Origin of the sequence: Paraburkholderia panacisoli (assembly GCF_008369935.1) — a bacterium.
Taxonomy (GTDB): domain Bacteria; phylum Pseudomonadota; class Gammaproteobacteria; order Burkholderiales; family Burkholderiaceae; genus Paraburkholderia; species Paraburkholderia panacisoli.
Genome location: NZ_VTUZ01000007.1, coordinates 113563 through 226113 on the forward strand (window position 1 = coordinate 113563; position 112551 = coordinate 226113).

Sequence of the window (112551 nt, forward strand, 5' to 3'; positions counted from 1 at the left end):
TATAATCGGGTTATTGCCTAGGTAGAAACCCTATACAGGAGTCCGACCATGAACACCGCTTCCAACGCCGCCCGTGCCACTACCGCTAACGTCAGCCTGTTCGGCAAGCTGCGCGCCCTGGCGCTGCATGCGCTGAACCTGCATCTGCAAAACTGCGCCGTGATCGCGGAAGCTTATCGCCGTCCGCTGTAAGGCTGGCGCGCCGCGGCCCCGGCCGGCAAGGCCCGGCGGGCGCCGCAACGCGCTGACCCGTCGAGCTCGTGGCCTTTGCGCTTTTCGGGCCATTCAGGCGGCGCTCCGCTCCGATCTATCGCACAACGCCCGCTTGCATAGCGGGCGTTGTGCTATGTGGCTGCGCAAATCGGGGTCGATTGATCCGCCGCACGCGGACGCGATCCGGTACTCCCGAGAGTCCTTGGCGCCGCCATCGCCGAACCAGGCGTACGACGCGTCTAGTTGCCGGCGTCGGCGGGTCCGGTCGACGCCGACGCGCGGATTCGGGTCGACCGCGTGGACAAGGCGCTCATCAATAACGCGATCCCCAGCAGTCCGACCAGATAAACGCCTGCCGTCAGCCAATCCTGATCCGCCATCATCATTCCCCCCAAGTAGCTGACATCGCCCGGTAAATGCGCCGCATTTCACCGTGCATTGCGCTCCATTACGGCGCGACAGGCGAAAACCTTGATGGCGGGAATTCCCTTTTTAAAAGGGCCGGCGGAATAAGCTAATCACGACAAGGGTCGAATCTGTATTTGAACAGCACATGGCGCGCGCCCGGCTCGCGCCACTGCGTAAGGGTTTGCACGAATCGCACCCCAAAAGGCAGCCCTAACCGGCAATATTGACTGCCATATTCCGCAGTTCATCAGATAAATCACGGCGAAATGGCGTGCGCTGTCAACCTTTTGCACACTTTGCCGTTATCCCTTTGTAATCGCCAAATCAGGCGACGCAGCGATGGACGATCCGTCGTCGCGACAGCTCCACGCAAGGCCCCCCGCATTGACCATGTTCCATCGACATAACAACAAATTCGACCGGCTACGCGCAATGTTCACCCGCCTCTCGAAGACGCTCGTCAAGCGGGAAATCCTCTCGCCCGTGTTAGCGCTCGTGATTTGCGGGTTGCTGCTGGTCGTCTTGCAGCATTTGTCGCAAGCGGTCGACTACCGCTCGGTGATTCGCGAGTTGCGCGAGCTCACGGCCGGCGAGTGGACTGCCGCGCTCGGCGCCACGGCACTCAGCTACGTGGCGCTGGTCGGACGCGATGCCGTGGGCTTGCGCTACCTGGGCGCGGCCGTGCCGCGCGTGGCGCTGTGGATCGGTGCGACCGCGGGTTCCGCGCTCGGCAACGCCACCGGCTTCGGCGCGTTGACGGGCGGCGCCGTGCGCGCGCGCGTCTACGGCGTGGCGAACATCACGCCCGCGCAGATCGGCCGCATGACCGTGTTCACGAGCGTGTCGCTCGCGCTCGCGCTCGTGCTGATGTCGGCGCTCGGCATGCTCGGCATGGCCGGCCAGCTCGCGCCGATGCTGCACCTCACACCCGTCACGCTGCGCTGGAGCGGCGCGGCGCTGCTGATCGCGCTCACGCTCGCGGCTGCCGCGTGCCGCCGCGAAACCCGCCCGATCCGCACGCGCTGGCAGTGGCTGTCGTTCGACATTCCCGCGCGCCGCGATCTGCTCGCGCAAGTGGCGCTCGCGGTCCTCGACGTGGTGGCGGCAGGCCTCGCGCTGTGGGCGCTGCTGCCGCATGCGAACGTGAGCTTCGTAACCTTCATCACCGTCTATGCGGCAGCCATGCTGCTCGGCATGATCGGCCACACGCCCGGCGGGGTCGGAGTGTTCGAAGCGGCGATGGTTTTCACGCTGAGCGGCAGCGTGCAAACGCATCAGATGGTTGCCGCGCTGCTGGCGTATCGCGCGATCTATTTCGGTGTCCCGTTGATCGTCTCGGCGGCGTTGCTCGCGGGCTTCGAAGGCCGCGCGCTGAAAGACCGCTTGCCGCTGTTGCGCGCGCAGCGCGCGTCGGAACTCGCGCCGCTGTTTCTGAGCCTCGTCACGTTCGTGGTCGGCGGCATGCTGGTGATTTCCAGCGCGACGCCCGCTTTCTGGCAACGCATTCATATCTTGCGCGACCTGGTGCCGCTATGGGTGCTCGAAAGCTCGCAGATGCTGTGCAGCGTGCTCGGCGTGCTGCTGCTGTTCGTCGCGCGCGGTTTGCTGCGCCGTCTGGACGCCGCCTGGTGGATGACGCTGCTGCTCGCGGTGCTGAGTCTCGCGCTGTCTTTGACCAAAGGTCTCGCGTTCGTCGAGGCGGGTGTGCTCGGCATGTTGATCGCGCTGCTGCTGTCCACGCGCTGGCGGTTCAATCGCCATTCGTCGCTGTTCGCGGAGCGCTTTACGGCGGGCTGGCTGGTATCGGTCGCGATGGTGCTGATGCTGGCCACGTGGGTCATGCTGTTCGCGTTCCGCGACGTGCCGTACACGCGCGACCTGTGGTGGCAATTCGCGTTCGACGAGCGCGCGCCGCGTGCGCTGCGCGCGACGCTGGCCGCGAGCCTGTTCGCCGCGACCTTCTCGTTCTGGCAATTGCTGCGTCCTGCGGCGGGCCGCTTCGTCAAACCCGCGCCGGAAGATCTGCGCGACGCGGCGCGCATCGTGCGCGCGCAGGAGCGCAGCGATGCCGGTCTCGCGCTGATGGGCGACAAGAGCTTCCTGTTCTCCGAGTCGCGCGAAGCATTCCTGATGTACGCGAAAAACGGCCGCACATGGGCCGCGCTGCATGATCCGGTGGGACCGCGCGACGAGTGGGCCGGCCTGATTCGCAAGTTCGTCGCGCTCGCGCATGCGCACGGCGGGCGCGCGGCGTTCTATCAGGTGCGCGCCAACGCATTGCCGCTCTATCTCGACGCCGGTCTCACGCTGATGAAGCTCGGCGAGGAAGCGCACGTCGTGCTCGACGATTTCGATCTGAAGGGCTCGCATCGCGCGCATCTGCGCTACGCGCTCAAGCGCGGCGAGCGCGACGGCTTCACCGTCGAAGTGATCGATCAGGCGAACGTGCCCGCGTCGCTCGAAACGCTGCGCGAGATTTCCGACGGCTGGCTCGACAGCCGCGACGCACGCGAGAAAAGCTTCTCGGTGGCCGCGTTCAACGACGAGTATCTCGCGGCGCAATCGGTGATGCTGGTGCGCCAGAACGGCGAGCCCGCCGCGTTCGTCACCTTCATGACGACCGATATGAACACCGAGGCGACGGTCGGCGTGATGCGGCACGTGGAAAGCGCGTCGCCGTATGCGATGGAATATCTGTTCACTCAACTGGCGCTGCATCTGAAGCAGGCGGGGTTCCGCTCGCTCAGCCTCGGCATCGCGCCGCTCTCCGGCATGCAGCCGACGCCGCTCGCGTCGCGCTGGCACCGGCTGGCCGGCATCGTGTGGCGCTTCGGCGGCCGCTTCTATAACTTCCGCGGACTGCGTGCTTTCAAGAGCAAGTTCCAGCCGCATTGGGAGCCGCGCTATCTCGCGGCGTCGGGTTCGATGGGCGTGTTCTTCACGCTCGCGGACCTGTCATTGCTGGCAGGAGGCCGGCGTTCATGACATTGCATTCGATCTTCAGGCTCGCCGTCGCGGCGAGCTTCGTGAGCTGTGGCGCGCTCGCGCAAGCGGCGACCACCACCGTGCCTGGCGGCCGTTATGGCGACGTCACCGTGACCCAGCCGGCCGGCCCGTTGCGCGGCTTCGTGGTGCTGTACTCGCAAGCCAGCGGCTGGAATGCGGCCGATCAGCAAACTGCCGACGCACTCGCGAAAGCAGGCGCGTTGACTGTCGGCGTGGATACCGCGCGTTACGCGGCCAACCTGAGCGCGAAGAAGGAAACCTGCCATCAGCTGGTAGGCGACGCCGAAGCGTTGAGCCACCAGCTCGAACGGCAATCGCAATCGAGTCACTATTTCGCGCCGATCGTCGCGGGCACGGGCCAGGGCGCGACGCTCGCGATGCACGTGCTCGAACAGGCGCCGTCGAACACGATTGCCGGCGCGGTCTCGGTGGATGCCGAGCATGCGCTCGATGCGCGCTTTCAGCCGTGTCCGCCGGACCCGACGGTGATCCGCGACAAGGTGCCGGGCTTCGTCGAAAAGGCGAGCACGGGCAACTCCGATCGCGTGCGCGTCGTCGCGTTGCTCACGCCGCATCTGCAGCCCGTGTCGACGAGCGACGGCGATGTCTCCGATCTGCCGCTGATCGAGTTGCCGGCTGCGCACCCGAACGGCCTGATGGCGATCGTCATTTCGGGCGACGGCGGCTGGCGCGATCTCGACAAGACCATTGCGCAGGCGTTGCAGAAAGACGGTGTGTCGGTGGTCGGCTGGGACAGCCTGCGCTACTTCTGGAGCGAGAAGCCCCCCGCGCAGACGAGCCGCGATCTCGCGCGCGTGATGCAGACCTATGGCGCGCGTTGGCACGCGGAGCATATTGCGCTGGTCGGCTATTCGTTCGGCGCCGACGTGATGCCGTTCGCGTACAACCGTCTGCCGCAGGAGCAGCGCACGAAGGTGTCGCTGATCGCGTTGCTCGGCTTTGCGCCCGATGCCGATTTTCAGATCCGCGTGGGCGGCTGGCTCGGCATGCCGGCGAGCGAGAAGGCGTTGAAGGTGCAGCCGGAATTGACGAAGGTGCCGCCCGCGATCGTGCAGTGCTTTTACGGTGCGGAAGAGGAGGACACGCTGTGTCCGGCGCTCGATAAAAGCGGTATCGAGGTGATTCGCACGTCGGGCGATCATCACTTCGGCGGTGACTACAACGCGATGGAGAGGCGCATTCTCAGCGCCTTCAAAAAGCAGAGCGGCGTGCGTGACTGATTGCGGCGTCGTCGTGTGAGGCGAGTGGTTGGGCGAAGGGTCGGCGGCATCAGGGTTGACAAAGCGCGCCGACTCAACGAAGATCGATCAGATGAACTGCCTCGACATCCGTATTGCGCTGATTATTAGCATCATTCATCGAATGGTGGGTTAGCGCGCGTCTGATAGCAGTGACACATTAACCCGCCCCACGAGGCGGGTTTTTTTATGTCCGCTTGCTGCCTGCCTCCTGGTGAACTCTGTGCTGATTCGTTCTTGCCATACAGGAGCTTGCCTTGCCGTCACACTCACTCGAATACGCGCACGCCTATGCTGCGGAAGCTATCGACAGCGTCGCGCTGCGCCACGATTACCTCAAGAAGACCCTGACCGCGCGCGTCTACGACGTGGCCCGCGAGACCGAACTCGAACGCGCGCCGAACCTGTCGGCGCGGCTGCGCAACCCGGTCTATCTGAAGCGCGAGGACAACCAGCCGGTGTTCTCGTTCAAGCTGCGCGGCGCGTACAACAAGATGGCGCATATCCCGGCCGAAGCGCTGGGGCGTGGGGTGATTACCGCATCGGCGGGCAATCATGCGCAGGGCGTGGCATTGTCGGCGGCACGCATGGGCGTGAAGGCGATCATCGTGGTGCCGGTCACGACACCGCAGGTCAAGGTCGATGCCGTGCGCGCACACGGCGGCCCGACGGTCGAGGTGGTGCAGTTCGGCGAATCGTACAGCGACGCCTACGCACATGCGGTGAAGTTGCAGGAAGAGCGCGGCCTGACCTTCGTGCATCCGTTCGACGACCCTTACGTGATCGCGGGCCAGGGCACCGTCGCGATGGAGATTCTCAGCCAGCATCAGGGACCGATTCACGCGATCTTCGTGCCGATCGGCGGCGGCGGACTCGCGGCCGGCGTGGCCGCGTATGTGAAATCGGTGCGCCCGGAGATCAAGGTGATCGGCGTGCAGACCGACGATTCGTGCGCGATGGCCGCATCGCTGAAAGCGGGCGAGCGGGTCACGCTGAACGAAGTCGGCCTGTTCTCGGACGGCACGGCGGTGAAGCTGGTCGGTGAAGAAACCTTCCGGCTGTGCAGCGAATATCTCGACGACGTGCTGCTCGTGGACACCGATGCGCTGTGCGCGGCGATCAAGGACGTGTTCCAGGACACGCGCAGCGTGCTCGAACCCGCGGGCTCGCTGGCGGTCGCCGGAGCCAAGCAGTATGCGGAGCGCGAAGGCATCGAGAACCAGACGCTGATCGCGATCACGTCGGGCGCGAACATGAACTTCGACCGCATGCGTTTCGTCGCCGAGCGCGCCGAAGTCGGCGAGGCGCGCGAAGCGGTGTTCGCGGTGACGATCCCCGAGGAGCGCGGCAGCTTCCGGCGCTTCTGCGAACTGGTCGGCACGCGCAGCGTCACCGAGTTCAACTACCGGATCGCGGACGCGAACTCGGCGCATATCTTCGTTGGCGTGCAGATCAGGAATCGCAGCGAGTCGGCGCAAATCGCGGGCGCGTTCGAAGCGCACGGCTTCGCCACCGTCGACCTGACCTTCGACGAACTCTCGAAGCAGCACATCCGCTACATGGTCGGCGGGCGCTCGCCGCTCGCGCATGACGAGCGGCTGTTCCGCTTCGAGTTTCCGGAGCGGCCGGGCGCGCTGATGAAGTTCCTGTCGTCGATGGCGCCGAACTGGAACATCAGCCTGTTCCACTATCGCAACCAGGGGGCGGATTACAGTTCGATCCTGGTGGGCATCCAGGTGCCCACGAGCGAGACCGGGGAGTTCGACCGTTTTCTCGCGACGCTCGGCTATCCGTACTGGGAAGAGACGCAAAACCCGGTGTATCGCCTGTTTCTCGCCTAGCAGATTGGGTGGGGTTTACCTTGAGGTCGCGCAACCTTCAGTGATTGCCCGGTGCGCCTTATAAAGGGGCCACAAGCCCCGCCAGCACGGCGTTAGCGCGCGTTGTCACCCATCAACGCGGCCGTCGCGGATCAGCCGTTTATCGCCATAAGCGATACAGCCTATCCACAATATCGGATTGCACGATACAGCCCATGATCGTCACACTGAGCGCCAATCAATCGCCGCATTCAGGAGACAACTCATGCGCACCCAAGTTGGCATCATCGGTGCCGGGCCCGCGGGCCTGCTTCTTTCCCACCTTCTTCATCTGCGCGGCATCGAGTCGGTCGTGCTCGAAACGCGCACTCGCGACCAGATCGAATCCACCATCCGCGCCGGCGTGCTCGAACAGGGCACGATGGACCTGCTGACCGAAGCCGGCGTCGGCGCACGCATGAAAGCCGAAGGCGCGCTGCATCATGGGTTCGAACTGGCCTTCGAAGGCAAGCGGCGGCGTATCGATCTGACCGGACTCACCGGTCACTCGATAACGGTCTACGCGCAGCACGAAGTGATCAAGGATCTGGTCGCCGCGCGCGTGGCCGCGGACGGCGCGCTGCGTTTCGGCGTGTCGGAAACGTCGCTGCACGGCATCGATACCGACAAGCCGTCGATCCGCTATCGCCACGAAGGCGAAGCATGCGAGCTGCAATGCGACTTCGTGATCGGCTGTGACGGATCGCAGGGCGTCTCGCGTGCTTCGATTCCGCAGGCGCTGCGCAAGGACTATGAACGCGTCTACCCGTTCGGTTGGTTCGGTATCCTGTGCGAAGGGCCGCCCTCGTCGGACGAATTGATCTATGCACGTCACGAACGCGGCTTCGCGCTGATCAGCACGCGTTCGCCTAACGTGCAGCGCATGTATTTCCAATGCGATCCGAAGGACTCGGTCGAGAACTGGTCCGACGACCGAATCTGGGCGGAGTTGCACGCACGCGTCGATTCGCACGATGGCCAGAAGATCGTCGACGGCAAAATCTTCCAGAAGAATATTGTCGGCATGCGCAGTTTCGTGTCGGCCACGATGCAGCACGGTCGGCTGTTTCTCGCCGGCGACGCCGCGCATATCGTGCCGCCGACCGGCGCAAAGGGCATGAATCTGGCGGTCGCCGACGTGCGCGTGCTGACCCGTGCGCTGGACGCGTTCTACGTCGAAAATCGCACCGATCTGCTCGACAGCTATAGCGAAACCGCGCTCAAGCGTATCTGGCGCGCCGAGCATTTCTCGTACTGGATGACGAGCATGATGCACCGCATTGAAGGCGCGTCGCCGTTCGAGCAGCAGTTGCAGGTGGCTGAACTGGAATACGTGACCACGTCGCGCGCGGCGGCCACCGCGATGGCGGAAAATTACGTCGGCGTGCCCGTGTCGCAGGCGTAACCACCGCGCAAGGCGAGTCGCACCGACGCTAGTTGAGCGACAAATCCCGGTGCGCCGCGGCCTGAAACTCCGTAGGCGTGACGCCGGTCTGCTTGCGGAAATAGCGGCTGAAATAAGCCGCATCCTCGAAACCGAGCGCATGCGCGATCTGTTTGATGGTCAAGCCTGAATAGACCAGATCGCGCTGCGCCTCGCGTATCAGATGGTCATTGACGAGCGACAGCGGTGAATGGCCGAGTTCGTCGCGGCAGATGCGGCCCAATTGCGCGGCCGTGACGCCGAGTTTCCCTGCATAGAACTCGATGGGCTGGTGTTCGCGAACGTGCGAGGCGACCAGTTCGCGCAGCCGTTTGATCTGCGCCGCGCGTCGGTCGTTGACCGTCGCGCTGGCCGCCGACGCGGCATCGGTCAAACGCGCCACTTGCACAAAAAGTGCAATCATCAACGCCATGCCCGCGGCGATATGGCCGCGCGCGCTGCCGCGAAATTCCTGTTCCAGCAGGCCGAACAACGGCATCAGCGTGCGCTCGCCGACCTCGGGCCGCACGGGGATCAGCGCGGGCCGTTGCAGCACCGGTAACAGACCCGGCGACACGGCTTTCGAGATCGACTCCAGCGCCCGCTGCGCAGCGGTGATCACGAGCCCGTCCATTTCCGGCGAAAACACGAATCCATGCACGGTTTGCGCGGGAATCAGCACGATGCACGGCGGTTCGATCGCGAGTTTCTCGCTCTCGACCAGCACGTGGCCCATGCCGCCGCGGATGTAGAGAATCTGCAGCAGCGCGTCGTGACGGTGCGCTGCGATATGCCAGTCGTTAGGACGGCTGCGCTCCACGATCCATTCGAAATTGAATGCGTCGTACCAGGGCGGCCGCGCCGACTCTCCATACAAGTCGTAGTTAGGGATTTTACTCATGCCGTTTTGTCTCCTATGTGCGAATTGTCCTGCGATGCGCTGCCTTTGTCCAATTTCAGCCGCACTCGCGTGGCTATACTTTTTTCCATGAAAGGCGCGCTTGAATAGCGCGGCGGCAAAGCCGGCCAGCGCATCGCGCCGACGATCAAAATCATGGAGATTCGGATGACTAATCAAATCAACGGGAGTCGTGACACAGCGGGCGCACAGCATTGGCTCGCGCTCGAAGGCAAGGTCTGCGTGGTGAGCGGAGCGGCCGGCGGTATCGGCAGCGCAATCGCTCAGGTACTCGGCAATGCGGGAGCGCGCCTGGCGTTGCTCGACCGTGACGAGGAAAAGTGCCGCGCACTCGCGCAGAGCCTGAACGCGAATGGCGTCGAGGCGCTCGCGCTCCCTTGCGACATCGGCGACATCGACAGCGTGCGCGGTGCGGTGAACGGCGCCGAGTCGGCACTCGGCGTGGCTGATGTGCTGGTGAACAACGCCGGATTGCTGCGTCCGGGCGGCATCGAAGAGATCGGTCTGGATGCGTGGAACGCGATGCTGCGCGTGAACCTGACAGGGTACATGCTGTGCTCGCAGCAGTTCGGCCACGGCATGTTGAAGCAGGGCGCGGGCGCGATCGTGCATGTCGCTTCGGTGGCCGCGCATCATCCGCAAACCTACAGCGGCGCCTATAGCCCCGGCAAAGCCGGCGTCGCGATGCTGTCGAAGCAACTCGCGGCGGAGTGGGGGCCGCGCGGCATCCGCAGCAACACGGTGTGTCCGGGCATGATCCGCACGCCGTTGTCCGCCGCGTTCTATGAGCACGGCGATATCGAGCGCCGCCGCAGCGCGATGACGGCCAGCCGCCGCATCGGCGAACCCGGCGACATCGCCGATGTCGTCGCGTTTCTCGCCAGTGCTCGCGCCGCGTATGTGAACGGCGCTGAGATCGTCGTCGACGGCGGACTCGAAAGCATGCTGATGGACCTCGTGCCGCGGCCCGGCTTCGAAGCCACAGCGGCTACGCCGGTCACCCGTTAGGCCCTCGCACAAGGACGCACATCATGACCAATGCAACACGTGCAACACCCAACGCCGCGCTGACCTGCGACGTACTCGTCATCGGCTCGGGCGCGGGCGGTCTTGCGACGGCCATCACCGCGCGCAAGCACGAGCTCGACGTGATCGTGATCGAGAAGGAGCCGTTCTTCGGCGGGACGACCGCGTTTTCCGGCGGCGTGCTATGGATTCCGGGCAATCGTCACGCGAACAGCAGTCACGTGAGCGACACGCGCGAAGCGGCGCTGACCTACATGCGCAACGAGACCGGCGCATTTTTCGATCAGGCAGCGGTCGACGCGTTTCTCGATACCGGCCCACAAATGCTCGACTTCTTCGAGCGCGAGACCACGGTCAAATTCGTGCCGACGCTGTATCCGGACTATCACCCGAACGTAGGCGGGGGCGTGGATATCGGCCGTTCGGTGGTGGCCGCGCCGTTCGATGCGCGCGCGCTCGGCAAGGACATCGCGCGTCTGCGGCCGCCGCTGAAGACGATCACCTTCATCGGCATGATGTTCAACTCGTCGAACGCGGACCTGAAGCACTTCTTCAACGCGACGCGCTCGCTGACTTCGGCGCTTTACGTGGCGAAGCGACTCGCCAGCCATCTGAAGGATCTCGCGTTGTACCGGCGCGGCGTGCAGGTGACGAGCGGCAACGCGCTCGCCGCGCGGCTGGCGAAGTCTGCGCTCGACCTCGGCATTCCGATTCACACGAACACCGGGGCGCGTGAGCTGACGGTCGTCGGCCAACGCGTGACGGGCGCGCTCGTCAGCGGACCGGACGGCGAGATGCGCATTGCCGCGCGGCGCGGTGTCGTGCTGGCATGCGGCGGCTTTTCGCATGACGTGGCGCGCATCGCCAAAGCGTATCCGCACGTGCGGCGCGGCGGCGAACACGTGTCGCCGGTGCCGCCCGGCAATACTGGTGATGGCGTCGGCATGGCGGAGCGGCTCGGCGCGAAAGTGGCGATCCGTTACCCGCAGCCCGCGGCCTGGATGCCGGTCTCGCGCGTGCCGATGCGCGACGGCAGCGTCGGCGTGTTTCCGCATCTGCTCGATCGCTACAAGCCCGGCATCATCGGCGTGACACGGGCGGGCAAGCGCTTCACGAACGAAGCGAATTCGTATCACGACGTCGGCGCGGCGATGATCGAAGCGTGCGCGAACGAGCGCGAAACCGCGATGTGGCTGATCTGCGATCACGCGACCATCCGCAAATACGGGCTCGGATTTGCGAAGCCCGCGCCGGTCCCGCTCGGGCGGCTGCTGCGCAACGGCTATCTGAACACCGGGCGCACGCTCGCCGAACTCGCGCGCAACGCGGGACTGGACGGCGCGGCGCTGGAAGCGACGGTGAAACGCTACAACGCGGACGCGGTGCGTGGCGAAGACCCGGAGTTCGGCCGTGGCACGACCTCGTTCAACCGCTACCTCGCCGACCCGGAACAGCGGCCGAACCCGTGCGTCGCGCCGATCGGCGACGGACCGTATTACGCGCTGAAGGTGGTAATGGGCGACCTCGGCACCTTCGACGGCATCTCGACCCAGGTGACGGGCGAGGTGCTGAACGAAGCCGGCGCGCCGATTGCCGGTCTCTATGCGGTGGGCAACGATCGCGCCAGCGTGATGGGCGGCAACTATCCGGGCGCGGGCATCACGCTCGGCCCGATCATGACCTTCGGCTATATCACCGGCCAGCATCTGGCGGGCGTCGGCGCCATCGGTGCGAACTCGCCAGGCGATGCCGGAGCCGGCGCAACCAGAACTGTATTGAGGACAGGCACATGAGCAGCGGCAAACCTTTTGTCGATCACCGCATCTATACGATCCGCCCGCGCGGCATGACGGAATTCATCGACGTATTCGATCGCCTTGCCATGCCGATCCAGGTGAAGTATCTCGGTGCGCCGGTCGGCTTCTATATGAGCGACATCGGCGCGTTGAACCAGGTCGTGCATCTGTGGGGCTACGAGAGCATCGCCGATTACGACCAGCGCCGCACCGCGCGCGATGCCGATCCTGAATGGCCCGCGTATCTGCAGGCATCGGCGCATCTGATCGTCGCGCAGGAAAGCCGGATCATCAGGCGCGTCGATTTCAGGAGTCTGGCGATGCTTCGCTAGCGGGACGCGTGGCGTAGCAGCACGCGCATCACTCAGGAGGAGACAGAACATGAACGATCAAACACGGCGCGTCGCGATCGTGACGGGCGGCGCAAACGGCATCGGCTGGGCGACCGCGCAACGTTTCGCGCAGGACGGCTATGGCGTGGCGGTCGCCGACATGGATGCGGACCGGGCTCGCGAACGCGCCCGCGAACTGGCTGCGGCGCACGGCAGTACGCACGTCGGTATCGGCGCTGATGTGGCCGTCGAAGCCGACGTGCGCGCGCTGATCGATGCATGCGTCAAACGCTTCGGGCGGATCGACGTGCTGGTCAACAACGCGGGCAACGGCGATCAGCCGCATCCGACCCTCCAACAGAGCGTCGACGCATTCGACCGGCTGCTCGGCATCCATGTGCGCGGCACTTTCCTCGCGTGCCGTGAAGCCGCGCGAGTGATGCTCGCACAGCGCAGCGGCGCGATCGTCAATCTCGGCTCGATCGCGGGGCTTGCGGGCATCCCGCACCGTAACGCGTATGGCGCGGCGAAGGCCGGCATTGCCGCGATGACCCGTTCGCTTGCCTGCGAATGGGCGCGTGACGGTATCCGCGTGAATGCGGTGGCGCCCGGTTATGTCGCCACCGAGCTGGTCGAGACGCTCGAGCGCAACGGCCAGATGAATCTGCCAGCGATCGAACGGCGCACGCCGATGGGCCGGCTCGCGCGCCCGGATGAAATCGCGCGCGCAATCGGCTTTCTCGCGTCGGACGCTGCGAGCTACATCACCGGCACGGTGTTGAGCGTCGACGGCGGCTGGCATGCGTATGGCGCGGCGAGCGACTAGTTCGCGCCGACCCCTTCACGCGAGCCGCGAGCGGGTCCCGCACAAGCGCGCCGCTCTTCGCGTGATCCGTAGTAATCCGAATAATAAAAATCAACTCTTCCTCTCATGGAGACATCGCAATGAAAAGGCCCCAACCAGGCAGGGCGGCAGCTCTGCATCTGCACGAATCCGCAACCGGTGCGCTCGACGCGCAAGGAGACGGCAAATGACCAGCGCCGAACGCAGTGTGGATGTGCAGGCTTTCATCGACGAACAGCGCTTCTCGCCATTTCAATGGACGATTCTGGTGCTGTGCTTTCTGGTCGTCGCGGCTGACGGCTTCGATACGGCCGCGGTCGGCTTCATCGCGCCGTCGCTGGTGGAGCAGTGGGGGATCGCGCGCAGCTCGCTCGGCCCGGTGATGAGCGCGGCGCTGGTTGGCCTCGGCATCGGCGCGCTCGCGGCCGGTCCTTGTGCGGATCGGATCGGACGCAAGATGGTGCTGGTGTTGTCGGTGTTCTTCTTCGGCGTGTGGAGTCTCGCGGCGGCTCGCGCGACATCGATCGAGTCGCTGACGCTGCTGCGCTTTTTCACCGGGCTCGGTCTCGGCGCGGCGATGCCGAACGCGGTCACGCTGATGTCGGAATACGCGCCGGCGCGAATCCGCGCGGTCGCGGTGAATGCGATGTTCTGCGGATTTTCGTGCGGGCTGGCGGTGGGCGGCCTGGCTTCAGCGTGGCTGATTCCGCACTTCGGCTGGCCCAGCGTGCTGGTGGCGGGCGGCGTCGGCCCAATCGCGCTGAGCGTGCTGCTGATTCTGATGCTGCCGGAGTCGGTGCAGTTTCTCGCCGTGCGCAGGCGCGCGGATCAGCGCATCGCCCGTATCCTGCAGCGTATCGCGCCGCACAGCCGCTTCGACGGATGCCGCTTCATCGCGCTCGACGCGCGCGCCGGCCGCGAAGCCGCGACACACGGCGCGGGCAAGTCAGGCGAACGCGCTCAGTGGGCGCTCGGCGTCGTGCTGTCGTCGCGTTACCGCTTCGGCACGCTGATGCTGTGGCTCGCGTATTTCATGGGGCTTCTGATCTATTACCTGCTCACCAACTGGCTGCCGACGCTCTTCAAGGACACCGGTTTCTCCGGCGAAAAGGCCGCGTTGATGACGTCGCTCTTTCCGCTCGGCGGCGTGCTGGGCAATCTGTGCGTCGGCTGGATCATGGACCGCTTCGCCGGTCATCGTGTCGTCGCGATGACGTATGTGTTGGTGGGGCTGCTGGTGCTGTTCGTCGGACATGGGGTCGGTCATCAGGTGTGGCTTGGCACGCTGATCTTCCTCACCGGCACGGTGACCACCAGTGCGGTCACGTCGATGTCGGCGCTCGCGGCGAGCTTCTATCCGACGCGGGCGCGCGCGACCGGCGTGGCATGGATGCTGGGGATCGGCCGCATCGGTGGCGTGGCGGGCGCGCTGGTCGGCGCGGCGCTGATGGGGCTGGGCTGGCAGTTCGGTGCGGTGTTCAGCCTGCTGGCGGTGCCGGCGGTCATCGCGGCGAGCGGCGTGTTCCTGATGATGCGGCGCGTGCCGCTCGACCAGTCGTCAGAGGGAGAGGTTGCCGCTGTCGCGCTCGAATAACGGCTGCGCACGCTTCAATTGTGCGCCTGAAAGACAACAGTGAATTCAGGATTAGCGGATTTATCCCGTCCTGTCGGGCACCTACACTGGCCACACCGTTGCAACGAGAGTTCACGTCCGCAGCGCATGTCGGGACAATCCAGGAGGTGGTTTCATGAAGTCGCTCATTCAAGCCGTTGCTCTCGCTGTTGTTCTCGCCGCGCCGGTTGCGTCGTTCGCGCAATCGGCCGGTCAGCCTGTTTCGCAGGATTCACAGGCGACGCAGCCGCAGGCAGGCGCTCAGAGCAACACGGTTGAGGCCGATCGCAGCGGTTACGGGGCTGGCAGCCACGGGACGTGGCAAGCCGGTCGCGGCACTGACACGACGGTCAGTTCCTACTCGCCGCCCATCTACAACGCGCGTTAAGCGCTCGCTACACGCTTGAGCGTTTGGCACTCCGGTGTCAAGCGCATTGCCAGGAAGGATCACGAAGCGCGCGACGAACGATTCGTCGCGCGCTTCGCATCTGTTCAAGCGCTATGACACACGCAACAACGTCATCTCGTTGCGCAGCAGCGCGAGCAGATCATCGTCGCTAGGCCGCGTGCCCCAATGCCGCGCACCCGCCACCGACGCAATCGCCATCCACGAATGCGGCGGAAACCATTCGCGCAACAGCGCGCCGTCCTGGCGCAAACACAACTGGCCTGTCTGCTCGCTGTATTCGGCGCAGATGACCACGCCATCGACGTGCGCCGAGACTCGTCTTGTATCGTTGTGTAGCAAATCGTCGCTCCTTATAAAGAGGTGGCGCGAATGCCAGCACGACGCGGCGCCGTCAGCGACACCGCCGTGCTCCATGCATCAGTGATCGCCGTGCCAGTGATCGTCGCCATGGCCGTGCCAGCCGTTGTCGTGGCCGCGGGCGTCACGCCAGTCGCGCCGGTCGTCATGCCAGTCGCGCCGTTCGTGATGACGTTCTTCCCACTCGCGCCGTTCCCAGTAACGGTGGCCGTCGTAGTAGCGCTCGCCGTACCAGCCCGGGCTCACGACCACCACCGGCGGCGCCGGCGCGTAGACCGGCGGCGGGGGCGGCGCATAAACCGGCTCGGGCGCGTAAACGACGCCCGGCACGCCGATGTTCACACCCACGTCGACATGGGCCAGCGCGGCCGACGATGCACTGATCGCGAGGCCTGCGACGATCGCCAACGACATCCAGCGGTTTCGTGAAGTCTTCATATTTTGTTCTCGGGTTCTACGAATGTGAGGAAACGCTCTTGTGCGCCACGGGCTTAGTAATGGTCGTGGTCGTGATCGTGATAATGCTCATGAGCGTGATATTCGCCGTCGGGGACCACGATGCAGCCGCCCAACGTGCTGCCGAGCGTTGCCGCGAGAATGACTAGTGCGAAGATTTTTTTCATGGTGTTGCTCCCTTTTGCTTGTGACCCGAACTCTACTGAGCGGCGCGATTTAGGTTGTGTTTGTGTGTAACAGGACGTGTCGCGGCGCTCGCGTGGCGGTGACAGGCAGAAGAGGGCGTACAGGCGGGGCGGGTGCGTGATGTCGCCCGGTGGGGAGCGGGCCGTGGCGGCGGGCAAGCCATTGAACACGCTATGAAAAGAACGCTGCCGTCGAGCATTGCGCGTGTGCGTCGGTGCTAAACGATCCACGCGCGAACAGCCGATAACTGCACGGCATTGTGTTTCGCCGCGATTACGTCAGGCGGAAACATTCGGTTGCAGACTGGGGACGGTAAGCACCGTCGCGCACGCTCGCTCGCACGTCGCGGGTGCTCATCCCGCTTTTCGACGCGACGCAACGCAGCAACGCGAAGGAGAGGCCATCAGCTTATGTTAAGGTTCGATCCGTAGCATCCGCGCTATGTACGCCCAGCATTCCCGTTCGCCGATGCGGCGATGCTGCCTTCAATCGACAGCCACTCGATGCTCAAACAACTCTGATGATGCGAACCGACCAACGCGCCTGGCGCGATGACGAAGCGGGCTACGACCGCGTAGCGCGGGTTTTTCACTGGCTGGTGGCCGCGTTGATCGCGGCTCAGTTCGTGATCGGCTGGACCATGCCGGACATTCACAAGGACACGCGTCCGGAAGGGCTTATCGCGTGGCATCTCGGCGTGGGTGCCACGCTGATCGCCGTGGTGGTGCTGCGGATCGTCTGGCGTCTCGCGCACCCGCCGGGACCGGCGAACGTGTCGCCGTTGCTGCGCGCGGTGTCGCAGGTCACGCACGGTCTGCTCTATCTCGCGCTACTGGTCGTGCCGCTGCTGGGGTGGGCCAATGCGTCGTCGCGGGGGTGGTCGGTCAGGCTATTGGGGTTGTTGCCGGTTCCGGCGATCGCACCGACGGGTTCGTCCGTCGGTCATGCAATGGGCGACATCCACGGCTATCTGGCGTGGGTGTTGTTCGCGCTGATCGCGCTGCATATCGCGGCGGCGCTGTTTCACCGCTTCGTTCTGAAGGATCGCGTGTTGCAGCGCATGCTGCCTTGACGACCGCGTGGCGCCGAGCGCACTCGCGCGCCGCTAGCCGGCGGCCGCATGCTCAGGCGCCGTCGCTTCGCGATACCCGAGCCGCGTCGAGATCGCGAGTCCCGACTGCTTGAGCAGCGCGACGTAGTGCGACTTCGTGTCGGCGCCGCAGCGCATCGTCGGAAACGAGATCGATAAACCGGCGATCACGCGGCCGAAGCGGTCGAACACCGGCACCGCAATGCACTGTAGTCCCTCTTCCTGCTCCTCGTTGTCCTCGCCGTAGCCTTGCTCGCGCACGTGTGGCAGGATGCTCAGCACTGCCTCGGCGCAGGTGAGGGTCTTTTGCGTCGACTTGCGGAATTCGACGTGAGAGAGAACCTCGCGCGCGTCGGCCGGGTCCATCCACGCGAGCAGCACCTTGCCGATCGCCGTGCTGTGCAGCGGATTGCGCCGGCCGATGCGCGACTGCATGCGCAAGCCGTAGTCGGCGTCGATCTTGTGGATGTAGATAATCGCGTCTTGGTCGAACGCGCCGAGATGGATCGCCTCGCGCGTCACCTCGCCGATGCGCCGCATCTCGACATCGGCCTCGCGCACGAGATCGACGCTTTCCAGTGCCTTCGCGCCGAGTTCGAACAGACGGATCGTCAGCCGGTAGCGTTCGGTTTCGACTTCCTGGGTCACGTAGCCGAGTGCCTTGAGCATCTGGATTACGCGGTGCACGGTGGTCTTCGACATCGCAAGCCGGTGCGACAGCTCGCTGATGCCGATCTGCCCGCTCTCGCCGATCGCGCCGAGAATCGCGAACACGCGGCCGATCGACGACGCCGATTCGCCGCGCTCATTGCCGCTGCCGCACTCCAGGCTATCCGTGTCCTGCACCTGCAAGGCGGCGTCGCGCTTGCGCTGTTTGCCTGTTGCTGCCATTTCCGTCATCCCTGTTCATGCCGAGCGGCGCTGCCACAGCGCGCCGTCAATTCACGCGCCGAGGCGCGAGAGCATACCGTGTCCCGGGCGTTTGCGGCGAGCTAGCGCGCAAGCCAGCCGCCGTCCACCGCCAGTGTATGCCCGTGCACGTAGTCCGACGCGCACGAGGCGAGAAACACGACCGGTCCTGCGAGATCGTCCGGCGAACCCCAACGGCCCGCCGGAATGCGGCCGAGAATTTCTTCATTGCGCTGCGCGTCGTCGCGCAACGCCGCCGTGTTGGCGGTCGCCATGTAGCCCGGCGCGATCGCGTTCACGTTGATGCGATGCTCGGCCCATTCGTTCGCGAGTAGCCGGGTGAGGCCGAGCACGCCGCTTTTCGCCGCCGTGTACGACGCCACCCGGATGCCGCCCTGAAACGACAGCATCGACGCGACGTTGATGATCTTGCCGCCGCTTTGCTGCCTGACGAACTGGCGCGCAGTTGCTTGCGATAGAAAGAAGAGGCTCTTCAGATTGACGTCGACGACGGCGTCCCAATCCGCTTCAGTGAAGTCGAGCGCGTTCTCGCGGCGGATGATGCCGGCGTTGTTCACCAGGACGTCGACGCGTCCGAACGCCTCGAGCGCGGCGCGCACGATGTCGTCGACCGGCGCGATCGACGCGAGGTCGGCGCGCACGTCGGCGAAGCGGCGGCCGGTGGCCTCGACGCGCGCGGGCGTGTTGCCGGCGTCGGCGCGGCTCACGCCGACGATGTCGCAACCGGCGGCGGCGAGCGCGACGGCCATCGCGGCGCCGAGTCCCGTGTTGCTGCCGGTGACGATGGCGACCTTGCCGGTGAGATCGAAAGTGTTCACGGTTTTCAGGCCCATATCGTTTGCCGAGGGTCGTCGGAAAGGAACATGCGCGGCTTCATCGCAGGTCGCGGACCGCGACGTGGTCCATGTCGCCGAACACCTGGTTTTCGCCGACCATCCCCCAGATGAACGTGTACGCGCGCGTGCCGACGCCCGAGTGAATCGACCAGCTCGGCGAGATCACCGCCTGCTCGTTGTGCACGAGAATGTGGCGCGTCTCGTGCGGCTCGCCCATCATGTGAAAAACGGCGGCGTCGTCGGCGACGTTGAAGTAGAAATACACTTCCATGCGCCGCTCGTGCGTATGGCAGGGCATCGTGTTCCACAGGCTGCCCGCTTCGAGTTTGGTCATGCCCATCGACAATTGGCAGGTCGGCAACACCTCGGGCACGATGAACTTGTAGAGGGTGCGGCGGTTGCTCGTGGCGAGGTCGCCGAGCGTTTGCGGGGATGCCTGCGCCAGCGAAATCGTGCGGGTTGGATGCGACTCGTGCGCGGGCGCGCAGTTCAGGTAGAACTTCGCGGGGCGCGTGGCGTCGTCGCTGCCGAACGCGACGGCCTGCGCGCCTTTGCCGATGTAGGTCGCTTCCTCGTTGCGCACCGTGTAGCGCGTGCCGTCCACATCGACCCAGCCGTCGCCGCCGATGTTGATCGCGCCCAGTTCGCGCCGCTCCAGCAGATAGTTGACGCCGATCGACTTGCCGAGCGAGCCGGGCACCTCGACCGCGCGCGTCGCCGGCCACACGCCGCCGACGATGATCCGGTCGATGTGGCTATAGGTGAGCTTCAGTGCATCGCGCTCGAACACCTGGTCGACCAGAAACGCCTTACGCAATCCGGTGGTGTCGAGGGTCTTTGCGTGTTCGCTGTTGATGGCCTGTCTCACTTCCATGTTTTGTCTCCGTTCGATTCGATCCGGGCGCGCTGCCGCACGCGTTCGGCAGCGCCGTTCTGGTCAGGACTGTAGCGCAGAATGACTATTTCGGAACAGTGGTCCGAAAACTTTGTCTCGCTGCATCCAGCGTGGCAAGGCTTGCAGGCTGCACGCGGGTAAACGATGAGCGCAAATTCGAAAGAGAAACGGAACGGCGTTCCTTTCACGATGCTATATTGCGCCGAAAGGGAGCAGTCCGGCGTCAGACCGGGACTTTTACCCCGGGTGATCCACCCGACCAACAGGACGCAAAGTCCATGGAGGAGGCATGAAGATCAAGAAGGTCATCGACCGCATTCCCGGCGGCCTGATGCTGGTGCCGTTGTTGCTCGGCGCCTGTGTCCACACGTTCGCGCCGGGCGCGGGCAAGTACTTCGGGTCGTTCACCAACGGCCTGATCACCGGCACCGTGCCGATTCTGGCGGTGTGGTTCTTCTGCATGGGCGCGACGATCGATCTGCGGGCCACCGGCACCGTGTTGCGCAAGTCGGGCACGCTGCTCGCCACCAAGATGGTGGTGGCGTGGATCGTGACGCTGATCGCGGCGCGCTTCATCCCGGTGGACGGCATCAAGACCGGACTGTTCGCGGGGCTGTCGATCCTCGCGATCACGACGTCGATGGACATGACCAACGGCGGTCTCTATGCGGCGGTCATGCAGCAATACGGGACCAAGGAAGAGGCGGGCGCGTTCGTGCTGATGTCGGTCGAATCGGGGCCGCTCGTCAGCATGATCATTCTGGGCGCGACGGGCGTCGCGTTCTTCGAGCCGCGGCTCTTCGTCGGGGCGGTGCTGCCTTTCCTGATCGGCTTCGCGCTGGGCAATTTCGACAGCGATCTGCGCGAGCTGTTCGGCCGCTGCGTGCATCCGCTGATTCCGTTCTTCGGCTTCGCGCTCGGCAACGGGATCGACCTGAACGTGATCGTCACGAGCGGCTTGCCGGGCGTCGTGCTCGGTCTCACGGTCATCGTCGTGACGGGCATTCCGCTGATTCTCGCCGACCGCTGGATCGCGGGCGGCAATGGGGCGGCGGGGCTGGCGGCGTCGTCGACGGCGGGGGCCGCGGTGGCGAATCCGGCGATCATCGGCGACATGATTCCGAGCTTCAAGCCGCTGGTGCCGGCCGCTACCGCGATGGTCGCGACCGCTTGCCTCGTAACCGCGATCCTCGTGCCGATTCTCACCGCGTTGTGGGTGCGTCGTCATCACGCACGCGACGCGTTGCGCGAGGAATTCGCGACGGCGCAGCCGGCGCCGCTCAATGAGCGGGACGCGCGCGTTTGAGCTTGTGTCAGGTGGCCCGTTTTGTCCGTGATCGAGACGGGAACGGGCCATGCATGACGGCGCGGCGATTAGCGCCCGAGCTTCGCTTCAAGCATCGCCTTCACGCCTGGCCACTCGTCATCGATGATGCTAAAGCGCACCGAGTTGCGCTTGCGTCCATCCGGCATGATCCGTTCATGCCGGACCACCCCTTCCTGTTTCGCGCCGATGCGCAGAATCGCCGCGCGTGACCTGTCATTGAGTTCATCGGTCGTGAACTGCACGCGCACGCATTGCAGCGCGTCGAACGCGTGGCTCAGCAGCAGATACTTCGCCTCGGTGTTCACCGCCGAGCGCTGCACCGACTCGCTCAACCACGTGTGGCCGATTTCGAGCTTGCGGTTCGCGCGGTCGATCTTCCAGAAGCGCGTGCTGCCGACAATCGCGCCGCTCTCACGCAGCACGATCACGAACGGCATCACGGTGCCGGCAGCGCGCCCGTCGAGCGCGGTCGCGATATAGCCGCCGATGGTGTCCGGCCCCGGCACCACCGTAAGCTTCAGGTTCCATAGTTCGCCGTCCGTGGCGGCGTCGAGCAGCGCTTGCGCGTGGTCGTGCTGAAGCGGGCGGAGTTCGACGATCGCGCCGGTCAGGGTGGGCTGCATAAGTCGAGAGGGGGTATCGTTCATGGCAATAAAAAAGGTCCGCGAGCAAAGGCTCGCGGACCCGGTGTGACGATTCGAAACAGCGCGGGCTGGCAGGCTTGCGTCAGCCTGCCTCAGCCCGCCCTCGGCTGGCCTTAAGCCGACATCACCGACACCGCCTTCGTGACCAGATAGCCTTCCATCGCTTCCGGGCCGCCTTCCGAGCCATAGCCCGAGTCCTTCACGCCGCCGAACGGCATTTCCGGCGAAGGGGTGGCCGGCTGGTTGATCCACAGCATGCCGACTTCCATCTGCTGCGACAGCAGATGCACGTTGCTGAACGACTTCGTGTACGCATAGCCCGCGAGGCCATACGGCAGGCGGTTGGCTTCGGCGATCGCCTCTTCGAGCTTGTCGAAGCCGCGAATCGCGGCGATCGGGCCGAACGGCTCGTTGTTGAACACGTCCGCTTCGAGCGACACGTTGGTCAGCACGGTCGGCGCGAAGAAGTTGCCTTCCGAGCCCACGCGTTCGCCGCCCGTCGCCACCGTCGCGCCGGTCTTGCGCGCGTCGTCGAGCACCTTGCTCATTGCGCTCAGGCGGCGCGCGTTGGCGAGCGGCCCGAGGGTCGTGCCTTCCGCGAGACCGTCGCCGAGCTTGAGGCTCTCGGCGTGCTTGACCAGCGCCGCGGCGAACTCTTCGCGGATGCTGTTGTGCACGAGGAAGCGGGTCGGCGAGATGCAGACCTGGCCCGCGTTGCGGAATTTCGCGCCGCCGGCCGCCTTGACGGCGAGCGCCACGTCCGCATCTTCCGCCACGATGACCGGCGCATGACCGCCCAGTTCCATCGTCGCGCGCTTCATGTGCGCGCCGGCCAGCGCGGCCAGTTGCTTGCCGACCGGCGTCGAGCCGGTGAACGTGACCTTGCGGATCACCGGATGCGGAATCAGGTAGCTGGAAATTTCAGCCGGGTCGCCGAACACGAGGCCGACCGTGCCCGCCGGCACGCCGGCTTCGACGAATGCCCGCAACAGCGCCGCCGGCGACGCCGGGGTTTCTTCCGGCGCCTTCACGAGGAACGAGCAGCCGCAGGCGAGCGCCGCGCTCAGCTTGCGCACCACCTGGTTGACCGGGAAATTCCACGGCGTGAACGCCGCGACCGGGCCGATCGGCTCCTTGAGCACCAGTTGCTGCGCCGCGAGGTTGCGCGACGGCACGATCCGGCCGTACACGCGGCGGCCTTCGTCGGCGAACCATTCGATGATGTCGGCGGCGGCCAGCACTTCGACGCGCGCTTCGGCGAACGGCTTGCCCTGTTCCTGCGTCATCAGGCGGCCAATGTCGGAGGCGCGCTCGCGCACCAGTGCGGCAGCTTTGCGCATGGTTGCGGCGCGTTCGTTGGCCGGAATCTTGCGCCATGCTTCGAAGCCGCGCTGCGCGGCTTCGAGCGCGCGGTCGAGGTCGGCAATGCCGGCGTGGGCCACTTTGCCGATGGGCTGGCCGGTGGCCGGGTTGATGACGTCGAGGGTCTTGCCGCTGGCGGCGTCGCACCATTCGCCGTTGATCAGAAGTCGGGTATCGGTATAGCTCGAAGTGGCCATGCTGGGTTCCTGTGAATGGGAAAAAACGACAGGCCGCGCAGTCGTGGAGCAAGCGGACGACACGTGCGCGGCCATGGATGGACTGCCGATAGCAATCATCTTATCTGATTGCGCGCGATCGCACCGGACGCGGGCCCGGTTGCGGGACGCGGCACGCCGTTTGCGAGGCTTCCGTCACGGCGCTGGATAATCGGTCGAAGCGGCGTCGCGCAAAGAGGCGTACAGTCAAGCGGCGGTGGCAGTTGCGGTGGCGGCAAAAGGCCCGGGCCCGTGGCCATTGACCGTGCCGAAGCGGCTTCGGGCAGGCACCAGCTGACTTGAGCGAAGCGCGACGCAAGGTTCGAAAGCGGCGGCCCGAAGACAGCGACTGCAACCCAATCAACCCAGATCCACACGAGGAATCAACATGCCTACCGGTACAGTGAAGTGGTTTAACGACGCGAAAGGCTTTGGCTTCATCACGCCCGATGACGGCGGCGAAGATCTGTTCGCGCATTTCTCGGAGATTCGCTCCGAGGGTTTCAAGTCGCTGCAGGAAAACCAGAAGGTCAGCTTCGAAATCAAGCAGGGGCCGAAGGGTAAGCAGGCGGCGGATATCAAGCCCGTCTGACGAAGGAGGGTGGCCGGCCCCGCGCGTTGGGGCGTGGGGTCGGCCGCGCTGCGATGAGTTAGCCGCGCAAGTTGCTGCGAAAGTCGGCGAGCCGTTGCTGAGTAGTTGCGGCGACACCTGGTTGCCGCGACATCGCCCGCTATACCCGCATCCGTCAAACCCAGCCGTTCGACGCGGCCGCGATCCCTTCGAGTCATTCATCGCGCACGTCCGCAAACGCCGCATCGCGCCGCTCACGCGGATGCCGCCGTGGCACCGCGACATCACGTACGAGTGCGTCCCGCGCGCTGCGGGCCCGCAGTGTTGCGCGGCAGCACGCGGTCGGACAGATGGCGAGCCTCGTCCAGATCATGCGTGGCGATCAGTGCGGCGATGCCGTGCGCACGCGTGAGCGACAGCAACAGGTCTTGCAGACGCATGCGGGTCATCGCATCGACGGCGCTGAACGGCTCTCGTCGAACAGCACTAGATCCGGCTGCGGCAACAGCCGGCGCGCCAGTGCCACGGGCTGCGCCATGCCGTCTGGCACTTGCCTGGGCAGCGCCGCGCCCGTGCCCGCGAGGCCAACTTCATCGGGCAGGCGGGCCACGTGAGGGTCATCGCCTTGCCTGCGGGCCGGTGGCAAACGCGAAGTTGTTGGCCACGCTCAGCCACCCAGCCTTGGTTCCTGAAAATTCTCGCCGACATGCGGCGAGGGTCCACGCTGGGCGAACCCATCGAGCAGAAACTCGCCGTCGAATCCGTGATCGAGCCCGGCGAACACGCGCAGCAATGGCGCATTGCAGCATGTATGAAATCGGGGTGAGGTGCGAGAGCGCCACGCCGCCAATGTGGCACGATCATGTCAACGGCCGCCACCGCGCGTCCAGTCGACAAGCGAGGCCTTCGTGGACAAGGACAGCGCATACCAGCAGATCACCGACAACGGCGGCGAACCTTATGCAAGGTACTTCGCCGCGCAGAACCCCGATCATCCACTCACGCCATTCTGCTATCGCTACCTGTTCGAAAAAGATCAGGGCGCGCGCACGGCGAGACACGACGAAGAGCGCGGTTTCGCGCTGAAGTCGCTCGCGCAGATGGAGTCGTCCTCGCACATCGCGCAGGCGGCGGCGAGCGCGTCGCGCGATGCCGCCACGGCCGCGCACACGTCGGCGCTGAGCGCGCGGCGCTCCGCGTTCTGGACCATGATCGCGGCCATCGCGTCGGCACTCGGCGTAGTGGTAAACGCTGCCCTTAATCTGGGCTGGCTCGATTGGGCAAGACACATCGTGCGGTGAGCTTGGCAATGGCCGCGCAACGGGCGAATCAGCGCGCATTCTCTCCTAATACCACACCGAAAAGACAAGCGAGCGTCACTCGAAACTAAACATAAGAACAATGCCGCAAGCAGCGGGAACGCAGTATTATCCTTCAGGTTTCCTTCAGCTTTGCTCCGTACTATTTGCGCCACGACTCGCGCCTACGCGACTCTTGGTCCTATTAGCTTCCCGACAAAATACTGAAAGCGCCGTTCAGGCTCGCTGGAGCACTCATGAAAACTCTGTTCTTGCAGGCTCCGTCTTTCGACGGTTTCGACGGCGGCGCGGGTTCGCGCTACCAGGCGAAACGTGAGGTCAAGTCGTTCTGGTATCCCACCTGGCTTGCACAGCCGGCCGCTCTGATTCCCGACAGCCGCGTGTTCGATGCGACCGCGAATGGCGCATCGGTCGAAGAGACACTTAAGATCGCGGAGCAATACGATCTCGTCATCATCCACACCAGCACCCCGTCGTTTCCCACCGACGCGATGTTCGCGCAGCATCTCAAGCAACACAAGCCGTCGCTATTGATCGGCATGGTGGGCGCCAAGGTCGCGGTCGATCCGCACAACTCGCTCACCGCGACCGAGGCGATCGACTTCGTTTGCCGCGAAGAATTCGATTTCACCTGCAAGGAAATCGCCGAAGGCGTGCCGTTCGCGCAGATCAAGGGCTTGAGCTATCGCGCGGCGGACGGTTCGATCGAGCATAACGAAGCGCGCCCGATCCTCGAGAACATGGACGAGTTGCCGTTCGTCGCGCCGGTCTACAAGCGCGATCTGACGATTCCAAACTACTTCAACGGTTACCTGAAGCATCCGTACGTGTCGCTCTACACGGGCCGCGGCTGCCGCTCGAGGTGCACGTTCTGCCTATGGCCGCACACCGTCGGCGGCCACGCCTATCGGACGCGTTCGGTCGAGCACGTGCTCGAAGAGGTCAAGTGGATTCGCGACAACATGCCTGAAGTCAAGGAGATCATGTTCGACGACGACACGTTCACCGACTTCAAGCCACGCGCGGAAGAGATTGCGCGCGGCATGGGCAAGCTGGGCGTGACGTGGTCGTGCAACGCCAAGGCGAACGTGCCTTACGCGACGCTGAAGATCATGAAGGACAACGGCCTGCGCCTGCTGCTCGTCGGCTACGAGTCGGGCGACGACCAGATCCTGCTGAACGTCAAGAAGGGCTTGCGCACGGATATGGCGCGGCGTTTCGCGAAAGACTGCCGCACGCTTGGCATCAAGGTTCACGGCACCTTCATTCTGGGCTTGCCGGGCGAGACGACGGAAACGATTCAGAAGACCATCGAGTACGCGAAAGAGGTCAATCCGTTGACGATCCAGGTGTCGCTCGCCGCACCGTATCCCGGTACCGTGCTCTACAACCAGGCGGTCGAGAACGGCTGGCTCGCGGAGAATAAGGTCATCAATCTCGTCAGCAAGGAAGGGGTGCAGCTGGCGGCGATCGGCTATCCGCATCTGTCGCGCGACGAGATGTATCACCAGCTCGAAAACTTCTACAAGCGCTTCTATTTCCGGCCGTCGAAGATCTGGGAAATCCTGCGCGAGATGTTCACGAGTTGGGACATGATGAAACGGCGCTTGCGTGAAGGCGTCGAATTCTTCCGCTTCCTGCGCGCCCATCAAGCGTGAGCGCCACACATCTGCTCGCCGTCACGCTGGCCTACGCGTGTGCGGCGGCGGCTGTGTTCGGCATCGGCTACACCTTGCTGGCCGGCGCGCTGATCGGGCGTTTCTTCGCCCGGCCGGTGGCCGAACCGGCCAGTTTTCCGCCGGTCACGATCGTCAAGCCGCTGCATGGCAGCGAATGGGCGCTGCTCGCCAATCTGTCGAGTTTCTGCTTGCAGAATTACCCGGGGCCGATGCAATTCGTCTTCGGCGTGCACGACTCGACCGACCCGGCGCTGCAAGCCGTCGACGAACTGCGGCGGCTGCATCCGGAAGCGGACATCACCGTGGTGGCCGATGCGCGTCTGTACGGCCCTAACCGCAAGATCAGCAACATCCTCAACATGCTGCCGCACGCGCGGCACGACGTGCTGGTGTTCGCCGACAGCGACGTGAGCGTCGAGCCCGATTATCTGCGCAACGTGATCGGCGAATTGCAGAAGCCGGAGGTCGGGCTCGTCACCTGCGCGTATCGCGGGCAGCCCGATCCGGGCTTCTGGCCGCGGCTGTCGGTTAAGGCCACCAACTACCAGTTCCTGCCCAGCGTGGTGACCGGCCTTGCGCTCGGGCTCGCCCGGCCGTGCTTCGGGCAGACCATCGCGATGCGGCGCGACACGTTTGAAAAAATCGGCGGCTTCACGCCGTTCGTGCGGCATCTCGCCGAAGATCACGCGATCGGCGAGGCGGTGCGCATGATTGGCGAGAAGGTGGTGATTCCGCCGTTCCCGATCTCGCATGCGTGCGTCGAAGCGAGCGCGACGCAGCTGGTCGCGCATGAACTGCGCTGGAGCCGCACGATTCGCCATATTGATCCGCTCGGGCATCTGGGCTCGGCGCTGATTCATCCGCTCGCGTTCGCGCTGCTTGCCGTCGCGTTTTCGGGCGGCGCGATCTGGGCATGGCCGCTTGTGCTGATCGCCATGTGCGCGCGGCTTGCGCTGCAACTGCTCACCGACCGCGCGTTGCGGCTGCGCTCCCGCGACATGTGGTTGCAGCCGATATGGGATATCGTATCATTTGCGATTTTCGTCGCGAGCTTCCTGTCCTCGCGTGTGATCTGGCGGGGCTTCAGCTTCAAGGTGGACGGCGACGGTCTGCTGTCGGCGGCGCGCGACGAATGACAGATTAACGGCAGGTTGGGTCGGCAATGAAGCAAGAGTTTTTCGAACCGCGAGACGGCGGCAAGACAGCGGTGGCAGTGTCAATGACAGTAGCGCGCGCGCACGAGGTGGCCGCGTGATGAAACATCTCGGCCGCGTCGCGGCATTCGTGGGCTTGCTGCTGTCGCTCTGGCTCGTCTGGCGCGACCACCCTGGCGCCGTGCTCGGCGCGCTACGGGCCGCCGGCGCGGGCCTCGTGGTGGCGGCGCTCGTGCACGTGCTGCCGATGCTCGCCAACGCATGCGACTGGCGTTCGCTGATTCGCGGCGCGAACCGGCCCAGCATCCTGAAGATGCTGCACCTGGTGTGGGTGCGCGAATCGGTCAACAGCATGCTGCCGGTCGCGCGGGTCGGCGGCGAAGTCGTCGCGTTCCGCATGCTCAAAGGCTGGGGCGTACGGCCGTCGATGGCGGTGGGCAGCATCATCGTCGACATGCAGCTGACGGTGATCAGCCAGCTGCTGTTCACGATGGTCGGCATCGGCTTCCTGTTCGCGCACGCGCAGTCGGACACGCTGCGGCTTGCCGGGCAACTGGCGTGGGGCGTCGTGGTGCTCACGCCGCTGCTGCTGCTGTTCGCGCTCGTGCAGCACGCGAATCCATTCGAGCGCATCACGCGCGTGCTCAATCACATGACGAGCGGCAAGCTGGCGGCGCTGGTCGGCCAGTCGGCGCAGATCGATCAGTCGATCAAGGTGATCTGGCGGCGGCGTGCGGTGGTGCTGCGCTACCTGTTCTTCTGGCAGCCGTTGCAATGTTTCCTGACTTCGCTGGAAATCTGGCTCGCGCTGCACTTCCTCGGCGTGCATGTCACGCTTGTCGAAGCGGTCGTGATCGAATCGTTGATCCAGGCAATCAGTAGCGCGGCGTTCTTCGTGCCCGGCGGCCTGGGCGTGCAGGAAGGCGGTTTCATTCTGGTCGGCGGCGCGCTCGGGCTCGATCCGTCCACCTGTCTGGCGCTCGCCGCCGCGCGCCGCATTCGCGATCTGCTGGTGTTCGTGCCCGGCCTGATCGCGTGGCAGTTCGCCGAGTCGTCCAATCGCACGCTCGGGCATCAGCAGCGGGGCGCGCGCGCGGTGGCCCACGCGCGGTCCGCCGTGCGCGAGACGAGCCGGCGCTAGCATCGCGTGCAAACGTGCCAGCGCGTCAGTGTGCAGGCGCCTGCGCTGCCGCATACGCGGGAAACGACACCTCGACTGCAAGGCCGCGTTCGCCGATGCCCGTGCCAAGATGCAGCCGCGCGCCGAAATGCTCGGCGATGCGCGCGACGATCGACAAACCCAGGCCGCTGCCGGTGGCCTGATTGCCGGTCGCGCGAAAAAAGCGACTGGTCAGGCGCGCGAGATCGTCCGGCGCAACGCCGGGGCCGTCGTCGCGCACGGTGAGCTGCACGCGGTCGTCGGCATGCCGCACCGCGACTTCGATGCTGCCGCCGCTGCGCCCGTACTTGATCGCGTTGTCCAGCAGATTGTCGAGCAGGATGCCGATCAGCACCGGCTCCGCATTGATCTCGGCGCGCATGTCGCCGATCAGCATCACGCTGATGTTCTTCTGCTGCGCGTTGCGCTCGTTCGCGAGCAACGTGTCCTTCGCCACGCTCGCCGGTTTGAGCGGCACCGTCGACAACATCTCCTGCACGTCCAGACGCGCGAGCAGCAGCAACTGCTCCGCGAGCCGCGCGCTGCGATCCACGCCTTGCACCACCCGTTCCATCGCGAGCCGCTGCAATGCCGTGTCCTGCTCGCCCAGCGCGACCTGCGCCTGCACCTTGATCGCGGCAAGCGGTGTCTTCAGTTCGTGGGCGGCGTCGGCGGTGAACGCGCGTTCGCGTTCCAGCGAATTCTGCAAACGCGACAGCATCAGGTTGATCGCATCGACGAGCGGCCGCACCTCGGTCGGCGCGCGGCCGATGTCGACCGGCTCCATCCGGTTGATGTCGCGCGAGCGGATCGCGTCCGACAGCACCTTGAGCGGCGCGAGACTCCAGCCGATGCTGAACCACACCAGCAGCGCCAGCACCGGCAGCGCGATCAGCGTGGGCCGCGCGATGCGGCTCGCGACGCCGCTCACCAGGTCGCTGCGCGTGTTGGCCGGTTCGAATACGCGCACCGTATGGCCGAGCGCGGTGTCTCGCAGCGTGAACGTGTGATACATCTGGCCGCCCAGCGTGATGTCGCGCGCGCCGCTCGCGGGCGGCACCGGCAGATCCCACGCGCTGAGCGTGCGCAACTGCGGGCTGCCCGCCAGCACCTCGCCGTTCGCAGCGCGCACCTGGAAGAGGGCGTCGCGCGGCAGCGTGTCGTCGTCGTCGAGATTGCTCGCGCCGGGGTCGCCGCCTTCTTCTTCTTCGCGCACGTCGATGCGCGCGTTGGCGAGCGTGATCAGATTGGGTTGATCGAGCAGCGCGAGGATCTGCGCGAGTTCCGCGAGGCGCGCCTCTTCCCATTCGCCGACTTCGTGCGACGCCTGACGATAGCTCGACACCAGCGCGATGCCCCAGATCAGCACGATGCTCGCGAGCACCAGCAGCGACAGGCGCCGGCGAATCGACGCGCCCATTACGCTTTCTCCATCACGTAGCCGATATTGCGCACGGTCTTGATCAATCCCGCGCCGAGTTTCTTGCGCAGATTGGACACGTGCACCTCGATCGCGTTGCTTTCGATCTCTTCCTGCCAGCCATACAGGCTTTCTTCGAGCTGCGAGCGCGACTGCGGAATCCCCTGGTTGGTCAGCAACTGCAGCAGGATCGCCCATTCGCGCGACGTGAGCGGCACTCGCGCCGCGCCCACTTCGACCGTTTGCGCGGCCGGGTTGACCGTCAGTTCCTGATAGTGGATCAACTCGACGCTGCGGCCTTGCGCGCGGCGGAGCAAAGCGCGGCAACGCGCAATCAGCTCGGTCAGGTCGAAGGGCTTGCCGAGGTAGTCGTCGGCACCGGCTTCGAGACCGCCGACGCGGTCGACCACCGTGCTCTTCGCGGTCAGCACCAGCACCGGCACGTCCTTGCCCGCGTCGCGCAGGCGCTTGAGCAGTTCCATGCCGGACACGCGCGGCAAGCCGAGGTCGAGTATCACGAGCGCATACGCGGTCGTGTCGAGCGCGAGGCTGGCCTTGTGGCCGTCGCGCGCCCAGTCGACCGTGAAGCCTGCCTGATGAAGTCCCGCTTCGATGCCGTAGCCGATCAGTTCGTCGTCTTCTACGAGGAGTAGGCGCATGTTTGGGATTCCGTTTTAAATGTTTTATTGCATAACTGTAGGCGCTTTTGTGCAAGCGCCGAGTCGTGCAGGCGAAGTTTAACCAGCCCCTTCATGATCCACATTATGCCGTGCGCTTGCTTAAGGTTGCCTTCAGCTTGAATGGATAGTATCGCCCCTCAACAGCCCGGTTCGAGTGGTGATATAGAGCGTGAACCGGCGTTGTTGTCAGCCGCTTCTATCGATTGCTTTGTCAGGTTCTTGCATCTTGATCGTAAGTACATCGACAGAATTCTTTCGACCAGCGCTTTTATGCCGATGAATCGCGCCGTGCGTTCCGTCAGGTCACGAGGCCACGTTATGAAGCCAGCCACCGCCGACATGCTGCGAGCCCATCTGCTGGTCGCATCGCTCACGGCCGCGGGTGCCGAGGCCGTGGTCTGCATCGCGCTGCTGGTATCGCCGGTGTCGCAGCAGTTCTTCGTGACCATGCCGTTCCGCCTGCTCGCGATCGCGGTGATCGTCGGCGGCGTGATCGTGACGCGCGAATTCGCGCAGGCCGCCTTCGAGTTCTCCGTCAAAAGCCACCCCACGATGCGCGCCGCGTCTCCGGTCGAGGTGACGGCGGATTGTCCGCGCCGCTGGCTCGTCATTCTTCATCTGCGGTTGACGGGTCGATCGTTCGTGCTGGCCGGGCACTGACGGAAACGGGCGATGACGGCGCACGCATGGACCGTATGCCAATGGATACTGCTGACCGGCTGCACCGCCGCCGCGCTCTACGCGACGACGGCGGCGCTGGTGGCGATGTCGTTCTTCGGCACGCGCCGCAACGGCTCGGCCACGCGGGCCAACTCCTCTGATCTTTCACATGCCACAGCGTGTGCTTCGCAGCCGGCACAGCCCTTTGCGCTGGTCGGCGTCAGCGTGCTCAAACCGCTCTGCGGGGCCGAGCCGCGTCTCTACGAAAATCTGCAGACCTTCTGCGAGCAACGCCATGGGCATTGGCAACTGGTGCTCGGCGTGTCGTCGCCGCACGACCCCGCGATCGCGGTGGTTCGCCGTTTGCAGGCCGCCTACCCGGAGCGCGACATCGAGCTTGCGATCGACACGCGGGTGCATGGCAGCAATCTGAAGGTCAGCAATCTGATCAACATGGCGGGGCGAGCCCGTCACGACGTGATCGTGATCGCCGACAGCGACATCGCCGTCGAAGCCGATTATCTCGACAGCGTCGCCGCGCCGCTCGCGGACCCGCGCGTGGGCGTCGTCACGTGTCTGTATGTCGCACGGGGCGTCGGCGGATTCTGGCCGCGCGTCGGCGCGCTCTTCATCAACGAATGGTTCGCGCCGTCGGTGCGCGTCGCGCATGCGGCGGGCTCGCGCCGCTTCGGCTTCGGCGCGACGCTGGCCTTGCGCCGCGCGACGCTCGAACGCATCGGCGGTTTCGACGCGCTGAAAAACTGTCTCGCGGACGATTACTGGCTGGCCGAACACGTGCGCGCGCTGGGGCTGCAGACGGTGCTCTCGCGCGTGATGGTCGCTACCGATGTGATCGAGCCGACCTTCGGCGCACTATGGCAGCGTGAAACGCGCTGGCTGCGCACGATCCGTTCGGTGAACCCGTTGGGTTTCGCGTCGCTGGTCATCACGTTTCCGACGCCGTGGCTGCTGACCGGCGCGTTACTGAGCGCATCCCTCGCGACGGGCGCGCACGGTGCGGCCGCGCTCGCGAGCGCAGCCGCCACGGCGGCCGGCCTGGCCGCGCGTCTGGTGCTGCACCTGCGCGCGGCGCGCCGCGAGCGCTCGTTCTGGAGCGATCTGCCGCTCGTGCCGTTGCGCGATCTGCTGCTGGCGCTGCAATGGTGGGCCGCCGCGTTCGGCTCGCATGTGACGTGGCGCGGCGCGCGCGTGCCGCTGGAAACGTCGGCTGCGGCGCTCGCGAACAGCAGGCGCCTGAACGTGATGGATGCGATGGAGGTGTCGGATGGCGGCTAGGCCGCGCGGGCTGATCGTGACGGCCGACGATTTCGGCCTGCATCCGCGCGTGAACCAGGCGGTCGAACGCGCGCATCGCCACGGCGTGCTGAGCGCCGCGAGTCTGATGATCGGCGCGCCGGCCGCGCGCGACGCCGTGTCGCGCGCGCGCGAGTTGCCGCGCCTGCGGGTCGGTCTGCATCTGGTGCTGGCCGACGGCGCCGCGCTCCTGCCGCGCGCGTCGATTGGCGCGTTGCTCGACGAGCATGACCGCTTCGGCGACAACATGGTGCGCGACGGCGTGCGCTTTTTCTTCCTGCCGCATGTGCGCAGACAGCTCGAGCGCGAGATTCGCGCGCAGTTCGACGCCTTTGCGCAAACCGGTTTGACGCTCGATCACGTCAACACGCACAAGCATTTTCATCTGCACCCGACGGTGCTCGGGCTGATTCTCGCAATCGGCCGCGAGTACGGGATGAAGGCGATGCGTCTGCCGTTCGAGCCGAACGCGCCGCTGTGGTTGAAGCCGTGGATCGCGCAGGTGAGGGCGCGCCTCGATCGCGCGGGGATCGCGCACAACGACTATGTGGTTGGAATCGCCGGCAGCGGGCGCATGGACGAGGCGGCGTGGCTCGCGGCGCTAGCCGATCTGCCGCACGGCGTGGCCGAGATCTATTGCCATCCTGCGCTCGCCGGCGCGTTCCCGTTGAGCGACGGCATGCGTGACTACCGGCATGCCGATGAACTGCAGGCGCTGCTTTCGCCGAAGGTGGCCGCCGCGATTCGCGCGTTGGGCGCGCGGGTCGGCGGCTTTGCCGACGTGCTGGCGTAGGCGCTTTTGCTTCTGGCGGGGGCGAGCAGGTCCACCACGACATGCGGTGGACCTATAAGCGCAACGCACGACGCGCTGTGATGCACCCCGGCACACGCGGCAAAAACCGCGCGCTAGATCGGCTGCTTCTTCATCAACAGCTTCAGCAGCACCGGCAGCAGCAACAGCACCAGCGGCAACTGCACGATCAGCCCGGAGATGATCGCGATCGCGAGCGGCTGCTGCATCGCCGAGCCTTGCCCGAGCGCGAACGCCAGCGGCAACAGCGCGAGGATCGCGGCGATCGTCGTCATCGCGATCGGGCGCAGGCGATTGCGGCCGGCGCTGCGCAACGCTTCGTCGAACGGCATCTCCTCGTCGCGCACCAGCGCCTGCAACTCCGACACATAGAAGATCGCCACCTCGGTGACGATGCCGATGATCATCGTCATCCCCATCATCGCCGAGATGTTCAGCTCGATGCCGGTGACCCACAGGCCGATGAACACCGCGCCCGCCGCCAGCAATGGCATCGCCAGCACCGCCAGCGCGACGCGAAAGCGCTCGTACAGAAACAGCAGCAAGCCGAACACCAGCGCGATCGCGGCGCCGAACACGGTCAGCAAGCCCTTGAAGGCGATCTGCTGTTGCTGATACAAGCCGCCCAGTTCGTAGTAGACGCCGGTGGGCAGCAGCGTCCCGTCGCCGAGCGCCTTCTGCACGTCGGCGATGGTGGAGCCGAGATCGCGCCCATCGATACGCGCGGTCACCGCGACCATCCGCTTCAGGTTGTCGCGGCTGATCTCCGGCTGGCCCGTCACCGTCACCTGATCGGCGACGCGATTGAGCGCGAACAGATGCCCGTCCGGCGCGCGGATCTGTAACTGGCCCAGTTGCGTATCCGTCAGCTTTAGCGCGCCGTCCACCCGCACGCGCACGCCGATCGTTTTCGGTCCGCTCTGGAACTGCGTCGCCACATTGCCTTCGACCATGTCGGACACGGCCTGCGCGATCGCTTGCGGGTCCATGCCCTCGGCGGCCGCCGCCGCAGGCAGGATGTGCAGTTCGAGCGCGTCGCCGGCGGGGTTGATGCCGTCGTTCACATCCACCACGCCCTGAATCTTGCCGATCCGCGCGGCAACCTTGCGCGCGGTCGCGTCGAGCGTGTTCGCGTCGTCGGAGAAGATCTTGATCTGCACGGGTTGCGGCACTGCCGTCAGGTCGCCGATCAGGTCCTCCATCAACTGCGCGAGTTCGACGCTCACGCCGGGCACCTGCGCCTCGACCTGAGAGCGGATTTCTTCCATCACCGTGTCGATCGGCTCGCGCTGGCCGGACTTCAGCCGCACGAAGAAGTCGCCCTTGTTGGGCTCGTTCAGATCGCCGCCGAGACCCGCGCCGGTGCGGCGCGAATAGGTCGACACATTCGGATTCGCGCGGATGATGCTCTCGATCTGCTTCATCAGCCGGTCGGTTTCGGTCACGGAGGTGCCCGGTTCGGTGTGGTAATCGAGCACGAAGCCGCCTTCGTCCATGCTCGGCATGAAGCCACTGCCCACCCGGGTGAAAGCGAACGCGGCCACCAGGATCAGCGGCACGACGCCGAGCAGCACGAGCACGGGCTTCGCGGTGACGCGCTCGACCAGCGTCGCGTAACGCCGGTTCAGAAACGCGGCGAAGCGGGTGTCCGCGTGTTCCTCGGCGTCTTTCGGTTTGAGCCAGCGGTCGCACAGGATCGGCACCGCGAGCCACGTGACGAGAAAGGAAATGAACAGCGCGCTGGCCATCGTCACCGAGAGCGCCTTGAAAAACGCACCCGTCACGCCCGACAGAAACGCGAGCGGCACGAAGATGATCAGCGTGGCCGCCGAGGAGCCCGCCAGCGGCCGCGTGAATTCGAGCGCCGCCGCCATCACGCGGCCGTGAAACGCGCGCGCGCCGGCTTCGCGCATGCGCCGCACGATGTGCTCGATCATCACGATCGCGTCGTCGATCACGAGGCCGACCGCGGCCGCCATGCCGCCGAGCGTCATGATGTTAAAGCCCATGCCGAACACGTCGAGCAGCAGGATCGTCGCGGCCATCACCACCGGCACCAGCGCGACGGCGATCGCGGTGATCTTCCAGTTGCGCAGGAACACGAACAGCGTGAGCGCCGCCAGCACCACGCCGATCATGATCGCGTCGCGCACGCTGGTGGCCGACGCGATCACCAGTTCGCTCTGGTCGTACCAGTTCGACAGATGCACGCCCGGCGGCATCTGACGCTGGAAGTCGGCCAGCTTCGCGCGAATTGCCTTCGCCATCGCGACGCTGTTCGCGCCGGGCTGCTGGAAGACGTTGAGCAGCACGGCATCCTGGCCGTCGGCGGTGACGCGCATCCATTGCGGCACGACGCCCTGGCGGACCGTCGCGACATCGCCCAGACGGATCTGCGTCGCGCCGTTGGCGGACACCACCACGTCGCGCAATTCGTCGAGCTGCGTGATGGTGGTGTTGGTGATCACGAGGTACAGCTTGTCGTGGTCCTCGATGCGGCCGTTGGCCATCAGCACGTTGTGCGCACCGATCGCCTTCGACACGTCGGCGAGCGACAGCTTGTACGCGGCGAGACGCGCGGGGTCGACCGCGACTTCGAATTCGTCCTGCGCGCCGCCGGTCACTTCGACCCGCGCGACGCCTTCCACCGACGACAGCAAGGGCCGCATCTGGAACTGCGCGAGATCGTGCAGCGCGGACAGCGACTGCCGCGTCGACGTGAGGCTGTACGCGAGCACCGGAAACACCGTCGGGTCCATGCGCCGCACCTGCATCGAGGTGCCCGGCGGCAGCGTCGCGAGAATCTCGCTGATGGCCGACTGCGCTTGCAACGTGGCTTGCGCCATGTCGGTGCCCCAGTCGAAGTTCAGCGAAATTTCCGCCGCGCCGCGGCTGGTCCTCGACTCCACGTCGCGCACGTTCGGCACGCGGCGCAGCGCTTCTTCGACCGGCATCGTGACGAGCGTGGCCATCTGTTCGGCGGGGCGGTCGCCCGCGTCGAGCGAGACCACCGCGCGCGGAAACGCGACGTTCGGGAACAGCGAGATCGGCAGACGGAACGCGGTCAATGCGCCCGCGATCGCCAGCAGCGCGATCACGAACAGCAGCGAGCGGCGATGCGCCTGCATCCATTGACCGAAATTCATCGCGGTGCGCCTCCGCCGGTTCGCACCGCCATGCCGTCCTTCAGTTCATAGTTGCCGCTGGTCACGAGCCCCTGGGCGGCATCGAGCGGACCGTCCACGCCATAGCGCTCGCCGTTCTCGATCCGGATGCTCACGGCGACGCGGCGCGCCTTGTTCTGCGCCGTGATCTGAAAGACGTAAGCGCCTTGGTCGTCCTTCAGCACGGCCGCGCGCGGCACGACCCAATGCGTGCCGCTGCGGGTCGCGATCTCGGCGCGCACGCGCGTGCCCGGAATGAACGCGCTCTGGCCGAGCGGCACGTTCGCGCCGACGTCCACCAACTGGCTCTGCTGATTGACGGCCGCGCCGACCAGCACCACGCGCCCGTTGACCGGCGTGTTCGCGAGCGCGGTCGACAGGCCGCGCAGCGTGACGCTGTCGCCCGCGTGAATCGCGCCCGCGTCCGACGGTTCGACGCCGAGCATCACGTTGGCGCGCGCGTCCTTTGCATTGCCGCCGGCCAGTTGCAGGATCGCCGCGCCGGCCTGCACCTGGTCGCCCTGAGCCGCCGACAGTTGCAGCACCACGCCGTCGAGCGGCGCGGTCACGACCTTGTTGCCGCTCGCGACGCCGGTCTGATTCTGCGCGGCGAGCGCCTGCTGCGCGTCGTCGGCGGCCTTGCGGGCGGTCGCGAGTTGCGACTGCGTGGCGAGCCCCTTGTCGTACAGCGACTGCGTGCGCGCCAGTTCGCCTTGCGCGAGCGTCATCGCGCTCTTCGCCTGGGTCGCGGCGAGCACGGCGGCGGGATCGGCCTGCACCACGAAGAGCGGCGTGCCGCGCGTGACGGTCTGTCCGGACTGCACGCGCATCTGCACGATGCGCGCGACGTAGGGCAGATTGATGGTAGTGAGATTGGCGGCGGACGCGGCGACGATGCCGAAGCCGCGCACCGGTTGCGCGATCTCGGCACGCTGCACGCGTACTGTCTGGACGGATACGACGGGCTGGCTGGCGGTTTCGTCAGCAGAGCTGGCCGCGCCGGCAGCATGGGCCACGCTCACGGCATGGAGCGCCACGCACAGCAGCGCGGCGCAGGCGAGCGCGGTCGCCACGGCGGCGACGCGCGGCCGCGAGGTTGGAAGCGGGCTATTTCGCATGAGTATCGATGAAGGTCTGAGCGGAAGAGAAAGCGTCGGGAATCGCGCTGCCCAGCAGCGCCTGCAAGCCGACGCGCTGCTCGGCGAGCGACTCGCGCAGCGTCGCCACGTCGACGCGTTTGGCGAGCGCGGCGCTTTGCGCGTCGGTGTACGCGCCGAGCGCGAGGTTGTGTTCGGCGTAGGCAGCGGCCGCATGCTGGGCAGCGAGGTCGACATCGGGCAGCGCGGCTTCGGTCTGCTGCAATTGCCGCGAGAGGATCGCCTGGTCCGCGCGCATCTGCGCGACGTCCGCGTAGGCCTGGTTCAGGCGCGTCTGATATTCGTCGCGCAGCCGCTGGCGGGTGGCTTTTTCGATCGCGACATTGCCCTGGTTGCGGTTGAAGATCGGCAGGCTCAGGTTGATCTGGAAGCCGCTGGTGTAGATGTTCGAGGTGTCGCGCGCGCGCACGAAGCCCACCGACAGGCTCGGAAACTGGCTCAGAATCGCCGCGCGATATTTCTGCTCCTGCGCTTCGTAGCCCGCCTGCAACGCGATCAGATCGGGGCGGCGTTGCGCGAGTTTGGCGAGCGCGGTGTCGAGCGTGGGGTCGGTCAGCGGTGCGAGGTCTTCGCTGCCGCTCAGTTGCAACTGGACTTCGGGCGCAAGGCCGAGCAACGCGTTCAGATCGTGATGCGTCTGCTGCGCGGCGCGCGCGGCATCGGTATATTGCTTGCGCGCGTCGCTGTACGCGGTGAGCGCGGCGGTCAGCGTGTCGTCGGTGAGGTTGCCGTCGCGGCGCGCTTCGGCCATCCGTTCGTAGCGCGTGCGCGCGAGATCGCGCTGTTGTTGCAGCAACGGCAGCGTGTCCTGCTGAAAGCGCGTCTTGATGAACAACTGCCGTGCCTGCGCGACCACCTGCCATTCCTGCCAGAGCAGGCCGAGATCGGTCTTCGCGACGGTCGCGTCGGCGTACTGTTTGTTCGCGCTGCGCAGCACGATCGCCATCACGTCGATGCTCAGGCCATAATTGAACGCGCGCGTTGTGCCGGCGGCGCCGGGGTAATCGCTCGACAGGCTCAGTTGCGGGTCGGGCAGCAACCCCGCCGAGTAGGCCTGCGCGCGGGCGATGCCGAGATCGTCGCGGGCCAGCTTGAGGTCGGGATTATTGGCCACCGCGAGCATCGCGACTTCGTCGATGTCGAGCCCGTCGGACGGATCGAAACGATGCGCGGCCAGCTCGGGCAGCGGCATGCGCGACGCGTCGATCTGGATGCGTTCGAGCGAATCGGCGGAAGTGGACGTGTCGCGCGGCGCGAGCGGCTCGCGGTGATACCAGGTGCAGCCGCCCAGCAGCAGCGCGCCGACGGTCACGAGCGCGCGCAGCCGCAACGAGCGGCGGGCGGCCTCTGAAGCGCGCGTTGGCGCGGGCGCGCACGCTTTGCAAACCGCTGGGAAAGCTGCCGCGGCGGCATCGAAAACGGGCAAAATCCGGCTCCTGAATCAAGATGAAGAGTTGCTGCACCACGGGCGGATGCGGCGAAAGTGGGGCGAGTTTGCGGAGGAAGCGCTTAAGTCACGCTTAAGTTTGATTTCAGCGGACGGTCGGCGTCGCTTGCGATCCCTTGAGCGTCAGGCAGCCGTCAGACCGCCTTAAGGAAGCCATAAGCAAGCGTTAAGCTGTCGGCCCGGACAATGTGCGGTCCAAACTGGACGGAGAAGAGGGCATGCGCCTGCTACTGGTCGAAGACGACGAGATGATTGCGGAAACCGTGCTGGGCGCGATGCGCCGGTCCGGCTACGCGATCGATTGGGCCGCCGATGGCCGCGCGGCCGAGCTGTCGCTCGGGAACGGCGTGTACGACCTCGTGCTGCTCGATCTCGGCTTGCCGAGGAAGGACGGCATCGAAGTGCTCAACGCGTATCGTAAGAACGGCGGCGCCGCGCCGGTCATCATCCTGACCGCTCGCGACGCCGTCGACGAACGGATTCGCGGTCTCGACGCCGGCGCCGACGACTACCTGATCAAGCCGTTCGATCTCGACGAACTGGCCGCGCGCGTGCGCGCGCTGCTGCGCCGGCGCACCGGCCAGAAGCAGCCGGTGTACGCCCACGGGGAACTCACGCTCGACCCCGCCGCGCACGAAGTCACCAAGGACGGCGCGCCGCTGCCGCTCGTGCCGCGCGAGTTCGCGCTGCTGCAGGCGCTGATCGAAGAGCCCACGCGCGTGTTCACCAAGGCCGAGCTCGAAGAGAAGCTATACGGCTGGGGCGAGGAAGTGGGCAGCAACACGATCGAGGTCCACGTGCACAGCTTGCGGCGCAAGATCGGCGCGGAGCAGGTGGTGACCGTGCGCGGCGTGGGCTACCGTCTGAAGAGGTGCTGATGACGTCGATTCGCCGCTGGCTGCTGGGCTGGCTGATCTTCGGCATGGCGGCGGCGGCGGCCGTGGCTGCGTTCGGCATCTTCCATACGGCGCGCGAGGAAGCCAGCGAACTGTTCGACTATGAACTGCGCACGGTCGCGTTGTCGTTGCCGTCGAACCTGACCGGCATGGGCGACGGCGAACATCGCGACCCCGACCTCGGCGGCCTTGCCGACGACCGCATCGTCATCGACATCTGGGACCGCGCCGGCGAGCTGATCTATCACTCGATGCAGGCGCCGGTGCTGGCGCGCTTGCCGGAGGGCTTCAACACGGTCGAGCGCGGCGAGTATCACTGGCGTACGTTCGGGGTGGACCAGAAAGACCGTTATGTGCAGGTGGCGCAACCCGTCTCGGTGCGCGAGGACCTCGCGCTGAAGCTGGCGCTGCACACGCTGTGGCCGCTGGCCCTGCTGGTGCCGGTGACGATCCTGCTGGTGCTGCTGGTGGTCGCGCGCGGGCTCGGACCGATCGGCGGCCTCTCGCGCGCGCTGTCGACCCGCTCGATCGACTCGCTCGAGCCGCTGCGCCTGGACGGCAGCGTGCCGGTCGAAATCAAGCCGCTGGTGCAGGCGCTGAACGATCTGCTGCAACGGCTGCACACGGCCTCGCAGGCGCAGCGCACGTTCATCGCCGATGCCGCGCACGAGTTGCGCTCGCCGCTCGCCGCGCTGAAGCTGCAACTGCAGGCCGCCTCGCGCGACGGCTCGCTAAAGGGCGAGGGGCAGACGCTCGAGCGCGTCGAGGGGCGCGTGAACCGGATCATTCACCTAGTGCAGCAGTTGTTGACGCTGGCGCGCGAAGACGCGCATCCGGTCACGTCGATGGCGCCGGTGAGTCTACGGCGGATCGGCGAGCAGGCGGTGGGCGATCTGTCGCTGCTGGCGGAGATGAAGGAGATCGATCTCGGCCTCGAATGCGAAGGCGCGCGCACGCCCAACGACGCCTACATGGTGCTGGCCGAACCGCATGGGATGAGCGTTCTGTTAGGAAATCTGATCAATAATTCGATCCGGCAGACGCCGCGCGGCGGTCGCGTCGACGTGATCCTCAAGCGCGCCGGCGAGCGGGTCGGTTTCGAGGTCGTCGATAGCGGCTCGGGCATCCCGGAGGCCGAACTGGAACGCGTGTTCGACCGCTTCTATCGCGGCGAGGAAGCGCGCGGCGAGGGCAGCGGGCTCGGTCTCGCGATCGTGTCGCGGATCGCCGAGCGGCATCAGCTTGACCTTTCGCTGCGCAATAACGAGGGGCGGCCCGGCTTGTGCGTCGCGGTGTCCGGTTTGAAGGCGCTCGATGCCGAGGCGCCCGTGCCGGTTAGAACCTGACGCCGTTGCGGGCGGGTTTGCGGGGGGCAGGGCATTGCGTGCCCCCTTCGCTTCGATGCAATGGTCGCCACGGGCTACATTCGTTGATTCAGACAGTGCGGCTGCAGGCGGGATTTGTCTGCGGATTATCAAGCGCGCAGGCGCGGCGCAGCGGGCCGCAACACCGTCTGACGGCGCCGCGCGGCGCGGCGTCATAGCGGCATGCGAATCCGGGCATGCAGCGTTGTCATGAGCGCGTTTCCACACGCTGCTACAATCCTGTCTTTCTCCACCGATTGTGCGCTATGGGTTTCGAACAACTCGCTGAACTGAAGAAGCAACTGGCCGCTGCACGCGCCGAAGCTGCGCCTGCCGCCAAGTCCGGTGCCAGACCGGCATCCAAGTCTGCTTCAAAGCCTGCATCCAAGGCTGGTTCCAGGCCGGGCGCGAAGCCTGCCCGCAACAATGGCGCGCCACGCCGCGATGCGCCGGCGGCCGCCGCGCAAGCCCGGCCGGCGGCAGATGCCCGGCCGGCGGCGGATGCCAGGCCGGTGGACCCGGTCGTCAAGTCGATCGGGCGTCTGCAGAAGCGCTTTCCGATCGCGTTCCCGAAGAACCCCGCGCCCAAGCTGCCGTTGAAGATCGGCATCTTCGAAGACCTCGTTGCGCACGGGAAGGAGCTGTCGCTGAGCGAAGCCGAACTGCGCGACGCGATCAAGACGTGGTGCCGTGGCAGCCGCTACTGGAAGTGTCTCGTCGAAGGCGCGGCGCGAGTCGACCTGACGGGCGCCGAGGCGGGCAAGGTCACCGCGCAGGAAGCGGCGGGCGCGCAGCGCCTGCAAGCGCACCGCGCGAGCAAGAGCGCGCCGAAGGCGGCGGCAGTGGCAGCGGATGCGCCGGCGGCGGCCGAAGCGCCGGTGCCAGCAGCCGATGCAGCCGACGCCGCGGCAAGCGCGCCGGACGAATCCGCCAGCAAGCCGCAGGCCAGTTCGACGGAACCGTCCGCGAACACCGCGGCGGTTGCGGAACCGGCAGCGTCGCCGGCCACTCCGGCAGCCTGACGTCCCCGCCACCCCGCTACGGGGTGCCGCTTTGCCGCTCCGCAGCCGTCAGCCGGCTGCGCACGAAGCCGACGTGTTCGCGCAGCACGTAGAACGCATCGGCATAAGCGAGCGGCATGCGCAGCCGATTCAACGACGCCTCGATCTCATCCAGTTGCGCGAAGAGCTGCTTGCGCTCTTCGCCGGTGGAATGGGCGAGCGCGTCGCGTTCGATCGCAATCAGCGAACCGTAATATCGATAGATCCGCGAACGTATCCGCCAGCGATAAAGCGCGGGAATCAGGCGCATGGTCGGAAAGAGCAGCACGGCCACGGGCAGCAACAGCACGAGCGTGCGGTCGCCGATGCTCGCCAGCCAGAACGGCAGTGTCCGGTAGAGAAAACTCTTGCCGGTCTTGTAGTAGCGCTGCGCGTCCTCGCTGATCTGATATTCGTGAGCGACCGGATTCGGAAACTGCCCCGCGTGCTGCAGCAGACCCGGCATGCCGTGCACTTCCTGCGCCGCTTCGATCAGCAGATCGGAGATCGCCGGATGCAGGTTGGTGCGCGCGACCAGTTCAACCGTGGGGCTGATCAGATGCACCGTTTCGGGCGGAATCCTGTGCTTCAGATCCAGCACGCCAGGCGGCAGATCGATCCGGTCCAAGTACGGAAAGAGGCGCGTATAGGCGCTGGCTTCCTCGAAATTGATCACCGAGATGCCGGGCACCCTGAGTAGACGCAGCATCAGACCACGCGTGGCCGAGTCGCCGCTCAGAATCGCCGCGTCCACCTCGCCCGCGACCAGTTGGGTGGCGGCCTGCAGCCCGTCGCTCGGGACCAGCACCGTGTTGCCGCCCGGCTCGATGTCGTTCGCGTCCAGCAGCTTGAGCGCGAGCCGGCGCGTGCCGCTGCCTTCGCGGCCAATGGCGATCCGCTTGCCTTCCAGTTGTGAAAGCTGGGTCACGCCCGTGCCACGGTAAAACACCACCACCGGCACATAGAAAACGCTGCCGAGGGACATCAGCGACGAGGTGTCGAGTCCGTCGGCGAGACCGCCTTGAACCAGCGCGATATCGACGTGCTGCTTCGGGTCCAGCAGACGCTGCAGATTCTGCTCCGAACCGTCGGACTCCAGCACGTTCAGCCGGATGCCATTGCGCGCGAGGATTTTCTTGTACTGGTTCGCGGTGATGAGAAACGAGCTGTCGCGCGGACCGGCGCTCATCGTGATGGCTTTAGGCGGCGCCGGATCGACCATCCATATGAGCAGCATAAGCACCAGCACCACGAGCATGGCCACGATGACATATGGCAGCGTGTGATCGCGCCATTCGGCATGCGTATGGTCGCCGGGGAATTGCGGGGGACGCTGACGCCGCGCTTTCATGGGGACTCCGTGCCGCAAGCCGGGATGCTGCATTGTCTACTGTACGCGGCGGGTTTGTCGTCGGCAGTTTGCTCTATTGACCCGGCAGGGCAAAGTGATCGCTGTGTGGCTTCGCAAGTCCATGCGCCGCATCGCCCGTACACATCTGACTGGCATGCGTGAATGAGCGTGGCATAATCCGCCACAGCTTCTCATCGCATCGACGGGCGCATCTTGAGTCGTTTCCAGCGGAAGATCGGCAGTTGGCTAGGATTGTTCGCGATCCTGATGGCCACGCTCGCGCCGACGATTTCGCATACGCTCGCCGCGCGCGCGGTTCACGACGCGATGTCGGAAGAGCATTGCTCGATGGCGTCGATGGACGGCATGTCATCAATGCCGGACGAAGCGGCGCAGACACCCGCCGCGCCCGACGATTCCACGGGCAAGCACGCGCAGATGTCCGACGGCGACGCCTGCGGCTATTGCAGCCTGCTGGCCCATCTGCCCGCCGTGCCGAGCGTCGAGGCGCTATTTCTCGTCGCCGTCTGGACCCGCGAGCACACCGTCGCGGCCCGCTTCGAGAGCGTGCGCCGCGTCGAACCGCTCACCTTCGCGCAGCCTCGCGCGCCACCCTTCGCATCCTGATTCGAGTCACCGCGGCGCGACGCGTTGAACCGCGTCGCGCCTGCCGCCGCGTGCGCATTCGAGCGTGCGCGCCGGCATCGTCACGACCCATCAAACAGGATGAACCATGCCAACCTCACCAACGCGCAGCGGCCGGCCGCTGCGCGCAGCGCCGCTCGTCGCGGCCGCCGCGAGCCTCGTGCTCTGCACGCCGTCGCTCGTCAGTGCGCACGCGATTGCGGGCAACCGCGTCTTCCCGTCGACGATGGCGGTCGACGACCCCGGTGTCGGCGACGAAGCCAATTTCGAGTACGGCCATCAGCGCGTGCCCGGCGATGACGGCGACCAGAGCATCAACACCTTCAGCTTCGAATACGACAAACTGATCACTCCCCGCCTCGCGGTGTCCGTCGACGGCAGCTATGCGATGCAAAGCAATCCGAGGGCGCGCGGCTTCGACAATTTCGGTGTCGGCCTGAAGTACCTGCTGTACGTCAACGACGCGCACGAATTCATGACCTCGATCGGCGTGAACGCGGAACTCGGCGGCACCGGCAGCCGCGCCATCGCCGATAATTTTTCGACGATCTCGCCGACCGTGTTCGTCGGCAAGGGCATGGGCGATCTGCCGGACTCGCTCGTCTATCTGCGGCCCGTTGCGATCACCGCTGAAGCGGGCCCCGCGCTGACCACCGGCGCGGGCCAACCGAACGCATTCAACTACGGTTTCACGGTGCAATACAGCCTGCCGTATCTGCAGCAGCACGTGCACGAGGCCGGTCTGCCGCAGCCGTTCGCGAACCTGATTCCGCTGGTGGAGATTCCGCTATCAAGGAGTCAGGGGCAGACGACCGGTACGGTCAATCCGGGCTTCATCTGGATCAACCGCTATGGGCAGTTCGGTGTCGAGGCGCAAATACCGATTAATCGTGCGAGCGGCTCGCACGTCGGCATTCTGGTGCAGGCGCATATTTTCTTCGACGATGTTGCCCCGACCACGATCGGCAAACCGCTGTTTCAGTAAAGCAGGAGAGAGATGATGAACAACGTGCTGGCCAGATCTGGAAGTATCGGCTTGCGCGCGGCCGCGAAACTGACGGCGCTTGCCGCCGGTCTCGCGCTCGCGAGCGCAGCCTTCGCACATGTGTTTCCACAGAAGCAGGAGCCGGGCGCGGGCAAGACGGTGGCGTCGCCGCCGCAAGTGCGCGTGATCTTCGACGGGCCGCTCGAACCGGCATTCAGTTCGCTGACGGTGACCGACGCGAGCGGCAAACAGGTCACCACGCAAAAGGCTTTGGTCGACCCGCATGAGCCCACCACGATGACTGTGCCGTTGCCGTCGCTCGCGGCCGGTCACTATACGGTGCATTGGGTGGCAGTGGCTTCGGACGGGCATCGCACACATGGCGATTATGGGTTCGATGTGAAGTAGCGTGAGGCCGTAGGGGTTGTTGTGTGAGCCGCGCTCGCCGAAGTTTGGGTGTGCTCGAGGGGGCGGTTCGCAGCGGTGCCTGACCGAACGGCACCGCCCTTGTACTTGCCGAAGGGCATGTCGCGGGTCACGAGAAGTTGCGGGTGTTCGGGGTTCGTTGCGTATCGGGTTTTCATGGCGCCGATCTCTCGACAGGCGCGCCAATGATGCCTGACTCGCTGGGTATCTGCGTCGCGCGGTCTCGTGAGCCGGGTTCGTCGTCGCTGCCTGGACGCCGCCGTGGGACGACTGCCGCGATCCGGGCCGCGTGCTGCAGATTGCCTACCGGCCCATACCCGACGAGCGCTAACTGGATAGTCGTGGCAGGCGTTGTTTGCTTATCAATGTCAGGCGCTGAATCTCGCGCCTCATTCTGCCAAGATAAGCTTGGGTTGCAACGCGTTGCACTTCCAGTTGGGTAACATCCTTGCGTACCTGACGTTCCCGGGCGGTAATGGATCTCGCCTGCGCCGATTCTTCCCGCAGGTTTTCGCGCAAACGCTCGAACTCGGCTTCCGATTGGGCAACAAGCCGCGCCAGACGTCTGTTTTCCGCTTCGAGCTGTACACAGCGTGCCACGCTTGCGGCCAGACGCTTCACCTGCTGCTCGAAGCCGAGAAAGACGCTTTCGGCGGAAGCGAGGTCGATGGTCTTCAGCGCGCGGGATAGTGCGGTATCCTGATGGAGTGTCACATAGTACGTCAGCTCGTTCTCGTCAAAGAACAGGTTGGCTGAATAGTCAAAACACTGCAGTAGTCGGAAGGAAGTGAGTGCCTTCATCTCGATCAGCTGGCTGATCGCCGCCATGTCCCCGGACTCCACGTTCCGGCCTTTTCTGTTCGGCGTGACGCTAACTGGAGACAGGGCGGGTAAGATTCGAGCGGGTTCGACTGTCGACGGCAGTGCAGAAAGAGAGGCGGTTTCGCCGTCTTCTGGCCCGGATGGCTCTGTACGCGTGGGAGAGCTGTCGTCGTCGTGCGCTACCGGCAAGCTTTCCGGCGAATCATGGTCAAACCATGTGCTACATAGTTCCAGGATACTTTTCATGACATTTCTTTAATGCGGGGTCCCGCTACGGTGCGCCACCGCTATTGCCACCTTCTCACTTGACGCTGTCGCCGCTTCCGTCCACAGGGACGTGTTGGTCTTCCTCGCGCGCTGCATTCGATGCAGCGGCCGCGTCAAGGCCAGACGTGCCCGTTGCACGCAACAAATGCGCAGGTGATATGGGGTGGGATTTGACCTGTCCTTTCCAGAACGACGAAAGCAATCGCAAGCGCCACGACAACAAGCGACACAACGGACAGGATGCATTTCAGGCGTGACCGTGGCCGGACGGGCTCGACCCTCTGTTCCGGGGCAGGCGCCGTCATTGGCTGCGCGGCCGCCGGTTCCGCGCGGAGTGCCTCGACATCCTTGATCAGTTCCGACAACACGCGCAGCTTCTTGCCCAAAACCGTTCGTTCGACATGGACACGCTTTAGCTCACCCTCAAGCGCGGTAGCGTGCGACTCCAGCGAACTCGCGTCTTCTTTCAGCCGTGAGAGCATGGATAGAACTTCGTCTGCTGTTTCGGTCGAAGAATGCGGATCGCGGTTCCAGCCTCCAGCGAGCGGGGCCATGTATTTCATCTCGTATGGATTGCTCATTCCTCACTCAGCATGGTGAAGTTGCCGGCGAGTTGCCGGAGGATGCGCCATGAGGCGATGGCGGAAAACGGGTTCTGGTATTGCCCAACATTACAGATCACTGCCTGATCTCTCGGAGAAAAACGTTAGATTCACGTGCGACACGCCCATGTTCTGCAAGGGCGGCACTCTTCGGTTGCGACGATCATTGGAGCGACATGGCTCCTTTGCCATCAAGGATCGCGGTGAATTGTATGCAGGCAGGAGATTCTTCACCATTAGACAAGTCTCAGTCGCGGATACTCTGTGCTTCGCGGCCAGGGCAATCTATATGAACGTGGCTTTGCTCGGAAGGGGTCCGAGTTTCCCTAAAGCTGCCGCAACTATCCATTTTTGATGGAAACCGGCCTGCCGAATGAATTCCACCGGTTGATGATGTTGGCGATGACCACGCCTTCGCGTTCCTGCGACGTAATCTTTTGCGTCAGCAGGGTGGCGCCAATGGCTGCGTGAGAGCCCCGCGGTCGAAATAGTTCGTGAGCTTACGGATCGGAATATAGGGCATGTCATCACGGTCGAACCGAACGTGGTGGCGTTGCCGGCCGGTCTCGATAACAAATGCGAGCTTGGCCGGCTGACCGACGCGGTGAGCCGTGCCGATATTGTGGTTATTCTCGTCGACCACCTACCTTTCAGGCGTCTCGATCCGCTGCGCTTCCACGACAAGATCGTGATTGACACGCGTGGGCTGCTATCGCAAGTGCAACCGGTTAATTGAGAAGCCGGATGTCTACGAGCAATCCGACGAGCAGTAGCGCAGCCAGGGGACCGGCGCCGGTGCCGAATGCGGGTTCCGGCCTCGGCCGGAATTTTGCCGCGATGGTTATCTGGCAGTTAGGCAACTATCTGGCGCCACTGGCCACATTTCCCTATCTCACACGCGTGCTTGGACCTGCACAGTTCGGTTTGCTGGCGTATGTGAATGCGATGGCGGTCTACGGTACGGTATTGACCGAATGGGGTTTCAACCTGAGCGGTCCGCGAGCGGTCATAGAATGCCGCGACTGCCCTGAAGCACTAAACGAACTGATCTGGTCGACTATCAGCGCCAAGGGTTGTCTGTGTCTGATCTCGATTGCCGTTCTTCTGATAGTGCTTCATTTTGATCGGCAAGCAGCTTTGGCAACGCACGCAGTTCTGTTGTCGTGGCTGGTCGTGATCGGCAATGTGATCACATTGAACTGGTTGCTGCAGGGGCTTGAGCGGTTTTCCCTCTTCGCCACGGTATCGCTTGCAGGGCGTTTCATTACGCTGCCTCTAATCTTCGTGTTCGTGAAAAGCGCTAACGATGTCGCCGTGGCTGTGGCGATTCAGGCCGCGGCACCGCTGCTGACGGGTTTGCTCTCGCTCGGTATCGTATGCCGACTAGGCTTGCTGCATCGGCCCCGCACATCATGGCGCCGAATTTGGCTACGGGTCAAGCAGGGCGCTGACGCGTTTGTGTCAACCGCTTCGGTCAGCCTGTTTAGTGCCACGAATGCAATCATCCTCGGTTCGTTTGCCGGTTCTTATCAGGTTGGGATCTATTCTGCTGCCGACAGACTGAAGACGGTTGGCAACATGGTTCCTGCCCAGATCAACACAGTTCTTTACCCACGTGTTTCTGCGCTCGTTGCGAAGCGCGATCCGGCCTCGGGGCGGGCTGCGGCCAGGCTGACGATGGTGGGAGCCATCGCAACGATCGCGACGACAGGCGCGGGTGCCGCAGTGTTCGTCGGCCTGGCTGGTCCGCTCACGACTATCGTGCTGGGTGGTTCATACCATGGCTCGGCCGCGGTGCTGACCTTGCTTTGTATGGCGACCGTGTTCGGGAATCTCGCGTACTTCCTCGGATTGCAAGTGCTGGTCCCCTTTGAGGCCAGATGGCGGCGCTCTCGTGTGATGCTGTAAGGCGGCGTATTGAATGTCGCGTTAGCCTTCGCCCTGGTCCCATCTTTTGGCGCCGAGGGCGCCGCCTCGGCGTTCCTGATTGCAGAGGCCGCGATTCTGGCCGCCTACCTCGTTGCGATCGTGGGCACATTGCCGTTGCGGTCCCATTTCACGCAATTGCTGAATCGTTAAGTGTTCGCCAATGTTTGACATATACGTGATTTCATTGAGTTCGTCAGAGCGACGCGAATCGATCGCGAAGGTTTTGACGGAGCGGGTGGCGGCATTTCGTTTCGAGGATGCGGTCGATGGCCGCGAACTCACGGACGCCCAGGTTGATGACATTTACGACGAAGAGGCGGCCAGGGATCGCTACGGTCGACCGTTGACTCGTGGCGAATTGGGTTGTTTCATGAGTCACCGGTCCGCCTGGCGAAGGATCGCGGAATCGGGGCGCTCTGCCGTAGTCATCGAAGACGACGCGCTTCTGGAAGCTGTCTTTTTTGAACGTGTGTTGACTGCTTCCGAGGCGCTGCTCGCATCTGCAGCCGATATCGTGCTCCTTGGACGTTCGAAGTTGTGCCGCGCAAGCGCGGCACGGGCCTATCTTCAGGAACCGTTGAAGCGCTCACGAATGATCGATGGCCTGATCGTCGGCGTTCCGTTCAAGCAATGGACTAGCGGTTCGGTTGCATACTGGATTGCTCACGACGGCGCTCGCAAGGCGCTTGCCCATACTGAAGGCGCGATCGGTGCATTGCTCGACGACTGGCCGTGGCATCGCAGCCATGGAAGCCTGCGCGTTGCGGAGCTGCGCCCATATGCCGCGTGGGAAGCTTTTGAAACGATGCAGAGCTCTCTTGAATCAGCGCGAAGCGGGTATGGGCGCCCACGCTCTGCGTCGCATGCGGCAGCGGTTTGGCCGTTGCGTCACATGCGTACGGTAGTTCGCTGGATGATGGTGCTCGCTTTCACTGTGACAGGATCGCGCGGCAGGATGTTTAAATCGTGAACAGTTCATCACCGCCTTACTCTTTGCCGCTGCGAATTCCGGCATCAAATGCTTCCGCATCACCCTCGGTGGCATTCGTCTGGACGCTGGTTTTACTGGGCTTTGTGTTATCTCCAGTTGCTGACTTCCTGTCGGCGAAGCGTCGCACGGTGCGCTCTCGACCAGCGGAAGCGATGCACGCTTCTCGCTATTCTTGCGTGGGGCGATCGTGTTCGGCCTGATTGGAGCGATGCTGATAGGCGGGAAGATACGGTGGTCCGGGTTGTATCTGTCGCTGCTGATCTTTATGGCGATCCTGTCGTCGGGTGTGGTGTATGCATTCGACATTGCGTCGGGCCCCGAATTCCGCGAACAGTCGATCTTCGTGCTGAAAGTATTTTCGTTTTTTGTCTATTTCGGGGCGCTGTCGGAACTTGGCGACCGGAGACTCGCGAAGCTCGAGTGGTTTGTCAGGCTTGCCTTGTTTGCCTACGGAATCTGCATCGTTGCGGGCGCTGCGCTGTCGATCGAAATGTTCCGTAGCTATCAGGCTGACACGCATATCCGATCGGGTTACAAGGGTATCGTCTATGCACAGAACGAGGCGTCAGCGTTGGTAACCGTCGGTCTGGGTTTCGCGTATCTAGGGGTCTTGCGATCCGGTTGGCGGATGCGCGAGATTCTGCTCGCCGGCAGCCTCCTGGCAGCGTCGATGCTTATCGGTACAAAAGGCGCGGTGGTCGGCGCACTCGGTGTGACCTGTGCGTATTTCTACGCGCGTCACAACGCGTTCAGGGCGACCGCACGCGCGGCGTTGGTGCTGGGGACGCTGGCAGCCCTGGCGATTCTGGCCTATGTGGCGATACCAAACATACAGCAGGCGGTCGATCTCACCCTGAACTACTTCGAGTACCAGGGTGGTCGCGTTAGCAGCGACAGACTGCTGACTATTTTGTTGTCTGGCCGCAACCTGAAGTTCGCTAATGTCTGGGACGGCGTCGCGCAGCGGAACTACATTGCGCTGCTTACCGGCGGGTATCCCGTCACGCGCTATATGGTTGAAATCGACATTCCCGATCTGGTGCTCACTCTGGGACTGCCGGCTTTCGTCGTCTACTTCATGGCGTTGCGCGGCGCGTTTGTTTATAGCGGGAAACCGTGTTCCACGACACGCTTTGGCAAACTGTTCTTCTACCTGATCGTGGGAGTGGCGGCGACCGCCGGGCACGTGTTCGGCTCGGCTCTTGTAGCACCGTTTCTCGCTGTCATTGCTGTGATCGTAAAGCGCTACGCGTCGTCTGGTAGCCAACAGGGCAATCTCGATGTGGTCTGATGAAACGTTGTCGCAGCGCTCCTCCTTCAAGCGGGTGGTGCGTGTTCTGCACGTCGGTCCCGGGCGGGGACAGCTTGGTGGGATTGCATCGATGATGGGCGAACTCGAAAACCTCCAGGCACGGTTTCGAAGGGCCAATATCGTATTTTCCTTCTTCGAAACGCACGGGTTTCAAAGCGCCCGGAATCTGCTTGGATTTGCGTTGCTTGATCTGCCCCGATTCATACTGGTATTAATGCGAGATGTGGATATCGTTCATCTGCACGTATCTGTACGAGGGTCGTTCTATCGGAAATTCGTGTTCAGTCTACTTGCGAAGTTGACCGGCAGGAAAACCATCTTTCATCTGCATGCGGGAAATTTTGATCGATTTGAATCGCGGGCAGGGAAATTGACGCGACTATCGATTTCACGTTTCGTTCAAGGAGCGGATGCCGCCGTAGCCGTGTCCGTCACGATTGGCCAGGAATTAATCCGTCTTGGTGTGGACCCTGCGAAGTTATACGTGATCGGTAACACAGCGGGTTCGGCAGAGTTCGTCAAGGACGCGGGCTTGCCGACACTAAAAAATGACGGGGGCTATCTTGCCTTTGCCGGGCGTCTGGTGGAAGCGAAGGGAATTGGGGATCTGTTGAAAGCGCTCGCTTTGCTCAGAGCAGCGGGGTGCGTTATATCGCTGAAACTGGCTGGCGATGGAGATGTGCACCATTGGCAGCGGATGGCATGTGATTTCCAGGTTGATGATCTCGTGACCTTCGCGGGATGGTTGGACAGTGACGCGAAGCTGGAGTTCTATCGCAATGCGCGAGTCTTCTGCATGCCCAGTCACTACGAATCGTTTGGAATTTCGACACTCGAGGCGATGTTTTCGGGTGTGCCGGTCATCGGTACGCGACTCGGCGGATTTCTCGATCTGGTGGAGGAGGGGGTGACGGGCTACCTGGTCGAACCTTCGAGTCCGCAGGCCCTGGCTGCGCGCATTCGTCGTTTGATGGAGGATCCGGAACTGGCGGAACGGATGGGGAAAGCCGGACTCGCGCGGGCACGACAGTGTTATTCAACTGAAGCGCTCAGCAACCTATATGTCCGTTGCTATCGCGACGTAGTGGCGCATTAGTGCAAACGCATGGATGACAGATTCAAACGATGGTACGGATGCCTCGCGGTGGGCGCGCTATTGATTGCGCAATTGCCCGTGTGGGCTCAGGAATCAATTTCGCTCCCGCATAGCGATTTGGGAATGCCCAGTCCGGCGGATTCGTATCAGGCGGTCTATGTCGAGGACTGGCAGGGCGGCCTCGATGCGCGCATCGGTGTTCAGGCGAACCTTGGCGGCATCGCCATAGTGGACGATCCGGTCTTTCGCGGAGGCAAGGTCGTTCGGGCGAGTATCAGCCGCGATGAGAACTTCTCTCATATCGCCAATGGCGCGCCGCGAGCAGAGTTGCTGTTTCCAACGCCTGTCAGCTTTGCACAAGGCCAGGACTACCTGATTCGCTGGAGCACGTTTCTTCCTTCCAGCTTCGAATTTGACGACAAACAACTCGTGATTGTTACGCAGATTCATCAAGGAATACTTGCCGGCTCGCCCACCATCGCGCTCACGCTGCTCGGAAGCCGGTATGCGATCTCTGAGCGGGGCGGACTGCATCCGGAACGGGTCTCAGCCGCGAAATGGATTTGCTGCGCAGACATCGATCGGGGCAAGTGGGTCCACTGGACCTTGCGTTACGTTCCCGACGATTCGGGGAAGAAAGCTTTGACGGAGTTATGGAAGGACGGTGTTTCCGTCTTCACGAGTAAAGGTGCACCGAACTCGTACCTCAACGATCAGCATGCCTATCTAAAGATCGGGATGTATAAGTCCGGCTGGAATTCCCGACAATCGAACGTCACACGGATCCAGGTTTTCTTTGGGCCAGTCGACGTGTCAAGACGCTCATTGTTGCCTGCTATCGGTGGGGATCAGGCACAGGCTGATACTGTCCGCAGAGAAGGGGGTGAGGCAAGCCAGCAGAACCATGTCGAGAAGAACAATGAAACGTATTGAATTATTTTCCTGCCCTTTGGACGTCGCATCGATGGATGAAACGGTCGGATGGATATTGAATCGCATTGCTACCAGGCAGTTTACCCAGCACGTCGTAGTCAACGTCGCCAAGCTTGTCAACATGCAATCGGATCCCGAACTGGCTGCGTCCGTCAGAGATTGCGATATCGTCAATATCGACGGTATGGGGGTCGTGTGGACGGCACGTTTGCTCGGACACGAAGTGCCTGACCGCATCGCCGGTGTTGATCTGTTCGAACGCCTGCTCGCGGACGCCGCGCAGAGAGGCTTCCCGGTCTTTCTCCTTGGCGCGACTGACGCGGTAGTCAAAACTGTGGCAGCGCGGTGTGCGAGTCGCTATCCAGATCTCCTGCTTGCAGGCCATCATCACGGCTACTTTTGGGATGACGAGTCCGCAGTGGTCGACAGGATTCGTGCTTCGGGAAGCCCGTCTTCTATTCGTCGCAATTACGTCGCCGAAGAAGGAGAACTTCATTAATCGCTGGAAGGGACAGCTTGGAGTGGACTTTGTCATGGGCGTCGGCGGTACATTCGATGTCGTTGCTGGTAAGGTGCGCCGTGCGCCTCGCTGGATGCAGCGCAGCGGACTCGAATGGGCCTATCGCGTCGCACAGGAACCCCGGCGGATGTGGAGGCGCTATTTCGTAACGAATAACAGGTTCGCGCTGATGCTTCTAAAGGCGTGTATCGGTTCGATGTTCCAACGCACTGCAGGTGGTCAGGGCCAATAAGACGTCATACCTGACGTGTGCTGTGACAGGTTCAGCGTGCCGCGCGTTCTCATTTGAAGAGATGAGCGGAGTCTTGTGTGCTGCAGCGAAACAGTAGTACGTGGCGCGATGGCGTCGGGCCGGCCATCTTTAAAAAGCGGTTCCGTACCATCGAGTGGTTGTCCGCCTGGGAAGACAAGTCGGTTGCTGCTTCGCTTCGATCGCCTCAGTCAGTTGCACTACGCGTTCACCCCCCCCCCGCCTATACGATGATCCGTCTGTGGCACTACTGCCGGCGCTGATGTCCCAGGCGAGGGCTGCGTTTGCTTTCTGGCGCACTGCGCCGTGATTCTGCTCGTCCGTTGCCTGGCGAAGACCCGCTCGTACGGCGTCAATCATTTCATTGGCCGCCTTGCTACACCTCATTCCATAAATCCTTCGCGGTCCTCATTGAATGTTAATGACCCTTCGTGCGATTGCCTGGTTTTGCTTCGTAATAGGCGGAAATAATCTGACTAGTCATATATGCCAGACCGGTAACGACTGCCATCATTGACGCGAAATCGAAAATTAACTTAAGCGTGATTTTCTCGACCTTGATCGGATTCGCAACCCACGTGAAATCCGGATGATTCATCTGAACGCCAGCGATTTCTCCGCAGTGCTGTAGCGGTCGCGCGATTGAGAGGAGAGAATTCCAAGCTTAACCGGTTTCAGTGAGGGCAGGGCAACTGCGCCCTGAATTCCTTATTTAATCAACGTATGATAATCGCATAATAGGACTACGGATGAAATTCAATCGCTCTGGAGTGATCGCTGCGGCAGTTGCAATGATCGCGGCCTTGCCGATGGCCTCGCACGCTGCCGACGGCACGATCACCTTCAACGGCTCCATCACCGCCCAGACGTGCAACATCAGCGGTAATGGGTCAGGCGCGGCGGACTTCTCAGTGACGCTGCCGAATGTATCCGTATCGGCGCTGACCCCCGTAGGCCAGCCCGCTGGCCGCACGCCGTTCAACATCATGCTGACGGGCTGCACGCCTAATACGGGCAACGTTCACACGTACTTCGAAGCGGGTCCGACGACCGACGCCACCACAGGCAACCTGGTGTTGAACGCGGGCGGCGCGACCAACGTCGAGATCGGCCTGCTGAACGGCTCGGACTTCTCCCCGATCAAGGTTGGTTTTGCCGATGCTTCGCAGAACTCCCAGTCGGTCGTCATCTCCGGCGGCACGGCAACGCTTCCGTACTACGCCCAGTACGTGTCAACGGGCGTTCCGACTGCTGGAGCGGCCAATTCGAGCGTGATGTACACGCTCGCCTATGAGTAATTAGTTTTAGAGCTGTGTCGCGGAGCGAACCCATGGTCGCTCCGCGTTTTCCCGCTTTTCCGCACTTACCGACCCGCCATTACATGAAACAAACGATCAGGACTCTTCTGGTTTCCGGTGTGCTCGCGCTGGGATTTGCGAGTGCGCTGCAGGCGCAGGCTTCCGTTGTCATTGCCGGTACGCGGGTCATCTACAACGCCGACGATACCGAGCAAACCATCAAGCTGACCAACGACGGCAAATCGCCGGCTTTGACGCAGGTCTGGCTGGACAAGGGTGATCCGAAGGCGGCGCCCTCCGCCATCGATGTGCCCTTTACCATCAGCCCGCCGTTTGCTCGCGTCGACCCGGGCAAGGGACAGACCTTGCGCATTCTGTACACCGGCGAGCCGTTGCCGCAGGACAAGGAATCGGTATTCTGGCTCAACCTCCTTGAAATACCGCCCAAACCGGCTGCCAATGAAGTCGACGTCAACAAGCTGCAAATGGCGTTCCGCTCGCGCATCAAGATGTTTTTTCGTCCTGCAGGCCTGAAAGGCAGCGCAGGCGAAGCGCCTGCGCAGATTAGCTGGCATGTGGTCAAGACAGACATTGGCGCCGCACTCGAAGCCCACAATCCGACGCCTTACCACGTGTCGTTCACGGCGCTGGAATTGACAGGCGGCGGCAAGACCGCGAAGTTCGAAAACGGCGGCATGGTCGGGCCGGGTGAAACCCAGGACTTCCCGCTCTCGGGCGAAGTGTTCCAGGGCGCTGACGCCAAGGTACGTTATCACGCGATCAACGACTACGGCGGTCCTGCCGAAGGCGAGTCGGTGCTGAACGCAGCACCACAAGTGAAGTGATTCACTGGCAGTCGGTTCTTTCCGGCTGCCCATCTCTATCAAGCACTCTCCGCTGAAAATGCTGCGCGAAGCGGCAGGGGAGGAATTTTTCTGAAGCTTGGAGTCGGCGGTAGTGCAACAAAAACAATTTCGTCCCTTTCCTTCAAAGTTGTCCCCTGTCAGTGCGGTGGTGTTGTTGCTCTTCACCAGTGCCGGAGCGTGGGGTGCCACCTCCGATTCGGGTGCTTCCACCCAACTGGCCGAAGTCGAATTCAGCGACCAGTTTATTCAGCAGCCAAGCGGCGCGCGCGTCGACATCAGCCGATTCAATAAGGGCAACGTGGCGCTGCCTGGCGACTACCGGGTCGATCTGTACGTCAACGGCGCCTGGCTTGGCCGCTCGATGGTGCCGGTGCGCCAGGTCGGCACCGACCGCAGCGACGTGCAGGCGTGCTTCGATCGCGCGCTGCTGGAGCGCGTCGGCGTGGACCTGATGAAGTTGCCGGCTGAGACGGCCGCGCGTGTGGAGAAAGATACCGATGGCTGCTTGACGCTGCCGTCGCTGGTCCCGGACGCTACCGCGACATTCGACAACGGCGAACTGCGGCTCGATGTGACCGTGCCCCAGATGGCGCTCGCCCGCACGGCGCGCGGTTATGTCGACCCGCGTTACTGGGACGAGGGCGTGCCCGCCGCCATCCTGCAATACAACGCCAACGCTTACCATTCCGATTCGTACGGGGCAAGTTCCACCCAGAGCTATGTGGGACTGAATGCCGGCATCAACATCGGACCCTGGCGCTTTCGCCATAACGGCAGCCTGACCTCAGGTAACCAGACCGGCACCCATTATCAGAGCGTGCAGACCAACCTGCAGCGTTCGATTGCGCCGCTCAAGAGTCAGCTGATCATCGGCGATGCGTTCACCAGTGGCTCCGTGTTCGACAGCATCGGCTTCCGGGGCGTGCAGCTCTCCAGCGACGATCGCATGTACCCGGAGTCGCAGCGCGGCTACGCACCGGTCATCCGCGGCATCGCCAACAGCAACGCACGCGTGCAGGTTCGCCAGAACGGCAACCTCCTCTATGAAACGACTGTGGCACCCGGGGCTTTCGAGATCAACGATCTCTACCCCACTGGCTACGGTGGCGACCTCACCGTGGTGGTCACCGAGGCCGACGGCAGTGTCCGTACCTCCACGGTGCCGTATGCGGCTGCGGTGAACTCGCTGCGCCCCGGCATTACGCGCTTTGATGTAACAGTCGGTCAGTACCGCAATCCGACGGTGAGCATCCATCCGGTGCTGTTCCAGGGCACGGTCCAGCATGGTTTCACCAATCTGATCACAGGCTATGGCGGCTTCGTAGCAACAGAGGGCTACATGGCCGCGCAGGTGGGCGCCGCACTGAATACGGATTTTGGCGCCTTTGGCCTCGACATCACACAGGCTGCCACGCACCTGGACAAGCAGCCCGACCGCAACGGCCAGAGTCTTCGCCTGAGCTACAGCAAGCTGGTCGAGCCTACCAACACCAACCTGGCCGTGGCGGCTTACCGCTACTCGAGCCGCGGTTACCTGGGGCTCGCTGACGCCATGGCGTTGCGCGATCTCGATCAGCGCAACACGGGCTTTGCGGCTAACGGCATCCAGCGCGGTCGCCTGCAGATCACGGTGAACCAGAACCTGCCCGCGGGCTATGGCTCGTTTTACCTGACCGGTTCCACCCAGAACTACTGGGATCGCAGCGGTACGGACACGCAACTGCAGGCTGGCTACAACAACAGCTACAAGCAGCTGAACTACAGCCTGGCGCTCTCGCGTCAGATGGACGTTAGTAAGCACAAGTGGGACAACCGTGTGATGCTGACCGTCGGTATTCCGCTTGGCACGGGTGCGCACGCGCCGTACTCGACCACCTCCCTGCAGGGCGACGGGAACTCGGGTACCGTCGTGCAGCAAGCCGTGTCAGGCACGCTCGGCGTAGATAGCGCCTTTGCATATGGTCTGAACGCGGCTCACAGCAGCGGTGGCGACACGAGCAGCAGCACCACGGCGGGCGCCAACGTCTCCTACACTTCGTCGGTTGCCACGTTGACCGGCAATACCAGCAAGAGCAGCAGCTACACGCAGGCCGGCGTTGGTGTGAGCGGCGGCATCGTTGCGTATTCGGGCGGAGTTGCCTTCACGCCACTGATGGGCGACACGCTGGCGATCGTGGAAGCCCGGGATGCGGCCGGCGCGCGCGTGACCAACAACAGCGGCCTGCGCGTCGACCCGTGGGGTCACGCCATCGTGTCGACCCTGACCCCGTTCGCGAGCAACCAGATCGAGATCGATCCCAAGGGTTTGCCGATCAATGTGGAATTGAAGTCAACCCAGCAGTCGGTCGCGCCGACCGCAGGCGCTGTGGTGCGGCTCAAGTTCGACACGGAAAACACCGGGCGCGCCGCGATCCTGGGCATCAGGACTGCCGACGGCAAACCGGTGCCGTTCGGCGCGCAGTTGACCACCGAGCAAGGCCAGAACATCGGCACCGTCGCCCAGGCAGGGCGAGGCATTGCGCATGGCCTGAAGAGCGACACCGGCCGCTTGCTGGTGAACTGGGGCGACAGCGCAGACGAGCGTTGCTGGGTCGATTACTCGTTGCCGAAGGTGGACATGAAAACCCGCGCTTCGTACAGCGTGGCCGATGTCGTATGTAAATAGTCGGGCGCGCCGAGATTGATTTCAGCCGGTATATGCTGATTTGTGTTTCATGGAATGAATATCCAGTCTGGCATTTATCAATGATATTTGAAGAATGATTTATATCAGATCTGGAGAAAGATATGACCGCAAGCCATTTTGATCTTGTGTGCAGGCCGATAATTAACTGGAATGTCTCAATACGAAACTACCGCGGGCATGAAGACCTGTTCGCCTGCCGTCGGAAAATTCCGGGACGACTCGCTCTGGAATAGGTCGGTACAACGTCACCCAGCGATTTCGCCTGGCCACAACTTATCGCGTAGGACTGGTTTATGAAAAAACTAATTCAGATATTTTTAGGCATTTTAATTGCCGCCTGTTCATCTGGCGTCCACGCACAGTGCTCCCCCTCTGGCCAGATAGGGATTCAGGTTTTTGCGCCGACCCCTCCAGCTATTAACCCCGGCAATTCACAGCCTGGCACGGTTCTGTTTTCTACTGTTGTAAACAACAGCACCGCGGGCATCACTTCAATTATCGCATGCGGTCAACTCACGGTCTCCTACACTGGCACTTTGGGGCCGTATAACACCGAAAGCACGGCGATCCCAGGTATCGGCGCGCGTTTTTCATGGTCGGGCGGCCCATACGGCTTGGGGACAGGCTATCTTCCCCAGACTACGACGTCTGCGCCGTATGGGAGTGCGGGGAGTCCAGCCAATTTCAAATGGAGCACGGGGACGATAACCCTTGAGTTGGTCCAGACCGGCCCGCTGCAGCCGGGAAACTATTCGTTAGGCACCAATTCGATAAAACTAACCTCCGGGCAATCCTCGACCTTCGCTCAAATGTCCGTTCTTGCTAGTGGCACTACTACCGCTCTCCCAATCGTGGTCGTACAGCATCCGACCTGCAGGGTGTCCACTCCTTCGATCCAGGTGCCTTTAGGCAGCGTCCCGCTCAAGAGCTTCTCCGGCGTGGGGAGTACATCGCCGGTCCAGCCTTCGTTCAACATCTCCCTGTCTTGCACAGGCGGTGATACGGGAGTCATGACGAGCGTCTATACCACGTTGACCGACCAGACCAATCCTACCAATCAGTCGAACACGCTGTCATTGAGCACCAGCTCGACTGCAAGCGGGATCGGTATCCAGGTTCTGAACGGTAATACCGTCATCAGCTACGGGCCGGACTCATCCGTAGTCGGGAACCCTAACCAGTGGTTAGCGGGCAGCACCGGAAACGGGACTTTCAATATTCCGTTGACGGCGCGCTATGTGCAGACCGCTCCTACCGTGAAACCCGGAACGGCGAACGGGATAGCCACGTTCACAATGAGCTATCAATAACATGTGCGCCTATCTTGCCATGCGGCACTGCCGGCAGGCGTGAGGCTTTGTTCGGATGGGTCCGAGTTTCCCCAAGGTGGCATGCCGCAACTATCCATATTTGATGGAAACCGGCCTGCCGAATGAATTCCACCGGTTGATGATGTTGGCGATAACCACGCCTTCGCGTTGATGCGACGCAATCAGCGTTCAACACGACCCGACCCGCTTGATGCGATGAAAATTGCGGTCGAAATAGATCAGGCCGTCGCCATCCGCACGCACGCTGATGCGCGTGGTCTTCACGAACATCACCGAGTGCGAGCCGACTTCCTTCAGATCGACGATCTCGCCTTGCAGGCTCGCGAGCGCATCGCGCAGCACCGGCACGCCGTGCGTGCCGTCGTCCCAGATCGGCCAGCCGAAGCGCTCTTCCATCGGCACCTGGGTCATCCCCGCGAAGTGCCGCGCGAGCAGTTCGTGCTCGCCTGGCAGGACGTTGACGCAAACGTGGCGGTTGCTCTCGAAGGTGGAGTGCATCGCGCTCGAACGGTTCAGGCAGACGAGCAGTGTCGGTGGCGTGTCGGTGACGGAGCACACGGCGCTCGCGGTGACGCCGCAGCGCCCGTGCGGGCCGGCGGTCGTGACGACGTTGACGGCCGCGCACAGATGCGCCATCGCCTGGCGGAACTGCTGTTTGGCGTTCAGGTGGGCGTCGTGCCCGGAAGCGGGGGACTGGGTCGGCATCGTGGTCATCGTCTGGATTCCTTTTTGGCGCGGCGTCGTGGGTGCTGATCTGGATTCAAGCGTAATCAATCCCCGTACGGAAAAAAATCCGCGTGAGCGGCGCATAGGTGAGCGTCTTTCCCAACGTATCTAAAGTTTTCCCCAATACTCCACGCGCTCTCAGTGCCCAAGTGCACATTTGAACTGCGAGCGTATGAGCGCGACGTAAGCAGCGCTTCAGGGTAACTAGCACTTTGCACGGCTTTTTTCGCTGGATATGATGGTTCGCGCAACACGTTTCAAACCGCACCGATACGAACCGCTCCCGCTCCTTCCATGCCCCACGCGCAGCAATCCGCTTCCATTCCCGCACCCATTGTCTATATCGTCGACGACGACAGCGGCATGCGCACGTCGCTCGCGTGGCTGCTCGAATCGGTTGGCGTGAAGTCGGCGGGCTTCGCGAATGCGAGCGAGTTTCTCGATGCGTTCGACGTGGCCATTCCGGCCGCGCTGGTGCTCGACGTACGGATGCCGGAGCAAAGCGGCTTCGACGTGCAGGCGGAATTGAACCGGCGCGGCGCAACCTTGCCGATCATTTTCGTCAGCGGCCACGGCGACATTCCGATGTCCGTGCGCGCTTTGCAGAACGGCGCGATCGACTTCGTCGAGAAGCCGTATAACTCGCAGCAGATGCTCGATCGGGTGCAGCGTGCGTTGAAGCTCGCCGCGCAACGGCATGTCGCCGGTCAGAAGCGGCGCGAGTTGCGCAAGCGGATCGGGTCGCTGACCGCGCGCGAAACGGAAGTGCTGCGTGGGGTGATCGACGGCAAAGGCAGCAAGCGCATTGCGAGCGATCTGTCGATCAGCGTGAAGACTGTCGACGTGCATCGCGCGAGCATCAAGGACAAGCTCGGCGCCGCGTCGATCGCGATGCTGGTGCGCGAGGTGATGGCGGTGTGGGAAGAAGACGAGACACCTCGTTGATGCGCGCTGGTGGCGCAGGTGCGATGAACGCATCCGGGCGCACCAAGTGCGCCCGAATGCCTCGACTATCGGCAACCCGCAGCCCCGTCACCGCATGAACAACCCGCCATTCACATCCCAACACGCGCCGTTCGCGAAGTAGGCATTCTCCGCGGCGAGCATCACGGCGACATCGGCGACATAATCCGCCGAGCCCAGCCGCCCCGCGGGAATGTTCGCGATCACCGTCTTGAGCTTCTCGGGCGCGACGCTCTCATGCACGATCGGCAAATCCATCGGCCCTGGCGAGATGGCGTTGACGGTGACGCCAGCCGCGCCGAGATCGCGCGCGAACACCTTGGTGAGCGTGATCACGCCGCCCTTGGCGGCCGCGTAGTGCGCGCCGGTGGCCGAGCCGCCGTTCTGCCCCGCCAGCGAAGCGATATTGACGATGCGGCCCGCGCCCGCGTCGGCGAAATGCTGGCCGAACACCTGGCAGCCGAACAGCACGCTGCGCAGATTGACGTTGATGACCTGATCGAATTGTTCGCCGGTGATCTCCATCACCGGCACGACCTTCGATGCGCCCGCGTTGTTGACCAGCGCGTCCACGCGGCCCCAGTGCTGCAGGATCGCGTCGCGCGCCGTTTCGAACGAGGCTTTCGCGGTGACGTCGAGATTCAGCGCGAATGCGCTGGAACCGTCGGCGCTCAGATCGCGCGCGAGCGCTTGCGCGGCATCGAACGCGATGTCGCCGATCGCGACCGCATAGCCCGCCGCGTGAAAGCGCGCGGCGATTGCTGCGCCCAGACCACGCGCCGCGCCGGTGACGAGTACGACTCTTTTCTGCATGACTGCCACTCCGTGTGAATGCACAAAACGCGACTCTGATATGAGCGGCCGCGTAAATGACCTATGCCTGGTCGAGCTTGCTCAAGCCGCAAGTGCTGCTTCGAAGCGCGCCGCGATCGCGCACACCTGCTCGTCCTGACCCTTGCGTCCGACGATCTGCAAGCCCGCCTTCAGAGGCGAGCCCTCGATCGGCAACGGCAAGCTCAACGCAGGATGGCCGCTCAGATTGAACGGCCGGATCAGCGACGACATCGCGATCACCGACGTGCCGCCACGCGCTTCGTCGAGCGTGATCGGCAATGCGGGCAGTGTCGGCAGGATCAGCACATCGACGTTTTCGAGCGCGCGGTCGACGTCCGCCGTGAACTGGTTGCGTACCTGTTGCGCCGCATCGAGTTGTGCAGTGGTGGTTTTCGCCGCGGCGCGCAGCCGCGCGTCGAGATCGGCGCCGAGCTTGCCGGTTGCCACCAGATGACCGAATGCGCGCGAGGTCTCTACGTTGATGACCGCTAGGCCCGCATCGAAAGCAGCAGCGAGTCCCGCGAGTTGCGTCGCGTGCGCGGCGCAGTCGGCCACGCGGGCCGCGCGCTCGACGGCTGCGCGGATCTCCGGCGTCGCGTCGGCCTGCACGATGCCGACCTTGCATGCCCCCTGCCAAGCGCGCGCGGCTTGCGCGTCGAAGTCCACCGTGATCGCCTCCATCGCGGCCACCAGCATGGACATCTCGCGCGCAAACGGCCCGACGCAATCGAGCGAGGATTCCCGCGGCGCCACGCCGCGCCGCGACACGCGTCCGAACGTCGGCTTCAAACCGAGCACGCCGCAGCAGGCGGCGGGGCCGCGAATCGAGCCGCCGGTGTCGGTGCCGAGCGCGGCGTCGGCGAGTTTCAGGCCGACCGCCGCCGCCGAGCCGCTCGACGAGCCGCCCGGAATGCGCGCGGCGTCCTGCGGGTTTTGCGGCGTGCCGGTGTAGTCGTTGATGCCGGTCATGCCGAACGCGAGTTCATGCATATTCGCTTTGCCGACGATGCGCCAGCCGAGCGCAAGCAGACGTTCGACGACTTCGGCGTGCTGCTGCGCGGGCGGCGCGTCCGCCAACGCGCGGCTCGCGGCGGTGGTCGCGTAGCCGGCGATATCGATCGTGTCCTTGATCGCGATGGTCGGTCCGGATCCGCCTATCGACAGGGTCTGGATAAACTCGTTCATGGGTTCGTTTTCCTTGCATTGACTTGCCACGGCGCGTCGAACAGGCGCTCGGTGCGAAAGTGCGTGATGAGCCAGTCACGGCCATTGCCGGCCGGCGCGAAATCCACTTCGAGACGCGCCGAGATCAGTTCCGCTGGCGCGTCGACATAGCCCGAAGCTTGCAGCATGATCCAGCGGCCCTTCGCAGTCGCGCCGCGCACGTCGATCGTCTCCGATGTGAGGAAGTGCGTATTCACCGTGAAATGCGGCGACGGCGGCAGGTAGCGCGTGAGCATCGCGAGGATCGCCGCGTGACCCTTCAGGTATCCGAACTTGTTCGCGTACTGCGGGCCGATGCCTTCCCACACGGCGTCGGCGCTGAAGAGGGCGGCGAGCGTCTCACCTTCCAGCGCGCCGCTCGGCACGTCGCACAGCGCCATATAGCGCGCGATCGTGCGGCGCACCGCGGATTCGGCTTCGAGCGCGGCCAGGCGCTCGGTCAACAGGCGCAGTGTGTCGGGGTTCACACTCATCGCATCATGCTCCGAAACATTCGCATTCACGCTCACGCCGCGCTCGTATGTTGCGGCGGCACTTGCAACGCGCGGCCAACGCGCGCTTCGATCTTGCCGTAGCGCCACAGGTTGTATTCGCCGACCGGCGTCGTGCGATACAGATTGCACACGGCAACCGCCGTGTCGAAGTCGCGCACGTCGGCCATGATGTAAAAGGTCCACGGCGAGTTGTCCGCATTGCCGACGGTGAGACGGTCGTCGTCCATGATGCCGAGCACCTTGACGCCTTCCATCGCTTCGACTGCGGCCAGCATCTTGCCGTAGGCCTGCCAGACTTCACCGATCCGCTCGCGCGGCAGGTCAAAGAAATTCTGCGTGACCCCGCAGCAGAACAGAACGCGTAAAGGCAGTGCCGAGGTTTCGGTGGTGGTGGACGCAGTGGTCATGGGGTGAATCTCCTTGAAATCGTGTGAACGGAAAGAGGGCGCTAAATGATCCGAATGGCTCGGGCGGCTTGCAGGTCACTCACGGATCACTCGCCAATCGCTTAAAGGTAGCCGGGAATCGGCGGCACGCCGACGAACACCGCGCCGGCGCCGTCGTAATTGCCCTCGCCGAGAAACGCGTGCTGCGTCACGACCATCGAGTCGCGCAACAGGCGCTGCAACGGATGCGAGCGATAGATCGCCATCGTGCCGCCGAGCCGGTACGCGCGCTGCACAACCTCGGCGCCTTCGCGGGCGATCTGCGTGGCGGCCAGCCGCAGCAGGCTGACCTGATCGGCAGTGACGGGATTGCCGGCCAGGATCGACTGCCACACCTGGTCGGTGCTGTCGTAGAAGAACGCGCGGGCCGAGCGCAACTGCGCTTCGGCTTTCGCGAGTTCGATCCGGTAGTACGCGCGATCGGCGAGCTGCGGCGCACCGGTCGTGGTCTTGCGGCCACCCGCCATCTGGTTGGCGACATCGAGCGCGGCGCGCGCGAGGCCGAGGTTGACCACGGCGAGCACTTGCGCCGCGTATGCGATAGTCGGGTAGCGATACAGGGGTTCGTCGACGCACGGTTCGCCGCCACGCACGAAGGTCCACGCATCGGCGACGAACTGGTCGCTCACGCGCAGATCGTGACTACCGGTGCCTTGCATGCCGACCACGTCCCAGTTCTCGACGATCTCCACCTGATGCGGGCGAAACACCGCCGTGCGCGGTTTGCCGGGCGCGCCCGCACCGTTTGCGCCGTTCGCGCCCTGGGTGCCGATCCCCACACCCAGCCAGTCCGCTCCCTTGCAGCCGCTCGCGAATTTCCACGTGCCGTTCACACGCCAGCCCCCGTCCGCAGGCTGTGCCGTCTGCACCGGGAAGAGGCCGCCCGCGAACACCTGGTCGGGGCCGCCGGCGTAGATCTCGGCCTGGGTCTGCAGCGGCAGCGCGGCCAGGTAGACATTGGCCGAGCCGAAGCTCGCGACCCACGCGGCCGAGCCATCCACCATCGCAATCCGTTCGATCATGTCGAGGAACGCTGTCGGCGCGAGCGCATCGCCGCCAAAACGCTGCGGCGTCGCCGCGCGATAGACGCCCGCGCGTTTGAACTTCGCGATCACGTCGCGCGGCACATGCGAAAGACGGTCGAACTCGTCGCGGCGCGCGGCGATTTCGGCGATCACGTCGGAGAGCGGCAAGCGGGCGTGCGTCGACGCGTCCGGTTGGTCGAAGGCAACGGCGGCGGCTCTTGCGGACATGGGGGCTTCTCCTTGATTCGTTATCGGCTGAAACACGACGCACGCTCGCCATGAAGTTGACGCGCCGTGCACGGTGAGACCAGTCTAGAAATGCAAAAAGAACGCTTCAATTGGGATGCGGGGCGCCTGTTTAGGTAACCCACCGGGGGCGCCTAAAGAAATCTTCAGATACGGATCACGCGCGCAGGTGTTATGTTCTGGCCCATACCTGATCGAACCCGTATGCCGTTCCCTGCGATGAATTTCCCTGCCGAAGCCGATTTCCACCGCCTGCTCGACGCGCTCACGCTGTGCGTGCTGCTGCACGACGCCGAGACCAAGGCGATCGTGTGGGCCAATCGCGCGGCGTGTGACGCGCTCGGCTTCACGCTCGACGAACTGCTGCCGCTGAAGGCGAAGGACATGACGCGCCCGGTGCCGAAGTACCGGCGCGAGATCGGTGTCGGCGCAATGGACCGGTCGATTACCGAGGGGCCGCAGGTCTACGAGTGGTGCTACCGGTCGCGCAGCGGCGCCGATATGTTGTCCGAAGCGATCGCCACCTATGTGCCGCTTGCCGGGCGGCCCGTTGTGATGGTGCAGTTCCGCGACATCAGCGCGGAAGACTCGCTCAAGCAGACCTTGCGGCGCTACGAATCGCGGCTGCGCGAATTCATGCAGGACCTCGGCGAAGGCGTCGCGGTGCTGACGCCCGCCGGTGAAGTGGAGTTCGTCAGCGAGTCCGGCCGGCGCGTGCTGGGCCTGGAGGAAGGTGCGCCGATGGGCGACGTGCTCGACTATTGCAGCGAACCGGACCGCAAGCGCCTGCTCGCGCAACTCGCCGCCGCGCCGCGCATCCAGCCTTCGGCACCGCAACGCTATCGCATCACGCGGCGCGACGGCACGCCGCGCTGGCTGCGCATCACCTGCCGCAGGATCGAGATCGAGGACGATCTCAATGGCCGTCTGCTGCACTTTCGCGACGTGACCGACGAGGTGGCCGTCGAAGAGGCGCGCCGCAACGAGGCGCGTCTGCTCGAATATGCGGGGCGCTACAACGCGATGGGCGAAATGGCGACCGCAATCGCACACGAGTTGAGCCAGCCGCTCGCGGCGGTACGCAACTTCATCGAAGGTGCGATCCGCCGGCTCGCCCAACCCGGCTCGCTCGACGACGCCGTGTGGGGCCTGCGCAGCGCCGATCGGCAGGCGGAGCACGCGGCGCTCATCATCAAGAGCGTGCGCGATTACATCGTCAAGCGCGAGCCGAGCGAGACGCATGCGGATTTGCGCGAGGTACTCGCAGACGCCGCTTACTTCATCGAATTGCGTGCGCGCGAAGCGGGCGTGACGGTCACGATCGAGCAGGCGAGCGAGCCGCTGCCGGTGTATGTCGAGCGCGTGCTGATCGGCCAGGTGGTGCTGAATCTCGCGTTCAATGCGATCGATGCGCTGGGGGAAGGCACGCATCATGCGGGCACCCAGGCGGACGACAATCCGGCGCAGCCACGGCGCCGCGAATTGCGCCTCGTCACCTGCCTGCGCGGCAAGCACGCCATCGCCCAGGTGATCGACAACGGACCCGGCGTGCCCGCCGATGCGCATGACCGGATGTTCGACGGGTTCTCGTCCTCGAAAGCCGGCGGCAACGGCATCGGCCTGTCGCTGTGCAAGAACATCGTCACGCGGCATGGCGGCGAGATCTGGGCAAGGCCGGCGCGGCACGGCGGCCTCGAATGCAGCTTCTCGCTGCCGCTCGCGGACTGAACGCGGCTCAATCATGTGTGGCGTGCGTGTTCCTCGGAATGGTCAAGAGGGTCAGCGCGGTAATCAGCCCGAAGCCGATCAGCATCAACGCGACCGGCCACGGCTCGCGCACCTTCGCATACAACGCGGTGGCGACCAGCGGCGCGAGTCCGCCGGAAAAGACCGACGCGATTTCATGGCCGAGCGCCATGCCCGAGTAGCGGACTTCGGTGGGAAACAGTTCGCCCATCAACGCGGGTTGCGTGCCGATCATCGCAGCGTGGCAGAACGGCAAGCCCAGCGCGAGCGATAGAAACACGTACAGCGGCTGATGCGTGTCGATCAGCCAGAAGGCCGGAAACGCGACCACCACGAGTCCGAGCGCGCCGATCATATACACGGGGCGCCGGCCGATCACATCCGAGAGCCGACCCCACAGCACGATCGTCACGAGTTCGAGCAGCATCGCGATCATCACGCCGCCGAGCATCACCGAAACCGGCACGCCGACCGTCTTGCCGTACACCAGCACGAACGACAGAAAGATATACGTGCCGCCGTTTTCCGCGACGCGCAGCCCCATCGCCTGCAACACCTGTTTCGGATGATTGCGCAGCACCGTCAGCACCGGCATGTGCTTCGGTTTGGCGGCCGCGAAATCGCGGCTCTCGGGCAAGCGCCGGCGAATATAGACGCCGACGCCGAAGATCAGCACGCTCGCGAGAAACGGCACGCGCCAGCCCCATGACATGAAGCTCTCGGTGGGCAGGCGCTGCACCAGATAAAACGCCGCCGCCGACAACACGAAGCCGCCCGCCACGCCCAACTGGCTGAACGACGAGTAGTACCCGCGACGATTGGCCGGCGCGCTCTCGCTGATCAGCAGCACGCCGCCGCCCCATTCGCCGCCGGACGCGATGCCTTGCACGACGCGCAGGCACACCAGCGCGGCGGGCGCAAGAAAGCCCACTTGCGAGAAGGTCGGCAAGAGGCCGATGCCGAACGTCGCCACGCCCATCATCATCAGCGTGATGACGAGCGCGCGTTTGCGGCCGTGCCGGTCGCCGATGTGGCCGAACACGACGCCGCCCAGCGGCCGCGCGAGAAAGCCGATCGCGAAGCCCGCGAACGCGGCGAGAGTGCCGAGCAACGGATCGCCATGCAGCGGGAAAAACAGCGGCCCGAAGATCAGCGCGGCGGCCGTGCCGTACAGGAAGAAGTCGTACCATTCGAGCGCGTTGCCGAGCACGGAGGCGACGATGATGCGCCGCAAGGTCCGTGAGGTAGCCGGCATCGCGGGGGCGGGGGGCGACCCGGCCGTAGGGGAAAGCGTGTCGTTTTGCATCGTCGTGCTCTCTGGTTTCGCGATGGGTGAGGGCATCGCGGGTATCGTGGGTGCAAGCTCGGCGCGCTAGCGCCCGAGTGACTGCGCGGTCTGGCCGCCAATGCCGAAGTCCGTGTTCGGAATGTCCTTGATCATCACGCGGGCGGCCTCCAGCGGCGTGTCGAGCACGCGAGCGCCGGTCTCGCTGAGCGCGGCGATCAGCGCGGTCTTTTGCGCGGGCGTGCGGCCCGCGATCAGGATCGCGACGATGTTCAGCAATGTGGCGCGCCGCAATCCACGGGCTGGGTCGCCCGCATCGCTCATTGCGCTGACTCCGCCCACGCCGAAATCATGTGGCGGCAATTCGCTCAGCAGTATCCGCACCGATTCGGCCGGCGCACCGATCGAGTCGACCGTGGCCTGCGTGAGGCCCGCAATCAGTTGCGCCTTGCGCACCGGCGCGTGACCGGCCGGCAGATAGACTTCTAGTGTGGGCATCGTTTCGCCTCGCTCGCGGGTTCGGACATCACGGTTCGAGGATCACAGCAGGAAGCCGATCGCACTGAGCGCGTCGGTCGAATCGATCAGGCGGATCACCTTCTGCACGATGCGCGGCTCGCCGCTCGCGAAGCCGATGCGATGCGTCAGGTCCGCCGCGAACAAAGTCGCCTTGCCGCGTTTGTACGCGACGATCACCTGCGCGGAGTTCACCGTGACCTCGTCGCTCGCATCGCTCGTCAGCGTGAAGCGCGAGACCGTGCGCACGGTGCGCGCGGCGTCGCTCGCCGACGACGAATAGCCGGACGTCATGCGTTGCACGCGTTTTTCGCGCATGTCCTGATCGTCGTACGCGTAGTTCAGCGTGGCGGCGAAGTCGGTGGCGTCGGGCTCGATCGGCACCACGTAGAAGCCCGCCGGGTCCCACAGCGACAGCCACTCGCGATAGTCCTTGCGGTCCAGCAGTTCGGCTTCGCGCCAGATGAGTTCGATCGCGTCGGCAAAGATCTTCTGCGAGAACAGGGTGTTGCGGTCGTCCATCATGCTTGCTCCATCATCGTGCGCCATTGCGCGTACGCTTCACGCATGCCGGTTTCGTCGGTGGCGTGCGCGGTCTTCTCGCCGTTCGGTGCGGTGCTCTCGCGATTCAGGCCGCGGTTCACGAGGATCGGCAGATCGGGGCCGGCATGCGAGCCGCGCTGCACGCGTTCCCACGCTTCGGCATCGTCGGGGCTGCCGAAACCGAACGGGCCCTGGAAATGCTCGTGAATGCGCAGACGCACGCGGTTCGCTTCCTCGGGGCCGCCGTCCATCGCGAGCGCGACGTGGCGGATTTCGGTCTCGTTCGCGGAAATGGGCCGCAGCACGCGGAAAAACGCCATCGACAACGCGAGGTTCGGGAACAGGTTCAGATTGAAGCCGACGCCCATCAGCGAGCGCACGATGCGGCGCACTTCGTCCGGCGCGTGATCTTTGGCGAGCGAGGCGGCCAGCGCCTCGAAGCGTTCGGGAATCGGCGCGCCGTCGTCGCGGTCCAGATCGACGAGTTCCGGCACCAGCACCGCGAGGCTATGTCCGTTGCCCAGAGAGCGGCAGAACGCGTCTTCGCTGGTCATGAAGCTGGTGATCGCGGCGGCGGTTTCGTCGTCGATCGATTTCATCCACGATTTGTGCACCACGGGGAAGTGATACAGGTCGGTGGTGTTTTCCAGCTGGATCTTCCAGTTGCCGTTGAAACGGAAGCGATGTTCGCCGTTGGCCTTGATCGGATAGCCCGCGCCTTGCTTCATGAACAGATCGATCCACGGCTTCGCGCCGCCAAGGAAATCTTCGAGCGGCTCGATCTCCTGATTGAAGCTCGCGAAGATCAGCCCTTGATAGATGCCCACGCGCAGACTCGCCAGCGGCAGTTCGGTCTTGTCGATCACCCCTTCATAGCCGTCGCCGTACGGCAGCGCGCGCAGCGCGCCGTCGAGGCCGTAAGTCCAGCTGTGATACGGGCAGGTGAAGCCTTTCGCATTGCCCTTGTGCTGTTCGCACACGGTCGCGCCACGATGACGGCAGCGGTTTTGCAGCACGTTGACCGCGCCGCTCTTGTCGCGCACCACGATCACCGGCTGGCGGCCGATCGTGGTGGTGCGGAAGTCGCCGGGATTCGGCAGTTCGCTTTCGTGCGCGACCCAGATCCACGTCTTGTAGAAAATGCGTTCGAGTTCGGCTTCGAAAACCGCCGGATCGTAGTACAGCGACGGGGCGACGCGGTCGGACTGCGCGCGCTGATACAACGCGCTCGTATCGACGGTCTGATATGAGGATTCGCTCATGACGGTATAAGTGGGGTGGTCGATGGAACAAAGTCTCGCCGACCGTCTGATATGCGTCAAATTGATCTAAAATAAAAACTAAAATCAACCCCATGGATATCTCGATGACCTCGCTGGATCACGTCGACCTCAACCTGCTGCGCGTTTTTCAGGCGATCGTCGAAGAGCGCAGCCTCACGCGGGCCGGCCAGCGGCTTGCGCTATCGCAGCCGGCCATCAGTTATTCGCTGGGGCGTTTGCGCACGCTGTTCGACGACCCGCTGTTCATCCGCACGCGCGTCGGCATGCAGCCCACGCCGATCGCGCTGGAGCTGTCGGGAATCGTGTCGCGTGCGCTCGACACGGTGCGCGAGGCGCTGCGCTACGCGGAGCATTTCGATCCGGCGGTGAGCACGCGCACGTTCCGGCTGTCGCTGTCGGACGCGGGCGAGCTGGCCTATCTGCCGCCCATCTGCGAGGCCTTGCACCGGCAGGCGCCGCGCGTGAAATTGCGCATCGAGCCGTTGCCGGTCGAGGAAATCGAAGACGCGTTGCGCGCGAGCCGGCTCGATTTCGCGATCGGCAATCTGCCGACGCTGACCGCTCGCACGCGGCATCAGGCGCTGTTCGAGGAGACGTATGTGTGCATGACCCGTAAACGGCGCGGCTTGCCGCGTACGAAGGAGCTGGGTCTGAAGGCGTTTCTGGATGCGTCGCACGTGCAGATCACGTCGGTCGAGCACAGCCATCACGCGCTCGACGACGAATTCCGCGCGCAAGGCGTGGGGCGTCATATCGCGCTGGAACTACCGCATTTCGTCGCGTTGCCGAGCGTGCTGGCCGTCACCGATCTGTTCGCGACACTGCCGCGCCGCCTCGCGCACATTTTCAATCGCGACGGCGGCTTTCATATCTATGAGTTGCCGGTGAACTTGCCGATCGCGGCGGTGACGATGCACTGGCACGAGCATTTCGACCAGGACGAAGGCAACGTCTGGCTGCGCAACCTGATGGCGGACATCGTGCGGCGCTTCGACGAGCATTGAGCCGCAAGCGGCGTCACGCACGCTTGAAGAGCTGGCGCGCGAGCGAACACATCAGCGTGGTGGCGGGCGATTCGTCCTGCAAACGGCGGCTCATGATGATCGGCGACGCAATGTTGGCCGCCGGAATCGGCCGGTACGTGACGCCGTGCGCGCGCAAGCCTTCCACGCTTTCCGGCACGAGGCACACGCCCACTTGCGCGGCCACCAGGCCCAGCGCGGTCTGCAACTCTCTCACTTCGTGGATCGCCTTCGGCTCCAGTGCATGATCGTGCAGCGCGGAGAGCTGCTGGTCGGCGTAGCTCGGGCGCGGGGTGCTCGGATAGACGATCAGCGTTTCCTGCGCCAGCGCGGCTAGCGTGAGCGGCTTCTTCTGGCGCGCGAGCGGATGGTCCTGCGGCAGTGCGGCGATCATCCGCTCCTCGACGAGCACTTCGCGCGCCAGTTGCGCGTCGTCGAAGCGCAGGCGGCCGAAGCCGACATCGATCCGGCCGCCTTTGAGCGCGCCCAGTTGTTCGATCGTGAACATTTCGATCAGCGACAGTTCGATATGCGGCGCGGCTTCGCGAAACGCGCGGATCACGGCGGGCAGCGCGCCGTACAGCGTGGACGGCACGAAGCCGATCACGATGCGCTCGGCCAGTTGCGCGAGCCGGCGCGTGAGCGGCGCGAGTTCATCGGCCTCGTCGATCAGGCGCTTCGCCTGCGCGTAGAAAATGCGGCCGGCTTCGGTCAGCCGCAGCGGACGCGAGCCGCGTTCGAACAGCGGCAGGCCGATGCTTTCCTCGATCTGCTGAATCTGCCGGCTCAGCGGCGGCTGTGTCATGTGCAGGCGATTGGCGGCCCGCGTGATGTTCATCTCTTCGGCGACCGCGATGAAGTAGCGGAGTTGGCGAAGTTCCATGCATGCCCCTGAGGTGTAAAGGTTCTTATTGGTTTTGGACGTTGCCGTCCGATCGCCGATGAGCGCCGTCGGCATGCGGTGGCTTCATGCGTTCCCTCGCTCATCATCGGGCCGCGTGCGCGAACGGCTCATGACTGCTGTGGGCCAGCACCGCGCTCGTCCACGACGACGCCCGATTCTCTCAGGTAGTCGTCGACAGCGCTTCCTATCGTGGGATGAAAGCTCCTGTCGCCAATGATGTCCATTAGCTCGAAGCGTATGAGCTTGTCACGCACCGGGTCCTTCATTTCGGCGAAGTGCAGGCGGATGCCGCGCTCGTCCAGGATTCGGCTCAGTTCCCTCAGCATGTCGGCGGAAGTCACGTCGACGCTGGTCACGGGCTCGGCCGCCACAACGACTCTTCGGACGGGCGTCGGGTACTCGGCGACAGCTTCCAGAAGACGATCCTGAAACAGCTCGGCGTTCGCAAAGAAGAGCGGGGCGTCCCAGCGAAACAGCAGCAGCCCCGGAATTCTCCAGGCATGTGGATAGCGCTGCACGTCATGATAGCCGCGCAAACCTTCCACATGACCCAGAATCGCGTAATGAGGCCGCCAGCCGTCCCAGAGAAATTCGATGACCGCGATCACCACTGCGAGACAGATGCCCGGAATCGCACCGAATACCGCGACACCCACGAAGCACGCGATCGAGAGCCAGAACTCCCACTGCTGGATGCGGTAAATACGCTTGAGGTCGGCGAATTCGAACAGGCCGAGCGCTGCGGCGATCACAACCGCGGCCAGCGCACTGGTGGGCAGATCGCGCAGCAGATTCGGCGCGGCGATCAGAAGCGTCGCGACCGCCAGCGCGCCCACCACGCCTGTCAACTGCGTGCGCGCGCCCGCTGCTTCGGCGACCGGCGTGCGTGACGCGCTGCTGCTGATCGGAAAGCCCTGAAAAAACCCTGCCGCGAGGTTCGCGACGCCGAGGCTCACCATTTCCTGATTCGGATCGACGCGATGGCGCAAACGCGCCGCGAAGGTGCGCGACAGCACACTGGTGTCCGCGAAAGAGATCAGCGCCACCGCGCAGCCGCCGAGCACGATCCTGATCAGATCGGCGCCGCTTGCCCACGGCAGCACGAAAGCCGGCAGACCTTGGGGAATCGTGCCGAGCACGCTCACGCCGAGCTTGTCGAGATTGAACACGGCGACGCACAGCGTCGCCAGCACGACGGCGATCAGCACGCCAGGCACTTTCTCGAAGCGCTTGAGCAACAGTATCAGCGCGAGACATGCCGCGCCGATCGCGAGGCTGTACCCATTGAATTGCCCGGCGGCGATGGCGCCAGCGACGCTCAGGATGGTGTTCATCGGGCCTTTTGCTTCGCTGGAGACGCCGAAGACCCGGGGTAGCTGACTGATCAGAACGGTGATGGCGATACCGTTCATGTAGCCGTAGCGAATCGGTTTGGACAGCAGTTCGGTGATGAAGCCTAAATGCAGTAGCCCCATGACGATGCAGAAGAGTCCCGAGACGACCGCCATCATGCTCGCCACAGCGATCGCGCGCGCTGGATCGCCCGCGGCAATCGATACGATGACGGCGAGGATCGGCGCGGCCAGCGCGGAGTCCGGACCCAATACGAGAAGCCGGCTGGGACCGAAGACGGCGTAGGCAAGCAGCGGGACGATCGTCGCGTAGAGGCCATACACGCCGGGGACGCCGGAGGCCTCAGCATAGGCGATGCCGACCGGCACCAGCATCGTGGTCAACACGAGGCCGGCCGCGATGTCCTTCGGCAGCCAGGCGGCCTGATACTCCCTGAGCATTTGCAGACCCGGCAGCCAGCGCAGCCATCGTTGCGCGTGGCTCGCGGGATGCGCGTCGTGCGAAGTTGACCTGTCGGGTTGCATGAGTCGGCTATTTGCGTCGGATCGCGGTCACGCGGGAGAGAAGATGCACATTGTCCAACAGGAAGAATAGTGCAGACCCTGGCTAAGACAATAGGCGGTGACATAAGCCGCGAGTGGTTGCCCCTTCTGAACCTCACCGACTCCGCACGTGATGAGGGTCGCGAGCAATCCGGCTACGCCCGGCATCGGCGACGTGTTGAAGCATCGCGCTCATGCACGTCAGCATCGAGATGACCGCCGTGCTGCTTGCCGTCGATGAAACGGTGCTGACTCGATGGCGCGGCGAAGGTGGGGCAGTCAAGGATGTCAGTCCTGACATGCAGCGTGATATCGCGTGCTATGCTTGATTACGCATCGGCGCTCCATGCAGCAGAAGCCTGTCCGGGTCGACAACGGAGTCAATGCCGTGTCAAACGCCGAACAGATCGGAGCAGAACCGAACGGTGCACGACCGCGAGCTCCGGGCATGGACTATCGTCATCTGCAACAGCGCAAGAGCATGCATGGCCGCATTGTGCAGGAGCTTGGCATGGGCATCGTCAGCGGCAAGCTGCAACCGGGCCGCCGCTTGCCGGCCGAGGCCGTGCTGTGCGAAGGCTATGGCGTGAGCCGCCCGGTATTGCGCGAGGCGACGCGCGTGCTGGCCGCGAAAGGGCTCGTCGTGTCCAAGCCGAGGGTGGGCAGTGTGGTGAGACCGCGCGCGGACTGGCATATGCTCGATCCGGATGTGCTGTACTGGACCATCAGCAGCGTTCCGGAAGGCGAATTCTTCAGCTCGCTTCTGACCGTGCGCCGCGTCATCGAGCCCGCGGCGGCGGCGCTCGCCGCCACCGCGGCGACCAGCGACGACCTTGCGCGGATCGCATCCGCGTATGACCGGATGGAACGCGCGGGAACGGCGAGCGAGCTGCTGGACCCGGACCTCGAGTTTCATCGCGCGATCATGGCGGCGACTCATAACGACATGCTGGCCTACATCGGCAATATGCTGTCGCTCGCGCTGTCGGAATCGATCCGACTGACAAGCCGTCATCCGGACACGCATGCGCTGTCGCTGCCTCGGCACAAAGCGATCCTCACCGCAATCCAGAATCGCGACCCGCTGGGCGCGCGGCATGCCAGTCTGGTTCAACTCGAAAACGCCCGCGCGGATGCCGAGAGCATTCTGGAGCTCGGCATCCATCATCCGGCGTGACGGCTTTTGCGTCCCGCCTGTGCTTCTCATGGTCTGCTTAGATAGTATTACTATTGATGCGGCGTGCCGGGCCGAGTCTGCGCGGGTAAGGGAGAGAAAGGCCCGTGGAGAAGTCCTTGCCCTCAAGCTCAATTCGCTGCCGTCACGATACAGGCAGGTAGCGCCGCAAATTGTTGCATCGCAAGCATGACATGCAAAACGCTGCTGCAACCGCGCCGCTCCAGCCATCACGGTCTTTCGGCACCAACTCGTCGCCCGCTCCGATGGCGTTGTCACGGACCATACTCCAGCGCTCTTCAAATAGTCGGACTAGTTAAGGGTATACATTGATTGAGGGTAAAAGCGCGTGATATAGGATTTTCCTCAGGGTCGTCAGGCGCACGCGCATGCACACGCGTTTTGTGGAGTGTGGTGGGGCCCGGCACTGGCGCTTTCCTGGCCTGCGCCGTCATGCACAGCGAGTTATTCCATAACCGAGAGACTGGAGACTGACATGGCGGAAGAGCAGGAAGGCCAGGAGCAGGTGCAACGCACGCGCCGTGGATTGTTGCAAAGCGCGGGTCTCGGTGCAGCGCTAGCCATGTTCGGCGGAGCGTTGACGCCGGCGCAAGCCGCAGAGGCGAGCCCATTTCCGGAACACAAGCGCTGGAAGATCGTATTCGTCAACCACGTCACGACGAATCCGTTCTTCGTTCCCACGCAATACGGCATTCAGGATTCCACGAGCCTGCTCGGGATGGACTTTCAGTGGACCGGGTCAGCCAATGCCGACATTGCCCAGATGGTGAATGCGGTCAACGCGGCGATCGCGGGTAAGGCCGACGCCATTGCCGTGCCGATCGTCGATCCGAAGGCGTTCGACAAACCGATCCAGGCGGCGCTCGACGCCGGCATTCCGGTATTCGCGTACAACGCCGACGCGCCGCAAGGCACGTCCAATCCGCGCCTCTCGTATATCGGCCAGGATCTGTATCTGTCCGGGTATCAGATGGGCGAGCGCATCGTCAGCCTCATCGATAGCGGTATGGTCGCCATCTTCATCGCGACGCCGGGGCAGCTCAACATTCAGCCTCGGCTGGACGGCGCGGTAGCTGCGATCAAGAAGTCGGGCAAGAAGATCGACGTGGAGACCATCGCGACCGGCGCGACCGTCAACGAAGAACTCTCGAAGATCAAGTCGTTCTATCTCGGCCACCAGGATGTGAAGGGCATGTTCGCGGTCGACGCCGGCAGCACCCAGGGCGTGGCCGAAGTGATGAAGGCGTCGAACCTGCCTGCGAAGGGCGTGCACGGCGGCGGCTTCGACCTGTTGCCGCGCACGGTCCAGCTGATCCATGAAGGCTTTCTGGACTTCACGATCGATCAGCAGCCCTACGTGCAGGGTTTTTACACCGTGGTTCAGGCATTCGTGTTCCTGTCGTCCGGCGGACTGGTTGGTCCGGCCAATGTGAACACGGGTCTGAAATTCGTCACTAAAGACACGGTCGAGCCTTACCTGAACACGTCGACGCGCTATGAAGGCAAGAGCACCAAGCCGCAGATCGTGCCGCACTCGGGCGCGATCAAGGGATGACGTCTTCTGTGGCGGAAAAATCGAAACCTCACGAACGCCGGCGGTTATGGTCCAGACCGGTCTGGCGTTCGAGCGAGATTCGCATCCTCGCGGTTGCGCTCATCCTGTGCGCCTACTTCGAAACCGCCAATCGTGACTTTCTGCTGACGGGCGCGAGTCTGGAGAACCTGTCGCAATTCATCGCGCCGGTTGCGATCATTGCGTTTGGCGAAATCATGCTGATGATCGGCGGGGAGATCGATCTCTCCGCCGGGATGGTGTTCGCGTTCGCGCCGTTCGTCATGTATTTCGCCAACGAGGCCGGTTTGCCTGTGTGGGTCGCCGTGCTCGCCGGGCTGCTCGCGGCGGCCGTGGTCGGGCTGATCAACGGCGCGGTGACGGTGTATCTGCGCATTCCATCCTTCGTCACCACGCTCGGCACGCTCTTCTTCGTCAACGGCTTCACGCTGACGATTTCCCGAGGCACGCCGGTTTCACCGCCGGAAGGTACACGGTTTTCGGCGATCATGGGCGCATGGGGCTACAGCGAGATCATCTGGACGCTCGTGATCGCGGCCGTCATGCACATTCTGCTGCGCCATACGCGCTGGGGCTTGCATACGATTGCAGGTGGCGCGAATCCGCTCGGCGCGAGCGAAGCGGGCATTCATGTCAACCGCCTGAAACTCGGCAACTTCATTCTCGCCGCGGTGCTCGCGGGCTTCACAGGCATTCTCGAAGCGTTCCGGATCACCTCGATCGATCCGCAAGCGGGCGGCAACCAGATCATGTTTCTGGCCGTGGCCGCAGCGGTGATCGGCGGCACGCCGCTCGCCGGCGGATCGGGCACGATCATCGGCGGTCTGATCGGCGCGGCGGTCCTCGGCATTCTCAATGACGGGTTCACGCTGATCGGCATCAACGCGTTCACCTTCAATATGATTCTCGGCGCCGCCATTCTCGCGGCGATGATCTTCAACATTCATGTGGTCCGTCTCGCGCGCAAGGGAGAGCTTTGATGTCCGAGCTTGCGGAAGCCTTGCGCGGCGAGGACATCGTCAAGCGTTTCGGCGCGGTCACGGCGCTCGATGGGGTGTCGCTGACGCTCAGGCCCGGTGAGATTCTCGGCGTGCTCGGCGACAACGGCGCGGGCAAGTCGACGTTGATCAAGATTCTGACCGGCTTTCATCAGCAGACGAGCGGCAAGCTCTTCGTGCACGGCGTGGAAACAATGCTTCGCTCGGTCGATCATGCCCGCTCGCTGGGGATCGAATGCGTGTATCAGGATCTGGCGCTGGCAAACTCGCTGAGCATTTATCACAACATGTTCCTGAATCGCGAGATCATCCGGCGCGGTCCGTTCCGTTTGCTGGACAACCGCGCGATGCGCAAGCGCGCCGCTGAATGTCTCGAAGAGATCGGCGTGCATGTGCCGTCGGTCGAGCTGCCGGTCGAGCAACTCTCCGGTGGACAGCGCCAGGCAATCGCAGTCGCTCGCGCGGTCAATTCGGATGCAAAGATTCTGCTGCTGGACGAACCGCTCGCGGCAATGGGTGCCCGCGAAGCCGGGCTTATCATCGATCTGATCTTGCGGCTCAAGGAGAAGGGCGGGCTGTCCATCATCATGATCATGCACAACTATGCGCAGACGCTCGATATCGCCGATCGCGTGATGCTGATGCAGCGCGGCCGCGTGACGTATCAGCGGGAGGCCGCGAGCACATCGGTCGCGGAGTTGATGGATATCGTGCGGCGCGAGTATCGGGCGATGCGAACCTCGGCGCAGTGACGCCCGTTGGTCAGTGGTTCGGCCCGGTGCCGCCGGGCAATCAACGCGCACAGCGGAAATCCTCGTAAGCCACCATCCTCTTTCACGTTTCATCCCGATTCGAAGGCCGTCAGCGGCGCAATCCATCCATTCGCCGTCTGAGCGAAAGTCGCCTCTCTCCTACGCCCTAAGCCCACGTCAACGTGCGGCCATCCGCCCGTTCCGGCACTTCATGCCGTCAAGGTATGGAAGTAGTCTGAATGAGTGTTGGACTGCCTCGCCGGTTTGTTTCTAAGATGAGCGCTCCCGGTATAGCAGTTCAGGAGGGCAAGGAATGACAGCAGCACCCGTGAAGATCGAAAGCGTGGAGACGATTCTCGTCGACGTACCGACGATCCGTCCGCACCGGCTCTCGGTCGCAACGATGAACTGCCAGACACTCGTGCTGGTGCGCGTGCGTTGCGCGGACGGCGTGGTCGGCGTGGGCGAGGGCACCACCATCGGCGGGCTCGCGTATGGCGAGGAAAGCCCGGAAAGTATCAAGGTCAACATCGACACCTATTTCGCGCCCTTGCTCAAAGGTATGGACGCGACCCGTCCGGGCGCCGCGATGGCGAAACTGCGCGAGCTGTTTCAAGGCAACCGGTTCGCGAAATCAGCACTTGAAACCGCGTTGTTCGATGCGCAGGCGCAGCGCGTCGGCGTGCCGTTATCGGAGCTGTTCGGCGGGCGTGTGCGCGAGTCGGTGGACGTGGCGTGGACGCTCGCGAGCGGCGATACGAAGCGCGATATCGACGAAGCGGAACGTGTGTACGAGGCCAGGCGCCATCGCGTGTTCAAGCTGAAGATCGGTTCGCGCGCAGTGGCCGACGACGTCGCGCATGTGGTGGCGATCAGCAAAGCAGTGGAAGGATACGGCGAGGTGCGGGTCGACGTGAACCAGGCCTGGACCGAATCGGAAGCGATCTCGGCCGGCCGCCGTTTCGCCGATGCCGGCGTCACGCTGATCGAGCAGCCGATCGCCGCGCAGAACCGCGCGGGTCTGAAACGCCTGACCGAGCTGGCGGACGTGCCGATCATGGCCGACGAGGCGCTGCACGGCCCGGCGGACGCGTTCGCGATTGCCAGCGCGCGCGGCGCCGATGTGTTCGCGGTGAAGATCGCGCAATCGGGCGGCCTGAGCGGCGCAGCGCAAGTGGCGGCGATCGCGTCGGCCGCGAACATCGATCTGTACGGCGGCACCATGCTCGAAGGCGCGGTGGGCACGATCGCGTCGGCGCAACTCTTCAGCACCTTCGGCGAATTGAAGTGGGGTACTGAACTGTTCGGCCCCTTGCTGTTGACCGAAGAAATCCTCACCGAGCCGCTGCGCTACGAAAACTTTGCACTGCATCTGCCGCAAGGTCCGGGCCTTGGCATCACGCTCGACTGGGACAAGATCGACCGCCTGCGACGCGATACGCGCAAAGGCGCAAGCGTCGCCGCGATTTGAAGGTTCGTTGTCTGAAGACTCATTCACTGGCTTACCCGTCAGCCATCCAAAAGATCAAACGAAGGAGATACCCCATGAACAAGCAAGCTATCGACACGCTGTTGCAGAAGATCAACGACAGCGCCACCAGCGAAGGCAATCCGCGCACCAAGCAGATCGTCAACCGGATCGTGCAGGATCTGTTCTATACGATCGAAGACCTCGACGTGCAGCCCGCCGAATTCTGGACCGCGCTGAACTATCTCGGCGAAGCCGGCAAGAGCGGCGAACTGGGCCTGCTGGCCGCGGGTCTCGGCTTCGAGCATTTTCTCGATCTGCGTATGGACGAAGCGGAAGCGAAGGCCGGCATTGAAGGCGGCACGCCGCGCACGATCGAAGGGCCGTTGTACGTGGCAGGTGCGCCGGAGTCCGTCGGCCATGCGCGGCTCGATGACGGCACCGACCCCGGCCAGACGCTGGTGATGCGCGGTCGCGTGTTCGGCGAAAACGGCAAGCCGTTGGCGAATGCGCTGGTCGAAGTGTGGCACGCGAACCACCTCGGCAACTACTCGTACTTCGACAAGTCGCAACCGGCGTTCAATCTGCGCCGCTCGATCCGCACCGATGCCGAAGGCCAATACAGCTTCCGCAGCGTCGTGCCGGTCGGCTATAGCGTGCCGCCGCAAGGACAGACGCAACTGCTGCTCGATCAGCTCGGCCGTCATGGACATCGTCCGGCGCACATCCACTTCTTCGTTTCCGCACCGGGCTGCCGCAAGCTGACGACGCAGATCAACATCGACGGCGATCCGTATCTGTGGGACGACTTCGCGTTCGCCACGCGCGATGGTCTCGTGCCGGCCGTCAAGCAGGCGGAAGGCGCCGAAGGCAAGCCATACGGCGTGGAAGGCCAGTTCGCGCTGATCGACTTCGACTTCACGTTGTTCGACGACCGCGACAATCTGCCGGGCGCCGAAGTGGAGCGTCTACGCGCCGAAGCCTGATGTCTGGGACGCGATGAGCGAAGACGCCTGAACGTCCCGCAGGAATCTGTCGACCCTGGTTTGCGCGGCGTCTGGTTTGCCGCTCAGCCGGGGTCTTTGTTTACCAATTACCGATTTCCGATCACGTATCGATCACGTCGATCACATTAATCACAAGAGGAGTGCAAGCATGCTGTTTCACGTCGAAATGACCGTCAATCTGCCGAACGACATGGACGCCGAGCGCGCCGCGCGCCTGAAGGCCGATGAGAAGGCAATGTCGCAAAAGCTGCAGCAGGAAGGCGTCTGGCGGCACTTGTGGCGCATCGCAGGACGCTACGCGAACATCAGCGTGTTCGATGTAGAGAGCCCCGCGCATCTGCACGACGTGCTGAGCCAGTTGCCGCTGTTTCCGTATATGGAGGTCGAGGTGCGTGCGCTGTGCCGGCATGCATCGTCGATTCGCGACGACGACCGCTGAAAACACGAACGCAAAAAAGGTGCCGCGAGCGCGGCACCTGTGCTGCTGGATGAAACTGTGATTGCGTCAAGCCAATGCGCGGCCCAACGCGGCGCATCAAAAGTCATCGATCAAAGATCCAGCACCAGCTCCGGCGACGTCGCGCGCGACACGCAGCAGCAGATCACCTTGCCGCTCGCGCGTTCCGCTTTGCTCAGACAGTGATCGCGATGCTCGGGCGTGCCGCTCACCACGTCGATCATGCAGGTCCCGCAGACGCCTTCCCCGCACGATGTGTCCACTTCGATGCCGATCGACGCCAACGCGGCGACGATGCTCGTGTTCTTATCCACGCGCACGGTGGCGCCGCTGCTGGCGATTCGCACGTCGAATGCGTCGAGCGCGGCCGATGCGCCGCTGACAGAGGAAGCCGGCTCGGCCGCGAAACGTTCGAGGTGAATCGCCTCGGGCGCGACGCGCGTTTCGCCGAGCGCCACCATCCGCTCCATGAAAGGCGCGGGGCCGCAAGTGTAGACATGCGTGCCGTCGTGCGCGTCGGCCAGACAAGCGCCGAGCACCGTATCGAGCTGCTCGCGCGCGATGCCGAAGTGAAACTTCACGTGATCGCTGAACGGCGCGCGTGACAGCAGCGACATAAACGCGGCATGCTCCGCGCTGCGCGCGAAATAGTGCAGGACGAAGGGCTGTTTCTGCTTGAGCAGCCGGTACGCCATGCTCAACAGCGGCGTCACGCCGATGCCGGCGGCCACCAGAATGTGTTCGCTTGCGCCGGGCGCGAGCTGGAACAGATTGCGCGGCGCGCCGATCGTCAGTTCGCTGCCGACCTTGACCTCGTCATGCAGCGAGCGCGAGCCGCCGCGCGAGGCGGCTTCGCGCTTCACCGCGAACAGATGCGCATGACGCTGATCGGGGTCGCCGCACAGTGAATACTGCCGAGTGAAACCGGAAGGGCCGGTGACGTCGATGTGGGCGCCGGGTTCGTAGTGGTCGAACGGTTGACCGTCCAGACGCGAGACGCTGAACGAGCGCACGCCATGCGCTTCGTCGCGCACGCTGTCCACGCGCACGTTGAGAGTGGTTCTTTCCATGATCTTGCCGACAAAAAGGAGCACTGCGCGAAGCAGAGCGGGGCGGCGCATGCGGGGGAGTCGCGTGCACTCTTGCAGCAAGAATAAGAACTCCCGTCAGATCGGGCAAATTGATTAAAAATGGCCTGATGGATAAACCAGATTGATATCTGACGAACTAAGCCGTCTCAGGCGCGGCTTCCCACCGCCCGCTAGATCCCCGCCAGATGCCGAACCAGCGCCTTTTCCGGCCTCGGCATCGCGTTCAGGTCGCGCATGCAGACGAGCAACCGGCGCGACGCCCAGCTGTCGGTCAGCTCGATCGTGCGGATGCCCGGCGTGCCGCGATAGCGCTTCGCCGCCGTGGCCGGCACGATGCCGATGCCGGCGCCTTGTTCGACCATGCAGCAGATGCCGTCGAACGTGCGCATGTGCGCGCGAAATCCGAGCGGCTGGCCGGCCAGCAGCGCGCGCTCACCCAGGTACGCCTGCAGCGCGCTATCCGCGCTCAGGCCGATGAAATCGCGCTGCGCCACGTCCGCGAGACTGGCGCGCCGGCGCGTGGCGAGCGCATCGTCGCGGCTCGTGATCAGCACCAGCTTGTCGACGGCGAAGGGCAGTGTGTGCAGTGCGCCGCGCTCGACCGCGTCGGAAATGATGCCGATCTCCGCCGCGCCGGTCAGCACCGCCTTGACCGTCTCGCTGCTCTGACGTTCTTTCAGATCGATCTGCACGTTCGGGTGATCGCGCAAAAACTGGCCGATCGCCGACGGCAGAAACTCGGTGATCGCGGCGGTGTTGGTCCATAGGCGAATGCAGGCTTTGCGTCCTTCCTGATGCTCGCCCAGTTCGCCCTGCATTCTTTCGATCTGTCCGAGCACGAGTCGCGCATGATGCGCGAGCGTATCGCCTGCTGGGGTGGACTCGACGCCTCGGCGGCCGCGTTCGAGCAGCGGCATCCCCAAGGCGTCCTCCATGCCGCGCAGCCGCGCGCTGGCCGAAGGCAATGACATGTTCGCGCGTGCCGCGCCGTGGGTGATGCTGCCGGTGTCGAGCACATGCAGAAAGAGCCGGAGATCGATCAGGTCGAAGCGCATGAAAGAGAGTTTGGGTGGGTTTCAGCCTTAGCCGCAGCCTAAGTCACGGTACGTATCTTACGCATTGTGGACTGCATGGCGGCGATTGAAAATCGCGGACATCAGTTCAACAAGACTCTTCCGATGATCTCTTCGTTTGCGAATTCGTTTGCGATGCATGCCGGCGTGGTCGCCGCGACTTTCGTGGTGGCCGGCTTCGTCAAGGGCGTGACCGGCATGGGTCTGCCGACCGTCGCGATGGGCGTGCTCGGCACGCTGATGCTGCCGGCGCAGGCAGCCGCATTGCTGCTGCTGCCGTCGTTCGTCACGAACGTGTGGCAACTGTTCGCCGGTCCGAGCGTCGGCGCGCTCCTCAAGCGTTTGTGGCCGATGATGGTGGGCATCGTCGGCGGCACGCTTGCCGCGGCATCGTTCATTGCAGGGGCGGGCGGCGCTTGGGCGGTGGTCGGGCTCGGCGTCGCGCTGGCCCTCTACGCGGTGGCCGGTTTGCTGGCGTGGCGCTGTGCGGTGCCGGCGCGGCACGAGCGCTGGCTGTCGCCGGCCATCGGCGCGCTCACCGGCGTGGTCACGGGCGGCACCGGCGTGTTCGTCGTGCCGGCGGTCCCTTATCTTCAGGGGCTCGCGTTGAAGAAAGAGGACCTGGTGCAGGCGCTCGGGCTGTCGTTCACCGTGTCCACGATCGCGCTCGCAATCGGTCTCGCGAGAGAGCATGCGTTCGCCGCCGACGATCTCGGTGTGTCGCTTGCCGCAGTGGTGCCGGCGCTGATCGGCATGTGGATCGGGCAGCGCGTGCGCGGACGCATCAGCGCGGAGAGCTTTCGCCGCTGGTTTTTTATCTGTCTGCTCGGGCTCGGTATTCAATTGATGGCGCGCGCGTTCGTCTAATTGGAATGTGATGGCCCGCACGTTCGTTTAATCGGAATGTGATGGCAGCGAGCAAAGGAGGACGGCATCGTGTGGCACGTCATTCTGGATACCCTTGGTGCGCTGGCGGTGCTGGCGAGCGTGGCCGCGCAGATTGCGCTGCTGTGTAAGCGTTGAATTCACAAGCGGCGTCCGTCTGGTTGCACGAGGCTGCCAACCGTCTCGCGCGCGCGGGCCTGCGTTTGCGCCCGCGTTTGAAGGCGCCTGCATAACGCACCGCGTCGTCCCATTCGCGATTGTTCGTCCCATTCGCGATTGTTCGTCCCATTCGCGATTGTTTGTCTCACCCGACGTATCTATTCGCCTTCAGCCGCTTTATCCGCACGGCTGAGATGCTTACATTGTGTCCAGTGACAGCGCCACTGCCTTTCCGGCTTCATCGACGCGGCCCCGCGAATCTCCGCGACAACGCGTCGGCGCGAAAACCATTTAAAGGACATGATCATGAGCAAGCTCACAGGTAAGGTTGCGGTTGTAACCGGCGGATCGAAAGGGATCGGCGCGGCCATTGCGAAAGCATTGGCGGCACAGGGTGCGTCGGTGGTGGTGAACTACGCGTCGAGCAAGGCGGGCGCGGACAGCGTGGTCGACGCGATCACCCGCGCGGGCGGCAAGGCCGTGGCGGTGGCGGGCGACGTCGCGAAGGCAGCGGACGCGCAAGGCATCATCGATACGGCGGTCGAAACCTATGGCCGCCTCGATATTCTCGTCAACAACTCGGGCGTGTATGAATTCGCGCCGATCGAAGAGATCACCGAAGAGCATTTCCACAAGCACTTCAATGTGAACGTGCTAGGTCTGCTGCTGACCACGCAGGCAGCGGTCAAGCATCTCGGAGAAGGCGGCAGCATCGTCAACGTCAGTTCGGTGGTGAGCCGCATCACGCCGCCGGGCAGTTCGGTCTATACGGCGACCAAAAGCGCGGTGGACGGCATCACGGGCGTGCTCGCGAAGGAGCTCGGGCCGCGCAAGATTCGCGTGAATTCCGTGAATCCGGGCATGGTCGCGACCGAAGGCACGCATAGCGCAGGCATCATCGGTTCGGATTTCGAAACGTGGGCGGTCAGCACGACGCCGCTCGGACGCGTCGGCCAGCCTGACGATATCGCGGATGTGGTCGTGTTCCTCGCCTCCGACGACTCGCGCTGGATGACCGGCGAGAGCCTGATTGCCAGCGGCGGATCGCGTTGAGCGAAGTGGTGTGATTCCACGTGAGCGCGAGCGGTCCGGCGATGCGGTAGCTGGCCGTACCGCCCGGCTTGCAACGCAATCCATGCAAGCAGCGCAAACCGCACGAGCAAAGAAGTGAAGTAAGCCGCCCCGCAGGCTCCGCCAGCGCCTGCGGGGCGGCTTGTGTTTCTATCCGGCAGCCACCGTAACGGGCCCCGGCAACTGCACCGCAAACAACGCATCCAGCAGATTCGATCCCGGCCGCTCGGCGAGCCGCGTCAGCGATTCGATCATCTGCACCTGGCAATCCTGCAGCGGAATCATCCTGATGCGCCGCGACTCGTTGAACTCGGCGCGCGCGATCACACCCACCCCCATGCCTTGCGCGACCGCTTCTTCGAGCGCCTCGCGCCCGTCCACGTACATCACCGGTTCCACCTGCAGCGACTCGCGCACCAGTTCGATTTCGAGCAACTGCTGCGTGACGGATTGCGACTCGCGGAAAATCATCGGCTGCCTGACCAGCTCCGCGTAGCTCAGCTTGCGTTTCTTCGCGACCGGATGGCTGGCCGGCACCATCGCCACCAGCGGATCGCGCCGCAACACGCGCGACACCAGCCGGCTGTGCACTTGCGGCGCGGCGGTGATGGCCACGTCCACTGCGCTCGACAGCACGCGCTGCATGCAGTCCGCGGCGTTGGCGATCGACAGCGTCACGACGATCCCCGGATGCAGCTTGCGAAACGCGCCGATCAGCGCGACTGCCAGATCGGGCGCGTCCGCGGCGAGCGACAGCGAGCCGGTCTCGAGCCCGCCCGCCGACTCCAGCAGTTGCCGCGCGTCGCGCTCGCAACTGAGCATGTGCCGCGTCACACTAAAGAGGCGCAAGCCCAGCTCGGTGGTCGTGACGCCGCGCGGCCCGCGCTCGAACAGCTTGACGCCGTAGTCCTGCTCCAACCGCCGCACATGATCCGACACCGCCGGCTGCGTCAGCGACAGCGCCTGAGCCGCTTTGGAAAACCCGCCGTGTTCCGCGACCGCATGAAACGCCCGCAATTGCGCGTATTGCACGTGTGCCTCGTCACGAATAAGTTTTTACGATATCGGCATCGATTATATTGATTTTACCGATGGACGTGCTTTCTGTACTGTGTCACGCATCGACATTGCGAGATCGGAGTTTCGAACATGGAAAGCGCGCTCGGCAATTCACCGGCAGCGTCTTCAATTGCGACGTGCGCCGCGCCGGCCGGCGGCGAGCCGTATCTGCTGACGCCGGGGCCGCTCACCACCGCGCTCTCGACCAAGCAGGCGATGCTGCGCGACTGGGGCTCGTGGGACGGCGACTTCCGCGCGATGACCGCGCAGTTGCGCGCGAGCCTGCTGGACATCGCGGGCGACACCGCCGGCGAATACGACTGCGTGCCGCTGCAAGGCAGCGGCAGCTATTGTGTCGAAGCGATGCTGGGCAGCCTGCTGCCGCGCGACGGCCATGCGCTCGTGCTCGTCAACGGCGCGTACGGCAAGCGCATCGCGACCACGCTCGGCTACCTGGGCCGCGCCTGCACGCTGCTCGATAAGGGCGACTATCTGCCGCCGCGCGGCGCCGAAGTGGAACGCATGCTGGATGCCGATCCGAGCATCACGCACGTGGTCGCGGTGCACTGCGAAACCAGCTCGGGGATTCTCAATCCGCTCGAAGAGATCGCCGCCGCCACCGCGAAGAAGGGCCGCAAGCTGCTGATCGATTCGATGAGCGCATTCGGTGCGGTGCCGCTCGACGTGCGCGAGATCGCCTGCGAGGCCTTCGTGTCGTCGGCGAACAAGTGCATCGAGGGCGTGCCCGGCTTCGGCTTCGTGATCGCCCGCAAGCGCGCGTTGCAGGAAGCGAAGGGCCGCAGCCACTCGCTCGCGCTCGACGTTTACGATCAATGGGAGGTGATGAACCGCACCGGGCAGTGGCGCTTCACGCCGCCGACCCACACGGTGGCCGCGTTCCTCGAAGCGCTGCGGCTCTATCGGCTCGAAGGCGGCCAGCCCGCGCGTCTCGCGCGTTACGCGAACAATCGCGACGTGCTGGTGGCGGGCATGCGTGAACTCGGCTTCGAGCCGCTGCTGAATGCGCGCTGGCGCTCGCCGATCATCGTCACGTTCTTTGCGCCGGCGCATCCGTCGTTCGAATTCGCGCGTTTCTACGAGCTGATGAAGCAGCAGGGCTTCATCATCTATCCGGGCAAGCTGACGGTGGTGGACAGCTTCCGCATCGGCTGCATCGGTCAGGTCGACGAGCACGTGATGCGCCGCGTGGTGCAGGCGTGCGCGAGGTCGTTGCAGGCGATGGGCGTCGCGCATGCGGCGCCGCCAGCGGCCGCGCTCGAAGAGCGCAAGGCGTTGGCGCAAGCGGCTTGAGCAAAAGGAACACGCACGGATTGAGCGCGCGGTTCGCGCGCGCAAACTGCGCATAGCCATCAGATAGAAACGCGCGGCACGCCACGCGAGCATTGCTGGAAAACCCACAGGACAGAAGTCGATGAAGCAGGTCAAGCACGTCAAAGCGGTAATTTTCGATTGGGCCGGCACCGTGGTCGACTACGGTTCGTTGGCGCCGATGGGCGCGTTCGTCGAGACCTTCGCGGAGTTCGGCGTCTCCATCACGATCGACGAAGCGCGCGGCCCGATGGGCATGGCCAAGCGCCCGCATATCGCTGCGCTGATGGCGTTGCCGCGCGTCGCGCAGGCATGGGCCGACAAGTACGGCCGAAAACCGGACGAAGCGGATATCGACGCCGTGTACGACGTGTTCGTGCCGAAGAACATCGCGGTCGCGGCCAGCTATAGCGCGGTGATTCCGGGCGTGGCCGAAGTGGCGAGCGCGCTGCGCAGGGACGACATCCGCATCGGCACGACCACCGGCTACACGCGCGAGATCATCGACGAGATCGTGCCGGGCGCCGCGGCCCAGGGGTTCGCGCCGGACAGCATCGTGTGCACGGGCGATACGCCGGAGGGACGGCCGTCGCCGTACATGATCTACAAGTCGCTGCCGGAACTGGGCGTCTGGCGCGCGAAAGACGCGATCAAGGTCGACGACACCGAAGTCGGGATCGCGGAAGGGCTCAACGGCGGCACGTGGGCGGTGGGGGTCGCGGTGAGCGGCAACGCGTTCGGGATGGCCGAAGCGGATGTCAAGGCGCTCGCGCCGGATGAGTTCGCGACGCGTCGCCACGCTGCGATCGAGAAATTGCGCGCGGCGGGCGCGCACTATGTGATCGACAGCGTCGCCGATCTGATGCCGGTGGTGTACGACATCGACGCGCGTCTCGCGCGCGGCGAGCGGCCGTGATGCAATGAACGCGGGGCCGGGAGGTCCCGCCTTTCGGCGTCGTGCAACGCGCGCCGTCTGGATTGAATGCGGCAATACAGCGCCATAAGAGCAACCGCGAGAACAACCGCGCGCCCGTCAGTTCCGCACACTCACTTGAAGTACCCCACCGCGAGATCGATAAACTCCCGCACCTTGCGCGGCACGAACTCACGGCTCGGATAAACCAGCGAGACGGCGACGTCGCCATTGACCACGGTGCAGTCGTCGAGAATCCGCACCAGCGTGCCGGCCTGCAATTCGTCGGCGACCATCTCCAGCGGCAGCAATGCAATGCCCATCGCGCCCAGCGCAGCCTGTTTCTGCATGATCATGCTGTTCACCGTGAACGACGCATCGAGCGCGATGCTCTCGTCGCCGCCGTCGCTACCGCTGAAGATCCAGTTCTGCGGACTGGTATCGAGCGGCGCGGCGATCACGCGGTGCCGGGCGAGATCGGCGGGCGCTTGCGGATGACCGGCCTGCGCGAGATACGCGGCCGCCGCCACCGGCACCGCGTGCGAATTCAGCAGACGCCGCACCACCAGTGACTCCGAGCGGATCATGTGCTCGGTCACGATGCCCACGTCGAAACCGCCTTCGAGCAGATCGACGCGTTTTTCCGTCAGCGTGACGCGCAGATTCACGTGCGGAAACCTGGACTGATAGTCAGCGAAAAGCGGAGTGAGGCGAAACAGCGAAAAACTGCCCAGCGCAACGATGCGCAGATCACCCGCGACTTCCTTCGAGGTCGTGGTCGCGCGCGATTCCACTTCTTCCAGTTCGGCCAGCAGCACGCGGCAACCGTCGGCGTACTCGGCGCCGGCTTCGGTCAGCACGACCTTGCGCGTGGTGCGCTGGAAGAGGCGAATGCCCAGATGCTGTTCGAGGCTCGATACATGGCGCGTCACGACCGAAGTCGAGACGCCGAGATGCGCGGCGGCCTGCGCGAAGCTGCCCGCGTCGGCAACCTTGACGAAAGCCTGCATGGCCTGAAAGAGATTGATCATGTGAGAGCGGAAAACGGATTCGTTGTGGCGGGTGGCGCAAGGTGGGCTGCAAGACGGGTTGCAAAGCGGGCGGCAAGACGGCTTGCGAAGCAGGGTGCGAGCCTGCTCGGCACGGAGGATTGCGCTGCGCCGGCGCTTCTCTTTGCGGGCCTTCCCGCGCGCTTCATGAACACCCGCATGCGCTTCACGACCCGCATCAATCCTGCGCGAGCGTGCCGTTGCGCGCGACGATCCGGCCGTTGGCCATGACCAGTTTGCGCGGCGGCCGCGCGACGATCGCATGTGCGAGCGTGTCGGCTTCGATCAGCACGAGGTCGGCGCGAGCGCCGGCTTGCAAGCCGTAGTGCGTGAAGCCACAGCCGTGGGCAGCCGTGCTGCTCACACAGTCGAACGCGAGCGCCAGGTCGTCGTCGCGACGCAGGCCGTAGCGCATCGCGATCAGCATCGCGCGTTCGAGCATGTCCGGCGAGCCGTAGGGCGTCCACGTATCGCGAATGCCGTCGTTGCCGCCAAACAGCGTGACGCCTCGTTCCACGCAAGTCTTCAGCGGCGGCACCGGCGTCGACGGCGGGGCAGTGGTCAGCAGCGCGACGCGTAGATCGGCGAGGCGCGCGAGCAGGGCATCGCGCTCGCGTTCGGGCAGCGCGCCCAGACAGAACGCGTGGCTCACCACCACCTGCCCTTGCATGCCGAGTGCGGCGACCCGGTCGAGCAGCAGCCCGAGCGTAAACGCGCCGATTTCGCCGGGCTCGTGCAGATGGATATCGATCGGCTTCTGATGACGCTGCGCAAGACTGAACGTCAGGTCCAGCGACGCCACCGGATCGCCGTCGATCAGCGCGGGGTCGAGCGCGCCGAGCACGTCGGCGCCCGCGCCCAGCGCGCGGTCGAGCAACGCGTCGGTCCCGGGCCGGCCGAGCAGCCCCGATTGCGGGAAAGCGACGATCTGCATGTCGAGCACATCGCGCAGCGCGGTGCGCGTTGCCAGCACGCCTTCGAGGTGGCGCAGGCCCGCCTCGGTGTCGATATCGACGTGCGTGCGCAAACGCGTGGTGCCCGCCGCGAGGAACGCGCGCGCGAGCGCGAGTGACTGTGCGCCCGCATCGTGGCCGCTCTGCGCGCGCCAGCGCCGTTCGTTCTCGATCCGGTCGGTCAGCTTCGGCCCGACCTCGTTGCAATACCAGTTCATGCCCCAGTTGGTCTTGTCCAGATGCGTATGGCCTTCGACGAAACCGGGCAGCAGCAACGCGCCCGCACCGTCCTCGATCCGGACACCCGGCTCGCGCGGCAAGTCCGGGCCGATCGCCGCGACGCGGCCGTCGGCGAGGGACACGTCGACGCGGGCGCCGTCGGTCCGGCGCACGTTCGTGATGAGCGAGGCGTTCGTCATGGGGTGAGTGGCGGTCGTGTTCATGGATGGGTGTCGACGCTGGGGTTGGCGCGGCCGTTCGGCAGCGCCGCGCGGTGCGGTGCGCGTGCAATCATCAGTTGAATGGCGCGTGCCGCCTGCCTGGCAGGAACATCGACAGGCAAACGAAAGCGGCGCGCGGCTGGCGTGTGATTGTACTTCGCGCTGCCACATGCCGAGCCGCGCGGCCATGGGGCGCGGTGGCGAATCCGCGCTGCGCGAAGCGTTTCGGGCACTCAAGTTTCCTGCGTTCATGCCGTTGACATAGGCTAATCACATTCTGGGACCGTGCCGTGCAACTCGCTTACAGTAACGATCGCCTGTCCAGCCGGATGGCTGTCGATCCGTCCGCCACTGGCGAACCTGAGGTGGAGTCTTCGGTTATAGAGTGGCTGCTGCATGACGATCAGGTGATGCGCGAGTGCTTCACGCACGCGGCCGAAATCCTGAAGAGCGTGACCGGCGCGGCGATCACCGCGATCACGCTGCTCGACGAGGAGTACCAGCACTACCGCGCCGAAGTCGGCATGACGATGCCGCTCGTCACACGCGCCCGGTCGCTTGCCGACTACGCGGTGCGCGACGCGGAGCTGTTCGTGATCGAGGACGCGCACGACGACAGCCGCTTCGGCGAATGCATGCTGGTGCAACGCTATCCGTTCGTGCGCTTTTACGCGGCGATCGCGCTGCGCGCGCCGAACGGCGAGATCGTCGGCGCGTTGTGCGCGATGGACCCGTCGCCCGGCCGGCTCGACGCGGGGCAGCGGGGCGTGTTCTACCATCTGCGCGCGATGATCGAGAACGATCTGAAGATGCGCACGGCCACCGCGATCGATCCGCTCACGCAGCTGTACAACCGCCGCTTCCTGCTCGAAAGCATTGCGCGCCGCTGGAAGGAAGCGCAGGACGGCGACGTGATGGGCTCGGTAGTGGTCGACGTGGACTGGTTCAAGCAATACAACGATACCTACGGCCACCCGGCGGGCGACAGTTGCCTGCGCAAGGTGGCCTCGGTGATGCAGGCCGCGGCCGATGGCGAGCACATCGTCGTCGGGCGCATGGGCGGCGAGGAATTCGGGCTGCTGGTGCTGCAGCCGGAGTGCGCCGCGCTCGAGGACACGCTCGAAACGCTGCGGCAGGGCGTCGAGGAACTGGCAATCGAGCATCGCGCTTCACCGCTCGGCGTAGTGACGGTCAGCGTGGGGGCATCGTTGACGCGCATCAGCGAAGGTTCGCGGCTGGCTCATCGCGACGGCTTTGCGAGCGCGGACCGCGCGTTGTATCGCTCGAAGCATGGCGGCAGGAATCAGGTGACGATGGCGTAGTCCGGAGTGTGACGTGCTGCTATGTTGCGGTGCCTGTCACCGCATGCGTGCGAGGCGGACGTTTTTCCCGGTCAGGTATCCTCAAGATCGAACTGCTCTCGGGTTCATCCCGTTGGACTGCACGTCACCGACATACGTAAAGCCGGGGGAAATAGTGGCCTTTTTTACATGCGCCGACTTTGGCACAATGGCGCAACGCGCAAAACACACTGACTCACCCGTCCTGCGAGATGCGCGAAAAAAAATCGAGCGCACGTGAGGCCGTTTTGCGCCGACGCATAAGGTTTCCTTAAGGCATGACTGTTCAGATAGGCAAGGGACCGCCAGGGGAAAGGCAGGGGACCTGGCGGCATGACGCGTACAGCAAGACGGCTGAGAACAATTAAAAATGCCCAGAGCACGGAAAGGCGCCGAACAGGCCGAAAAGAATGCATACAGATCGCTGTATCTGACGGAGCTGGCCAGAGGCAGTTCACACATTGCCAGCACGCTGAGTCCGCAGACGCAACGCATCGCGATTGCCGAGATCGTGGACGAGTTTTGCACGCAACACGGCGCCGACAAGCTCGTCATCTTTCGCGAGTTGCTGGCGGAGAGCCTGGAGAAACGCAATCAGCCGGGCGCGGCGCAAGCCGTACTGAATTTCAAGCCGGACTAGTTGCAAGCATGAAGATCCGAAGCTAACGCCCGCCGTGGCCTCGAAGCTGCCACGAGACGACGCCGCGCGTGCGCCTCAGTCCGCGATCAGCTTCAGCCCAACGGGCAAGGACTCGCCGAACACGCGGCCTTCGTCGGCGTTGTCGAGCTCCACGCTCTCGCTCACCATCGTGATCCAGGCGCGCGGCGCAGTTGCCGCTTCGAGCCTGCGCACGACCGTCTGACGCACATCGTCGGGCAGGTCGCGCGAGCGGTCGCCGGTCATGCGGGCGATCTGCACGGCGGCAAACGCCGCGGGGTCGACCTTCCTCCAGTCGAGCGCGAGTACCGCGTCAAGCCATTGGGCGGCGATCTCCGGCGGCACGACGCTATGTGCGCTGCCGTAGAAGGGACGCCGCGCGCCGATGCGCCCGACCGCCCACCAGCTTTGATGGTTTTCGGCGGGCTTTTTCAGGCGCGTCAGCACCGACTCGCCGAGTTCGATCTTGCGTTCGACGGGAATCCGTTCGAGCGATGCGCTCAACCGGACCATATCGGCGACGCCCGTTTTGGCGATGTCGAACGGCAGCTTGTGACGCGATTGCGCGGCCGTTTGCAGGTACGCCATCGCGTCGAGCACGCGCAATTGCGCGCTTTCGTCGAGGCCGCCGGCCGCGCGTCGCCAGAGCGTCCACCATTCGGACCACACCTGGCTTTCGTGCACGTATTGAATGCCGTCGTCGAATAGCGACCAGAGCTGTTCGACGCGCCATTCGTCGAGCGGATAGCCGAAGCCGGGCCGCACGCAGTAGCCGGCCAGATTCAGCCAGAGCCGCTCGTGATCCGCCGAGCGCCGGCGACGGCGCGCGCGTTCCCACAGCGCGCCGAACAGTTCGCGCAGCAACGCGCTGTTCCAGCTCTCGCGCGGCCCGAGCAGTTGTTCGAGTTGCGAGCGCAGCCGTTTGACTTCTTTGGGGCCCACGTTTTGCGAGCGCGAACCGAAACAGCGGTCGATCTGTTCGAGCGCGCCGTCGAGTGCCGGGTGTCTCGCCGGCGCGGCGTTGGCCGGCAGATCCACTTGCGCGTGGTCGCGACGCAGCTGGAATTCAAGCAGCCAGCGTTGCGCCGGATCGTCGAGCTCGATGCAATGCACGTCGAGCGTGCCGACTTCGGTGAGCGAGGTCGCGATGCGCACCGTGGTTTCGCGTGCGCTGCGCTCGCCGCGCGGCTGCACGACGGTCGCGAGCGGCGGCAGCCGGATGAAGTCGCCGCCCGCGAGATCGGTCAGCTCGCCGGCCCGATAAATCGTGTCCGCGCTCGACGACACCAGATGAAAGCGCACCGGATGTCCGAGCCGCAGCGCGAACGTGCGATCCGCGATCAGGATTTCGTGGCCTTCCTCGGTGCCGCGCGGCAGCAGACAGATGCCGCGTGGCGCGGATTCGGCGTCGGGCTTGCTGTCGGCGCCGTCGTCTAGCACGAGGAAGTAGCTGCGCGGCGAGCCGCCGCCGATTTTCGGCGCGTTGCCCGCGCGCGCGAGCGAATAGGCGACCGCGCCGCGAGCGACGGCCACATCGGGGTTGTCGTTATGCAGGACGTTGAGCGGCGCGCCGCGCCACGCACCGAGCGTGTGCGCAAGGCGCTGCGTGAGCGCTTCGGCGCGGAAGACGCCACCGTTGAGCAGCAGGGTGTCGGGCACGGGCAGGGCGTTGTCGTTGCTCACGCTGCTTGCGCCGTTCTCGCCGACAGCATTGCCGTGGCCAGCAGCAGCAATGCTTGCGCCGGAAGCCTCGCTCTGACCGCCAGAACCCACACCCAGCGCCTTGCGCGACTGCGCCGCGAACCGGCTCAGAAACGCCGCGATATGCCGCGTGACCGCCGCGTCGGTCGCGTAGGGCAGGCCGAACTCGACGATCGCGCCGCGCGCCCGGCCCGGCCGCTCATGCGACGCCACCGCCGGAAAAAAGCCATCGACGATCACGCGCTCGACTTCATCGCGCGTGACCTGCACCGTGCGTGCCCCGCCGACCAGTTTCGCCCCCGCGCCGAGCAACGTGATCGACGCCGAATCAGGCGCATGCGCGCCGAGCAGTTGTTCCTTCGCGCCCCGGCAGCGCTCGACCAGTTGCGACAGACTCGCCGCCGACAAACGCGAAGGCCCGTCGCCACCCGGCAGCCGCGCTTCGACCAGATGCGCGAGCGCGAGATCCATGTTGTCGCCGCCGAGCATCAGATGGTTGCCCACGCCGATGCGTGTGAGCTGCGGCTCGCCGTCGCGCATGCTCACCTCGATCAGCGTGAGGTCGGTCGTGCCGCCGCCGACATCGCAGATCAGCACGAGACGCGTGCGCGCAAGCTCGCTCGCCAGCCGCTCGCGATGATGAAACAGCCAGTCGTAGAACGCGGCCTGCGGCTCTTCGAGCAGCCGCAACGCGGGCAGACCGGCGAGACGCGCGGCTGCCACGGTCAGCGCCCGCGCGCCTTCGTCGAACGAAGCGGGCACCGTGAGCACCACGTCCTGCTGTTCGAGCGGCGCGTCGGGGAAGCGCTGGTTCCACGCGGCGCGCACGTGCGCGAGATAACTCGCGCTCGCGTCGACGGGTGAGACTTTGCGGACGTCGTCGGCGGCGCCCCACGGCAGGATCGGCGCAACGCGGTCGACCGATGCGTGCGACAGCCAGCTTTTCGCGCTCGTCACCAGCCGCCCCGGCACCTGCGCGCCGAGCAGACGCGCGAGCCGGCCGATCACGACCGGCTGCGCCGCGTCGTCGCCGGCCGCGTGATCGCGGGTGGACCACGGCAATTGCAGATCGCCCGCGTTCAGTTCGCCCTCGGCCGCGTGATAGCGCACCGAGGGCAGCAGCGGCCGCGCGGCGACTTCGCCGGGGCTCACCAGCTGGTCGATCTCGAAGACGCGGATGGGCTGTGGACCACTCAGCGGCCCACCCAACGGCGCCCCCGCCTCGGCATAGGCGAGCACCGTATTACTGGTGCCGAGATCGATTCCGACGCAGTACCGCTTCATCTCATTCACGCATTCGCGTTGCCGCGCACGTCGAACTCGACTTTCCAGCGTTCGTCGGAACCACGCGGGATGGCTTCCAGTTCGAGCGTGCCCGCTTCGGTGACGCGCGCATGCAGCTTCACCGGCACGACTTCACCGGCGGTGCGGCCGGCGGCGGGCAGCGTCGCCTGGATTTCATCCAGCTCCTGCAACTCCTCGGGGCCCCAGTAGTCGAGCAGCGTGCCGACCTGATCCTGACGACGCACCGACGACCCGAAGAAGCGGAAATGCACCGGCTCGCCGACCACGAGACCGAACTCCTGCGCCGGCAATTCGGCTTCGGTGCCTTCCTCCATGCCGAACGGCGCGATGCACAGCGCCTGCACAGGCGGTTCGAGCCCGGGCACGGCCGGCATCGCCGATTCGATTGCGATGTAGTACGCGCGCGCGGTGCCGCCGCGAATCCGCACCCCACGGCCGCGCCGCACGTAACCGTAGTAGGCCGCGCCGCGCGCGACCGCGAGGTCGAGGTCCGCGCCTTCGAGCAGCCGGGCCGGCGCCGCGCCTTCCGCCGCGAGCCAGTTGTTGAGCGTGCCCATCAGGCGCTCGACCAGCAGTGCCGACTTGAACACGCCGCCGTTGAACAGCACGGCGGTGGGGTGCAGGAAGCTCGCGCCTTGCGCGCCCCCGTTGCCACCCGCATCGCGCAGACCTTCCAGTTCGGCCAGCGCGCCGACCTGACGGCCGAGGAACGCCGCCAGATGACGCGTGATGCCCGCGTCCTGCGCATACGGCAAGCCGAGCTGCGTCAGGCCGACGCGCGCACGGCTCACCGGGCGCGCCGCGCTGTCCACCTTCGGGAAGAAGCCTTCGAGGATCGTCTGCGTCAGCTCCGCGCGCGTCAGTTCCGTGCGGATCGAGCCGCCGATCAGCTTCGAGCCGCGGCTCGGCACGACGAGCGGCACGGTGTCGGTGGCGGGATCGCTGAGCAGCGTTTCCTTGGCCGAGCGGCACGCGTAGGTGAGGGCGCGCAGTTGCCACGCGTCGGCCTGGGTGCCCTCGGCCGCGAGCTTGCGCGCGACCACGTGCGCGAGCGCGAGGTCCATGTTGTCGCCGCCGAGCAGGATGTGTTCGCCGACCGCGACGCGATGCAGTTCGAGATTGCCTTCGCGCTCGATCACCGCGATCAGCGACAGGTCGGTCGTGCCGCCGCCCACGTCGACCACGAGGATGATGTCGCCGACCTTGACCTGCTTGCGCCACTGGCCGCCGCTCTTCTGGATCCAGCTATACAGCGCGGCTTGCGGCTCTTCCAGCAGCGTCATGCGGCCGAGGCCCGCTGCCTCGGCGGCTTCGGCGGTGAGTTCGCGCGCGGCCGGATCGAACGACGCGGGGATCGTCACCGTGATGTCCTGCTGGCCGAACGGCGCGTCCGGATGCACGTGGTCCCAGGCTTCGCGCAGGTGCGTCAGATAGCGCACCGAGCTTTCGAGCGGTGACACGCGCGCGACTTCGGGCGGTGCGTCGTTGGGCAGGATCGCCGCGCGGCGGTCGACGCCCGGATGGCACAGCCAGCTTTTCGCGCTCGACACCAGCCGGATCGGCGTGGCCGCGCCACGGCTGCGCGCGAATTCGCCGACCGCGAACTCGCGCTGGCCGGTCCACGGCAGGTAGAGGTCGCCCGACGCCAGCTCGTCCGGATGCGGCAAGTAGAGGAACGAAGGCAGCAGAGCGAGGTTATCGATTGCGCCGGGGCCCGTGAGCTGGGCGATCGGCAGCACGTTCAGGACGGTCTTTTCGCCGTCGCTCGCGCTGGTGTCCACATAGGACAGCGCGCAGTGCGTGGTGCCCAGGTCGATACCGATGGAATAGCGTGCGTCGCTCATAGTTCCACCTCGGCCGGTGCGATCACTTTCGCGTTATGGCTGTCCGCGAGCTTCGGCAGACGCACTTCGTCGACGCGCCAGCCGCGATGGCTGATGCTGCCGTTAAACGGCGCGCGGCCGACGACGTTGCCGGTCAGGCGAACCAGGCTCGCGTCGAAACCATCGGGCAGCGTGACGCGGCTGCCTTCGGCTTCGTCGCGCACCGGACGGATCGTGAAATGCTCGCGCAGCGTCGCGCGGCAGCCGTCGTGCACGAGGCGCGCGGCCGCGCCGATGTCGGCGTCGCTGTAGTTCCTGATGTCTTCCTCGACGAAATCGATGAAGCGCGCGTCGCGTTGCAACAGGCCGAGCAGTTGCAGCGCGGCGTCGGGGCTGGCTTCCTTCAGCGTGGGCGCGGGTGCCGGGGCCGGCGCGGCGACAGGCGCCGGTGCCGGAGCAGGCGCGGTTGCGGCGCTCGCCGTGCCGCCTTTACGCAGACGCAGCACGTCGGCGGCGAACTGGCCATCGCCGAGAATGCTGAAAAACGTGCCGACGGCAAGCGAAATCCTGCCGAGGAAGGATGGGTTCGAATCGGTCATAAATGCTCCTGAGGTGCTCTGTTCAAGGACGAGCTGTCCTCGCTGCGTCGCTTGGGACGGGCCGCGCGCTCATGCTGGGCTTGAGCCGGCCGCCGTCGGGCGGATTGGCGAAGGCCGGCGGCCTGCCGGCCGCCGACGCGTGATCCAGCGCACGCCGCGGTGTTTGCGGCGCGCGCAAAACCCGTATTTTGCCTTGTGGCGAGGCCGAAGCGGGCAAAGCCGCGCATTCTAGCGGGCAATCGGGCGAGATTGGCGGGTTGTTGCGGCTTGTGTGAGACGCGGCGGAGGCTGGCAGCGCGATGAGTTGCGTGGCGCGTCGTGACGATTACGCGGCATTACACCGCGGCGCATGAATGAAAGACCTCGCGCCCATTACGCATTGCCCGAATCGTCGTCTTTAGTTTGCGCTGCACCCCAATTCATCCGGTGACGTTTGACGGTTTCCGTATGCCGGGCGTCATCTTCCGTGTGCAGATAAAGGCTCGTCGTGTTCAGCGACACATGCCCGAGATTGTCGCGGATGGTGCGCAAATCGACGCCGCCATCAGCCTGATGTGAACCCGCGGTGTGCCGAAGCCAGTGCGCCGACGCCCGTTCGAGTTCGTCGGCGCGATCGGCGAATTCCGGGCCTCGCGCGCGCAGCCACGACGCCGCGCCACCGAAGACGCCCTTGATCGCATCGTGGATCGCGGAACGGGACAGGCAGCGGTTTCTGCCCTTGAACGGAATGACGAGCGGCGTTTCCTCGGACCGGGTGGGCAGGGCGGCGAGACCATTCTGCGTCCGGTAGCTGCGCAGTTCCTGGATCAGCTCGGTCGACACGGGCACGATCCGCTCCTTGTCGCCTTTGCCCAGCGTTTCCAGCCACCATTGATCCTTGCCATCCGCGCCGAGTCTGCGGAAAAAGCTCCCCATCTGGCCACCAGCGACTTCCGAAATTCGCATCCCCTGGAGATAGAACAGCGTGGTCAGCCATCGGTAACGGGCGTAATACGCGCGTTGCACGACGGTTTCCTGCGGCAGCTGTTCGACGAACTGCTTGACTTCGTCCCACAGCGAGGTCGACAGATAGCGCGTGACCCGCGGCGCCGAACGCTTGGCCCGTTGCCGCAGCAGCGCCATCGGATTGCCGCGCAGGTACCCGGCGTTGACGAGCCACGTGAACATCGCGTTCAGGATGATCAGCGCCTGACGCTGGCTGGCCGGCGACAGCGGCCCGTTGAACGGCCGCCAGCGCTCGTCGCCGCGCGCATATTTGCCGCCGTTGATGGACACCCAGCGGCTGGCCGGCTGCGGATCGGCGAGAAACGACCTGAACACCAGCAGATCCTCGTGCGTCAGCGACGACAGCGGTTTGCCCAGTTGCACGACGGCCCACAGCAGCAGCCGCTCGGCTTCCTTGCGGTAGTTGTCGAAAGTGGTTTTGGTGTCCGCGTAGTTCGAGAGCCAGGCGCGCACGGCATCCAGATCGTTGCGGGCCGAGAGCTGCGAGCTTTCGATGGCGCCGCGATTGGTGCCGTCGCGGCCATCGAGGCTATCCGGAACGGCGAGCGATTCGACGGGCTGCACGGTGGCGAGCTGGGCATTGGACACGGTTCAGGCACTCCAGATTGCGAGGAAAACACCAAATGCGACGGCTATATATAGTACACGACATTATAGTACTAATGTCGTGTATCTGAAAAGAGAATGTAGTGATTTTTGGCAGATACGTTGTATTATCAACACATCTGCCCATTCCGATCCTGTCCGCTCCCCATGACACTCGACTCTGACATTGAAGCCGTCCGCGAACACGCGTCGGACACGCAGGCGTTGTATCGCGAGGTTTGCGCGCTGATGTTTTTCCGTTACGGCGAAACCCCGACCGCGAATCGTCTGTATCAACTGGTGCGCAAAGGCAGCATGAGCGCGCCGGCCAAGGCGTTGCGCGATTTCTGGGTCGAGGTGCGCGAAAAGACGCGGGTCGACGTTGGACGTCCGGACTTGCCGCCCGAAGTCGCAACGGCGGCCGGTGAACTGGCGGCAAATCTCTGGCGGCTGTCGAATGACGCCGCGACCGCCGCGTGGGATGTGTTCAGGCAGGATGCACAGGCGGAAATCGCCGATGCTCGCCAGCAGGCGCAGCAGTTGGAAGCGCAACGCAACGACGCGCTGTTGAAAGCCGAACAGGCGGCGAGCACTGCCGCCGCGCTCGGCCAGCAGATCGGCGCGCTCGAAGCGCGCCTCGTCGAGCTGCAGACCGCGAACGAAATGCTGACCGGGCAACTGGCGGCGTCGAAGGACGAGATCGCGGCGGGAGCCGCCGCGCTCGCTGACGCAAGACGCGATTTCGCCGATGAGCTGACCAAGCTGCGCCGATCGCACGATCAGAACGAGCAGCGGCTGGCCGCCGCCGAAAAACGGGCGCTGCTTGAAATCGAGAGCGAGCGGGCGGCGGCGAATCGCGTGCGCAAGGAGCTTCAGGCCGCCAAGGAACGGATCGCGATGCTGGAGACGGAACATCGCTCGGAACGCGATGCGCTGCGCGACGGGCTCGCTACTGCGAAGGCTGAGCTGGCCGCGTCGACGGCACGATGTGCGGCGATCGACGCGCAACTGGCGCAGAAGGACGCATTGCTCGCCGAGCGGCTTGCATCCGTCGAACTGCTTCGGCAACGTCTCGAAACGATGTCACGGCGACTGGAGATAGCGCGGACCGAACCGGCATCGGTGCGCCCTGCTCGCCGTTCCCGCTCGAAGCCCGAGTCTCAAGGCCGCGCGTCGATTGATTTTTCTCGCGGGCCGTTCGTCAAACGCTCGGCAGACCACAAGCGGTGAGTTTCGCTGTCGCAATCGGAAACCAGGGCCGTCAATTGCGCGTCGCCGTAGGTCGGCGTAATTCGCACAAGCCGACAGCGCGGCCGCGACGATCACCGTCACACTACTCGCGATCCGGCTGCCAGCCTGATTAACTGTGATTCCATTTTCTGACCTATCAGTTAACTGGGCGAAAAAAATCGCTGCAGGCATCAACAGCGCTGTCCGTCCTCATGCGCGTTCGTTCGCGTTGCGCCTACTCCGCAAGAAACTTGTTCAGCAAGCGGCGCAATTCTTCGAATTCGGCTTTCGTGAATTTTTTCAGACGCCGGTTCAGCACCGCCGGGGCGATCTGCGGAAGCTGCGCGGCGACCGCTTCGCCCTCCTTCGTCAGCTTCAGGTTGACGACGCGGCGGTCTTCGATGTCGCGCGAGCGCGCCAGCAAATCCCGCGCTTCCAGCTTGTCGAGCATGCGCGTCATCAGGCCGGTGTCGATGCCGAGGAGCTTCGACAATTCGAACGGCGTGGTGGCGACGCCGCGCCGCATGGACAGCAGAATGCCCATCTGCTGGCTGGTGATGTCGAGCTCCTTGAGCGCCGCATCCATCTCGGTCACGAGCAGGTTGCGCGCTTTGTTGATCGAGAAGCCCACGCTCTGGGTCAGGCTGAAATTGTCGGGCGAGTAGTGGTTCATCGCGATCTCCTGGTTGATAAGTGGAATTTTATCTGCAAAGTCAGATAAAGTCAAAGATGGATTCCGGCACTTCGGCGTTGTGTTGCATTGCGCGCCCTGTTCCATGGCTCTCAGGCCGCGCTGAAGTGGTCACCTCGAATCAACCAAAACCGGTCATTTAATAAAGCCAGTCGAGCGTTTAATCTACTTTCAGCCTAAATCACTACCGGAAGGACGGAAATCATGAAGATCATGCACGTCGACGCCAGCGCGAAACGCGAGCGCTCCAACTCCCGCGCCTTGAGCCGCTATTTTCTGGAACGTCTGCGCGAGGAGCGCGTGGACCTCGAAGTGGATTACCTGGACGTCACGGTGGATACCCCGCCGCACGTCAGCGAAGCTTTCGCGATTGCGACCTACACGCCCGCGCAGGAACGCACGGCGGCGATGAAGGCGACGCTGGCGTCGTCGGATGCGCTGTGCCGGCGACTGCTCGCCGCCGACGCGCTGGTGTTCGCGATGCCGATGTACAACTGGTCGATGCCTTCCGCGTTCAAGGCGTTCATCGATAGCGTCACGCGCACCGGCGTGACCTACGTGAATTCGGACGACGGCCGCGTCGTCGGGCAACTCGTACGGCAGAAGGTGCTGTTCATCACCAGCCGCGGCGCGGACTTGCGCGCGGGCTCGCCCTACGAGTCGATGGACGCGCTCACGCCGGCGTTAAAGGCGGCGTTCGGGTTCCTCGGCGTCGCCGAGCCCACGTTCGTCGATGCGCAGCCGCTGCAGTTTGCGAACCCCGAGGCGCGCGCCGAAGCGCTCGAACGGGCGCGCGCGGAACTGGCCGGGGTGGCGGCGAACTGGGCGAGTCGGGCGAAGCGGATTGCGCACGCCTCCGTCGCGACCACCGTCGATACGCACCATGAAGCCGTCACGCTTTGCCAGGAGTAACGAGATGAACATCCGCACCCTTATCGCCGCTGCAACGCTGGCGGGATTGTCGATCATCGGAGCTTCGCAGTGCGCGTTCGCCGCCGACGCCACCGCCGCGCGCGAAACGATCACGCCGGCTTTCGCGGAAGCGATCGCCAACGTGCCGGGCAAGACGATGACCGCGCTGGTGGTCGACTACGCGCCGGGCGGCAAGTCGCCGTCGCATCGGCATGGACAGGCTTTTGTGGTCGGCTACGTGCTGTCGGGGGCGATCCGCAGCCGTGTCAACGATGGCGAGGAACGCGTCTATCACGCGGGCGAATACTGGACCGAGAAGCCCGGCGTCCATCACACGGTCAGCGAAAACGCGAGCGCCACCGAACCGGCGAAGCTGCTGGCCATCTTCGTCGCGGACACGAAAGACAGGAACCTCGTGACGTTCGACAAGAAGTGATCGCGCGGTGTGGCCGTCACTAGCGGCCACCCAGGCGGCCGGCGCGGACCACGCGTCGGAACTGCGTGCCGGCGTCGTTGCAGGCGGAGCGAGCCGGCTCGTTGCATACGCGCATGCGGCATGGGCAGCGCACGCGTTCCACGCCCCTGCCCGCTTCACGCTAGAACTTCGGATGGCATTCGAAATTGACTGACGATGCATGCTCGCTCATCGCCTGCACGCCGCTGACGGTTTCCGTCGTCACACTGCTTTGCATGCCGCGACGCTCGCAATAGTCGCGTGCCTCGTTCACGGCGTGCTCGTGCGCACGCGCCCACGCCATGCGCCCGCCCGTCGCGCTTGCCGCGACCGTATAGGTACCGGGTTGGTCGGTGGCGACGACGTCGGTCGTCGATGCGCATCCCGCGAGGCTCGCGCATGCGGCGACCACGGCAATCACGCCGCGCATGCGCGTGGATAACGCCGCTCGACTGAAGAGTGTGACGGACGCATCGTCCCGTTCGAGCGTCCGCTCCGAATGATGAATGACCATGTTATTACCTGCACTTTTTGAACCGGTTACTAAGCCGTAATTATCCGCAATCAAGTGCAAGAGATCAGTCTCTCCACTCGAAAACACTGTTGCGCGCGCTTGAACAATGTTTCGATCGCGGCAGTGCGCAGTGGTTCATATGCTGATCAGATCGATCTCGTGTCTTCCGATGCATCAGCCGCAGCGTCATGGGTTTCCGGCCTCGCATTGCGCGGCCTGCTTCGTCAAGGACGCCATGCCGCGGCACAGTCCGTGCTGCATCACATCGATTCGTGCGCCCGCCGGCACTACCGCATCCGGCATCCACCAGGCTTTCCCCGCAACCGTTCGCAAACGCCTATCGAAATCGCGTTCCAGCGTCTAGCATGTAACGACATCGTTCAAATGAACCGGAACCTGAACCGGAGGAGACATTGATGGAACTTGAGGCACGCACCATAAAAAATGTGACGGTCCGGCTCGTGCCGTTCCTGATCCTCTGCTACTTCATCGCCTATCTGGATCGCGTCAACGTCGGCTTTGCCGCGCTGCAGATGAACAAGGCGCTCGACTTGTCGGCCAGCGCGTTCGGTTTCGGCGCGGGCATCTTCTTCATCGCGTACTTCTTCTTCGAAGTGCCGTCCAATCTCCTGCTCGAACGCTTCGGCGCGCGCCGCTGGATCGCGCGGATCATGTTCACGTGGGGCATTCTGGCCGGCGCGATGGCGTTCATCCCCGACATTTCGCGCTTCACCGGACTCTCGGCGGCGCACGTCTTTTATGGGCTGCGCATCCTGCTGGGCGTGGCGGAGGCCGGGTTCTTCCCCGGCATCATCTTCCTGCTCACACTGTGGTTCCCCGCCGCGTATCGCGGCCGCGTGGTCAGTTATTTCATGGCGGCGATTCCGCTGTCGACGGTGATCGGCGGGCCGATTTCCGGCGCGCTGCTTTCGCTGGACGGCCACGGCGGACTCGCCGGCTGGCAATGGGTGTATCTGATCGAAGCGCTGCCCGCCGTGCTGCTGTCGTTCGTCGTGCTGTTCTATCTGACCGACAAGCCCGCCGACGCCACCTGGCTCGCCACCGAGGAGCGCGACTGGCTGGTCGCGCGTCAGAAACAGGAGCGCGAGCATCGCGAGTCCGTGCGCGCGTTCAGCGTGAAGGAGGCGCTGATCAATCCGCGCGTTCTCGCGATCGCGCTGATCTACTTCGGTGCGAACGCGACCAACTACGGGCTGAGCTTCTTCCTGCCGCAAATCGTCAAGTCGTTCGGGCTCACCAATCTGCAGACGGGGTTCGTGACGTCGCTGCCGTATGTGGTCGGCGTGATCAGCATGGTGCTGTGGGGGCGGCGTTCGGACCGCAAGCTCGAACGCCGGTGGCACGTGGCGATTGCGCTGCTGGTCGCGGCCGGTGGCATCGCGGCGGCGGCCGGGCTCGACAATCCGGTGCAGAAGATGATCGCGCTGTCGATCGCCGGTTTCGGCATTTTCGGCTGCCTGCCGGTGATCTGGACCTTGCCGGCTTCTTTCCTGTCGGGCGCGGCGGCTGCGGGCGGCATCGCGGCGATCAACTCGCTCGGCAATCTGGCGGGATTCTTCGGGCCGTTCGCGATGGGGTGGATCAAGGACAGCACGGGAGGCTTCGGCGCCGGGTTGCTATGCCTGTCGGGCGCGGGACTGGTGGGCGTCGCGGCCGTGTTGCTGCTGCATCACGATGCGTCGCTTGAAGCGTCGTCGTCGGGGTTGCCCCATCCGCGCGCAGCGGGGGCTAAGGTGGCGCGATCCTAGAGGCGGGTGAATTCAGAGAGCTACGACGAGAGGATGGAATTGCGCGGTGCGTGAACTGGAGCAGCCACGGCGAGGGTGTAACCGCGCCGTGTGCGAGCCGCGTGACTCACGCCGCGAGAACGCAATTACGCGCAGCGTAAGCCAGAGCGGTCATGGCGAAGACGTCTCCGCGCGCAGCACTAGCCGCGAGGGCGACGCGGCGCGTGAGTGGGAGCAGCTACGCCATGAGGGCGTAGCCGCGCGCAAAGGCAGCCGGTGCAGCCACGCCGCGCAGACGCGACCACGCACAGCCCGAACCCAAGCCGACGCCGCGCGACCTCGACCGCACCGCCCGCCCCCTCAACACTCACCGCGCCGCACCACCATTCGCCGACCCACCCGCGTCGGCCGCACTGCCGACATCCGGCGGCACGACATCATCCGGCGTGGGCGTCGGCGCGATGGCCGGTTCCCCGCCGCCATGCGCTTGCCCATCGACCGCCCCGCCCGCTGCCGTTGCAGCCGAGCCAGGCGCTGGCAGCAGCGGGGGCAGCGCGCGCGGTTCGACCACCGTTTCAGACGCGGCAGCCGACGCAGCGGCCGCAGCGGACCCTGCCGACGCCCCGCCCTCGACCGGCGCGACCGGCGCGACCGGTGCGACCGGCGCCCGGCGCGCCGGACCGCGCGTCACCACCGGTTTCTCCGGCTTGGCCGGCGCGGCCGCGAACAGCTGCTGGAACCACTCGCGCAAGCGCGCCGAGCGCCCGGCGAACCAGCCCGGCTCCTGCGTCGTATCAAACCTGACATGGCTGTCGACCAGCCTTGAACGCTGCGCGCGCTGGAAGAAATCGCCGACGATCGGCAGCGCGCTATGCGCCCCCTGCCCCCAGTAGTCGCTGCGCAACGTCACGCGGCTGTCGTTGAAGCCCACCCACGCGCCCGCCACCAGTTGCGGATGAATCAGGATGAACCAGCCGTCCGCGTTGCCCTGGGTGGTGCCCGTCTTGCCGGCGACATCGCCGCGCACGCCGAAGCGACTGCGAATGCTCGACCCCGTGCCCCGGCTCACGACATCGCGCATCACGTCGATCAGCGTACGGGCGGTGTCGGCGGGCAGTTCCTGCTGCGCCGGCGCCGGCGCGAACTCGGCCAGCACCTCGCCGTTGCGGTCTTCGATCCGCGTGACCATCACCGGCTCCACGTAGCCGCCGAGATTGGCGATCGTGCCGTACGCCGACACCATCTCCTTCAGCGTGACCGGGCTCGTGCCGAGCGCGAGCGAAGGCACCGGGTCCAGTTCGCTGTCGCGCACGCCCATCGCGCGAGCGAGCCGCGCGACCTTGTTCGGGCCGACCGTCTCCATCACCTGCGCGGTGATGCGGTTGCGCGAATACGCGAGCGCGTCGCGCAGGCTGATCGCACGCGCGCTCGGCTCGTCCTCGTCGCTCGGACGCCAGATTTCACCGCCCGCCAGCGGGATTTCGACCGGTTTGTCGACGAAAGTATCGGACGGTTTCGCGCCGGCCTCGAAGGCCGCCGCGTAGACGAACGGCTTGAAGGTCGAGCCCGGCTGACGGCGCGCCTGCTGCACGTGGTCGAACGGGTCCTGGCTGAAGTCGCGGCTGCCGACCCACGCCCTGATCTGGCCGCTGCGCGGGTCCATTGCGAGGAAATCCGCTTGCACGCGCGTTTTCGACTCGCAGACCGAACGCACCAGATCGCGGTCGGACGCGACGCGCTTGAGCGCATCTTCATCGCTCAGGCCCGTCTGTTTCGCGGCGCGATAGTCCGGCGTCTCGCGCAGAAAGGTCTGCAGCAGATCCTTGTCGCCCGCGCAGCCCGCGCGCGTACCCCACGCCGAGTTCGCGATGCCCTGCAACTGGTTGCCCTGCAGCGTGACCGCCTGGGTCGCCATGGTCTGCAAACGCGAATCGATGGTGGTGCGCACCACCAGACCGTCCGAGTAGATGTTGTAGTCGTTGCGATCGGCCCACGCCGCGAGCCACTTGCGCAGTTGCTGCGCAAAATGCGGCGCGGGTCCGGGCGGCTCGGTCTGACGCTCGAAGTCGATGCGCAGCGCCCGAACCTTCAGCGTGTCGTAAGCGGCGGGCGTCAGCTTGCCGTACTTGACCATCTGCGCGAGCACCGTGTTACGGCGCTGCAGCGCGCGCTCCGGGTTGAGCACCGGGTTGTAGTAGCTGTTGCCCTTGAGCATGCCGGCGAGCGTCGCGGCTTCCAGCACGTTCAGGTCGGACGCCGATTTGTCGAAATAGGTGCGCGCGGCCATCTCGATGCCATACGCGTTGTAGAGAAACGGCACCGTGTTCAGGTAGGTCTCGAGAATCTCGTCCTTGGTGTAGAGCGCCTCGATCTTGAAGGCCGTGATCGCTTCCTTGAGCTTGCGAGTGAGCGTCGGCGCGCGGCCGATCTCGTCGGGATAGAGATTGCGCGCGAGCTGCTGGGTGATGGTCGAGCCGCCCTGCCGGTCGCCGGAAAACGTATGCAGCGCGGCCGATGCCGTGCGCCGCCAGTCGAGGCCGAAATGCTGGTAGAAGCGGTGATCTTCGGTGGCGATCAGCGCGTTCACCACGTTCGGCGAGATGTCCTTGAGCTTGACCCATTCGCGGTTGGACGGCTTGAATTCGGCGAGCAGCTTGCCGTCGGCCGACAGAATCCGCGCGGGCTGCTCGATCTTCGCCTTGCGGATGTCGCCGATGCCCGGCGTGAACGGAATCAGCGCGAGCACATACAGGAGCAGCAGCACCGGCAGCGCGGCGCACGCCCACGCTACGCCGCGCCGGGTAGGATGGCGCAAGTGCCACATGGCCTGCGCAATGAGCGGGTTCACGAAGGTCAGCCCTTTGTCGAGGGCCGCCAGAAACGAGGGGATGAGGCGCTTCACGCTTGCTACCGTCTGCCGGGAAAGGCGCAATCCTACCAAGATGCGCGGCGGCAGCCGAAATTTGCGGCGCGCGCGGCCAAACCAGCGCGGCACGCCCGCGGCAATCGCGGGCCACTATAATGTCGCCAAATTCCGACAAGAGGTGCTTCATGATCATCAAACCGCGCGTGCGTGGCTTTATCTGCGTTTCCACCCATCCGACCGGCTGCGAGGCCAACGTCAAGGAACAGATCGAGTACGTCGAAGCACGCGGCCCCATCGCCAATGGCCCGAAGAAAGTGCTCGTGATCGGCGCATCCACCGGCTACGGCCTGGCCGCGCGCATCAGCGCCGCGTTCGGTTGCGGCGCGGACACGCTCGGCGTGTTCTTCGAGCGCGCCGGCAGCGAAACCAAGGCGGGCACCGCCGGCTGGTATAACAGCGCCGCGTTCGAGAAATTCGCCACGGAAAAGGGTCTGTACGCGACCAGCATCAACGGCGACGCGTTCTCCGATGAAGTCAAGCAGCGCACCATCGAGGTCATCAAACGCGATCTCGGTCAGGTCGACCTGGTGGTCTACAGCCTCGCCGCGCCCAAGCGCACACATCCGAAGAGCGGCGAAGTGTTCAGCTCGACGCTCAAGCCGATCGGCCGCGCCGTGAATCTGCGCGGCATCGACACGGACAAGGAAGTGATCAAGGAAACGGTCCTCGAACCGGCGACGCAGACCGAAATCGACCACACCGTCGCGGTGATGGGCGGCGAAGACTGGCAGATGTGGATCGACGCGCTGCTCGAAGCCGGCGTGCTCGCGGACGGCGCGAAGACCACCGCGTTCACCTACCTCGGCGAAAAGATTACCCACGACATCTACTGGAACGGCTCGATCGGCGCGGCCAAGAAAGACCTCGACCAGAAAGTGCTGGGCATC

Annotated in this window: 106 protein-coding genes (1 of these 106 only partly in view); 62 read left to right on the top strand and 44 right to left on the bottom strand. The window is 64.4% G+C overall.

Going from position 1 to position 112551, the window contains the following annotated elements:
* The first annotated feature begins 48 nt into the window (after positions 1-48).
* Positions 49-192 carry a hypothetical protein gene (locus FVF58_RS51385; RefSeq protein ID WP_188130804.1) on the top strand — a complete coding sequence of 48 codons (144 nt, stop codon included), beginning with the start codon at positions 49-51 and terminating at the stop codon, positions 190-192.
* Between the two features lie 260 nt (positions 193-452).
* Here FVF58_RS51385 and FVF58_RS51390 read toward each other — a convergent pair whose 3' ends face one another.
* The gene (locus tag FVF58_RS51390; protein ID WP_188130805.1) at positions 453-593 is read right to left on the bottom strand and encodes a hypothetical protein; all 141 of its coding nucleotides are present in this window, start codon (positions 591-593) and stop codon (positions 453-455) included.
* A gap of 460 nt (positions 594-1053) precedes the next feature.
* On the opposite strand from FVF58_RS51390, the gene mprF reads away from it, so the two are divergent.
* From mprF to FVF58_RS12815, 4 genes are all read left to right on the top strand, one after another.
* On the top strand, positions 1054-3606 hold the full coding sequence (gene mprF / locus FVF58_RS12800) for a bifunctional lysylphosphatidylglycerol flippase/synthetase MprF (RefSeq protein WP_246217038.1): 2553 nt from the start codon (positions 1054-1056) through the stop codon (positions 3604-3606).
* A complete protein-coding gene (locus tag FVF58_RS12805; RefSeq protein WP_149670268.1) occupies positions 3603-4868 on the top strand; it encodes a virulence factor family protein in 1266 nt (421 codons plus the stop codon). The genes mprF and FVF58_RS12805 overlap by 4 nt, the downstream gene beginning before the upstream one ends.
* A gap of 323 nt (positions 4869-5191) precedes the next feature.
* Positions 5192-6727 carry a threonine ammonia-lyase, biosynthetic gene (gene ilvA, locus FVF58_RS12810; RefSeq protein WP_149670447.1) on the top strand — a complete coding sequence of 512 codons (1536 nt, stop codon included), beginning with the start codon at positions 5192-5194 and terminating at the stop codon, positions 6725-6727.
* Between the two features lie 244 nt (positions 6728-6971).
* Complete coding sequence (locus FVF58_RS12815; RefSeq protein WP_149670269.1) at positions 6972-8150, top strand: 4-hydroxybenzoate 3-monooxygenase; 1179 nt, start codon at positions 6972-6974, stop codon at positions 8148-8150.
* Between the two features lie 28 nt (positions 8151-8178).
* Here FVF58_RS12815 and FVF58_RS12820 read toward each other — a convergent pair whose 3' ends face one another.
* Both FVF58_RS12820 and FVF58_RS51395 read right to left on the bottom strand, forming a co-directional pair.
* Positions 8179-9069, bottom strand: a complete 891-nt coding sequence (locus tag FVF58_RS12820; protein WP_149670270.1) for a helix-turn-helix domain-containing protein — start codon at positions 9067-9069, stop codon at positions 8179-8181.
* Positions 9066-9224: a hypothetical protein gene (locus FVF58_RS51395; protein WP_188130806.1), complete on the bottom strand. Its 159-nt coding sequence runs from the start codon at positions 9222-9224 to the stop codon at positions 9066-9068. The genes FVF58_RS12820 and FVF58_RS51395 overlap by 4 nt, the downstream gene beginning before the upstream one ends.
* 10 nt (positions 9225-9234) lie before the next feature.
* Here FVF58_RS51395 and FVF58_RS12825 point away from each other — a divergent pair, with 10 nt between their 5' ends.
* From FVF58_RS12825 to FVF58_RS12850, 6 genes are all read left to right on the top strand, one after another.
* Complete coding sequence (locus FVF58_RS12825; RefSeq protein ID WP_149670271.1) at positions 9235-10095, top strand: SDR family NAD(P)-dependent oxidoreductase; 861 nt, start codon at positions 9235-9237, stop codon at positions 10093-10095.
* Positions 10096-10118: 23 nt separating this feature from the next.
* Positions 10119-11906 carry an FAD-dependent oxidoreductase gene (locus tag FVF58_RS12830; RefSeq protein WP_149670272.1) on the top strand — a complete coding sequence of 596 codons (1788 nt, stop codon included), beginning with the start codon at positions 10119-10121 and terminating at the stop codon, positions 11904-11906.
* The gene (locus FVF58_RS12835) at positions 11903-12241 is read left to right on the top strand and encodes an NIPSNAP family protein (RefSeq protein WP_149670273.1); all 339 of its coding nucleotides are present in this window, start codon (positions 11903-11905) and stop codon (positions 12239-12241) included. The genes FVF58_RS12830 and FVF58_RS12835 overlap by 4 nt, the downstream gene beginning before the upstream one ends.
* 49 nt (positions 12242-12290) lie before the next feature.
* The gene (locus FVF58_RS12840; RefSeq protein ID WP_149670274.1) at positions 12291-13067 is read left to right on the top strand and encodes an SDR family NAD(P)-dependent oxidoreductase; all 777 of its coding nucleotides are present in this window, start codon (positions 12291-12293) and stop codon (positions 13065-13067) included.
* A gap of 205 nt (positions 13068-13272) precedes the next feature.
* Entirely contained in the window at positions 13273-14679 is a 1407-nt protein-coding gene (locus FVF58_RS12845; RefSeq protein WP_149670275.1) for an MFS transporter, read from the top strand.
* Between the two features lie 154 nt (positions 14680-14833).
* Positions 14834-15085 (top strand): hypothetical protein, encoded by a 252-nt coding sequence (locus FVF58_RS12850; protein WP_149670276.1) that lies wholly within the window; start codon positions 14834-14836, stop codon positions 15083-15085.
* Between the two features lie 111 nt (positions 15086-15196).
* Here the strand turns inward: FVF58_RS12850 and FVF58_RS12855 are convergent, their stop codons facing one another.
* The 3 genes from FVF58_RS12855 to FVF58_RS54145 all read right to left on the bottom strand — a co-directional run bounded on the left by FVF58_RS12855 (position 15197) and on the right by FVF58_RS54145 (position 16086).
* Positions 15197-15445 carry a hypothetical protein gene (locus FVF58_RS12855; protein ID WP_149670277.1) on the bottom strand — a complete coding sequence of 83 codons (249 nt, stop codon included), beginning with the start codon at positions 15443-15445 and terminating at the stop codon, positions 15197-15199.
* 78 nt (positions 15446-15523) lie between these two features.
* Positions 15524-15901 (bottom strand): hypothetical protein, encoded by a 378-nt coding sequence (locus FVF58_RS12860; RefSeq protein ID WP_149670278.1) that lies wholly within the window; start codon positions 15899-15901, stop codon positions 15524-15526.
* 53 nt (positions 15902-15954) lie between these two features.
* Positions 15955-16086, bottom strand: a complete 132-nt coding sequence (locus FVF58_RS54145; RefSeq protein ID WP_281291186.1) for a hypothetical protein — start codon at positions 16084-16086, stop codon at positions 15955-15957.
* Positions 16087-16628: 542 nt separating this feature from the next.
* On the opposite strand from FVF58_RS54145, the gene FVF58_RS12865 reads away from it, so the two are divergent.
* Positions 16629-17177, top strand: a complete 549-nt coding sequence (locus FVF58_RS12865) for a cytochrome b (RefSeq protein ID WP_149670448.1) — start codon at positions 16629-16631, stop codon at positions 17175-17177.
* Between the two features lie 33 nt (positions 17178-17210).
* On the opposite strand, the gene kdgR is transcribed toward FVF58_RS12865, so the two are convergent.
* From kdgR to kduI, 3 genes are all read right to left on the bottom strand, one after another.
* Positions 17211-18086 (bottom strand): DNA-binding transcriptional regulator KdgR, encoded by an 876-nt coding sequence (kdgR, locus tag FVF58_RS12870; protein ID WP_188130807.1) that lies wholly within the window; start codon positions 18084-18086, stop codon positions 17211-17213.
* A 101-nt stretch (positions 18087-18187) separates the two neighbouring features.
* Positions 18188-18958 (bottom strand): 2-dehydro-3-deoxy-D-gluconate 5-dehydrogenase KduD, encoded by a 771-nt coding sequence (gene kduD / locus FVF58_RS12875; protein WP_149670280.1) that lies wholly within the window; start codon positions 18956-18958, stop codon positions 18188-18190.
* A 40-nt stretch (positions 18959-18998) separates the two neighbouring features.
* Positions 18999-19835: a 5-dehydro-4-deoxy-D-glucuronate isomerase gene (gene kduI / locus FVF58_RS12880; RefSeq protein WP_149670281.1), complete on the bottom strand. Its 837-nt coding sequence runs from the start codon at positions 19833-19835 to the stop codon at positions 18999-19001.
* 310 nt (positions 19836-20145) lie between these two features.
* Here kduI and kdgT point away from each other — a divergent pair, with 310 nt between their 5' ends.
* Entirely contained in the window at positions 20146-21162 is a 1017-nt protein-coding gene (kdgT, locus tag FVF58_RS12885) for a 2-keto-3-deoxygluconate transporter (RefSeq protein ID WP_149670282.1), read from the top strand.
* A 68-nt stretch (positions 21163-21230) separates the two neighbouring features.
* Here kdgT and FVF58_RS12890 read toward each other — a convergent pair whose 3' ends face one another.
* Together FVF58_RS12890 and FVF58_RS12895 are read right to left on the bottom strand one after the other, a co-directional pair.
* The gene (locus FVF58_RS12890; RefSeq protein WP_149670283.1) at positions 21231-21830 is read right to left on the bottom strand and encodes a GNAT family N-acetyltransferase; all 600 of its coding nucleotides are present in this window, start codon (positions 21828-21830) and stop codon (positions 21231-21233) included.
* Between the two features lie 110 nt (positions 21831-21940).
* Positions 21941-23386 (bottom strand): NAD-dependent succinate-semialdehyde dehydrogenase, encoded by a 1446-nt coding sequence (locus tag FVF58_RS12895; RefSeq protein ID WP_149670284.1) that lies wholly within the window; start codon positions 23384-23386, stop codon positions 21941-21943.
* 406 nt (positions 23387-23792) lie between these two features.
* Between FVF58_RS12895 and FVF58_RS12900 the strand changes: the two genes are divergently transcribed.
* Complete coding sequence (locus FVF58_RS12900; protein WP_007181784.1) at positions 23793-23996, top strand: cold-shock protein; 204 nt, start codon at positions 23793-23795, stop codon at positions 23994-23996.
* Positions 23997-24259: 263 nt separating this feature from the next.
* Here the strand turns inward: FVF58_RS12900 and FVF58_RS51400 are convergent, their stop codons facing one another.
* Complete coding sequence (locus FVF58_RS51400) at positions 24260-24415, bottom strand: hypothetical protein (protein ID WP_188130808.1); 156 nt, start codon at positions 24413-24415, stop codon at positions 24260-24262.
* A gap of 468 nt (positions 24416-24883) precedes the next feature.
* On the opposite strand from FVF58_RS51400, the gene FVF58_RS12905 reads away from it, so the two are divergent.
* The 4 genes from FVF58_RS12905 (at position 24884) to FVF58_RS12920 (ending at position 29268) form a co-directional block, all read left to right on the top strand.
* Positions 24884-25276 carry a hypothetical protein gene (locus tag FVF58_RS12905; protein WP_149670285.1) on the top strand — a complete coding sequence of 131 codons (393 nt, stop codon included), beginning with the start codon at positions 24884-24886 and terminating at the stop codon, positions 25274-25276.
* Between the two features lie 254 nt (positions 25277-25530).
* Positions 25531-26952 (top strand): hopanoid biosynthesis associated radical SAM protein HpnJ, encoded by a 1422-nt coding sequence (hpnJ, locus tag FVF58_RS12910; protein WP_149670286.1) that lies wholly within the window; start codon positions 25531-25533, stop codon positions 26950-26952.
* Entirely contained in the window at positions 26949-28109 is a 1161-nt protein-coding gene (gene hpnI, locus FVF58_RS12915) for a bacteriohopanetetrol glucosamine biosynthesis glycosyltransferase HpnI (RefSeq protein WP_149670287.1), read from the top strand. Before hpnJ ends, hpnI (FVF58_RS12915) begins: the two co-directional genes overlap by 4 nt.
* A 118-nt stretch (positions 28110-28227) precedes the next feature.
* A complete protein-coding gene (locus tag FVF58_RS12920; protein ID WP_246217048.1) occupies positions 28228-29268 on the top strand; it encodes a lysylphosphatidylglycerol synthase domain-containing protein in 1041 nt (346 codons plus the stop codon).
* Between the two features lie 25 nt (positions 29269-29293).
* Here FVF58_RS12920 and FVF58_RS12925 read toward each other — a convergent pair whose 3' ends face one another.
* Positions 29294-30706 carry an ATP-binding protein gene (locus FVF58_RS12925; RefSeq protein WP_149670289.1) on the bottom strand — a complete coding sequence of 471 codons (1413 nt, stop codon included), beginning with the start codon at positions 30704-30706 and terminating at the stop codon, positions 29294-29296.
* Positions 30706-31365: a response regulator transcription factor gene (locus tag FVF58_RS12930; RefSeq protein ID WP_149670290.1), complete on the bottom strand. Its 660-nt coding sequence runs from the start codon at positions 31363-31365 to the stop codon at positions 30706-30708. Before FVF58_RS12930 ends, FVF58_RS12925 begins: the two co-directional genes overlap by 1 nt.
* 339 nt (positions 31366-31704) lie before the next feature.
* On the opposite strand from FVF58_RS12930, the gene FVF58_RS12935 reads away from it, so the two are divergent.
* From FVF58_RS12935 to hpnK, 3 genes are read left to right on the top strand one after another with little or no spacing between them, the layout of a single operon-like run.
* Entirely contained in the window at positions 31705-32046 is a 342-nt protein-coding gene (locus tag FVF58_RS12935; RefSeq protein WP_149670291.1) for a hypothetical protein, read from the top strand.
* A 12-nt stretch (positions 32047-32058) separates the two neighbouring features.
* On the top strand, positions 32059-33342 hold the full coding sequence (gene hpnI, locus FVF58_RS12940) for a bacteriohopanetetrol glucosamine biosynthesis glycosyltransferase HpnI (RefSeq protein WP_149670292.1): 1284 nt from the start codon (positions 32059-32061) through the stop codon (positions 33340-33342).
* Positions 33332-34153, top strand: coding sequence for a hopanoid biosynthesis-associated protein HpnK (gene hpnK / locus FVF58_RS12945; protein WP_149670293.1), 822 nt, complete (start codon positions 33332-33334; stop codon positions 34151-34153). The genes hpnI (FVF58_RS12940) and hpnK overlap by 11 nt, the downstream gene beginning before the upstream one ends.
* 113 nt (positions 34154-34266) lie before the next feature.
* Here the strand turns inward: hpnK and FVF58_RS12950 are convergent, their stop codons facing one another.
* From FVF58_RS12950 to FVF58_RS12960, 3 genes are read right to left on the bottom strand one after another with little or no spacing between them, the layout of a single operon-like run.
* Complete coding sequence (locus tag FVF58_RS12950) at positions 34267-37317, bottom strand: efflux RND transporter permease subunit (protein WP_149670294.1); 3051 nt, start codon at positions 37315-37317, stop codon at positions 34267-34269.
* Positions 37314-38453 carry an efflux RND transporter periplasmic adaptor subunit gene (locus FVF58_RS12955; RefSeq protein WP_149670295.1) on the bottom strand — a complete coding sequence of 380 codons (1140 nt, stop codon included), beginning with the start codon at positions 38451-38453 and terminating at the stop codon, positions 37314-37316. Before FVF58_RS12955 ends, FVF58_RS12950 begins: the two co-directional genes overlap by 4 nt.
* Entirely contained in the window at positions 38443-39918 is a 1476-nt protein-coding gene (locus tag FVF58_RS12960; RefSeq protein WP_149670296.1) for a TolC family protein, read from the bottom strand. Before FVF58_RS12960 ends, FVF58_RS12955 begins: the two co-directional genes overlap by 11 nt.
* Positions 39919-40157: 239 nt before the next feature.
* Between FVF58_RS12960 and FVF58_RS12965 the strand changes: the two genes are divergently transcribed.
* From FVF58_RS12965 to FVF58_RS12975, 3 genes are all read left to right on the top strand, one after another.
* Complete coding sequence (locus tag FVF58_RS12965; protein ID WP_149670297.1) at positions 40158-40817, top strand: response regulator; 660 nt, start codon at positions 40158-40160, stop codon at positions 40815-40817.
* Positions 40817-42181: a sensor histidine kinase gene (locus FVF58_RS12970; protein WP_149670298.1), complete on the top strand. Its 1365-nt coding sequence runs from the start codon at positions 40817-40819 to the stop codon at positions 42179-42181. Before FVF58_RS12965 ends, FVF58_RS12970 begins: the two co-directional genes overlap by 1 nt.
* Before the next feature lie 284 nt (positions 42182-42465).
* A complete protein-coding gene (locus FVF58_RS12975) occupies positions 42466-43221 on the top strand; it encodes a ProQ/FinO family protein (RefSeq protein WP_149670299.1) in 756 nt (251 codons plus the stop codon).
* Between the two features lie 16 nt (positions 43222-43237).
* Here the strand turns inward: FVF58_RS12975 and FVF58_RS12980 are convergent, their stop codons facing one another.
* Complete coding sequence (locus tag FVF58_RS12980) at positions 43238-44590, bottom strand: TAXI family TRAP transporter solute-binding subunit (protein WP_149670300.1); 1353 nt, start codon at positions 44588-44590, stop codon at positions 43238-43240.
* A 210-nt stretch (positions 44591-44800) separates the two neighbouring features.
* On the opposite strand from FVF58_RS12980, the gene FVF58_RS12985 reads away from it, so the two are divergent.
* The 3 genes from FVF58_RS12985 (at position 44801) to FVF58_RS12995 (ending at position 46628) form a co-directional block, all read left to right on the top strand.
* Complete coding sequence (locus FVF58_RS12985; RefSeq protein WP_149670301.1) at positions 44801-45217, top strand: DUF2946 domain-containing protein; 417 nt, start codon at positions 44801-44803, stop codon at positions 45215-45217.
* A gap of 106 nt (positions 45218-45323) precedes the next feature.
* The gene (locus tag FVF58_RS12990) at positions 45324-46220 is read left to right on the top strand and encodes a hypothetical protein (protein WP_149670302.1); all 897 of its coding nucleotides are present in this window, start codon (positions 45324-45326) and stop codon (positions 46218-46220) included.
* Positions 46221-46235: 15 nt separating this feature from the next.
* Complete coding sequence (locus tag FVF58_RS12995) at positions 46236-46628, top strand: copper resistance CopC family protein (RefSeq protein ID WP_149670303.1); 393 nt, start codon at positions 46236-46238, stop codon at positions 46626-46628.
* 345 nt (positions 46629-46973) lie between these two features.
* Here FVF58_RS12995 and FVF58_RS13000 read toward each other — a convergent pair whose 3' ends face one another.
* Both FVF58_RS13000 and FVF58_RS13005 read right to left on the bottom strand, forming a co-directional pair.
* The gene (locus tag FVF58_RS13000; RefSeq protein ID WP_149670304.1) at positions 46974-47714 is read right to left on the bottom strand and encodes a DUF2968 domain-containing protein; all 741 of its coding nucleotides are present in this window, start codon (positions 47712-47714) and stop codon (positions 46974-46976) included.
* Between the two features lie 134 nt (positions 47715-47848).
* On the bottom strand, positions 47849-48316 hold the full coding sequence (locus FVF58_RS13005; RefSeq protein WP_149670305.1) for a hypothetical protein: 468 nt from the start codon (positions 48314-48316) through the stop codon (positions 47849-47851).
* Between the two features lie 484 nt (positions 48317-48800).
* Between FVF58_RS13005 and FVF58_RS13010 the strand changes: the two genes are divergently transcribed.
* The 13 genes from FVF58_RS13010 (at position 48801) to FVF58_RS52665 (ending at position 61528) form a co-directional block, all read left to right on the top strand.
* Complete coding sequence (locus tag FVF58_RS13010; protein WP_149670306.1) at positions 48801-49073, top strand: UDP binding domain-containing protein; 273 nt, start codon at positions 48801-48803, stop codon at positions 49071-49073.
* 8 nt (positions 49074-49081) lie between these two features.
* A complete protein-coding gene (locus FVF58_RS13015) occupies positions 49082-50245 on the top strand; it encodes an oligosaccharide flippase family protein (RefSeq protein WP_246217039.1) in 1164 nt (387 codons plus the stop codon).
* Positions 50246-50254: 9 nt separating this feature from the next.
* Positions 50255-50416, top strand: a complete 162-nt coding sequence (locus FVF58_RS52660; RefSeq protein ID WP_246217040.1) for a polysaccharide biosynthesis C-terminal domain-containing protein — start codon at positions 50255-50257, stop codon at positions 50414-50416.
* 10 nt (positions 50417-50426) lie between these two features.
* Positions 50427-51236, top strand: a complete 810-nt coding sequence (locus FVF58_RS13020; protein WP_149670307.1) for a glycosyltransferase family 25 protein — start codon at positions 50427-50429, stop codon at positions 51234-51236.
* A gap of 208 nt (positions 51237-51444) precedes the next feature.
* Positions 51445-52548 carry an O-antigen ligase family protein gene (locus FVF58_RS13025; protein ID WP_149670308.1) on the top strand — a complete coding sequence of 368 codons (1104 nt, stop codon included), beginning with the start codon at positions 51445-51447 and terminating at the stop codon, positions 52546-52548.
* Positions 52538-53665, top strand: coding sequence for a glycosyltransferase family 4 protein (locus FVF58_RS13030; RefSeq protein WP_149670309.1), 1128 nt, complete (start codon positions 52538-52540; stop codon positions 53663-53665). The genes FVF58_RS13025 and FVF58_RS13030 overlap by 11 nt, the downstream gene beginning before the upstream one ends.
* Before the next feature lie 9 nt (positions 53666-53674).
* Complete coding sequence (locus tag FVF58_RS13035) at positions 53675-54598, top strand: heparin lyase I family protein (protein WP_246217041.1); 924 nt, start codon at positions 53675-53677, stop codon at positions 54596-54598.
* The gene (locus FVF58_RS13040; protein WP_281291189.1) at positions 54585-55097 is read left to right on the top strand and encodes a WecB/TagA/CpsF family glycosyltransferase; all 513 of its coding nucleotides are present in this window, start codon (positions 54585-54587) and stop codon (positions 55095-55097) included. The genes FVF58_RS13035 and FVF58_RS13040 overlap by 14 nt, the downstream gene beginning before the upstream one ends.
* Complete coding sequence (locus FVF58_RS54150) at positions 55003-55350, top strand: WecB/TagA/CpsF family glycosyltransferase (RefSeq protein ID WP_281291190.1); 348 nt, start codon at positions 55003-55005, stop codon at positions 55348-55350. The genes FVF58_RS13040 and FVF58_RS54150 overlap by 95 nt, the downstream gene beginning before the upstream one ends.
* Before the next feature lie 767 nt (positions 55351-56117).
* Positions 56118-56666, top strand: coding sequence for a fimbrial protein (locus FVF58_RS13050; RefSeq protein WP_149670310.1), 549 nt, complete (start codon positions 56118-56120; stop codon positions 56664-56666).
* A gap of 83 nt (positions 56667-56749) precedes the next feature.
* Positions 56750-57511, top strand: a complete 762-nt coding sequence (locus FVF58_RS13055) for a fimbrial biogenesis chaperone (protein ID WP_149670450.1) — start codon at positions 56750-56752, stop codon at positions 57509-57511.
* Between the two features lie 112 nt (positions 57512-57623).
* Positions 57624-60197, top strand: coding sequence for a fimbria/pilus outer membrane usher protein (locus tag FVF58_RS13060; RefSeq protein ID WP_149670311.1), 2574 nt, complete (start codon positions 57624-57626; stop codon positions 60195-60197).
* A 314-nt stretch (positions 60198-60511) separates the two neighbouring features.
* The gene (locus FVF58_RS52665) at positions 60512-61528 is read left to right on the top strand and encodes a fimbrial protein (RefSeq protein WP_149670312.1); all 1017 of its coding nucleotides are present in this window, start codon (positions 60512-60514) and stop codon (positions 61526-61528) included.
* Between the two features lie 189 nt (positions 61529-61717).
* Here the strand turns inward: FVF58_RS52665 and hpaC are convergent, their stop codons facing one another.
* Positions 61718-62254: a 4-hydroxyphenylacetate 3-monooxygenase, reductase component gene (hpaC, locus tag FVF58_RS13070; RefSeq protein ID WP_149670451.1), complete on the bottom strand. Its 537-nt coding sequence runs from the start codon at positions 62252-62254 to the stop codon at positions 61718-61720.
* A 315-nt stretch (positions 62255-62569) separates the two neighbouring features.
* Here hpaC and FVF58_RS13075 point away from each other — a divergent pair, with 315 nt between their 5' ends.
* Entirely contained in the window at positions 62570-63220 is a 651-nt protein-coding gene (locus FVF58_RS13075) for a response regulator transcription factor (RefSeq protein ID WP_149670313.1), read from the top strand.
* Between the two features lie 87 nt (positions 63221-63307).
* Here FVF58_RS13075 and FVF58_RS13080 read toward each other — a convergent pair whose 3' ends face one another.
* The 5 genes from FVF58_RS13080 to FVF58_RS13100 all read right to left on the bottom strand — a co-directional run bounded on the left by FVF58_RS13080 (position 63308) and on the right by FVF58_RS13100 (position 67489).
* Positions 63308-64051: an SDR family NAD(P)-dependent oxidoreductase gene (locus tag FVF58_RS13080; protein ID WP_149670314.1), complete on the bottom strand. Its 744-nt coding sequence runs from the start codon at positions 64049-64051 to the stop codon at positions 63308-63310.
* 81 nt (positions 64052-64132) lie between these two features.
* Complete coding sequence (locus tag FVF58_RS13085) at positions 64133-65257, bottom strand: amidase (RefSeq protein ID WP_149670315.1); 1125 nt, start codon at positions 65255-65257, stop codon at positions 64133-64135.
* Positions 65254-65769 (bottom strand): nuclear transport factor 2 family protein, encoded by a 516-nt coding sequence (locus tag FVF58_RS13090; RefSeq protein WP_149670316.1) that lies wholly within the window; start codon positions 65767-65769, stop codon positions 65254-65256. The genes FVF58_RS13085 and FVF58_RS13090 overlap by 4 nt, the downstream gene beginning before the upstream one ends.
* A 32-nt stretch (positions 65770-65801) precedes the next feature.
* Entirely contained in the window at positions 65802-66197 is a 396-nt protein-coding gene (locus FVF58_RS13095) for a hypothetical protein (protein ID WP_149670317.1), read from the bottom strand.
* 101 nt (positions 66198-66298) lie between these two features.
* A complete protein-coding gene (locus FVF58_RS13100; RefSeq protein ID WP_149670318.1) occupies positions 66299-67489 on the bottom strand; it encodes an acyl-CoA dehydrogenase family protein in 1191 nt (396 codons plus the stop codon).
* Between the two features lie 237 nt (positions 67490-67726).
* Between FVF58_RS13100 and FVF58_RS13105 the strand changes: the two genes are divergently transcribed.
* Positions 67727-69235, top strand: coding sequence for a PAS domain-containing sensor histidine kinase (locus FVF58_RS13105; protein WP_149670452.1), 1509 nt, complete (start codon positions 67727-67729; stop codon positions 69233-69235).
* Positions 69236-69242: 7 nt separating this feature from the next.
* Here FVF58_RS13105 and FVF58_RS13110 read toward each other — a convergent pair whose 3' ends face one another.
* The 4 genes from FVF58_RS13110 to FVF58_RS13125 form a co-directional block, all read right to left on the bottom strand.
* Complete coding sequence (locus FVF58_RS13110; RefSeq protein WP_149670453.1) at positions 69243-70559, bottom strand: MFS transporter; 1317 nt, start codon at positions 70557-70559, stop codon at positions 69243-69245.
* Positions 70560-70625: 66 nt separating this feature from the next.
* Positions 70626-71036, bottom strand: coding sequence for a tautomerase family protein (locus FVF58_RS13115; protein WP_149670319.1), 411 nt, complete (start codon positions 71034-71036; stop codon positions 70626-70628).
* Positions 71037-71078: 42 nt separating this feature from the next.
* On the bottom strand, positions 71079-71579 hold the full coding sequence (locus FVF58_RS13120; RefSeq protein ID WP_149670320.1) for an aromatic-ring-hydroxylating dioxygenase subunit beta: 501 nt from the start codon (positions 71577-71579) through the stop codon (positions 71079-71081).
* Entirely contained in the window at positions 71576-72859 is a 1284-nt protein-coding gene (locus FVF58_RS13125) for an aromatic ring-hydroxylating oxygenase subunit alpha (RefSeq protein ID WP_149670321.1), read from the bottom strand. Before FVF58_RS13125 ends, FVF58_RS13120 begins: the two co-directional genes overlap by 4 nt.
* A gap of 104 nt (positions 72860-72963) precedes the next feature.
* Here FVF58_RS13125 and FVF58_RS13130 point away from each other — a divergent pair, with 104 nt between their 5' ends.
* Positions 72964-73884 (top strand): LysR family transcriptional regulator, encoded by a 921-nt coding sequence (locus FVF58_RS13130; RefSeq protein ID WP_149670322.1) that lies wholly within the window; start codon positions 72964-72966, stop codon positions 73882-73884.
* A 13-nt stretch (positions 73885-73897) separates the two neighbouring features.
* Here the strand turns inward: FVF58_RS13130 and FVF58_RS13135 are convergent, their stop codons facing one another.
* Positions 73898-74785: a LysR family transcriptional regulator gene (locus FVF58_RS13135; RefSeq protein WP_149670323.1), complete on the bottom strand. Its 888-nt coding sequence runs from the start codon at positions 74783-74785 to the stop codon at positions 73898-73900.
* 128 nt (positions 74786-74913) lie between these two features.
* Positions 74914-76683, bottom strand: coding sequence for a SulP family inorganic anion transporter (locus FVF58_RS13140; protein WP_149670324.1), 1770 nt, complete (start codon positions 76681-76683; stop codon positions 74914-74916).
* 212 nt (positions 76684-76895) lie between these two features.
* Between FVF58_RS13140 and FVF58_RS54155 the strand changes: the two genes are divergently transcribed.
* From FVF58_RS54155 to catC, 8 genes are all read left to right on the top strand, one after another.
* Entirely contained in the window at positions 76896-77030 is a 135-nt protein-coding gene (locus tag FVF58_RS54155) for a hypothetical protein (RefSeq protein ID WP_281291192.1), read from the top strand.
* Positions 77031-77149: 119 nt separating this feature from the next.
* Positions 77150-77878, top strand: coding sequence for a FadR/GntR family transcriptional regulator (locus FVF58_RS13145; protein WP_149670325.1), 729 nt, complete (start codon positions 77150-77152; stop codon positions 77876-77878).
* A gap of 493 nt (positions 77879-78371) precedes the next feature.
* Positions 78372-79451, top strand: a complete 1080-nt coding sequence (locus FVF58_RS13150) for a sugar ABC transporter substrate-binding protein (protein ID WP_149670326.1) — start codon at positions 78372-78374, stop codon at positions 79449-79451.
* Positions 79448-80449 carry an ABC transporter permease gene (locus FVF58_RS13155; RefSeq protein ID WP_149670327.1) on the top strand — a complete coding sequence of 334 codons (1002 nt, stop codon included), beginning with the start codon at positions 79448-79450 and terminating at the stop codon, positions 80447-80449. The genes FVF58_RS13150 and FVF58_RS13155 overlap by 4 nt, the downstream gene beginning before the upstream one ends.
* A complete protein-coding gene (locus tag FVF58_RS13160; RefSeq protein WP_149670328.1) occupies positions 80449-81219 on the top strand; it encodes an ATP-binding cassette domain-containing protein in 771 nt (256 codons plus the stop codon). The genes FVF58_RS13155 and FVF58_RS13160 overlap by 1 nt, the downstream gene beginning before the upstream one ends.
* A gap of 313 nt (positions 81220-81532) precedes the next feature.
* Positions 81533-82690, top strand: coding sequence for a muconate/chloromuconate family cycloisomerase (locus FVF58_RS13165; RefSeq protein WP_149670329.1), 1158 nt, complete (start codon positions 81533-81535; stop codon positions 82688-82690).
* Between the two features lie 74 nt (positions 82691-82764).
* Positions 82765-83673 carry a catechol 1,2-dioxygenase gene (catA, locus tag FVF58_RS13170; protein WP_149670330.1) on the top strand — a complete coding sequence of 303 codons (909 nt, stop codon included), beginning with the start codon at positions 82765-82767 and terminating at the stop codon, positions 83671-83673.
* 169 nt (positions 83674-83842) lie between these two features.
* Complete coding sequence (gene catC / locus FVF58_RS13175) at positions 83843-84133, top strand: muconolactone Delta-isomerase (RefSeq protein WP_149670331.1); 291 nt, start codon at positions 83843-83845, stop codon at positions 84131-84133.
* Between the two features lie 110 nt (positions 84134-84243).
* Here catC and FVF58_RS13180 read toward each other — a convergent pair whose 3' ends face one another.
* Positions 84244-85221 (bottom strand): PDR/VanB family oxidoreductase, encoded by a 978-nt coding sequence (locus tag FVF58_RS13180; protein WP_149670332.1) that lies wholly within the window; start codon positions 85219-85221, stop codon positions 84244-84246.
* A gap of 191 nt (positions 85222-85412) precedes the next feature.
* Positions 85413-86297, bottom strand: coding sequence for a LysR family transcriptional regulator (locus FVF58_RS13185; RefSeq protein WP_149670333.1), 885 nt, complete (start codon positions 86295-86297; stop codon positions 85413-85415).
* Between the two features lie 123 nt (positions 86298-86420).
* Between FVF58_RS13185 and FVF58_RS13190 the strand changes: the two genes are divergently transcribed.
* Both FVF58_RS13190 and FVF58_RS13195 read left to right on the top strand, forming a co-directional pair.
* A complete protein-coding gene (locus tag FVF58_RS13190) occupies positions 86421-87182 on the top strand; it encodes a sulfite exporter TauE/SafE family protein (RefSeq protein WP_246217043.1) in 762 nt (253 codons plus the stop codon).
* 483 nt (positions 87183-87665) lie between these two features.
* The gene (locus FVF58_RS13195) at positions 87666-88412 is read left to right on the top strand and encodes a glucose 1-dehydrogenase (protein WP_149670334.1); all 747 of its coding nucleotides are present in this window, start codon (positions 87666-87668) and stop codon (positions 88410-88412) included.
* A gap of 168 nt (positions 88413-88580) precedes the next feature.
* On the opposite strand, the gene FVF58_RS13200 is transcribed toward FVF58_RS13195, so the two are convergent.
* The gene (locus tag FVF58_RS13200) at positions 88581-89462 is read right to left on the bottom strand and encodes a LysR substrate-binding domain-containing protein (RefSeq protein ID WP_149670335.1); all 882 of its coding nucleotides are present in this window, start codon (positions 89460-89462) and stop codon (positions 88581-88583) included.
* 117 nt (positions 89463-89579) lie between these two features.
* On the opposite strand from FVF58_RS13200, the gene FVF58_RS13205 reads away from it, so the two are divergent.
* Positions 89580-90800, top strand: coding sequence for a 2-aminoethylphosphonate--pyruvate transaminase (locus FVF58_RS13205; RefSeq protein ID WP_149670336.1), 1221 nt, complete (start codon positions 89580-89582; stop codon positions 90798-90800).
* Positions 90801-90921: 121 nt separating this feature from the next.
* Entirely contained in the window at positions 90922-91734 is an 813-nt protein-coding gene (gene phnX / locus FVF58_RS13210; protein ID WP_149670337.1) for a phosphonoacetaldehyde hydrolase, read from the top strand.
* A 131-nt stretch (positions 91735-91865) separates the two neighbouring features.
* Here the strand turns inward: phnX and FVF58_RS13215 are convergent, their stop codons facing one another.
* Positions 91866-92762, bottom strand: coding sequence for a LysR family transcriptional regulator (locus tag FVF58_RS13215; protein ID WP_149670338.1), 897 nt, complete (start codon positions 92760-92762; stop codon positions 91866-91868).
* A 196-nt stretch (positions 92763-92958) separates the two neighbouring features.
* Entirely contained in the window at positions 92959-94176 is a 1218-nt protein-coding gene (locus FVF58_RS13220; protein WP_149670339.1) for an amidohydrolase family protein, read from the bottom strand.
* A gap of 287 nt (positions 94177-94463) precedes the next feature.
* Between FVF58_RS13220 and FVF58_RS13225 the strand changes: the two genes are divergently transcribed.
* On the top strand, positions 94464-95495 hold the full coding sequence (locus FVF58_RS13225) for a sensor domain-containing diguanylate cyclase (protein ID WP_246217044.1): 1032 nt from the start codon (positions 94464-94466) through the stop codon (positions 95493-95495).
* Between the two features lie 388 nt (positions 95496-95883).
* Positions 95884-96153: a hypothetical protein gene (locus FVF58_RS13230; RefSeq protein ID WP_149670340.1), complete on the top strand. Its 270-nt coding sequence runs from the start codon at positions 95884-95886 to the stop codon at positions 96151-96153.
* A 75-nt stretch (positions 96154-96228) separates the two neighbouring features.
* On the opposite strand, the gene FVF58_RS13235 is transcribed toward FVF58_RS13230, so the two are convergent.
* From FVF58_RS13235 to FVF58_RS13250, 4 genes are all read right to left on the bottom strand, one after another.
* Positions 96229-99165, bottom strand: a complete 2937-nt coding sequence (locus FVF58_RS13235; protein WP_188130809.1) for an Hsp70 family protein — start codon at positions 99163-99165, stop codon at positions 96229-96231.
* Complete coding sequence (locus tag FVF58_RS13240) at positions 99162-101021, bottom strand: Hsp70 family protein (protein ID WP_149670341.1); 1860 nt, start codon at positions 101019-101021, stop codon at positions 99162-99164. Before FVF58_RS13240 ends, FVF58_RS13235 begins: the two co-directional genes overlap by 4 nt.
* A complete protein-coding gene (locus tag FVF58_RS13245; RefSeq protein ID WP_149670342.1) occupies positions 101018-101599 on the bottom strand; it encodes a DUF2760 domain-containing protein in 582 nt (193 codons plus the stop codon). The genes FVF58_RS13240 and FVF58_RS13245 overlap by 4 nt, the downstream gene beginning before the upstream one ends.
* A gap of 372 nt (positions 101600-101971) precedes the next feature.
* Positions 101972-103192 (bottom strand): tyrosine-type recombinase/integrase, encoded by a 1221-nt coding sequence (locus FVF58_RS13250; protein ID WP_149670343.1) that lies wholly within the window; start codon positions 103190-103192, stop codon positions 101972-101974.
* Positions 103193-103357: 165 nt separating this feature from the next.
* Between FVF58_RS13250 and FVF58_RS13255 the strand changes: the two genes are divergently transcribed.
* Complete coding sequence (locus FVF58_RS13255) at positions 103358-104419, top strand: DNA-binding protein (RefSeq protein ID WP_149670344.1); 1062 nt, start codon at positions 103358-103360, stop codon at positions 104417-104419.
* A gap of 235 nt (positions 104420-104654) precedes the next feature.
* Here the strand turns inward: FVF58_RS13255 and FVF58_RS13260 are convergent, their stop codons facing one another.
* A complete protein-coding gene (locus FVF58_RS13260; protein WP_149670457.1) occupies positions 104655-105092 on the bottom strand; it encodes a MarR family winged helix-turn-helix transcriptional regulator in 438 nt (145 codons plus the stop codon).
* Between the two features lie 222 nt (positions 105093-105314).
* Here FVF58_RS13260 and FVF58_RS13265 point away from each other — a divergent pair, with 222 nt between their 5' ends.
* Together FVF58_RS13265 and FVF58_RS13270 are read left to right on the top strand one after the other, a co-directional pair.
* Entirely contained in the window at positions 105315-106022 is a 708-nt protein-coding gene (locus tag FVF58_RS13265) for an FMN-dependent NADH-azoreductase (protein WP_149670345.1), read from the top strand.
* A gap of 4 nt (positions 106023-106026) precedes the next feature.
* A complete protein-coding gene (locus tag FVF58_RS13270) occupies positions 106027-106458 on the top strand; it encodes a cupin domain-containing protein (protein WP_149670346.1) in 432 nt (143 codons plus the stop codon).
* A gap of 160 nt (positions 106459-106618) precedes the next feature.
* On the opposite strand, the gene FVF58_RS13275 is transcribed toward FVF58_RS13270, so the two are convergent.
* A complete protein-coding gene (locus FVF58_RS13275; RefSeq protein ID WP_188130814.1) occupies positions 106619-106906 on the bottom strand; it encodes a hypothetical protein in 288 nt (95 codons plus the stop codon).
* A gap of 500 nt (positions 106907-107406) precedes the next feature.
* Here FVF58_RS13275 and FVF58_RS13280 point away from each other — a divergent pair, with 500 nt between their 5' ends.
* Positions 107407-108759 (top strand): MFS transporter, encoded by a 1353-nt coding sequence (locus FVF58_RS13280; protein WP_149670348.1) that lies wholly within the window; start codon positions 107407-107409, stop codon positions 108757-108759.
* Between the two features lie 346 nt (positions 108760-109105).
* On the opposite strand, the gene FVF58_RS13285 is transcribed toward FVF58_RS13280, so the two are convergent.
* Complete coding sequence (locus FVF58_RS13285; RefSeq protein WP_149670349.1) at positions 109106-111640, bottom strand: penicillin-binding protein 1A; 2535 nt, start codon at positions 111638-111640, stop codon at positions 109106-109108.
* A gap of 149 nt (positions 111641-111789) precedes the next feature.
* Here FVF58_RS13285 and fabV point away from each other — a divergent pair, with 149 nt between their 5' ends.
* Positions 111790-112551 carry the 5' portion of an enoyl-ACP reductase FabV gene (gene fabV / locus FVF58_RS13290; RefSeq protein ID WP_149670350.1) on the top strand. It continues 435 nt past the right edge of the window, so only the first 762 of its 1197 coding nucleotides appear in the window; its start codon is at positions 111790-111792; its stop codon lies off the right edge, out of view.

Excerpts from the sequence above, each read along its gene's own strand:
- FVF58_RS12840 (WP_149670274.1), top strand. The coding sequence starts at position 12,291 with ATGAACGATCAAACACGGCGCGTCGCGATCGTGACGGGCGGCGCAAAC.
- FVF58_RS13160 (WP_149670328.1), top strand. The coding sequence starts at position 80,449 with ATGTCCGAGCTTGCGGAAGCCTTGCGCGGCGAGGACATCGTCAAGCGT.
- FVF58_RS13055 (WP_149670450.1), top strand. The coding sequence starts at position 56,750 with ATGAAACAAACGATCAGGACTCTTCTGGTTTCCGGTGTGCTCGCGCTG.
- FVF58_RS13215 (WP_149670338.1), bottom strand. The coding sequence starts at position 92,762 with ATGATCAATCTCTTTCAGGCCATGCAGGCTTTCGTCAAGGTTGCCGAC.
- FVF58_RS12835 (WP_149670273.1), top strand. The coding sequence starts at position 11,903 with ATGAGCAGCGGCAAACCTTTTGTCGATCACCGCATCTATACGATCCGC.
- FVF58_RS13265 (WP_149670345.1), top strand. The coding sequence starts at position 105,315 with ATGAAGATCATGCACGTCGACGCCAGCGCGAAACGCGAGCGCTCCAAC.
- FVF58_RS52665 (WP_149670312.1), top strand. The coding sequence starts at position 60,512 with ATGAAAAAACTAATTCAGATATTTTTAGGCATTTTAATTGCCGCCTGT.
- FVF58_RS51400 (WP_188130808.1), bottom strand. The coding sequence starts at position 24,415 with ATGCGTCTGCAAGACCTGTTGCTGTCGCTCACGCGTGCGCACGGCATC.
- FVF58_RS13040 (WP_281291189.1), top strand. The coding sequence starts at position 54,585 with ATGAAACGTATTGAATTATTTTCCTGCCCTTTGGACGTCGCATCGATG.
- catA (WP_149670330.1), top strand. The coding sequence starts at position 82,765 with ATGAACAAGCAAGCTATCGACACGCTGTTGCAGAAGATCAACGACAGC.
- FVF58_RS12990 (WP_149670302.1), top strand. The coding sequence starts at position 45,324 with ATGCCAACCTCACCAACGCGCAGCGGCCGGCCGCTGCGCGCAGCGCCG.
- FVF58_RS12930 (WP_149670290.1), bottom strand. The coding sequence starts at position 31,365 with ATGCGCCTACTCCTCGTAGAAGACGACGAACTGATCGGCTACGGCATC.
- FVF58_RS13135 (WP_149670323.1), bottom strand. The coding sequence starts at position 74,785 with ATGGAACTTCGCCAACTCCGCTACTTCATCGCGGTCGCCGAAGAGATG.
- FVF58_RS13230 (WP_149670340.1), top strand. The coding sequence starts at position 95,884 with ATGCCCAGAGCACGGAAAGGCGCCGAACAGGCCGAAAAGAATGCATAC.
- kduD (WP_149670280.1), bottom strand. The coding sequence starts at position 18,958 with ATGGGCCTGAAAACCGTGAACACTTTCGATCTCACCGGCAAGGTCGCC.
- FVF58_RS12995 (WP_149670303.1), top strand. The coding sequence starts at position 46,236 with ATGAACAACGTGCTGGCCAGATCTGGAAGTATCGGCTTGCGCGCGGCC.
- mprF (WP_246217038.1), top strand. The coding sequence starts at position 1,054 with ATGTTCACCCGCCTCTCGAAGACGCTCGTCAAGCGGGAAATCCTCTCG.
- FVF58_RS13035 (WP_246217041.1), top strand. The coding sequence starts at position 53,675 with ATGGATGACAGATTCAAACGATGGTACGGATGCCTCGCGGTGGGCGCG.
- FVF58_RS13280 (WP_149670348.1), top strand. The coding sequence starts at position 107,407 with ATGGAACTTGAGGCACGCACCATAAAAAATGTGACGGTCCGGCTCGTG.
- FVF58_RS12975 (WP_149670299.1), top strand. The coding sequence starts at position 42,466 with ATGGGTTTCGAACAACTCGCTGAACTGAAGAAGCAACTGGCCGCTGCA.
- FVF58_RS12820 (WP_149670270.1), bottom strand. The coding sequence starts at position 9,069 with ATGAGTAAAATCCCTAACTACGACTTGTATGGAGAGTCGGCGCGGCCG.
- FVF58_RS12830 (WP_149670272.1), top strand. The coding sequence starts at position 10,119 with ATGACCAATGCAACACGTGCAACACCCAACGCCGCGCTGACCTGCGAC.
- FVF58_RS13115 (WP_149670319.1), bottom strand. The coding sequence starts at position 71,036 with ATGCCCACACTAGAAGTCTATCTGCCGGCCGGTCACGCGCCGGTGCGC.
- FVF58_RS13130 (WP_149670322.1), top strand. The coding sequence starts at position 72,964 with ATGACCTCGCTGGATCACGTCGACCTCAACCTGCTGCGCGTTTTTCAG.
- FVF58_RS13195 (WP_149670334.1), top strand. The coding sequence starts at position 87,666 with ATGAGCAAGCTCACAGGTAAGGTTGCGGTTGTAACCGGCGGATCGAAA.
- catC (WP_149670331.1), top strand. The coding sequence starts at position 83,843 with ATGCTGTTTCACGTCGAAATGACCGTCAATCTGCCGAACGACATGGAC.
- FVF58_RS12850 (WP_149670276.1), top strand. The coding sequence starts at position 14,834 with ATGAAGTCGCTCATTCAAGCCGTTGCTCTCGCTGTTGTTCTCGCCGCG.
- FVF58_RS12955 (WP_149670295.1), bottom strand. The coding sequence starts at position 38,453 with ATGCGAAATAGCCCGCTTCCAACCTCGCGGCCGCGCGTCGCCGCCGTG.
- FVF58_RS13145 (WP_149670325.1), top strand. The coding sequence starts at position 77,150 with ATGGACTATCGTCATCTGCAACAGCGCAAGAGCATGCATGGCCGCATT.
- FVF58_RS12965 (WP_149670297.1), top strand. The coding sequence starts at position 40,158 with ATGCGCCTGCTACTGGTCGAAGACGACGAGATGATTGCGGAAACCGTG.
- FVF58_RS13185 (WP_149670333.1), bottom strand. The coding sequence starts at position 86,297 with ATGCGCTTCGACCTGATCGATCTCCGGCTCTTTCTGCATGTGCTCGAC.
- hpnI (WP_149670292.1), top strand. The coding sequence starts at position 32,059 with ATGACGGCGCACGCATGGACCGTATGCCAATGGATACTGCTGACCGGC.
- FVF58_RS13075 (WP_149670313.1), top strand. The coding sequence starts at position 62,570 with ATGCCCCACGCGCAGCAATCCGCTTCCATTCCCGCACCCATTGTCTAT.
- kduI (WP_149670281.1), bottom strand. The coding sequence starts at position 19,835 with ATGGAAGTGAGACAGGCCATCAACAGCGAACACGCAAAGACCCTCGAC.
- FVF58_RS51395 (WP_188130806.1), bottom strand. The coding sequence starts at position 9,224 with ATGATTTTGATCGTCGGCGCGATGCGCTGGCCGGCTTTGCCGCCGCGC.
- FVF58_RS13105 (WP_149670452.1), top strand. The coding sequence starts at position 67,727 with ATGAATTTCCCTGCCGAAGCCGATTTCCACCGCCTGCTCGACGCGCTC.
- FVF58_RS12845 (WP_149670275.1), top strand. The coding sequence starts at position 13,273 with ATGACCAGCGCCGAACGCAGTGTGGATGTGCAGGCTTTCATCGACGAA.
- FVF58_RS13090 (WP_149670316.1), bottom strand. The coding sequence starts at position 65,769 with ATGAGTGTGAACCCCGACACACTGCGCCTGTTGACCGAGCGCCTGGCC.
- FVF58_RS13020 (WP_149670307.1), top strand. The coding sequence starts at position 50,427 with ATGTTTGACATATACGTGATTTCATTGAGTTCGTCAGAGCGACGCGAA.
- hpnJ (WP_149670286.1), top strand. The coding sequence starts at position 25,531 with ATGAAAACTCTGTTCTTGCAGGCTCCGTCTTTCGACGGTTTCGACGGC.
- FVF58_RS13150 (WP_149670326.1), top strand. The coding sequence starts at position 78,372 with ATGGCGGAAGAGCAGGAAGGCCAGGAGCAGGTGCAACGCACGCGCCGT.
- FVF58_RS12900 (WP_007181784.1), top strand. The coding sequence starts at position 23,793 with ATGCCTACCGGTACAGTGAAGTGGTTTAACGACGCGAAAGGCTTTGGC.
- FVF58_RS13100 (WP_149670318.1), bottom strand. The coding sequence starts at position 67,489 with ATGTCCGCAAGAGCCGCCGCCGTTGCCTTCGACCAACCGGACGCGTCG.
- phnX (WP_149670337.1), top strand. The coding sequence starts at position 90,922 with ATGAAGCAGGTCAAGCACGTCAAAGCGGTAATTTTCGATTGGGCCGGC.
- FVF58_RS13110 (WP_149670453.1), bottom strand. The coding sequence starts at position 70,559 with ATGCAAAACGACACGCTTTCCCCTACGGCCGGGTCGCCCCCCGCCCCC.
- FVF58_RS12935 (WP_149670291.1), top strand. The coding sequence starts at position 31,705 with ATGAAGCCAGCCACCGCCGACATGCTGCGAGCCCATCTGCTGGTCGCA.
- FVF58_RS12980 (WP_149670300.1), bottom strand. The coding sequence starts at position 44,590 with ATGAAAGCGCGGCGTCAGCGTCCCCCGCAATTCCCCGGCGACCATACG.
- hpaC (WP_149670451.1), bottom strand. The coding sequence starts at position 62,254 with ATGCCGACCCAGTCCCCCGCTTCCGGGCACGACGCCCACCTGAACGCC.
- FVF58_RS13125 (WP_149670321.1), bottom strand. The coding sequence starts at position 72,859 with ATGAGCGAATCCTCATATCAGACCGTCGATACGAGCGCGTTGTATCAG.
- FVF58_RS13220 (WP_149670339.1), bottom strand. The coding sequence starts at position 94,176 with ATGAACACGACCGCCACTCACCCCATGACGAACGCCTCGCTCATCACG.
- FVF58_RS13085 (WP_149670315.1), bottom strand. The coding sequence starts at position 65,257 with ATGAACGAGTTTATCCAGACCCTGTCGATAGGCGGATCCGGACCGACC.
- FVF58_RS13030 (WP_149670309.1), top strand. The coding sequence starts at position 52,538 with ATGTGGTCTGATGAAACGTTGTCGCAGCGCTCCTCCTTCAAGCGGGTG.
- FVF58_RS51390 (WP_188130805.1), bottom strand. The coding sequence starts at position 593 with ATGGCGGATCAGGATTGGCTGACGGCAGGCGTTTATCTGGTCGGACTG.
- FVF58_RS12860 (WP_149670278.1), bottom strand. The coding sequence starts at position 15,901 with ATGAAGACTTCACGAAACCGCTGGATGTCGTTGGCGATCGTCGCAGGC.
- FVF58_RS12895 (WP_149670284.1), bottom strand. The coding sequence starts at position 23,386 with ATGGCCACTTCGAGCTATACCGATACCCGACTTCTGATCAACGGCGAA.
- FVF58_RS13245 (WP_149670342.1), bottom strand. The coding sequence starts at position 101,599 with ATGACCGATTCGAACCCATCCTTCCTCGGCAGGATTTCGCTTGCCGTC.
- FVF58_RS54155 (WP_281291192.1), top strand. The coding sequence starts at position 76,896 with ATGCACGTCAGCATCGAGATGACCGCCGTGCTGCTTGCCGTCGATGAA.
- FVF58_RS12805 (WP_149670268.1), top strand. The coding sequence starts at position 3,603 with ATGACATTGCATTCGATCTTCAGGCTCGCCGTCGCGGCGAGCTTCGTG.
- FVF58_RS12920 (WP_246217048.1), top strand. The coding sequence starts at position 28,228 with ATGAAACATCTCGGCCGCGTCGCGGCATTCGTGGGCTTGCTGCTGTCG.
- FVF58_RS13095 (WP_149670317.1), bottom strand. The coding sequence starts at position 66,197 with ATGACCACTGCGTCCACCACCACCGAAACCTCGGCACTGCCTTTACGC.
- FVF58_RS12865 (WP_149670448.1), top strand. The coding sequence starts at position 16,629 with ATGCGAACCGACCAACGCGCCTGGCGCGATGACGAAGCGGGCTACGAC.
- FVF58_RS13015 (WP_246217039.1), top strand. The coding sequence starts at position 49,082 with ATGTCTACGAGCAATCCGACGAGCAGTAGCGCAGCCAGGGGACCGGCG.
- FVF58_RS12890 (WP_149670283.1), bottom strand. The coding sequence starts at position 21,830 with ATGAACGATACCCCCTCTCGACTTATGCAGCCCACCCTGACCGGCGCG.
- FVF58_RS13005 (WP_149670305.1), bottom strand. The coding sequence starts at position 48,316 with ATGAGCAATCCATACGAGATGAAATACATGGCCCCGCTCGCTGGAGGC.
- kdgT (WP_149670282.1), top strand. The coding sequence starts at position 20,146 with ATGAAGATCAAGAAGGTCATCGACCGCATTCCCGGCGGCCTGATGCTG.
- FVF58_RS51385 (WP_188130804.1), top strand. The coding sequence starts at position 49 with ATGAACACCGCTTCCAACGCCGCCCGTGCCACTACCGCTAACGTCAGC.
- hpnK (WP_149670293.1), top strand. The coding sequence starts at position 33,332 with ATGGCGGCTAGGCCGCGCGGGCTGATCGTGACGGCCGACGATTTCGGC.
- FVF58_RS13120 (WP_149670320.1), bottom strand. The coding sequence starts at position 71,579 with ATGATGGACGACCGCAACACCCTGTTCTCGCAGAAGATCTTTGCCGAC.
- FVF58_RS12925 (WP_149670289.1), bottom strand. The coding sequence starts at position 30,706 with ATGGGCGCGTCGATTCGCCGGCGCCTGTCGCTGCTGGTGCTCGCGAGC.
- FVF58_RS13155 (WP_149670327.1), top strand. The coding sequence starts at position 79,448 with ATGACGTCTTCTGTGGCGGAAAAATCGAAACCTCACGAACGCCGGCGG.
- FVF58_RS13190 (WP_246217043.1), top strand. The coding sequence starts at position 86,421 with ATGATCTCTTCGTTTGCGAATTCGTTTGCGATGCATGCCGGCGTGGTC.
- FVF58_RS13270 (WP_149670346.1), top strand. The coding sequence starts at position 106,027 with ATGAACATCCGCACCCTTATCGCCGCTGCAACGCTGGCGGGATTGTCG.
- FVF58_RS54150 (WP_281291190.1), top strand. The coding sequence starts at position 55,003 with ATGACGAGTCCGCAGTGGTCGACAGGATTCGTGCTTCGGGAAGCCCGT.
- FVF58_RS12950 (WP_149670294.1), bottom strand. The coding sequence starts at position 37,317 with ATGAATTTCGGTCAATGGATGCAGGCGCATCGCCGCTCGCTGCTGTTC.
- FVF58_RS13165 (WP_149670329.1), top strand. The coding sequence starts at position 81,533 with ATGACAGCAGCACCCGTGAAGATCGAAAGCGTGGAGACGATTCTCGTC.
- FVF58_RS13080 (WP_149670314.1), bottom strand. The coding sequence starts at position 64,051 with ATGCAGAAAAGAGTCGTACTCGTCACCGGCGCGGCGCGTGGTCTGGGC.
- FVF58_RS12825 (WP_149670271.1), top strand. The coding sequence starts at position 9,235 with ATGACTAATCAAATCAACGGGAGTCGTGACACAGCGGGCGCACAGCAT.
- FVF58_RS13050 (WP_149670310.1), top strand. The coding sequence starts at position 56,118 with ATGAAATTCAATCGCTCTGGAGTGATCGCTGCGGCAGTTGCAATGATC.
- FVF58_RS13205 (WP_149670336.1), top strand. The coding sequence starts at position 89,580 with ATGGAAAGCGCGCTCGGCAATTCACCGGCAGCGTCTTCAATTGCGACG.
- FVF58_RS54145 (WP_281291186.1), bottom strand. The coding sequence starts at position 16,086 with ATGAAAAAAATCTTCGCACTAGTCATTCTCGCGGCAACGCTCGGCAGC.
- FVF58_RS13180 (WP_149670332.1), bottom strand. The coding sequence starts at position 85,221 with ATGGAAAGAACCACTCTCAACGTGCGCGTGGACAGCGTGCGCGACGAA.
- kdgR (WP_188130807.1), bottom strand. The coding sequence starts at position 18,086 with ATGGCAGCAACAGGCAAACAGCGCAAGCGCGACGCCGCCTTGCAGGTG.
- FVF58_RS12970 (WP_149670298.1), top strand. The coding sequence starts at position 40,817 with ATGACGTCGATTCGCCGCTGGCTGCTGGGCTGGCTGATCTTCGGCATG.
- FVF58_RS13255 (WP_149670344.1), top strand. The coding sequence starts at position 103,358 with ATGACACTCGACTCTGACATTGAAGCCGTCCGCGAACACGCGTCGGAC.
- FVF58_RS13140 (WP_149670324.1), bottom strand. The coding sequence starts at position 76,683 with ATGCAACCCGACAGGTCAACTTCGCACGACGCGCATCCCGCGAGCCAC.
- FVF58_RS12815 (WP_149670269.1), top strand. The coding sequence starts at position 6,972 with ATGCGCACCCAAGTTGGCATCATCGGTGCCGGGCCCGCGGGCCTGCTT.
- FVF58_RS13000 (WP_149670304.1), bottom strand. The coding sequence starts at position 47,714 with ATGAAAAGTATCCTGGAACTATGTAGCACATGGTTTGACCATGATTCG.
- FVF58_RS13275 (WP_188130814.1), bottom strand. The coding sequence starts at position 106,906 with ATGCGCGGCGTGATTGCCGTGGTCGCCGCATGCGCGAGCCTCGCGGGA.
- FVF58_RS13240 (WP_149670341.1), bottom strand. The coding sequence starts at position 101,021 with ATGAGCGACGCACGCTATTCCATCGGTATCGACCTGGGCACCACGCAC.
- FVF58_RS13260 (WP_149670457.1), bottom strand. The coding sequence starts at position 105,092 with ATGAACCACTACTCGCCCGACAATTTCAGCCTGACCCAGAGCGTGGGC.